Genomic DNA, 115343 nt, shown 5'->3' on the forward strand with positions numbered 1-115343 from the left:
GATGACACCGGGTTCTCGACCCGTCAGGTGCACGTGGGGGCATCTGTCGCGCCGGCTTCGCCTCGAGCCACGCCGATCTACCTGACCGCGGGCTTCACGTTCTCCGACCTCGACGAATCCGCCGCGCACTTCGCCACCGGCAGCGGCTTCGGCTACACCCGGACCGGCAACCCCACCGTGCAGGCCGTCGAGGAGCGCATCGCCTCCCTCGAGGGCGGCGACCAGGCGATCCTCGTCTCGAGCGGCCAGGCCGCCGTCACCGTGGCACTCCTGGGACTCCTGGATGCCGGTGACCACATCGTCGTGTCCGAGCACATCTACGAGGGCACGCGCGGGCTGCTGCTCGACAACTTCTCGCGCCTCGGCATCCAACCGACGTTCGTCGACACCTCCGACCTCGATGCCTGGCGCGCAGCGATCACGCCGCGAACGAAGGCTCTGTTCTCCGAGACCCTCTCCAACGCCCGCAATGACGTGCTCGACGTCGCCGCCGTCGCGGCCATCGGTGCGGAGCACGGGATCCCGCTCGTCGTCGACAGCACGTTCACGACGCCCTACCTCCTCCGTCCGATCGAACACGGCGCCGCCATCGTCGTGCATTCGGCGAGCAAGTTCCTCGCTGGCCAGGGCGCCGTCCTGGGCGGGGTGATCGTCGATGACGGGCGCTTCGACGCCGCGGCATCCGGTCATCTGTTCCCTCACCTCGTCGGCACCGACCGGCTCGGCGGAGCGAGCTACGCCGAGAAGTACGGACGCCGTGCGCGAGGGCAGTACCTGCGCGAGAGCGTCGCTCCGCGTTTCGGCCCGTCGCCGTCGCCGCTGAACGCCTTCCTCATCGGTCACGGCGTCGAGACGCTCAGCCTGCGCGTCGAGCGCCAGTCCGCGAACGCCCTCGCGGTCGCCCAGTGGCTCGAGGCCCAGCCCGAGGTCGAGCGAGTCGACTACGTCGGTCTCCCCTCCCACCCGCACCACGCGCTCGGGCGGCGTTACCTCACCCGCGGCAGCGGCTCGGTGTTCACCGTCACGCTGCGCGGGGGGCTCGAAGCCGCGCGGCACGTCGTCCAGTCGGTCCGCCTCATCACGCACATGACGCACCTCGGCGACGTACGAACGCTCGTGCTGCACCCGCAGAGCACGAGCCACTCGGCGCGCACCGTCGCCGAACGCGAGCGCGCCGGGGTCTTCCCCGGCACGATCCGTCTCTCGATCGGCATCGAGGACATCGACGACATCATCGCCGACCTCGCCCAGGCGATCGAAGGCACGGCATCCCTCGCCCTCGACGAGGAACTGACGGATGCCGTCGATCAGCACGAGGTCGTCGTCCTGTGAGCCGGCTGCAGCACTTCGGCTGGTTCCTCGCGCGCGGGTTCGGCCCGCACGGCTGGGGGCACCCGTACCTGCGGTGGAACCACCGGTGGACCGAGCCGGGGCTCTACCAGGACTCCGCCCGCACGCTCGAGCAGGCGGGCTTCGACCTGCTCATCATCGAGGACGCCCCCTCGCTCGGAAGCGCCGAGACCATCGACCTGCGGGTGCGTCACGCCTTCGGCGGCCCCAAGCACGACCCGTTGCTCCTGGCGCCGTACCTCTTCGCCGCCACGCAGCACCTCGGCGTGGTTCCCACGGTGAATCCGGCGGCCTCCCTGCCGTACACCGCGGCGCGCCAGTTCGCGACGCTGCAGCATCTCAGCGGGCACCGGCTGGGTCTGAACGTCGTGACCGATACGGGCAGTGCCCGGCATTTCTCGACGGCACCCCAACTCGGACACGATGCGGCCTACGACCGGGCGGAAGAGTGGGTCGACGGGCTGCGCGACCTCTGGCGCAGCTGGGGCGACGGTGCCCTCGTCGAGGACGAGGCATCCGGCGTGTACGCCGACGGCACCCGACTGGCCCCCACCCGGCATCGCGGCGAATACTTCGGTTTCGACGGTCCTCTCAACGCCGTTCCGTTCACGGACGGCGAGCCCGCGATCGTCTCCCCCGGCGGCTCCGGCCGCGGACTCGCGTTCGCGGGGCGAAATTCCGACGTGCAGCTCGCCCTCGCCCCTCTCGACGAGCAGAGCATCCGCGCGTATCGGGCACGCATCCACGCCGCAGCCGAAGCGGCCGGCCGCGCCCCGAGCGACATCAAGATCCTCTTCGCGATCCAGCCCGTGCTCGTCTCCTCGGCGGAGGAGGCCGACCGCCTCGTCGCGGCATCCGCGCATCCGGACGACGCCGCCCTGCTCGCCATCGCCCGCAAGCAGTCGAGCGATCTCGAGACCGACCTCACCGGTCTCGACCTCGACGCCCCATTGGACCGCCGCATCTTCGGCGAGCACGTCTCGGAGGGCAGCATCCGCCGACTCGTCGGGAAACACGAACCCGAGGCGCCGTTGCGCGCGCTCCTGGCCGCGCACGCGCGCCTCGGGCGTCTAAACGACGGCTCGGGCTTCGTGGGCACAGCGGACGAGTTCGCCGACCGGATCGAAGAGCTCGGCGACTGGGGCAACGACGGCGTCCTGCTGTGGGGCGACCTGCACCCGGTCACCGTGCACCGGTTGCTCGACGATCTCGTCCCGATCCTCCGGCGCCGCGGCATCCTGCGCGAGGAGTACGTGCGGGGTGGGCTGGGCGCCAACCTGCGCGCGTTCTGACCGGTCTCAGTCGCGGTCGGGCTGCTCCACCGTGGGAGGAGTGCCCTTCTCGTCGGCGACCCGCGCAGCGGCGTCGTGCGGTTCTGCTGCGGCGGGCTCGCGCCGCGACGCGATCAGGCTCGCGATCGTCGCGACCGCCATCGACAGCACGATCACCACGAGCGAAACCCACGTCGAGATCTCCGGCGCCCACTCGACCGACTCGCCGCCGTTGAGGAAGGGGAGCTCGTTCACGTGCAGCGCGTGGAGGATGAGCTTCACGCCGATGAACGCGAGGATGAACGCGATGCCGTAATGCAGGAACCGCAGACGCTCGAGCAGGTCGCCCAGGAGGAAGTACAGCTGCCGCAGTCCCATGAGCGCGAAGAGGTTGGCGGTGAACACGATGAACGGGCTCTGGGTGATGCCGAAGATCGCCGGGATCGAGTCGATCGCAAAGAGCAGGTCGGTCACGCCGATCGCGGCGAAGACGATGATCATCGGCGTGAACACGCGCTTGCCGTCGATGCGCGTGAAGATCTTCTTCCCGTCGTAGGCGTCGCTGATGGGCAGAACGCGACGCAGCATGCGGACGATCAGGTTCTCGCGCTGCGTGTCGTCCTCGTGATCGTCGCCGGGGAACGCCTGGCGGATCGCGGTATAGATCAGGAACGCGCCGAACAGGTAGAAGATCGGGCTGAAGTTCTCGATGATCGTCGCGCCGACGAGGATGAACGCGCCGCGCAGGACGAGCGCGATGATGATGCCCACCATCAGGACTTCCTGCTGATACCGCCGCGGCACCGCGAACTGGCCCATGATCAGCACGAACACGAACAGGTTGTCGATCGACAGGCTGTACTCGGTGAGCCAGCCCGCCACGAACTGCCCGGCGACCTCTCCCCCGGCCACGATCGCCAGCACACCCGAGAACGCCAGCGCCAGCACCACGTAGAACACGACCCACAGCGTCGATTCCCTCGGCGAAGGGATGTGCGGACGCGCCAGGATGATGAGCAGGTCCGCGGCGAGGATCAGGACGAGCACCACGAGTGTGACCGTCTGGAACACCGGGTCCAGCTGCAACTCCATGACGGGCCTTTCGTTCGGGGAAACGCTGAAGTCTATCGAGCCGCTGTGCCGCGCGGCATCCCGACCGAGTCTTCCTGAGACGATCGCGCGCGAGCGGACACCTCTGAGTGAGAGAGTGCTCGCACGGGTGCCGGATCGAGGGAACGGATGCCATGACCGACGACGTCATCGACGACAGGGCGCTCGTCGCGCGCGCCGCGGGCGGGTCGGAGGACGCCTTCCGGTCGCTGTACCGCGCCTACGTGCGGCCGGTGTATTGGATCGCGTTCGGACTCGTCCACGACGAGAGCGACGCGGAAGACGTCGTCCAGGAGACGTTCGTCGTCGCCTGGCGGAAGATCCCCCAGCTGCGGTTGGAGGGCGCATCCCTGTTGCCGTGGCTCGCGACAGTGTGCCGTCTTCAGGCGCAGAACCGCCTCCGGTCGCGCCGGCGGCACGGCGAGAACGCCGAGCTCGACGAACGGATCCCCGCCCTCGTCGACGTCGAGAAGCAGGTCGTCGAAGCCGAGACGGTCACGGCGATTCTCGCGGCCGTCGAACGCCTCGGCGATCTCGACCGCGAGATCTTCCGACTGTGCGCCGCCGAGGGCTACGGCTACCAGGCCGCCGCGGAGTCGCTCGGCGTCTCGCACGGCACCGTGCGCAACCGCCTCTCCCGCATCCGTTCCCGGGTGCGCGCCACCGCGATGGAGACGGAGACCCCATGACCACGCCCACTCTTCCCCCGCTCCGCTCCGACCGTGTGGATGCCATGGAGTCCGTCGTGTTCGCCCGGATCGCCGACGAGCGCGCCGCACGTCGACGACGGCGTCGCAACGTCTGGACGGGCGTCGGGGCCGCGGCTGCCGTCGTCATCGTCGCCGCGGTCGTCGGACCCGCGCTCACCACCTCGACCGGCACCTCGGGCTCATCCATCTCGGGTGTGAGCGAAGCCGGCGGCGCCGTGGATCCCGGCCTGGGGATCGTCGACGGCTCGACCAACGAGGGGGCACGAGGCGAGAGCGCGCCGCTCGCTCCCGGTGACACCGCGGGAGGCGCCGTGAGCGACGCCGCAGCATCCGCGGGTTCGACGGCGGATGCCGGCCGCGACATCGCCGCCACCGGTTCCAGCACCGTCGAGGTCGACGATGTTCGCGCCGCCATCGCGCAGATCACGGACGCCGCGGCCGCCGCGGGCGGGTACGTGGAGTCGTCCCAGGTGGGCAGCGGCGGGATGCCGATCATCCCACTGGAGGGGAACGTCTCGCAGCCCGCGGCGTCGTCGGGCTGGATCACGGTCCGCATCCCGGCCGAGGCGCTGTCGTCCGTGATGGACGGGCTGTCCGCCGTCGGCGACGTGACGGCGAACAGCGTCAACCGCTCCGACGTGACCGAGCAGACGGTGGACCTTCGGGCGCGCGTCGCCGCCGGAGAGGCATCCGTTGCACGTCTGACCGAACTGATGGCGCAGGCCGCGTCGGTGTCCGACCTCATCGCCGCCGAGTCGGCGCTGTCCGAGCGCCAGGCGCAGCTCGACTCCGACCGGGCGGTGCTGAAATCGATCGAGTCGCAGGTGGCGATGTCGTCGCTCAGCGTCCAGCTGAACGAACGCACGACCACCGTGACCGCCGATCCCGCGGGCTTCGGCGACGGCCTGGTCGCCGGCTGGAACGGCCTCGTCGCCACGCTCAACGGCGTCGTGATCGGCCTCGGGTTCCTGCTCCCCTGGATCGCGGTGGCCGCGGTGGCCGTGCTGATCGTGTGGGGCGTCCGGCGCATCGTGCGGAAGCGTCGGGGGTCGCACGAAGCGTAGGGCGAGCCCGGCCCCGGCTCCGCGCGAGCCGGGGCCTCCGGGCGGTGGGGCATGGGCTCGTCGTCCAGCTCCGGCAGGAAAAAAATGCCCCGACCATTCGGTCGAGGCATTTTTCGTTGGTGACCCCAGCGGGATTCGAACCCGCGTTACCGCCGTGAGAGGGCGGCGTACTAGGCCGCTATACGATGGGGCCGTTTTCGCAACCGTTCAAGTATGCACTACGCATGCCGCGCACGACAAATCGCCCCGCGGACGACTCGCATCCCGGGCGTGTCCGGCCCACGGTACCGCGCGAGCGGTTCCGGGGGAAGGGCGCGGACGGATCCGATGCGCGACGTTCACCCTGTGGCATCCCGATGGCTCACCGTCCAGCGGTTGCAGGCTCCCGCGCCGGAGAGTTGACTCGAACGCATGCAGGTCACCAAACACGAACACGCCGCTCTCGTTCTCACCGAGGCCGGCCACACCCTCGTCATCGACCCCGGCGTCTTCACGTCGCCGCTCGAAGACCTCACCGGGCTCGTCGGAGTCGTCATCACGCACGAACATCCCGACCACTGGACCCCCGAGCACCTCACACGGCTGCAGAAGGCCCACCCGGGCGTGCCGATCTACGGCCCCGAAGGCGTGCAGAAGGCGGCGGCGGGGTTCGACGTCATCCCCGTCCACCCCGGCGACACACTCGACCTCGGCCCGTTCCACCTCGAGTTCTTCGGCGGGAAGCACGCGGAGATCCACTCGTCGTTGCCGATCGTCGACAACGTCGGTGTCTTGGTGAACGACGCGTTCTACTACCCAGGTGACTCGTACACGGTGCCGAAGGGGGCGCACGTCCAGCTGCTCGCCGCCCCGGTGGGCGCACCGTGGCTGAAGATCGCGGAGGCCATCGACTACGTGCTCGCCGTCAAGCCGGCGCGTGCCTTCGCCACCCACGACATGACCCTCTCCGTGGCGGGGAAGCAGATGGGCGACGCCCGCCTCACCTGGGCCGTCGAGCAGAACGGCGGCACGTTCGTCGACCTCGGACCCGGGGATTCGACCGAGATCTGAGCGACTCACCGGGCCGAACTCCGGAGTTTTTGCGGCATCGCCCTGTCGGGCCACTCGTGGCAGACCGGCACCCGCATTTTCTCCGGAGTTCGGCACCTGCACACAACTGCACACCGAAACGCCGGATGCCACGAGCCCTGGGGCCCGTGGCATCCGGCGTTCTGTGACGCGAGTTCTTACTGCGCGTCGAGGTCGGTCTCGAGGAGCGCGACGAGCTCGTCGAGCGCCTGCTCGGCACCCTCGCCCTCGGCCTTCAGCGTCACGACGGTGCCGTGGCCGGCACCGAGCCCCATGAGAGAGAGGATGCTGCCCGCGTTGAGGTCTGGTCCGCCGGCGGCCGAGATGGTGACGGGCACCTTCTTCTCCTGCACGGCCTGCACGAAGAGCTTCGCGGGGCGGGCGTGGAGACCCGAGCTGCTGGCGATGGTGGCCTGACGTTCTGCCATGGTGATTCCTTTCGAACCGACGGGGTCTTAGGCGGCGACGGAGGCAGCAGGAGCGGCCTCGGTGACGGCGGCGTCCTTGGTGCTGCGACCGATGCCCTTGAGGGCGACGACGATCAGCGCCGTCACGACGGTACCTGCCGCAATCGCGAGGGCAAAACCCCAGAAGGGGTTGATGGCGAAGAAGACGAAGATGCCACCGTGCGGAGCGAACGACTGCACGCTCAGCCACATGCTGAGGCCACCCGTGATGGCACCACCCACCATCGAGGCCGGGATGACGCGCAGCGGGTCGGCCGCGGCGAACGGGATCGCCCCCTCCGAGATGAACGATGCACCCAGGAGCCAGGCGGCGGCGCCGTTCTCGCGCTCGACGGGGGTGAACCGCGGGCGGGCGAGGACGGTGGATGCCAACGCCATCGCGAGCGGGGGGACCATGCCGGCGGCCATGACCGCCGCCATGATCAGGTACGGCGTGGTGTTCGTCTGCGTCGCGGCTGCGAGGCCCGTGGTGGCGAAGACGTAGGCGACCTTGTTGACGGGTCCACCGAGGTCGAAGCACATCATGAGGCCGAGGATGACACCCAGGAGGATGGCACCGGCGCCGCTCGCGGCGAGGGAGGTGAGGCCCTCGGTCAGCCGCTCCATGAGCCACGCGATGGGGCGCCCGAGGAACAGGATCATCAGGCCCGAGGCGAAGATCGACCCGAGGAACGGCACGATCACCACCGGCATGAGGCCGCGGAGCCAACGCGGCGCGTCGAACCGGCCGAGCCACCAGGCGATGAATCCGGCGAGCAGACCGCCGATGATTCCGCCGATGAAGCCGGCGTTCATGAGCACCGCCACAGCGCCGGCGACGAAGCCGGGGGCGATGCCGGGACGGTCGGCGATCGCGTACGCGATGAAGCCGGCGAGCACGGCGACGATGAAGCCCATCGAGGTCGCGCCGATCATGAAGGCGACCGAGCCGAGGTACTGGCCCACCGGCCCGAGCGGCGAGGTGATGCCGTCGGTCGGGAGGTCCCACAGCGAGTTCTGGATGATGACGTTGGCCGCGTTCTGCGTGACCTGATAGCCCCCGAGCAGGAAGCCCAGCGCGATCAGGAGGCCGCCACCCGCGACGAACGGGATCATGTAGCTGACACCGGTCAGCAGCCACCGTTGGATACGGCGGCCCACCGACTGCTGACCCGCAGGGGCGCTGGCGGCAGCACCGGCCGCCGATCCCGCGACGCGCGGCGCATCGGGGTTGTCGACCGCGGCGACGGCTTCGGCGATGAGCTGCTTCGGCTGCTCGATGCCTCGCTTGACGCCGGCGCGGATGACTGGCTTGCCGGCGAAACGCTGCGGCTCGCGGACGTCGACATCGACGGCGAAGATCACGGCGTCGGCGTCGTCGATGACGCTCTGCGGAAGGGCCTTGTAGCCGCTGGACCCCTGGGGCTCGACGACGAGCTCGACTCCGTCGGTCTCCAGACCGGCGGTGGTCAGTGCGTCTGCCGCCATGAACGTGTGGGCGATTCCCGTCGCGCAGGCGGTCACGGCGACGATCTTCGTGGTCTTCGTGGCGGTGGCGGTGCGAGCCTCGGCGCGGGTCGTCGCGGGCGCGGCGGCAGCGGGGGCTTCGGCGGGGACGGATGCCGGGGTGATGGCATCCGTGATGATGCGCACGGCGTCGGCCGGGCTCGCCGCGTCCCGGAGACCGCCGGTGAAGTCGGGCTTCATAAGGCTGCGGGCGAGCTGTGACAGCACCGCGAGGTGCGCCTCGTCCGCACCCTCGGGAGCAGCGATGAGGAAGACGATGTCGGCGGGTCCGTCGGGCGCGCCGAAGTCGACACCGGGGGTCAGCCGAGCGAACGCCAGCGTCGGCTCGGTGACGGAGGCGCTGCGGGCGTGCGGGATGCCGATCCCGCCGGGGAGGCCGGTCTCGTCCTTCTGTTCCCGCGCCCATGCGTCGTCGAAGAGTTCCTGCGCGCTCGTTGCGCGGCCCTGCGCGACGACGCGCTCGGCCAGAGCACGGATGACCGACTGCTTGTCGGCTCCCAGGGGCGCGTCGAGGCTGACGAGCTCCGGTGTGATGATGTCGGACATTGTCTGGTGACCTTTCGTGGTCAGGATTCTGCGGTGAGGGTGGAGAAAACGGTCACGGCGATCGGCCCCGCGGGCAGATCGGCCGGCGTCGGGGCCTGCGTCCCCGGCAGGGTCGCCGCAGCTGCGCCGTACGCGATGCTGCGGGCGAGTCGGTCGGGAGCCGGAGCCCCCTCGAGGTCGGCGAGCAGGTAGCCGGCGAGCGAACTGTCGCCCGCCCCGACCGTGCTCGCGACGCGGATCTTGGGGGCGCGACCGCGCCACGCGCCGTCGGCGGTGAACAGCAGCGCTCCGTCCGCCCCGAGGGTCACGAGGGCGGATGCCACGCGCCCGGGAACAAGCGCGGCCGCGCGCCGCGCCGCCTCCACGACCACGTCGCCGTCGTCCGAGGCATCCTCGCCGACGAGCTCCGCGAGCTCCTCGTGGTTGGGCTTGATGAGGTCGGGGCGTGCCGACTCGACGACGGCGCCCAGAGCGGCGCCCGAGGCGTCGACCGCGATGCGGGGAGCACGCGCGCCCCAGCGACGCCGAACGGCGGCGATGATGTCGGCGTAGAAGGTCGGGGGCACACCGGGCGGCAGCGAGCCCGCGAGGACGAGCCATGTCGCATTCTCGGCCGCCGCGACCACACCTTCGGTGAGGGCTGCGGCCTCGGCGGCGGAGAGCTCGGCGCCGGGCAGGTTCAGCTTCGTCGTCTCTCCGCGCGGGTCGGTGATCGTGAGGTTGGCGCGCACGCGCCCCGCGACGGGCACGATCGCGAGGGCGACCCCCGCGTCGTCGAGGAGCAGCCGGTAGGGATCGTGGTCGTTCACCGGCACCACCGCGCGGGCCGCGGCACCGGCCGCCGACACGACTCGGGCGACGTTGACGCCCTTGCCCCCGGCATCCTCGCGTGAGGACTCGGCACGCTGCACTTCGCCGGGGAGCAGCGGACCGGCCAGCTGCACGGCACGGTCGGCCGACGGGTTGGCGGTGAGGGTGACGATCATGCGACACGCACCTCGGCGTCGGCGTCGGCGAGAGCCTGCGCCAGGGCATCGGGCGGGGTGGCGTCGGTGACGAGCACGTCGATCTCGTCGAGGCGGGCGAAGCGCACCAGCAGCTCCTCACCGAACTTCGCGGTGTCGGCGACGACGACGACTCGGCGCGCGGCCCGGATGATCGCGCTCTTCACCGCCGCCTCTTCGGGGTCGGGAGTGCTGAGACCGAATCCCGCGCTGAGGCCGTTGGTACCCACGAAGGCGATGTCGGGGCGCAGCTCCCCGATCGAGCGCACGGTGTGCGCGCCCACCGCAGCTGCGGTCACACCTCGGACTCTGCCGCCGATCGTCGTCAGCGCGATGCGTTCGTCTCCCGCGAGCAGGTGTGCGGCCTCCAGCGAGTGCGTGACGATCTCGACCTCGTGCGAGCTCTCCCCCAGGACGCCGGGCAGCTCGGCAGCGACAGCCGCGGGAGTCGTTCCCGCGTCGATGAAGATCGACCCTCGGAATCCGGGTGCGAGAAGACGCGCCGCCTCCGCGCCGATCGCCCGCTTGGCGTCACCCCGACGCAGGCGACGCTCGGACAGCGAGACCTCGGTGGTGCTCGCGCGATCAATGCCGACGGCACCGCCGTGGACGCGGCGAAGAGAACCGGTGCGTTCGAGGCGATCCAGGTCTCGTCGAACGGTCTCGGTGGTGACGTCGAAACGACGGGCGAGGTCGACGACGCTGACGCGTCCGATTTCGCGCAATTCGCGTTCGATGAGCTGCTGGCGCTCCATTGCGTACACGGGATCCCCTTCGAAGATTCCCACACACTACAACATGAAACAACACGAAGCAACGGTCAATGGGGCGCGAGCGCCGACGACGCACAGGCCTTCCCACACCGCGAGAGCGCGCAGACCGCGGCACGAGACGAGCTCGCACTGCGGTCTGCGGGAAATCGAGGCGGGTCAGGGAAGCGCGATCGAGGGATCCAGGAATCGGCTCGTGGCCAGCTGCTCCGCCGACAGCCCGTCGCGGATGGTCACGCCCTTCGCCGTCAGGATCGGCGTCACGATCGCCTGCACCTTCGCCACGCGCTCGGCGTCGAACGAGCCGAACGTGCCGTCGGCACCGTTGGCCGCGAGATCAAGCTCACGCTGCTGCACGGTCGAGTTCTCCGCCTCCTCGAGGGGGTAGACCCACCCGTTGTCGTACTCCTCCACCGCCTCCGCGATCATCGTGTTGGCCCGCGTCGGGTCCGCGAAGTAGTCGACGCTCGCCTGCTGGACCACGGGAACGAGCTTCGCGAGGCAGTCCGCCTGCCCCTCGATGTCGGCGCTCCTCGCCGCGAGGGCGACCGCGTAGATCGGGTAGCCGGTGTCCGCGACGAGCTGGTAGTCCAGGGGGCGACCCCACTCGGGCATGGCGTTCTCGTACACCCACGGCTCCACGGTCGCGAAGCCCTGCTGGGCCGCCGTGCCGTTCGCGGCCACGAAGGCCGCCGGCGTGCCGTCATACGACCCGTCGAGTTGATCGGTGCGCAGCAGGCCGGAACCGGTGAGGTAGTCCATGTACGTCGTGCCGTCGAAGTAGCGCACGGTCGCCGACGTCCGACCGAGGTCGGCGATGGAGTGCACGTCGGGGTAGGTCTCCGGGTCCCACATGATGGCCCACGGCGCCTTCTCGAACGTCGACATGACAGCGGTCGTCGGCAGGGCGTCGGATGCCGCGATCGCATCGTCGGTGTTCACCCAACCGAGAAGGATGTCGGGATCGGTGTACATCTGGGCAGGTACCCCCGAGAAGCCGATCGCGGGGCCGCCGGCGCGGATCTCGACGTCGACACCGGTCCACTCCCCCTGAGACATCAAGGGGCCGGAGACGCTCTTCTTCCCCGCGTCGATGCGCGCATCCGAGCCGAGGAGGGTGAACAGCCCACCCTGCTCCGCCTGCGGGTTCCAATCGGTCTGGATCACGACGGTCGCCGGACATACCGAGGAGAGATCGACGCCTCCGATCGGCATGTCGGAGGCGGATGTCGCAGTCGACGCACCACCGGAGGCGGCGCAGCCTGTGAGGGCGACGGCGATGACGGCGCCGGCGGAAAGGGCGGACAAGGGACGAGGGAGCCGGGTCATGAGAGTTCTCCTTGGATCGGGTGGGGCTCAGAGCGAATCGATGTCGGTGACAGGGTCACCGGTCAGGGTGAAGCGGTCGGTCGTGGTGGTGTAGAAGCTCGCGCCGAAGCGGGCGACGGGGGCGTAGTCCGTCAGTCGCACCCGCATCCGTGATCGGTCGACGAGACCGGGACGAGTGCGCAGGCGTTGAACGCGTCCGAAGTAGATCTCTCGGCTCGGGATCTCCATGCGCGACCACAGCACGCACTCGAGGGCGACCGGGGCTTCGGCGATCACCGGTGGAGAGACGGATGCCGCGGGCACGGTCACGATGCCCCGGTGGGCGAGCTCGTCGACGCCGGGCGGGTGCCGCACGCTCGTGGCATCCATCGCCTCCGTCAGCGGGCGGTCGACCAGATGGACGATGAACTCCCCCGTCGCGTCGATATTCACCGCCGTGTCCTTGCGTTCACCTCCGGGCAGTCGGTCGATGCTGACCATGAGCAGCGGCGGGTCCTCGCCGACCATCGCGAACATCGAGAACGGTGCGGCGTTGGGGACGCCGGTCGGCCCGAGGGTCGTGACCCAGGCGATGGGTCGCGGGACGATGAGCGACGCCATGAGCTTGTACCGCTCGTACGGGGTGAGCATGTCGAGATCGTCGACCTCATGCATGGCTCTGCACCCACCAGCTGAGGAGGATGTCGCGCAGCGCCGCCTCATCGTCGTCGCCGTACAAATCGCGGCGAGCGTGGGTCCTCAGGAGCGCTGCGTCGGAGTCGGAGAGATCGATCTCGATGTCTTCGACGGTGACCGGCGTCCGCGGGAACCGCGGTTCGTATGCAAGGTCGCGCTCGAGGCGCCGCTCCGTGCGGATCCGGGGCTGGGCGAAGTCGGCCGGCGTGCGCTGCGAACGGTGCACCCACAGGGGTGGGACGCGAGCCAGGTCATCCGCGGCGGCGTCGGAGACGGTCACGTCCAGGGGTCGTAGCGAGTAGTTGCTCGTGCGGAAGATGTCGTTCCCGCAGACGTTCGGAACCGCGAGAACGTCCATCAGGGCGAGGATCTCCACGAACGCCCCAGACGGCGTGTGCTGGTGGACCACCTCGATGGAGCCGTCCTCGTTCACGCGTGTCGCCATGAACAGGTTGAACGAGTCGTGCACGTCGTCGGGGGTCAGTCCGTATTCGCGCTGCGCTTCGGCCTGCATGTCGGCGCAGTTCGTGTGGTCCTCGAAGCCGAACAGGGACTCGTACATCGCCGCACTGCACCGCGGGAACAAGGTGTCGTTCAGCCCCGCCGGGTCGGAGAGGAGGAACATCATGGCCCGCTCACGGGGCGGTGCCGACCACAGGAACGCGCCCTCGCCCGGGTGGATGCCGTGCAGGGTGCGCGTGCGTCCGACGTGCATCGCTTCGCGGTAGTCGTGCAGGGCGAACACGTTGAGGTCCGCGCATTGGTCGCCATCGACCTGCGACACGCGCAGGACCTGTCCGGCGCGGACCTCGAAGGCCTTTCCCGTCCCCGGCAGCAGGCGATGCTCCTGCCGCAGCACTCGCTCATCCCCCGGTGTGAAAGCCAGTTCGTCGCGCCAGGCGCGTTCGGCGGGCGCTGGTCCGGGCAGGGGGCGGGAGATGACGAAGCCGGCTGTCTCGCGCAGGGCAAGACGCACAAGGTCAGGGACATCCCGCGCCTCACCGGCGAGAATGGATCGATCGAGCAACTCCCGTTGCTGCGAGGTGAGGGTGACGTACATCGCCTCCGCCTTTCTGTATACAGAATCAGTTGTATTCCGTATACGGGTCGCGAACATTTCGCGGACGGGTCGATCACGTTTCACAGTGCATGGTGGATGAAAACGCACAGCGATCGAAGCCTCGTATACAGTTGCGGCATGACTGTGGAGACAGGATCCGCCTCCGAATTACCCGCTGATCGTGCGGAACGCGCCTACTCCTCGCTCCGGGCCGCCATCATCGAGGGCGCTCTCACTCCGGGCACGAAGCTCGGCGAAGAGACACTGGCCGCTCACTACGGCGTCAGCCGGACCCTCGTGCGTACGGTGCTCGCGCGCCTCGTGCGCGACGGGCTGGTCGCCTCTCCCCACGGGCGATCGGCGGAGGTGGCGCATCCCACCCTCGACGAGGCCCGTGATGCGTTCGTCGTGCGGCGTGCGCTGGAACGCGAAGCCGTGCTCCGCGTCGGCGCGCGATGGGACGACGGCATCCATGATCGACTCCGTGTCCACGTTCAGGCGGAACGGGAGGCTTGGGCCGACCGACGCAGCGCTGCGTCCGCGCGATTCGGTGGAGAGTTCCACATCCTGCTGGCGCGCGAGAGCGGCAACGGGCTGCTCGAGCGCTACATGTCCGAGGTGATCTCGCGAACCGCTCTGATCCTGAGGATCTACGGTCGCGACATCGACCAGGGAGCCTCGATCGACGAGCATGACGAACTCATCGCGCTCCTCGCCGCGGGGCACGTCGACCGTGCCGCCGACCACGTGACCCACCACCTGGACGAGGTCGAGCGCAAGACCCTGCGCGCCGACCCGCCGGCAGGCGACCCGCTGCTCGCCGTTCTGTCGCGCTACTGAGAGATACGGGCGCCTCTGCCGCCCGGGTCGCTCACGGAGCGACGACCGAAAGCGTGAACGCGATCTCCCGGCCGTCCGGACCGGTGAGCTTTGCCTGCGTCGAGCCGATCTTGCGCGCCTCGAACCCGGGGCGGAAGGTCGCGCCTTCGTCGGAGCCTCCCGCCGAGAACTCCGCGATCGCCGGGTCCGTCGTCGTTCCGGTCCACTGGTCCTCGGTGCCGTCATCGACCGCGATCACGAGCGCGGTGCCGACGACGACGGCCACATCGGTGCCGTCGAGCTCGCCGGGTGACACGATCGTGGGCGGCAACGCCTGCAAGCCTCCCGCGGTACTCGGGGTGGGCGACGATGACACACCCGCGGGCTGAGCCCCGTCGCCGGAGGCCGTGCAGCCGGCGGTGGCCAGCACAACCGCGACGAGCGCTGCCAGGGCGAGGGACGAGCGAGCCACGGGGACCTTCTCTCGGGTCAAGGCAAGAGGCGGATGCCGATTCGGATGCTATCGCGCACCATTCTCCCGCGCCGTCAGGCGCGGCCGCGAGATGCCGCACGGCACCCTGTGCCCTATTGACGCGTCCCGGTCGCGGGACCCCTCGCATCCCGGATGCCGATGACCTCCCGTTGCAGCCGGAGTGCGCGCACCGACTCGGGTCGGCGAACATGGTGCGGTGACGCGAACACAGCAGAGCAGCGCCCATTGGGGCACGTTCGAGGTCGAGGTGTCGGATGACGGGCGTACCGTCCTGGACACGCGACCCTACGCAGACGACCCGGATGCCGCGCCCGCGATCCGCGGAGTCGCGGAGGGGCTCCGTCACCCGTCGCGAGTCACCCGGCCGGCGATTCGTCGCCGGTGGCTCGAGAACGGCCCCGGCCCGGATCCTCGCCGCGGCGACCCCGACGACGAGTACGTCGAGGTGGAGTGGGACGAGGCTCTCGACCTCCTCGCCGCAGAGCTGGGGCGGGTGCGATCGACGCACGGCAACCGTGCCATCTTCGGGGGCTCCTACGGATGGGGAAGCGCGGGACGCCTCCATCACGCGCAGAGCCAGTTGCACCGGTTCCTCAACGCCATCGGCGGATACACCCGATCGATCAACGACTACAGCCGGGGCGCCAGCCTCGTGCTGCTCCCCCACCTCATCGGGCCGATCGGCATGCGCGAACTGCGCAACCGGCCGCCGTCCTGGGGGCACATCGCCGAGCACACCGACCTCCTGCTCGCTTTCGGAGGTCTTCGGCAGTCGAACACGTGGGTGGTGCCGGGCGGCCACGATCGCCACGTGGCCTCCCGGCTGGCACGCTCCGCCGCGGCTGACACGCGAATCGTCACCGTCTCGGCCCAGCGCGACGACGCCCTCGCCGAACTCGGCGCCGAGTGGGTCGGCATCCGCCCGGGAGCCGACACCGCTCTGCTGCTCGCCCTGACGCACACGCTGGTGGCAGAGGGACTCGCGGATGACGCGTTCCTCGCGACCCACACCGTGGGCGCCGATCGCGTGCGGGCCTACCTCAGCGGCGAGACGGACGGCGTCGAGAAGACGCCGGAATGGGCCGAGGACCTCAGCGGCGTGCCCGCCCCGACGATCCGCGATCTCGCTCGGCGGGCGGCCGCGGGACGCACGCTCGTCAACGTGACGTATTCCCTGCAGCGAGCCGAACACGGCGAGCAAGCGGTGTTCGCCGCACTGACGTTCGCGGCCTTCCTCGGGCAGATCGGCCTTCCCGGGGGCGGATTCACGCACGGGTACGGCTCGATGGGCGACTACGGGGTCGGAGTCGCTCCGGTGCCGCTGCCCACCTTCTCTCAGGGCACCAATGCCGTTCCCGACTTCATCCCGTGCGCGCGTATCAGCGACCTCCTGCTGCGGCCGAACGCGACGATCCCGTACGACGGGGGGACGCTGGCGTTGCCGGACATCCGGCTCGTCTACTGGGCGGGCGGCAACCCCTTCCACCACCACCAAGACCTGCGGCGTCTGCGCCGGGCCGTGGCGAGCGTCGACACGCTCGTCGTCAACGAATTCCACTGGACGCCAACCGCTCGCCACGCCGACATCGTCCTGCCCGCCGCCACCGGACTCGAGCGCGACGACCTGGCGGCCGGCGCGGGCGACACGCGCCTTCGTGCGATGCCGCGTGCGGTCGGACCCGTCGGCGAGGCACGCGAAGAGTTCTGGATCTACGACGAGCTCGCGAAGCGCCTGGATGCCGACTACGCCGAAGGCCTCGACAGCCGCGAGTGGCTGGAGAGGATCTACGACGAGTGGCGGCAACGCCCCGATACCCCGGACGCTCCCCCGTTCGCCGAATTCTGGCGCGACGGCGGCACGCCTCTCCCCCAGCACCACTACCGCGATGGCGCCTTCACCGACTTCCGCGCCGATCCCGTCGCGAACCCGCTCGATACCCCCAGCGGACGCATCGAGCTGTTCTCCGACACCCTCGACGGTTTCGGGCTCGCCGACACCGCGGGGCACGCGGTCTGGATCGACACTGCGGAAAAGCCCGGCTCGCCCTACGACCTGCAGCTGCTCTGTACTCAGCCGTCGCACCGCCTCCACAGCCAGCTCGACATGGCCTCCCCCAGCCGTTCGACGAAGGTCGCCGGTCGCGAGCCGGTCCGACTGCACCCCTCGGATGCCACGGCACGCGGCCTGACCGACGGCGACATCGCGATCGTGCGCAGCGCCCAGGGCAGCCTGCTCGCGGGGGTCGTGACCACCGACACCCTCCTGCCCGGCGTCGCGAGAATGCACACGGGAGCCTGGTACGACCCCAGCGCGCCGGAGACCGCCGACTGCATCAACGGCAACGTCAACGTGCTGACGAAGGACATCGGCACCTCGCAGCTCACACAGGCGTCGAGCGGGGCGCGGGTAGCGGTGTCGGTCACGCGGTACGACGGGAGGGTTCCGCCGGTGCGCGCGTACGACGGGCCGCGGCTGGCATCCCGCTAGGCCGTGTTGATCAAGTCTGATTTGATCCAGATGAGCGTGGCGGCGAGGCTGACGGCGGCTCGGTAGCTGCGGAGGAGTTTGTCGGAGCGCATCGCGATGCCGCGCCACTGCTTGAGCCGGTTGAAGCAGCGTTCGACGACGTTGCGGCCCTTGTAGCGTTCCTTCTGCTGTTCGCCGAAGTCGATCGGCCGGCCCGGCTTCTTGCGGCGGTGCGCGACCTGGTCATCACGCTCCGGGATGGTCGCGGCGATACCGCGGTCGCGGAGCCAGGCCCGGTTCGCCTTCGACGGGTACCCCTTGTCGGCGAGCACCCGGTCCGGTCGGGTCCGTGGCCTGCCCTTCCCGTCGCGGGGGACGCGGATGTCCTCGAGTACTGCGGTCATCATCGTGGTGTCGTTGATGTTCCCGCCGGTGATCATCATCCCCAGCGGCCGGCCGCGACCGTCGCAGACCAGGTGCAGCTTGGTCGTCAACCCGCCACGGGAGCGTCCGATCCCGTGATCAAGCGGCTCGAACCACGGATTCTTGTGATTCGGCAGAGCCCCCTGTGTCCCGCTTCAGGGTCGCGCCGTGCTGATGCACACGAGCGATCGTGGAGTCGATCGAGACGACCCAGTCGATCTTCCCCGCGGCGTCGGCCCGCTTCTGCACCTCGGCCAGCAGCTTCTCCCAGGTGCCGTCCATGGCCCAACGGTTGAACCGCTTGTAGATCGAGTTCCACTTCCCGAACCGCTCCGGCACATCCCGCCACGGAGCCCCGGTGCGGTACTTCCACGCCATCCCCTCGACAGCCAACCGATGATCCGCCCACGGCCTCGACCTCCCGGACACCGTCGGCATCAACGGCTCCATCACGGCCCACACCTCGTCAGAGATCTCCTGTCGCGTCACCGCTCAAGACTCACCCACCGAGGAGCGAAACCTCTTGATCAACACGCCCTAGTTGTCACTCGGATTCCACCGAGCTCGTGTGGTGCGGCGTGCCCACGGGCTTGGATTCGCTGGATCCGCGTTGACGGAGATAGATCGAGAACGCAATCATCGCGCCCACCGCGAGGAATTCCGACTGCCAGTTCTGCAGCGTGCGATTCCAGAACTCCGGGGATGCCACGTACTGCAGCCACGTCTCGGGTGGCATCCCGTGCAGCGCGTTCTGCTCGTTCGCCACGGTCGTCCCGCCGAGGGATTGCGCGAACCAGGACAGCAGGAATATCGCGCCCATCACGAGGAGGAGCGAGTTCGAGTACACCCAACCCGCAGCGCCACCCACGCGGGCCCAACTCGGTGAGTCGGGTCGCGCGTGCGAACCGATCAACTGCTCCGCATCGGTCCCCACGCCTTCGTCTCCCGGATTCTTGGATTCCGGCGATCCTCGCTGCACGAGCCAGATCGTGGCGAGGATGAAGAGGAAGAACTGGAGGAACTCCGATTGCCAGTTCTCCGCGACGTCAACGAGGAAGTCCGACGACGTCACGAAGTCCCAGTAGCCGATCGGAGCGAGGTTGTGGAGCTGGAGTTCCTCGTTGTTGTTGGCGAAGCCTGCGAAGGATTGGCCGATGAGCGCGGCCAGGAAGATTGCCAGGAAGACGATGCTCAATCCCTGATCGCGAAGGAAGCGGCCCACGGTCACCGCCCCGCCAGCGGGAGCACGATCATCACAGCGAGCCCGACGATGACGATACCCATCCACGCCCAGAACATCGCGCGCATTCCGGCGGTTCCCGACGCGCCCTGTCGTTCATTCATTGCCGTTCCGCTACCTCTCCGCTCGCCCTCGCCGCGGCCCGCGAAGCGCAGGCGGAACACACGAGGACGGCACGCCCGCCACGATGCACCGAGCCCGGCAGTGGCGCATCCCCCTTGCTCGCCCGGCGACGGCATGGCAGAGAACGTCACCTCCCCGCCCGGCTCACGGACACGCACCCGCGGTCGAACGGCGATGCGGCGAGCAACGCACCGTATTCGCGGGTCAGGTAGCCGAAGGGACCGACAGGAGGCGTTTGCGCAGAACACGTACCGCGTCGCGTCCGGCGCGATTGGCGCCGACCGTGGACTGAGACGGGCCGAATCCGATGAGGTGCACACGCGGCTCATCGGCGACCTGCGTTCCGACCATGCGGATCCCACCACGCTCGTTGCGCAGACCGAGGGGATCCAGATGGCGTAGGTCGGCCCGGAACCCGGTCGCCCACAGAATCGCATCCACGGGGGTGAAGGAGCCGTCCGCTTCCCGCACCCCCTCGGGCTCGATGGCCGTGAACATCGGGCGACGGGCGAGCGCACCGCGTTCCTTCGCGGCGACGGCGTACGGCAGCCACGCGAGCTGCGTGTAGGACACGACGCTGCCGGTAGGGTTGCCCGCCTCGACGTCCGCGACGACCCGCGCGATGGTCTCCCGCCCCTCGACCTCCGGGGTGAAGCCGCTGTCGCGGAACACTGGCTCGCGGCGGGTGTACCAGAACACCGTGGCGACGCGGGAGATCTCCTCCAGCGGCTGCAGAGCCGAGATCCCGCCCCCGACGACCGCGACACGCTCACCCGCGAACTCGCCGAGAGCCACATAGTCGCGGGTGTGCAGCTGGCGACCCCGGAACGTCTCCTGCCCCGGATAGTGCGGCAGCACCGGGTTGTTCCACGTTCCCGTGGCGTTGATGACCGCCCGGGTACGCCACACCCCGGCGCTGCACTCTACGAGCAGATCGCCGTCCGGGTCGGCGTTGGCGTAGCGCACCGTGGATACGGTGACCGGTCGCAGGATCGGCGGCTGCAGCGCCGATTCATATGCCGCGAAGTACGCCGGAACCGCCTCGCGGCTCGGCGTCGAGTCGTCCACCACAGGCTTCGGCTGGCCGGGCAGGTCGAAGATGCCATTGACCGTGGCCATGGTCAACGTTGCCCACCGATGCCGCCACGCCCCGCCCGGCCCGGATTCGGCATCCAGGACCACGAACGTTGGTGCCGTCGGGTCGTGCGGGGTTCCGAGAGCGCTGACGAAGCCGACCCGGGCGGGGTGGTAGGCGGCCGACAGCCCGGCCTGGCCCCCACCGATCACGACGACCGTCGCGGGACGCTCCTCAACGACATGTTCCATGCGGCATCCCATCTCGGGGGTTCTCGGAAAGTAGCGACCCGAGGTCAGCCACGGGACTCCAGGCCGAGGTGCTCACGCAGCCGCGCCGTGAGGACGTCGATTCGCGCGAGGTCGTCGGTGTCGAACGCATCGATGAACACCTCGCGCACGGCGCGAAGGTGGGGCACCGATCCCGCGCGGAAGGCGCTCGCCCCCGCGTCGGTGAGCGAGACGACCGCGCCGCGGCTGTCGTCCGCGAACGCGTCACGGCGGATGAGTCCGCGCTTCTCCATCCGGCCGAGGTGGTGCGAGAGCCGGCTGCGCTCCCACCCCATGTGTTCGGCCAGCTCGGACGAACGCAGGTGACGACCGCGAGCTTCGCTGAGGGCGAGCATCACCGAGTAGTCGCCGGAGGACAGCCCCGACTCGGACTGCATCCGACCGCCGAGCAACGATCGCAGCGCGTCCGCCGTCTCGACGTAGTCGCGCCAGATGCGCAACTCCTCCTTGGTCGGCAAGGCGCGATGTGCCGTTCGGGTCACCTCTGCACCTCCTTTTATTGACGCATCAATCATACCGGGGCATGATTGACGCGTCAATCATCACCCGGTTCCCGCCGGTCCGCACGGGAATACCCCGATCGCGACGGCGTTCACTATTGACATATCAATCACTTTGATGGGGAGAAATGCATGGCTGCCGCCGATCCCGCCCGACTCCAGTTGGGGCTGAACTCGTTCGGAGAGGTCGCAACCGACGCCGAGCGCGTCCTGTCCGACGGTGAGACGCTGCGTTTGCTCATCGAGGAGGCGCAGCTCGCCGAATCCGTCGGGCTCGACATCTTCAGCGTGGGTGAGCACTACCGTGAGGGACAGGTTGACTCCGCGACCCCGGTTCTGCTCGCGGCCGCCGCGCAGGCGACAACCACCATCCGCCTCGGCTCGTCCGTCACGGTGCTCTCGACGCAGGACCCCGTGCGGCTGTACCAGCAGTTCGCGACCGTCGATGGCATCGCGGGCGGTCGGACGGAGATCGTGCTGGGGCGGGCCTCAGCGATCGAGTCCTTCGCGCTGTTCGGATACGAGATCGCGGATTACGAGGGGATCTTCGAGGAGAAGCTCGAACTCTTCGTCCGCCTTCTTCGCCAGGATCGCGTCACCTGGTCGGGCAGGTACCGTCCCGCACTGAACGACGTCCGACTTCATCCCCGGATGCCGGACGGGGGTATTCCGACCTGGGTGGGAATCGGCGGGAGCCCGGACTCGGTCGTGCGGGCCGCACGGCACGGGCTTCCTCTCATGATGGCGATCATCGGCGGGCGGCCCGAGCGATTCGCCGGGCACGCGGAGCTGTACCTGCGCGCGCTGGAGAAGTACGGCCATCCCGAACTGCCCATCGCGCAGCACTCCCTCGGCCTCCTCGCCGACACTGATGACGAAGCGAAAGAGCTGTACTGGACGTACTGGGAGCCGGTCGTGACCGCGATGAGCAAGGAGCGCGGCTTCTACCCGCCCACGCGCGAACGCTACGCGGAGGAGATTGCGACGGGAGCCCTCTACGTGGGCTCGGCCGACACCGTTGCGCGCAAGATCGCGGCCGTCGTCCGTGCCAACCACCTCTCCCGGTTCGACCTGAAGTACGACCTGCTGCACATGCCGCGCGACGTCCGCGCGCACAGCATCCGCCTCTTCGGCGAGCAGGTCGCGCCGCGCGTACGGCAGATACTCGCCGCCGACCCCGGCGACTGGAAGCCCACCGGCCGTGCCCCGGCCGAGATCGTCAAGGGGGGCAAGGCCGTCCACGCCTGAGTCCCGACCTCACGAACCACACAAGGAGAAACCCCTATGTCCGACTTCTCGAAGCTCGAGTTCGGCATCGACACGTTCGGCGACGTGCCGATCGACGACGCCGGCAACCGCGTGACCTACGGCGAGGCCATTCGGGCCACCCTCCGTGAGGCGATCCTCGCCGACGAACTGGGCATCGACGTGATCGCGCTCGGCGAGCACCACCGTCCCGAGTACGCCATCAGCACGCCCGAGACCGTCCTCGCCGGAATTGCGACCGCGACCGACAGGATTCGGCTGGCCTCCGGTGTCACGGTGTTGTCCTCCGACGATCCTGTACGCGTGTTCCAGCGCTTCGCCACCGTCGACGCTCTGTCCGACGGGCGCGCGGAGGTCATTCTGGGCCGCGGCTCCTTCACCGAATCCTTCCCGCTGTTCGGTTACGACCTCAGCGACTACGAGGTGCTCTTCGAGGAGAAGATCGACCTCTTCCACAAGTTGTTGGATGAGAAGCCCGTCACGTGGGAGGGCACGACGCGTGCCGCACTGACGGATGCCGATGTGTTCCCCAAGACCGACTCCGGCCGTCTGAAGACGTGGGTCGGTGTCGGCGGGTCGCCGCAGTCCGTCATCCGTACCGCGCACTACGGCTTCCGGCTCATGCTCGCCATCATTGGCGGAGCGCCCGAACGCTTCGCCCCATACGTCGACCTCTACCGGCGCGCGACCGACCAATTCGGAACCACCGCGTATCCGGTCGGGATGCACTCCCCCGGCTTCATCGCCGAAACGGACGAGGAAGCGCGGCGGCAGTTCTACCCCGGGTACAAGGAGATCCGCGACCGGATCGGAGGCCTCCGCGGATGGCCGCCTCTGGAGCGCGCGGAGTTCGACGCCGACATCGAACACGGCTCCCTGTACGTCGGCTCACCCGAGACCGTGGCCCGCAAGATGGCGGACGCGATCCGGACGCTCGACGTCGGCCGCTTCGATCTCGTCTACACCGCCGGCGGCGCGATGCCGATGAGCGCACGCCTGCGGGCCGTTGAGCTCTACGCGACGCGCGTCATCCCGCGCGTGCGCGAGCTCCTCGCCGAGACACCGGCACCCGCCGGCGCGGCGTTCCGTCGATGAGCGCGACCGATTCCGGCACGCGGCCGACACTTGGCATTCTCGGCGCCGGGAAAGTCGGAACGGTCCTCGCGCGCCTCGCCGTCGCCGCCGGATACCGTGTGCTCGTCGCGGGCTCCGGCGACCCGGAGCAGATCGCCCTCACGATCGAGGTCCTGGTTCCGGGTGCCACCGCCGTCAGCCCCGAGGATGCCGCCCGTGAGGCGGACGTGATCATCCTCGCGCTTCCGCTGCGGAAGTACCGCAGCATCCCGGTCGCCTCGCTGCGCGGAAAGCTCGTCATCGACGCCATGAATCACTGGTGGGAGGTCGACGGCGCGCGGGACGACTTCCTCGATCCGGACATCTCCTCCAGCGAAGCCGTCGCCGAGTTCCTCGCCGGCGCTCACGTCGTGAAGGCCTTCAACCACATGGGATACCACGACCTCGAGGAGCAGGCCCGCCCCGCCGCAGCGCCCGGCCGAAAGGCGATCGCCATCGCCGGCGACGATCCGGTCGACACGGGCGCGGCGGCGAAGCTGGTCGATGCACTGGGGTTCGACCCCGTCATCCTCGAGAACCTCGACGCGGGCCGCCGCCTCGAGCCGGGCACGCCCGCCTTCGGGGCGAACATGACGCGCGAGAAGCTCCTCGGGCTCGTGAAACCGGACGGCGCTTGACAGCTGCACGGGGGGCGGTCGTCCACGGGTGGACTCGAGGCATCGACCGTGAAAAGGAAGGAACCCCCCGCGTCCATGTGTGAGGATCTCAGAACTTCTCCCGACTGACGTGTTCCACGCGGTCGATCCGGCGGGAATGGGGCATACTCCCGGCCGACTCGAGATCCTCACTACCCGCGTCGACGACGATTCACCACCGCCACCGCGGCCCCGGATGCCGCCACGAGCGCGCCCCCGACCGCCACCAGCAGCCAGAGACCGCCGTCCATGCCGGTCCGCGCAAGGTCGGGGCCGACCACTGCCGGGACCGCCGTCCAGGTCTGGGTCGGCGTGGGGGTCGCGCTCGGAACCGGCGTGGCCGTCGGCGTCGGGGTCGTGGTAGGTGTCGGGGTGGGCGTCGGCGTCGGGGTGGGCGTCGGGGTGGGCGTCGGCGTCGGGGCCGCCTGAACCCGAACGGTCGCCTGCAGCACACGAGCGGAGCCGGCACCCTCCGCGCGCACGGTCGTCGCCCCGAGTGTCGCGTCCGCGGCGACGCTCGTCTCGATCACGGCGGTGCCGTCGGTATCCGCGATCGCCAGGGGAAGGGTCGTGTCGCCGAGCATGGCGAGCACGCCCTCTCCTGCCCGGAACCCGGTGGCGGTCAGCTTCAGCGATCCGCCGCGGGTGGGCTCGTCCGTCGAGACGTCGAGATCTCCCGGGGTGCGCGATGCCGCCAGCTCGGCGCACACGTCGCCCTGGACCCCGAACGGCGGCGCCGGCTGATCGTCGCCCGCCACGCCGTCGTCCTCGCGGACCAGGATGCCGGAGAAGTCGTCCGCTCCGGAAACGGCGGCTTCACTCGTGGTGACCGCCGTGCCGGCGACCGACACGGCCGCACCGGACGGGTCCTGATTTCCCACGATCAGCACCGGAACCGACAGGCAGGTCTGACCGGGCGCGAACGTGACCCGCTCCGCCCCCAGACCGGCCGGAGGTGCGTCGCCGCCCGGCCCGGGGCCGATCCCCACGTACGCGCTCACCGGCTCGTCCGCCGGGTGGTCGAGCCAGACGGCGACCCCTGCGGTCCACGGCTCCGCCTGCTCCTCGACCCGTGTCTCAGCCATGTTGACCGCCGAGCGTGTCACCATGGCAGGGGTTCCCGCGGAGGGCGAGTCGAACGAGAGGTCAGACAGATAGAGCTCGCCCCACGGAACGCCGTCGACACCCACCTGCGGTTCCAGGCGCACTTCGCGGAGATCGCCGAGGTCGACGCCGACGACATCCTCGAGCGGCCAGGTGACCTGCTGCAGGACCACCTTGTCGAGCGGGGGCGCACCCGCCGGCATCCGTTCGACGGCTCGGAGGTTCAGGGACGAGACCACCGTCGAGTACTCGAATCCGGAACCGTCGACGAGCGTGATCGCGAGGTCTGTCCCGACCTCGACGCGGTCGCCCGGTGCCATCTTGAGCGTCAGCGACGAGCGGTCGCGGACATCCCGCTGCCCTTCCGGAAGCGGGACGCGCAGCGAGGCGGCCCCGGCGAACTCCCATTCGAACCGTGTCACGGGGAACAGAGGCACGTAGGGCGCGAGGAACGACGGGTTCCAGTGCGGGACCTGAGCGTCGCGACGCTCGGAACAGGACGGGCGGGATGCCATGATCATGGCGCCCTCGCACACCTCGGCGGTCGCTTCCCCATCGACCAGGACCGCGGCCCCGCCGCCGGCGAAGTCGGTGACGAGATCGCCGGCCGAGCGTGGCTGGGTCGCGATGACACGAACGTCCGCGAAGGGGGTGAGGTTCGTCGATGGAGCGACGGTCCCGTCGACGATGCCCTGGTAGGCGAGTTCCCCGCCCAGCGTCAGGCGGAAGAAGCCCGTCATGAGTGTCGCGCCGACCTGGTACTGCTCCGCGGCGGTCAGGCGCGTCGGGTCGGTCGTCGCGCACGCGGAGGTCGTGTCATCCGCATCCCAGTCGTCGGAACCGCCGACGGGATACTCCCCCGGCGTCCACACCGAGCTGAAGAAGTTGTGGTTGGCCCCCATCACCCACACGGCCGAGCGGAGAACGTCGTCGCCGAACGCTCGTCGCGAGTCGTCGATGTACTTCTGTCCCTGCTGGTCGGCGACGTCGCCGTCGCAGTAGGGCAGCACCGCCATCGTCGTCACGTCGGAGAGCGTGCGTCGGGCGAAGTCGGTCGGCGCGAGCGGGAGTACCGACCGGATGCCGAACGGCTTCGCCGCGGCCGCGTTGAGCTGCGCGGCGGTTACGACGCCCTCACCGCCGCGCGAGTGGCCCATGAGACCGACCCGCGAGAGATCGAAACGGCCCTCCAGGTCCTCGGATGCCAGTCCTGACGGTGCGGCGGGCTGGTCGGCGCGTTCGGTCGCTCGGGCGAGCGCGTCGTCGAACGTCCGGGTGACGGGATCGCCGCCGTCCGGTTGGTCCTCGAACGTCACGGTGGCTCCTCGATCCAGACGGTCGAGCATCTGGAGCGTGTCGAGAACAAGCCGGCCACGAGCCTGAGCCCCCTGATCGAGGGTGAGTTCGGCATCCGTTGCGTTGATGGCGTTCGCGGAGATCGAGATCACGTTGTAGCCGTTCGAGGCGAGCGAACGCGCCGTCGTCTCGTAGCCGAGGTAGGACCGGATGACCATCTCGTCGTCCGCACAGGGCCAGGCAAGTCCGGACTCTCCGGAGGTCGCGTCGCCGCACGTGGAGTGGCGACCGTGTTCCAGCAGCACGACCGGGCGAGCGCCGACCGCGGTTGTGAGGTACAGCTTCCCGGCGACCTCGCCGCGCGTGTCGGTGTAGCCCGCGAGCCCCACCGCACGATCGCCGAAGTCGTACTCCGCCTCGCGGACCGCGTAGGGACCGGTCTGCGACGGATCGGCGACCGGGATCGTCGGCACGAGCGTGTCGCGCTGCTCCGGCTCGTCGCGGCGCGGGCTCGGCGCCCGCCGTTCTCCCTCGCCGACGCCGTCCTCGCCCGCCTTGGGACCCGAGCCGGAGGCCCACCCCTTCACGACCTCACGCGCGGAGACCACGCGATCGTCGGGCGTCGTGATCGTCAGTGTGCGGCCGCCGTCGGAAGTCCGGGCGATACCGAGCGGCTCACCGTCGACGACGATGGTCGGGGCGTCGCTGACCACCGGCAGCGGCTTCGACAGACGAAGCGTGACCGTGTACCCGGCCGGCGCCCGCTCCACCGTCCAGCCCTCGCCCGAGGCCACCACGATGTCGTCCGGCGTGCGCGCGGACGCCGGGACGGCAACGGAGCCGGTCAGAAGCAGGGCGAGGATCGAGACGGCGGCCAGGTGGCGACGCCGGGGGCGCATTGACATCGGGGTGGCTCCGGGGCGTAAGGGCGAACAACCCGGAGGAGACGACGATGCCCCCAGGTCACGTGATTCCCCGCAGTAAAGCAGATCGTCGCGGGTCGCGGCGAGAAGAATTCGTCGACACTCGCCTCAGCGACGAACGGAAAGCCCGGAAAACGACGAAAGCCCGGTGATCGCGAGGCGATCGTGCCGGGCTTTTCTGTCGTGCTGGGGTACCTGGACTCGAACCAAGAACAACGGAACCAGAAACCGCCGTGTTGCCAATTACACCATACCCCAAGGCGCTGAACCGAAGTTCGTGCCGAGGATCAAGCTTACGTGACCGGGGCCGGAGCGCCAAACCGGGGCCCGCTCGCGCGCGTCGCGGGCTCGGCGCACGGCGGGGCCCCCGCGCTCAGCCCAGGTGCTTCACCAGCGCGTCGAGACGGTGGAGGGTCGCGGCCTTGCCGAGCAGCTCCATGGACTCGAACAGCGGCGGCGACACGCGGCGGCCCGTGAGGGCGACCCGCGGCGGACCGTATGCCACACGGGGCTTCAGGCCCAGTTCGTCGACGAGCGCGACGGACAGCGCCTCCTGCACCGCCGCCGCGGTGAACTCCGTCTCGGGAACCAGCTCGAGCGCGCCCACGGATGCCACCAGCACCTCGGCCGCGTTGGCGGGCAGGCCCTTCATCGCATCCTCGGCGTATGACACCTCGTCGACGAAGAGGAAGCCCAGCATCCCGGGCACCTCGCCGAGGAGCTGCACGCGCTCCTGCACGAGCGGTGCGGCCGCGGCGATGATCGCGCGGTGCTCGGCGGACGGTTCCTCGGCCACATACCCGGCGGCAGCGAGGTACGGCACGATGCGGGCCGCGAAGTCGTCGGCATCCAACATCCGGATGTGGTCGCCGTTGATCGCCTCGGCCTTTTTCTGGTCGAAGCGCGCCGGGTTGGGATTCACGTCGGCGATGTCGAACGCCGCGATCATCTCGTCGAGCGAGAACACGTCACGGTCGCTCGAGAGCGACCAGCCGAGCAGCGAGAGGTAGTTGAGAAGTCCTTCGTGAATGAAGCCCTTCTCGCGCTGCAGGAACAGATCGGCCTGCGGGTCGCGCTTCGACAGCTTCTTGTTGCCCGTCTCGCCCAGCACCAGCGGCATGTGACCGAAGCGCGGGATGAACGTGGTGACACCGGCATCCACCAGAGCCGAATACAGCGCGAGCTGCCGGGCGGTGGAGGGCATGAGATCTTCGCCCCGGATGACATGGGTGATACCCATGAGCGCGTCATCGACGGGATTCACGAACGGATAAAGCGGCACTCCTCCGGCGCGCACGAGCACGAAGTCGGGGAACGAGCCGGCGGGGAAGGTGACCTCGCCACGGATGAGGTCGACGTAGCTCAGGTCGTGATCGGGCACGCGCAGACGCCACGCGGGCTGACGCCCCTCGGCCCGGAACGCGGCCTTCTGCTCGTCGGTGAGGTCGCGGTCGAAGTTGTCGTAGCCGAGCTGCTTGGCACGGCCGTTGGCCTCGTTGCGCGCGTCGATCTCCTCTGCGGTCGAGTAGCTCTCGTACACGGCACCGGCGGCGATGAGCTTGTCGAGCACCTCGCGGTAGATCTCGTGCCGCTGCGACTGCCGGTACGGGGCGTGCGGTCCCCCGACCTCGACGCCCTCGTCCCAGTCGATGTTCATCCAGCGCAGCGCCTCGAGGAGCTGCTGATAGCTCTCCTCGCTGTCGCGCGCGGCATCCGTGTCTTCGATGCGGAAGACGAGCTTTCCGCCGTTGTGACGGGCGTAGGCCCAGTTGAACAGGACCGTGCGTATCAGACCGACGTGCGGCAGCCCCGTCGGAGACGGGCAGAACCGAACGCGAACGTCGGCGCCGGTGGCGGTCGTGGTGCGGGGATCGGGCGTGGCAGACATCCCCTCGATCCTACTCGGCGACACTCGCCCGGCCGGGGTGTCCGGTCGCGGTCCGGGCATGGTCGGCAAGCACCTCATCGACGATGCGGAGCGCCGCACCGACGGCGGGCACCCGGTGGGCGCCGCGCGCGGTGACCACGTGGAGTGTGCGCGCCTCGGCGGCGGGCAGGCGCGGGACCGCGATCCCGGCGACGAGCGGGAGGGATGCCACGGCCATACCGGGCAGGATCGCGACCCCGACGCCCTGGGCGACGAGGTTCTCGACGGCGACGTAGTTGTCAGTCTCGAACGCGATGTCGGGGGTGAACCCCGCACGGCCGCACGCCTCCAGGAGGTGTCCGCGGCACTGGGGACAGCCGGCGATCCACCGCTCGCCCGCAAGGAGCGACAGGTCGATGGGGTCGTCGCCGGCGGCGGGGTGGTCGGCGGGGACCACCACGACCGTGTCGTCGCCGCCGACGTCACGCACCGACAGTCCCGTGGCCGACGACTCCAACCGCTCCCGCCGATCGCCGGGGAAGCTGTAGATGAGGGCGATGTCGGCGCGATCCTCGCGGACGGCGGCGATCGCCTCGGGCGGCTCCGCCTCGACGAAGCTCAGCGCGACCCCCGGCCGGCGCGCGGACAGCGCCGCGATCACCCGAGGGACGACCGTCGAGGATGCCGAGGGGAACGCCGCGATGCGCACGCGACCGGCGCGCATCCCCCGCAGTTCCGCGAGATCGCCCGCTGCCGCGTCGAGAGCCGTCGTCACCGTCGCCGCGTGCCGCGCAAGAACCCAGCCGGCCTCGGTCAGGCGCACGCCTCGACCCACCCTCTCGACGATCGGCAACCCCGCCCGCCGCTCGAGCCGCCGCAGCTGCTGGCTCACCGCCGGCTGGCTGTAGCCGAGGGCCCTCGCGGCCGCGGTGATCGACCCGGTGTCGGCGATCGCCTTCACGACGCGCAACGCGTGGGCGTCGAGCGCGTCGTCGAGCGGAGCGTCTGCCATACGCACACATAATCAGAACGCATGTTTCTCATGCAATACCTGCCGTAGTGGAATGCGTGGGTGCGTCGGCATCCTGGGTCCATGACCCTCGCCCCGCACTTCTCCGGAGGTCGCGACTATCTCGCGGCCTGCACGGTCGGTCTGCCACCGCGCGCCACGGTCGCCGCGCTCACTGCGGACCTGGCGGCAGCGGCATCCGGTCGTCCCGACGTCGCCGCAGCGACGCGTGCGGTCGAGGACGCCCGGCGCTCGTACGCCAGCCTCGTCAGCACACCCGTGTCGAACGTCGCGATCGCTGCGCAGACCTCGGTCGCGGTCTCCCTGATCGCGGCCGCCGTGCCCGATGGAGCCGAGGTGCTGTGCGCGGAGCGGGATTTTGCCTCGCTCGTCGCGCCGTTCGCGCACGTCGGCCGCGGTGTTCGACTGCGGTCCGTTCCGCTGGACCGTCTCGCTGACGAGGTGACGGCGGACACCTGGCTGGTGGCCTTCTCCCTCGTTCAGTCCGCGACCGGTGATGTCGCCGACGCCGCCGGCATCGCCGCAGCGGCAGCCCGCACCGGTGCCCGCACGCTGTGCGATCTCACCCAGGCGGCGGGGTGGCTCCCGGTGGATGCCACCCTGTTCGACGCCACGGTCTGTCACGCGTACAAGTGGCTGTGCGCCCCGCGGGGCGTCGCCTTCCTCACCGTCTCCCCCGCCCTCGCGCGGCAGCTTCGTCCCGTGCAGGCCGGCTGGTACTCCGGCGACGATCCGTGGGCGTCGTGCTACGGCATCGGTGCGCCGCTCGCCCCGGACGCGCGGCGATTCGACGTCTCCCCCGCATGGCAGGCGTTCGTGGGTGCCGCGCCGGCACTCGCGTTGTTCGCTTCGGCCGACCCGGCCGCCGTTCACGCCCACACGACCGGGCTGGCGAACCGCTTCCGTGCCGGGATGGATCTTCCCGAACTCGACCGCCCCTCGGCGATCGTCACGTGGCCGGATGCCGACGGCTGCGCACTCGCCCGGCTCACGGCATCCGGCATCATCGCCTCCGGACGCGCCGGACGAGCCCGCGTCGCGTTCCATGTCTTCAACGACGAGGACGATGTCGACCGCGCCCTGTCGGCCCTGCGGGAAGAACGGGCGGCCCCGCTCAGCCTCGCACTCTGACCCAGACGGCGCCGAGGCACACCGCGACGACCGGCACCAGGGCCCACAGGGCCAGCCCGCCGTAGCCGGCGCCGCCGAGGATGAGTCCCGCGACGATCGACCCGACAGCCGCGCACGCCGTCATGAGCGTGTCGCTGCGACCCTGTCGCCTCGGGCGGGCGTCGACCGGCGTCGCCTCGGTCAACAGCGCCGAGCCGGCGACCGTCGCCGCACTCCATCCGAGACCGAGCAAAACGAGGGCGACGAGCACCCCGGCCTGCGACCAGGACAGCGCCGCAGCCACCGCCAGCGCGGCAGCGAGGAGCACTTGGCCGAGCAGCACGACCGGGATGCGACCGACACGGTCGGCCAGGATGCCGAATACCGGCGACAGTCCGTACATGCCGAACACGTGCAACGCGATCGTCACGCCGACTGCGAAGGTCACGGCATCCGGAGCGACGATGTGCGAGAGGTGCACGGGCGTCATCGCCATCACGGATGCCATCGTGACGTGCGACGCGGCGACCGCGAACATCGCGTACCGGGCCAGAAGCGGGCGGTCGGTCACGGTGTCACCGACCGCGCCGGCGGTGGCGGCGCGCGCTTGTCGCTGAGCCAGGAGCAGCGGATCGGGGCGCAACACCAAGACGTACAGCGCGAGAGCGCAGGCCTGCGCGGCGAACGAGAACAGGTACGCCCCAGTGAGGCGCGGCATCCCGATTCCTGCGCCGAGCACCTCGCCCGGGGCCAGGAGCAGTGGCCCGACGACCCCGCCGACCGTCGTGGCCCAGACCACCGTCGCGAGATCTCGACCGCGTCGGCTCGTGCTCGCGAGATCGGTGGCGGCGAACCGTGCCTGCAGCGTGCCTGCGTTGCCCGCGCCGATGAGCGCGATGCCGACGAGCAACATCGGGAAAGCCCGCGTCGCGGCGGCGAGGATCACCACGGCGATGCCCACGAGCGCGGCGACGTTGCCCGTGCTGAGGGCGAACCGACGGCCACGCCGCGCGGCGAGGCGTGCGAGCGGAATCGCGGTGAGCGCTGCACCGAGGGTCACCGCTGCGGTCGCGAATCCCGACAGCGCCTCCTGACCCGACAGGTCGGCTGCCAGAAGGGCGCCTAGCGACAGTGTCGAGCCGAAGGCAACGCCCGTGAGCACCTGTCCCGCGGCCAACACGCGCACGGTGCGGCGTTGGACGAGCGCGACGTCACTCGTCGCGCTCGCGCCCGCGGCGACGTCAGGCATCGCGCACGGTGTTGCGCAGCACTCCGATTCCGCTCACTTCCACCTCGACGGTGTCGCCCGCCTCGAACGGACCGATACCGGCCGGTGTTCCGGTGAGGATCAGATCACCGGGCAGCAGCGTGAACACGGCGGAGGCGTAGGCGATGAGGTCGGGCACCGAGTGGATCATGTCGGACATCGGGCCGTTCTGCCGAACCTCGCCGTTGACCCGCGTCGTGATGACGGCGGCATCCGTGTCGAGCTCGGTCTCGATGACCGGACCCAGCGGGCAGAACGTGTCGAAGCCCTTCGCGCGGGTCCACTGGCCGTCGCGGCTCTGCAGGTCGCGCGCCGTAACGTCGTTGGCCACGGTGTAACCGAACACGTAATCCATGGCGCGCTCGGCCGGCACGTTCTTGGCGACGCGGCCGATGACGACGGCCACCTCACCCTCGTAGTCCGTGCGGTCGCTGAGGGCCGTCGGCCGGACGATGACGTCGTCGGGTCCGATGACCGAGGTGTTGGGCTTGAGGAACATCAGGGGCTCGGCCGGGGCCTCACCGCCCATCTCGGCGGCATGGTCGCGGTAGTTCTTCCCGATGCACACGACCTTCGAGCGCGGAATGACCGGTGCCAGCAACGTGACGTCGGCGAGCGGAATGCGCTCCCCCGTCGTACCGAAGCCCGCGAAGAGCGGATCGCCCTCGAGGACGACCAGCTCTGCGTCGTCGATGATCCCGTAGCGGAGCGTTTCCTGGTAGCTGAACCGAGCGATCTTCACGCCTCCAGCCTATCGGGGGCCTCCGACGTGGCATCCGGTCCTCCGCAGCCCACGCCGCGCCCCGGCACCGACAAACGCCGTTCGTCGCGAAACACGCTGCGACACAGCGTGTTTGGAAACGAACGGCGTTTATCGGTGGGGCGGAGCGCTCAGGCGTCGAGGCGGTACAGCCAGCCGTGCTTGTCTTCGGCACGGCCGTACTGGATGTCGGTCAGCTCCTGGCGCAACTCCAGCGCCAGCGTTCCCGCGGGCTGCTCGTCGATGAAGTCCTTGCCCTTCAGCGTGCCGATCGGGGTGACGACCGCTGCGGTTCCGCACGCGAACACCTCGACGATGTCTCCGGATGCCACGCCCTCACGCCACTCGGTGAGGGACACGTTGCGTCCGACCACGTGGTGGCCGCGGTCGCGGGCGAGCTGGAGGAGCGAGTCGCGCGTGATGCCCTCGAGGATCGAGTCGGACTGCGGCGTCACGATCGTGCCGTCCTTGTAGACGAACACGATGTTCATACCGCCGAGCTCCTCGATGTTGCGGTCCTGGTCGAGGAACACGACCTGGTCGCACTCGTTCTCGTACGCCTCGGACTGCGGAAGCAGGCTCGCCGCGTAGTTGCCACCGGTCTTCGCCGCGCCCGTACCCCCCTTGCCGGCGCGGGAATAGTCCTCGCTCAGCCAGATCGACACCGGCTGAACGCCGCCCTTGAAGTACGCACCCGCGGGGCTGGCGATCAGGTAGTACGCGACCTTGTGGGCGGGGCGGACACCGAGGAACGCCTCCTTCGCGAACATGAAGGGCCGCAGATACAGGCTCTGGTCCGCACCGGAGGGAACCCAGGCACCGTCGACGGCGATGAGTTCACGCAGGGACTGGAGGAAGTACGGGACGGGCAGTTCCGGCAGCGCCAGGCGGCGCGCTGAACGCTGCAGGCGTCGACCGTTCTGATCGGGACGGAAGGTGTGGATCGATCCGTCGGCGTGACGGTACGCCTTGATGCCTTCGAAGATCTCCTGGCCGTAGTGCAGCACGGCCGCCGCGGGGTCCAGCGAAATCGGACCGTAGGGCGAGACGCGGGGCCGGTGCCAACCGCCGCGGACCGACCAGCAGATGTCGACCATGTGGTCGGTGAAGGCCTGCCCGAAGCCCGGGTTGGCGAGGACCTCGTCGCGCTGAGCGGGGCTCTTCGCGGCGAGATTGCGGGTGACGGCGAACTCGAGCGGGTCGAGTCCGGTGTCGGGGTCGGTATCGATTGTCGTCATGGTCTCTTTCGCACGGTGTCGGGGGCGCGGGTGGCGGCGCGGGCCGATCGGTCCAGGTTACGCCCGGACTCGTTCAGCGATGGCGTCGCCGATCTGCGCGGTGGTTCGCGTGGCATCCCGGGTCGCGATGTCGTCCTCCACCGCACGGGTGACGCGGATGGCTTCGTCGTGCAGCCCGAGGTGGTCGAGCAGGAGGGCGACGGAGAGGATCGCGGCCGTGGGATCGGCCTTCTGGGTACCCGCGATGTCGGGCGCCGATCCGTGGACGGGCTCGAACATCGAGGGGAACGCGCCGTCGGGGTTGATGTTGCCCGATGCGGCGAGGCCGATGCCACCGGTGACGGCGCCGGCCAGGTCAGTCAGGATGTCGCCGAAGAGGTTGTCGGTGACGATCACGTCGAAGCGGCTCGGGTTCGTGACCAGGAAGATAGTGGCCGCATCGACGTGCAGGTAGTCTACGTCGACCTCGGGATGTTCCGACGCCACCGCGTCGACGATGCGCTTCCACATCCCGCCCGCGTGCACGAGCACGTTGGTCTTGTGCACGAGCGTGAGGTTCTTGCGGCGGCGCTCGGCGAGTTCGAACGCGTACCGGACGACGCGCTCGACACCGTACGCCGTGTTCACCGACGTCTCGTTGGCGACCTCGTGCGGTGTGCCGCGCCGGATCGAGCCGCCGTTGCCGACGTACGGACCCTCGGTGCCCTCGCGGACGACGACGAAGTCGATCTCGCCGGGATTCGCGAGCGGACCCGCCGCCCCCGGGTAGAGCTTCGACGGCCGGAGGTTGACGTAGTGGTCGAGCTCGAACCGCAGCTTCAGCAGCAGACCCCGCTCGATGTTCGCGTCCTTCAGACGCGGGTCGCCGGGCACTCCCCCGACGGCGCCGAGGAGAATCGCGTCGTGCTCGGCGATCGCGGCGAGGTCGGCGTCGGTGAGAGTGTCGCCGGTCTCGAGGTAACGGCCGGCGCCGAGGGAGAAGGGCGTCTTCTCGAACTCCACCCCAGACTCGGCGGTGACCGCGTCGAGAACCTTCACGGCCTCGGTGACGACCTCGGGACCGATGCCGTCACCGGGAATGACGGCCAGTTTCACGACGCGCGACATCGCACTCCTCAGCGCTCAGGGCGCATCACTTCGTCGACGCGCCGCGGGATCCTCCCAGGGTAGTGGCCGCGATGACGGCTGCCACGACGATGAGTCCCGCACCGATCAGCGCGGTGACCACCACACCCGAGTCGAACGCGTGCGCAGCGGCGAGCCGCAGCGATTCGCCGAGGGCGGCGTCATCGAGCGTGTGCGACACCGCAACGGCGCCGGCGAGCGTCTCGCGGGCGGCATCGGCCGCGGCATCCGGCAGCCCAGCGGGCAGCACGAGTTGCGTGCGATAGAACGCGGCCAGGATGCCGCCGAGCACGGCGGTACCGAGCACAGCGCCCACTTCGTACGCCGTCTCGGAGACGGCACTCGCGGCACCCGCCTTGGCGGGCGGAGCACTGGACAGGATGAGCTCGTTCGAGACGGTCTCCGCCGCGCCGATGCCGATGCCGAGCAACCCGAAGGCGACGATGAGCAGCACGAGGTCGGAGGTCGAGAAGGCGACGAGCACGTAGGCGACGACGGAGAACGCCAGCGCCGCGGGAACGACGCGTCGCGGCGCGAATCGTTGTGCCACCGGAACGACCGCCAGGCCTGCGACGATCATCAGCACGAGGCCGGGCAGCAGCGCGAAACCGGCCAGCATCGGCGTGAGCCCCACGACCAGCTGCAGGTGCTGCGCGACGAAGTACAGGAACCCCACGAGTCCGACGACGCTGAGCAGGTTGACCAGGATCGCGCCGGAGAACGTACCCCGACGGAACAACGTCATGTCGAGCATCGGGCTCGGCAGGGAGCGCTGGCGCCGCACGAACAACCAGCCGAACACGATGCCCGCCGCGAACAGCGCGAGGGTGACCATCGTCGGTCCGTCGACCGCGAGCTTCTTGATGCCGTAGACGATCGGCACCATGGTCGCCAGCGACAGCAGCACGCTCAGCGGGTCGAACCGCCCCGGCGCGGGGTCGCGGCTCTCGGGCACGAAGAACGGGGCAAGGAGGAGCAGCGGAACGAGCACCGGGACCGCCATGAGGAAGACCGACCCCCAGCTGAAGTGCTCGAGGAGGAATCCGCCGACGATCGGTCCCAGCGCCGCGCCCGCGGAGAATCCCGACGCCCAGACGGCGATGGCGAGTCGGCGTTCGTCGCGGTCACGGAAGATGCTCCGAAGCAGCGACAGCGTCGACGGCATCAGCATGGCGCCGAAGACGCCCATGAGCGCACGACCGGTGATGAGCAGCGCGGCGGTGGGCGCGAACGCCGACAGAGCGGATACCGCGGCGAAGCCCGTCGCGCCGATGAGCAGGAGCCGACGACGGCCGAACCGGTCGCCGAGCGTCCCCATGGTCACCAGGAGACCGGCGAGCACGAGCGGGTACACGTCGATGATCCACAGCTGCTCGATGCTGGAGGGCTGCAACGACAGGGCGATCTCCGGTAGGGCGAAGCTGAGCACCGTGTTGTCGACAGACACCAGCAGCACGGGCAGCATGAGCACCGCCAGCGCGAACCACCCGCGCCAGCCGGCGCGAGGGGCATTGATCTCTTGAGTGGGCAACGACGAGGTAAGCATTCTTCCGAGTTCCGTTTCTAAACCGTCCAGCCGGTATAGTAACAGAATCGTCACACCACCCGCCACTACGATCGAGAGGCCATGAGTCGACCGCCCCTTGCCCGCGAAGCCGTTCTCGACGCCTTCACGCGCATCCTCGTCGACGAAGGGGAACGCGCCGCCACGATGGATGCCACTGCGCGCGCCGCGGGCGTTTCCAAAGGCGGGCTGCTGTATCACTTCAACTCGAAGAGCGCGCTTGAGGAAGCACTCGTCACGCGGCTGGAGACGCTCGCCCAGCAGGACGTCGACGAGATCGAGAAATCCTCCGAGGGAGTGGTGGCCGCGCATCTGCGGTCTTCGCAGAACACCGGTTCACTCCTCGACGTGACGATCCTCGCGGTCTCCCGCCTCGCCCAGAACGGCAGCGACGCGGCCTCCGCGAGCCTGCGTCGGGTGCGTGAGCTGTGGGAAGACAGCCTCCGCCCCCACACCCGTGACGAAACGGCGCTCCAGATGGTGCTTCTCGTCAGTGACGGCCTCTACTTCAACGCCGTGCTCGACCTCAACGCCCTGCCGGGCCCCGCGCTCGAGGGCGCCGACCTCGACGCCCTCATCTCGGCCGTCGTCGCCGCGACCACCTGACGTCCGCGCGAGGTGGAGCGAGCGGGCGCGGAGTCTTTGGATGCCGTGAGCGCGACGCCCCACAGGATCAAGACCGCGCCGATCGTCGCCAGAATTCCCCACCATTCGGCACGCAGCGCGCCGGCAATTCCCACGATCAGGAGTGCCCCCGCCGCCGCGACCAGCGCGAACCGCGCGATCATGAAGGACGTCATGTGTCGATGGTGGCGACACCAGGGATCGGCGTTCTCCTGAACCGACCGATTCCACCAGCCGCGGTGCGTTCTTCACCCCGAGGAACGACGAAGGGGGCCGCTTTCGCGACCCCCTCCCCCGAACGTGTCGAACCTCAGCTCTCGACGATCTCGATCTGTCGGAACAGATCCGCGTTCACTGCTTCGCGCATCGCGTCGAGGATCTCGTCGGGCACAGGCGAGTCGACGGTGAGGACGGAGAGCGCACGGCCCGTGGCATCCGGTCGGGCGACCTGGAGGCCGGCGATGTTGATGCCCGCCTCGCCGAGCTTCTGACCGTAGATCGCGACGATTCCGGGGCGGTCGGCGTAGCGCATCACGATGTGGTGCGTCTCGATCGGCACCTCGATCTCGTAGCCGTTGATTCCGACGACCTTGGGCACCATGCGGGTGCCCGCGAGCGTACCCGCGACCTCGAGGGTCGAGCCGTCGGCCAGGGTTCCGCGGAGGATCGTGATGTTCCGGTAGAGCGGGCTGTCGGACTCGACGATCAGGCGCGTCTCGACGCCACGCTGCTCGGCGAAGAGCGGCGCGTTCACGTACGACACCGTCTCGCTCACGATGCGGCTGAAGATGCCCTTGAGCGCGGCGAGACGGTACACGCTCACGTCGTACTCGGCGAGCTCGCCACGCACCTCGATGTCGAGGCTGGAGAGCGCGCTGTCGGCGAGGCCGCTGAAGAACTGGCCGAGCATCTCGACAAGCGCGATGCCGGGGCGCACGAACGGGTCGATCGCGCCGCCGGCGACGTTCACGGCATCCGGGACGAGATCGCCCTCGAGCGCGAGCTTCACCGAACGCGCAACCGAGACGCCCGCCTTCTCTTGCGCTTCTTCGGTGCTGGCACCGAGGTGCGGGGTAACGACGACGTTCGGGAGGTCGAGCAGCTTCCGGGCCGGGCCGTCCTCGGCCGGAGGCTCCGTCGAGAAGACGTCGAGGCCGGCACCGGCGATCTCGCCGGCGGTGAGCGCGTCGTACAGCGCGTCCTCGTCGATGAGCCCGCCGCGCGCGACGTTGATGACGTACGCGGACTTCTTCATGCGGCGGAGCTGCGCCTCACCGATCATCCCGGTGGTCTCGGGGGTCTTGGGCATGTGGATGGTGACGAAGTCGCTCTGATCGAGCAGCTCGTCGAGAGAGACCAGCTGCACGCCCAGCTGCTGCGCGCGCGTCGCCGTGACGTAGGGGTCGTAAGCGATGACGCGCATGTCGAACGCCTGGAGGCGCGCCGCGATGAGTGCGCCGATGCGGCCGAGGCCGATGATGCCGATCGTCTTCTCGAACAGCTCGGTGCCCGTGAACGAGCTGCGCTTCCACAGGCCCCGCGCGAGCGAGGCGTGGGCCGCGGGGATACGGCGGGCGAGGCTCAGGACGTGTCCGACGGTCAACTCGGCGGCCGAGATGATGTTCGACGTCGGGGCGTTGACGACCATGACTCCGGCGGCCGTCGCCGACTTGATGTCGACGTTGTCGAGCCCGACGCCGGCGCGGGCGACGACCTTCAGGACCGGCGCGGCCGCGATGGCCTCGGCGTCGATCTTGGTGGCCGAACGCACCAGCACCGCGTGCGCGTCGGCGAGGGCCGAGAGCAGCGCGGGGCGGTCGGTCCCGTCGACGTTGCGCACGTCGAAGTCGGGGCCGAGCGCGTCGATCGTGGCGGGAGAGAGTTCTTCGGCGATGAGCACGACGGGCTTCGTCACGGATGAGTCCTTCGAAACGGTGCACGGGACCGGCGCGCACCGGCGCACATCTCCGACGCAAGCCGGGCGCGCGACCCGTGCGGGCCGTCTGCCAGCCTAGCGCGGTGCTCGATGCTCGCCGGACCGTGTGACGGCGTTCCCCAGACCCTCGCGAGACTCCATCTGCCTGACGAAGACACGGAAGGATGCCGCGCGCTCGTCAGCCCGATGCGGTTTCGCGGAACCTTGCAGCCGGGGCGCCGGGGCGGTGAGACGCCGGAGAGCGCGTAGCGGTCAGCCGCCGTACAGCCCGTACGAGGTCGTCCCGTACCCGACGACCGCGAGCCAGAAGGCCGCGGAGAGAGTCAGCCCGGCGAGCAGCGCCAGCGAGAACTCCCCCGCCTTGCGCCGCGCGCCGATGCCGAACGCGACGCCGAAAGCCACGAGCGGGAACACGATCGGCAGGATGTAGACGAACCATCCGAGGCCGTTGAGCCCGAGCGCGCCGGTCGCCTGCTGGATGAGGAGCGCGACCGAACTCCACACGACGAAGGCGTAGAAGAGGCCGAAGATCCCGGCGATCGTGACGACGATCCACGTGGGCAGACGCCGCCGGGAAACGCGGGTGTCCGTACTCATGCGAGGGCTCCCAACGACAGGAACGGCCACGGCACGAGCAGCAGGATGCCGAGGATCAGCAGCAAGAACCTCTGCCATGTGCGCCACCCGCGGGTGAGGGCGAGCACCGCGACGAACCAGACCAGCGGCGCGAGCGCCGCCGCGATCGTGAGGGCGAGCACCGTCACCTCGGGGATCGGCAGCCCGAGACCGCGCAATTTCAAGCCGGCGACGAGCCAGCCGATCGCGAAGAGGACGAAGGTCGCGGCCACCATCCCGATGCCGACGAGGCCCACGTTGCCGAGCGGCGCCGAGTGCGCGGCATCCGCTTCGGGTCCGTCGACGGTCGCGTCGGGCTCGGGCTCGGGATGCCGGGCGGCCGGCGTCTCGCGCGAGGTCGTGGGCTGCAGCGGCTCGGCGACGGGCGTCGGCTGAAGGGGCTCGGGGTCGAGCGGCTCGGCCTCGGCGACGCGCTCCGGGGCGCGCTTCTCGCCCACGTCGAGCGTCGGGTCGTCGTCACCGTCCCAGGAGAGGGCGTCGTCGTCGCGCGGAGTGCTCACGTGTCCACGGTAGCGCCGGCCCGAGACGACGCGGTCGCGCCCCGCCGAAACGGCGAACGCCCCGGAACCACGATGGGCCCGGGGCGTTCGGAAGAGGATCAGCGCGCGGCCGAGCCCTCGACGTAGTCGCTGTCCTGCTGCTTCCACGCGAACAGGCCGCGCAGCTCCTTGCCGGTGGCCTCGATCGGGTGGCCCTGCTCCTTCTCGCGGAGCGCGAGGAACTCGGGGGCACCGTTGTCCTGGTCGGCGATGAAGCGCTCGGCGAACGCGCCCGACTGGATGTCGGCGAGAACGGCCTTCATGTTCTCCTTGACCTCGGGCGAGATCACGCGGGGGCCGGAGACGTAGTCACCGTACTCGGCCGTGTCGGAGATCGACCAGCGCTGCTTGGCGATGCCGCCCTCCCACATCAGGTCGACGATGAGCTTCAGCTCGTGCAGCACCTCGAAGTACGCGATCTCGGGCTGGTAGCCGGCCTCGGTGAGCGTCTCGAAGCCGTACTGCACCAGGTGGCTCATGCCACCGCAGAGCACCGACTGCTCGCCGAACAGGTCGGTCTCGGTCTCTTCGGTGAAGGTCGTCTTGATGACGCCGGCGCGGGTGCCGCCGATGGCCTTGGCGTACGACAGCGCGGTGTCCCAGGCCGAGCCCGAGGCGTCGCGCTCGACCGCGATGATGTCCGGGATGCCACGGCCCGCGACGTACTCGCGACGGACGGTGTGACCGGGAGCCTTGGGGGCGACGAGGATGACGTCAACGCCCTCGGGTGCGTCGATGTAGCCGAAGCGGATGTTGAAGCCGTGGGCGAACGCGAGCGTCTTGCCTTCGGTGAGCTTGTCCTTGATGGAGTCGGCGTAGATCGAGCGCTGGTGCTGGTCGGGCGCCAGGATCATGATCAGGTCGGCCCACTCGGTCGCGTCGGTGACGTTCTTGACCTCGAAGCCGTCTTCCTGCGCCTTCGCGGCCGACTTGGAACCGTCCTTGAGCGCGATGACGACCTCGACGCCCGAGTCGCGGAGGTTCTGCGCGTGCGCGTGACCCTGCGAGCCGTAGCCGACGATCGCAACCTTCTTGCCCTGGATGATCGACAGGTCGGCGTCGTCGTCGTAGAAGATCTCTGCCATGGGGATGCTTTCTCCTTGAATACAGGTCCCGCGACGCAGGACCGGGGGTGTGTGGAAGTGGTGGGGTTCAGCCGCGCAGGACGCGCTCGGTGATGCTCTTGCCGCCGCGGCCGACGGCGAGCAGGCCCGACTGCGCGAGCTCCTTCACGCCGAACGGCTCGATGGCCTTGAGGAATGCACTGACCTTGCCCGAGTCGCCGGTGATCTCGATCACGAGGGCGTCGGGCGCGTAGTCGACGACCGACGCGCGGAAGAGATTCACGACCTCGAGCACGTGGGAGCGGCTGGCGTTGTCGGCGCGCACCTTCACGAGCACGTGCTCACGTTGCACCGAGCTGCTCGGGTCGAGCTCGACGATCTTGATGACGTTGATGAGCTTGTTCAGCTGCTTGGTCACCTGTTCGAGGGGCAGACCCTCGACGTCGACGACCACCGTGATGCGGGACAGCCCCGGCACCTCGGTGACCCCCACCGCGAGCGACTCGATGTTGAAGCCGCGGCGGGCGAAGAGACCGGCGACGCGGGTCAGCAGACCCGGCTTGTCCTCCACGAGGAGGCTCAGAACGTGCCTCGACATGTCAGTCCTCCTGCTCGGCGAAGGCGGGCGAGTGATCGCGGGCGTACTGGACGTAGCTGTTGCTCACGCCCTGCGGAACCATCGGCCACACCATGGCATCCGCGCTCACGACGAAGTCGATCACGACGGGCCGGTCGTTCGTGTCGAGCGCGAGCTGGATCGCCGCGTCGATCTCCTCTTCCTTCTCGACCCGGATCGCGAGGCAGCCGTAGGCCTCGGCGAGCTTGACGAAGTCGGGGATGCGACGCGTCCCGTGCCCCGTGTTCAGGTCGGTGTTCGAGTGACGGCCGTCGAAGAACAGCGTCTGCCACTGGCGCACCATGCCGAGCGAGGAGTTGTTGATGATCGCGACCTTGATCGGGATGTCGTTGATGACGCAGGTCGCGAGTTCCTGGTTGGTCATCTGGAAGCAGCCGTCGCCGTCGATCGCCCACACCACGCGGTCAGGCTCGGCCACCTTGGCGCCCATCGCCGCGGGGACCGAGTAACCCATCGTGCCGGCGCCGCCGGAGTTGAGCCACGCGTTGGGGCGCTCGTACTTGATGAACTGCGCCGCCCACATCTGGTGCTGGCCGACGCCCGCGGCGTAGATCGCCTCGGGTCCGGTCATCTCACCGATCCGCTGGATCACCTGCTGCGGCGACAGCAGACCGTCGGTGGTCGGCGTGTAACCGAGGGGGAACTCCTCCCGCAGACCGTTGAGGAAGGTCCACCACTCCGAGTAGTCGACCTCGGTCTCGGATGCCGCTTGGCGGAAGGCGGCATCCAGGTCGACGAGCACCTCTTTGAGGTCGCCCACGATCGGGACGTCCGCGGCGCGGATCTTGGAGATCTCGGCGGGGTCGATGTCGACGTGCACGACCTGCGCGTTGGGGGCGAAGAGCGAGGCCTTGCCCGTCACACGGTCGTCGAAGCGGGCACCGAGCGACACGATGAGGTCGCTGTCCTGCAGCGCGAGGACCGCAGGCACCGTCCCGTGCATGCCGGGCATGCCCAGGTGCTGGTCGTGCGAGTCGGGGAACGCCCCGCGCGCCATGAGGGTGGTCACCAACGGTGCGCCGGTCGCTTCGGCGAACGTCTTCAGTTCCGCGGACGCCTTCGCGCGGATGACTCCGCCGCCGACGTACAGCACGGGCTTCTTCGCGTGGGCGATCAGCTGGGCCGCGGCCTGGATCTGCTTGCCGTGCGCCTTCGTGACGGGACGGTAGCCGGGCAGGTCGATCTTCGGCGGCCAGATGAACGGCGCCGAGTTCTGCTGCGCGTCCTTGGTGATGTCCACCAGCACCGGGCCGGGGCGGCCCGTCGAGGCAATCTCGAACGCCGCCGCGATCGCACCGGGGATGTCCTCGGCGGTTTTCACCAGGAAGGAGTGCTTCGTGATCGGCATCGTGATGCCGACGATGTCGGCCTCCTGGAAGGCATCCGTTCCCATGAGGGTCGAGAAGACCTGACCGGTGATGCACACCAGCGGCACCGAGTCCATGTAGGCGTCGGCGATGGCGGTGACGAGGTTCGTGGCGCCGGGGCCCGACGTCGCGATCGCGACACCGGTGCGGCCCGAGGCCGCGGCGTAGCCCTCGGCCGCGTGGCCGGCGCCCTGCTCGTGGCGGACGAGGATGTGGCGGACGTTCTCGTCATCCATGAGCGGGTCGTAGACGGGCATGATCGCCCCGCCCGGCAGACCGAACACGTCGGTGACGCCGAGCAGGTCGAGCGAACGGACGACCGCCTGGGCGCCCGTGAGCACGGGCGTCGGAGCGGTGCGAGCGGGGGGCCGGGGAACGGCCGTGGCGGATTCGGCGGACATGGTGGTACCTCGGAACCAGTGGGGGGTGAAAGGGAGACGGCCGTCAGCCCGTGACGGCGCCTTCCGCAGCGGAGTGCACGAGCTTGGAGTACTTGGCCAGAACGCCACGGGTATAGCGCGGGGGAAGTGGCTCCCAGCCGTCGCGGCGGGAACCCAGCTCGGCGTCATCGACGATCAAGTCGAGAGTGCGAGCGGCGATATCGACCCGTATCAGATCACCATCGCGCACGAAGGCGATCGGACCTGCGTCCACCGCTTCGGGAGCTATGTGGCCGATGCAGAGGCCGGTTGTGCCGCCTGAGAATCGACCGTCCGTCAAGAGTAGTACATCTTTTCCGAGCCCCGCGCCCTTGATGGCGGCGGTGATCGCGAGCATCTCGCGCATGCCGGGGCCACCCTTGGGACCCTCGTAGCGGATGACGACGACGTCGCCGGCGTGGATCTCGCCCGCCTCGAGCGCATCCATGGCGGCGCGCTCGCGCTCGAACACCCGCGCGGGACCCTCGAACACGTTGCCGTCGAAGCCGGCGGACTTCACGACCGCACCTTCCGGCGCCATGGAGCCGTGCAGGATCGTGATGCCGCCCGTCGCGTGGATCGGGTCGTCGAAGCGGTGGATGACCTTGCCGTCCACGGGGTCGGGATCGAGATCGCGGAGGTTCTCGGCGAGCGTCTTGCCCGTGACGGTAAGGGCGTCCCCGTGCAGCAGGCCCTCGTCGAGCATCGCCTTCAGGATCACCGGGATGCCACCGTGGCGGTCGACGTCGTTCATGACGTACTGCCCGAACGGCTTCATGTCGGCCACGTGCGGCGTCTTGTCGCCGATGCGGTTGAAGTCGTGGAGCGTGAGGTCCACCTCCGCCTCGCGCGCGATGGCGAGGAGGTGCAGGACGACGTTCGTCGAGCCGCCGAGCGCCATCGCGAGGGCGATCGCGTTCTCGAACGCCTCCTTGGTCAGGATGTCGCGGGTCGTGATGCCCTGACGCAGCAGGTTCACGACGGCCTCGCCCGAGCGGTGGGCGAAGTAGTCGCGGCGCCGATCGGCGGAGGGCGGGGCGGCCGAGCCGGGGAGGCTGAGCCCCAGGGCCTCGGCGACCGAGGCCATCGTGTTGGCGGTGTACATACCGCCGCACGCACCCTCGCCGGGAGCGAACGCGCACTCGATGCGCTTGAGGTCGGCCTCGCTCATGCGACCGGCGAGGCACGCACCGACACCCTCGAAGGAGTCGATGATCGTGATCTCCTTCTCGGTGCCGTCCGAGAGCTTCACCCATCCGGGGGCGATCGAGCCGGCGTAGAGGAAGACGCTGGACAGGTCGAGACGGGCGGATGCCATGAGCATGCCCGGGATCGACTTATCGCAGCCGGCCAGCAGGACCGAGCCGTCGAGGCGCTCGGCCATCATGACCGTCTCGACGGAGTCGGCGATGACCTCGCGCGAGACGAGCGAGAAGTGCATGCCTTCGTGGCCCATCGAAATGCCGTCCGAGACGGAGATGGTGCCGAACTGCAGCGGATAGCCGCCGCCGGAGTGCACGCCTTCCTTGGCGCCCTGGGCGAGGCGATCCAGGCTCAGGTTGCAGGGCGTGATCTCGTTCCAGCTGGACGCGATGCCGATCTGGGGCTTGTCCCAGTCGTCATCGCCCATGCCAACGCCGCGGAGCATTCCTCGCGACGTGGTGGCTTCGATGCCATCGGTGATGACCCGGCTGCGGGGCTTGATGTCGATCTCGCCGGCGGGGGTGAAATTCTGCGGTGCGGGCATCCTCGCAGTCTATTGCGCGCGGGAGACGCGCTGATGCGCGACAACCTCCAAGACATCGACCAATCCGTCGATGTCGGCGACCTTGAGCGCCGCGGCCGTGTCACCGGTGCCGACGTGGATGCCGAGGTCCCCGGCGCCGAGCGTGCGGAGCGCGTCCTCGTCGGTGACGTCGTCGCCCGCGAAGATCACCGCCGTCGCGCCCGCGCGCTCCCGGAGGTGCTGCACCGCGGAGTCCTTCCCCTCGTGGCGGAACGCGAACTCGAGGATGTCGTGACCGGTGCGACGCCGCCACTCCGGTGCGTCCGCCGCGACCAGCTGATCGGCGACCGCGCGTGCTTCGCGGGCGGTGTCGGCATCCGCCGTCCGGGTGTGCACGCCGACGCCGAACTCCTTCGGCTCGATCCAGACACCGGTCAAGTGGGCGACACCCTCCGTGATCGCGCTCTGAAGCCGATCGCGCAGCGCGAGGTCAGCCGCGTCGTCGGGCGTGGACTCCCCGCCGGCTCCGGGTACCCAGAACTGCGCGCCGTGCGACGCCGCGATCCACACCGGCGAGGCGTCGTCGTGCTCGGCGATCTCGCGCAGGTGCCCGAGCGATCGGCCGGAGACGAGGGCGACCACCGTGTCGGGCAGTGCGGCGAGGGCGTCGACGGCCGAGCGTGCCCGAGGCGTCATCCGCGCGGTCATGGGGTCGTCCACGAGCGGCGCGAGCGTCCCGTCGAAGTCGAGGGCCACCAGGAGCACGGGGGTCGTCGAGACGGCCTCGATGGCCGCGTCGGCGGCGGTCATGAGTCATCCCGTCGCTCGTCCACCGACGCCTGCACCTCGGCGTTCGCGCTGGCGGAGGAGGCGCGGTCGTGGAACGCGGACAGCGCGTCGAGGAATTCCCTCGACCAGTCTTCGACGTCGTGGTCGCGCACGCGTTTGCGCAGTGCTCGCATCCGCCGCCCCTGCTCGGCCGCAGGCATGTCGATCGCGCGGATGATCGTGTCCTTCAGGCCGTCGATGTCGTGCGGGTTGATGAGCAGCGCACTGCCCATCTCGTCGGCGGCACCGGCGAATTCACTGAGGACGAGGACCCCGCGGTTGTCGATGCGACTCGCGACGTATTCCTTCGCGACGAGGTTCATGCCGTCCCGCAGCGCGGTGACCAGCATGACGTCGGCCGCGAGGAACAGCGCGACCATCTCCTCCCGAGGGTACGACTGGTGCAGGTACCGGATCGCCGTGTGGGTTGTGCTGTCGTAGTCGCCGTTGATGCGCCCCACCGTCATCTCGATCTCGTCGCGCAGCTGCACGTACGCGTCGACGCGCTCGCGGCTCGGGCTCGCCACCTGGACGAGAGTGGCATCCTCCACCGTCGCCCGACCATCCTCGAGGAGCTCGCCCCACGCCTTGAGGCGGTGGCGGATGCCCTTGGTGTAGTCGAGACGGTCGACGCCGAGCAGGATCTTCCGCGGGTTGCCGAGACCCTCGCGGATCTCTCGCGCGCGCTGCTGGATGTCGGGACGCTGCGCGAGCTCGATGTACGAGTCGGCGTCGATGGAGATGGGGAACGCCTTCGCGAGAGCCACGCGAGTGCCGCCCTGCCCGTCCGGGACCGAGATCCCGCTGGCCTTGGTCTCGTACCGCAACTGGCGGCGCACGGCACGCGCGAAGTTGCCGGCGTCCGCCACGCGCTGGAACCCGATCACGTCGGCGCCGAGGAGTCCCTCCAGCACCTGCTTGCGCCAGGGCAATTGCGCGTAGAGGCCATAGGCGGGGAACGGGATGTGGTGGAAGTACCCGATCGTGAGGTCGGGACGCAACTCGCGCAGCATCTTCGGCACGAGCTGCAGCTGGTAGTCCTGCACCCACACGATCGCCTTGTCGGCGGACACAGCGGCAGCCGCCTCGGCGAACCGGCGGTTCACCCGGACGTACGCGTCCCACCAGGCGCGCTTGTACGTCGGCTCCGCGATCACGTCGTGGTAGAGCGGCCAGATCGTGTCGTTCGAGAAACCCTCGTAGTAGTGCTGCACGTCCGCCGCGGACAGCTCGACCGGCACGAGGTGGGTGCCCTCGAAATCGAAGGGCTCGAGGCTCACGTCGGGCTGACCCGCCCACCCCACCCAGGCACCCTCGGCGCGGCGCATGACCGGTTCGAGCGCGGTCACCAGACCACCCGGCGAGCGACGCCATCCCTCCCCGTCGGGGGTGCGATCCACCGGTAGACGATTGGCGACGACGACGAAATCGGCCTGGGACACAGGTCCTCCTCGGTAGCTTCACCCCAGGCTAACAGTGGGGTGAACGCGTGCCGCGGGGGTGCCGGAATGCGATAAACGCCCATTCTGATGAGACACGGTGCGACACAGCATGTCTCGGAACGGAGAGCGTTTATCGGGGCGGGGGCGGGGCGGCGGCGGGGGCGCGGGGGCGGGGGCGGGGGGATGTCAAGGCGGCGCGACGTGGCCGGTGCGGCTCGCTAGGTTGGGGGCATGCGCCAGTACATCTTCGGAACCGGTCTCCTCAGCGCCATCACCGGCGGTATCACGCTGCTGCGCGGACTGCGCAACGACGAGCCCTTCACGTGGCGCACGGCCCTGGCCTGGCTGAGCTGGGGCATCACCCTCGCCCTCGCGGTCGGCGCCGTCGTCGACACCCGGCGCGCGCGCCGTGGTCGTAACGTCGCCGGAGACTCCCCGGTCGCGCGCAAGCAGCAGAAGCTCCTCAAGAAGCGCCTGTCCCGCTGACGCGGGAGGGGATGCCGAACCCCGGGGCCCGGCATCCGCTCAGCGCGTGAGGATCAGCGCGTCGCCCTGGCCGCCCCCGCCGCACAGGGCGACAGCCGCCGTACCGCTCCCTCGGCGGACGAGTTCGTGCACGGCGTGGACGACGAGTCTGTTGCCGGAGGCTCCGATGGGGTGACCGATCGCGATGCCGCCGCCGTGCGGGTTGACCACGTCGTCCGAGAGCCCGAGCTCGGTCTGCGACCGGGCGACCACGGCACCGAACGCCTCGTTGATCTCGACGTGGTCGAGGTCGGACACAGAGATCCCCTGCTTCTCGAGAGCTCGGGCGATCGCGTGCGCCGGCTGAGCGTGCAGCGAGTTGTCCGGCCCGGCGACCTGACCCGAGGCGCCGACGACCGCGAGAACGTCCCAGCCGTGCTCGTCCGCGACGGCCCGGGTCGTGAGGACGACAGCCGACGCCCCGTCGGAGATCGGCGAGGCGTTCCCCGCGGTGATCGTCCCTCCCTCGGCGAAGGCCGGACGCAGCTTTCCGAGGATCTCCGTCGTCGTCTCGGGACGGATGCCCTCGTCGGCCACGACGACCACGGGGTCGCCCTTGCGTTGCGGGATCGCCACCGGGACGATCTCGGCCTCGAAGACCCCCGCCTCCTGTGCCACCGCGGCACGCTGGTGGGATCGGGCGGCGACGGCATCCTGCGCCTCGCGCGTGACCTCGTACCGTTCGTTCGCGCGCTCCGTCGACGCGCCCATGCTCTCGCGGTCATACGAGTCGGTGAGGCCGTCGTATGCCAGGTGGTCGAGCACCTCGATCGAGCCGTAGGCGTAACCCTCGCGCGAGTTCATGAGGAGGTGCGGTGCGCGGGTCATCGACTCCATGCCGGCCGCCACGACGACCGTCGCGTCGCCGAGTCGCAGCATGCGCGACGCGTCGATGATGGCCGTGAGCCCGGAGAGGCACACCTTGTTGATGGTCGCTGCGTGCACGTCCCAGCCGATGCCCGCCGCGATCGCCGCCTGGCGCGCGGCATTCTGCCCCGCACCGGCCTGCAGCACCTGGCCCACCAGCACGGCATCCACGGTCTCGGCGGGAATGCCGCCGCGTTCGAGGGCGCCCGAGATGGCAGCCGCGCCGAGCTGCACCGCGGTGAGCGGCGCGAGCTGTCCCTTGAGGCGCCCCTGGGGCGTGCGGGCGGCGGCGACGATGACGACGTCGGTGGCGGAGGTCATGCGATCTGCTCCTCGGGGATGCGGACGGTGAGCGGAGGTTCGGTCGCGGCGATGACATCGTCGACCGAGACGCCCGGGGCGACCTCGACGAGGACCAGCCCCTCGGGAGTGACATCGATCACGGCCAGGTCGGTGATGATCCGGTCGACGACCCCGCGGCCCGTGAGCGGCAGCGAACAGGAATCGACGATCTTCGGTGAACCGTCGCGCGCGACGTGCTCCATCAGGACGATGACGCGGGCGGCGCCGTGCACGAGGTCCATGGCACCGCCGGGTCCCTTGACCATCTTCCCCGGGATCATCCAGTTCGCCAGGTCACCGGAGGCGGATACCTGCATCGCGCCGAGGATCGCGGCGTCGATCTTGCCGCCGCGGATCATGCCGAAGCTCGTCGCCGAGTCGAAGAACGCCGCGCCCGGCAGGGTCGTCACGGTCTCTTTACCGGCGTTGATGAGGTCGGCGTCGACGGCATCCTCCGTCGGATAGGGGCCGACACCCAGGATGCCGTTCTCGGACTGCAGCACGACGGTGACGCCGTCGGGCACATGGTTGGGCACGAGGGTCGGCAGGCCGATGCCGAGGTTGACGTACGAGCCGTCGGCGAGTTCGCGGGCGGCGCGAGCGGCCATCTCGATGCGGGTGAGGGCCATGTCAGCGGGCTCCTTCGGTGACGGTGCGCTTTTCGATGCGCTTCTCGATGTCGGGACCGACCTCGACGAGGCGGTGGACGAAGACGCCGGGGAGATGCACGTCGTCGGGATCGATCTCGCCGGGCTCGACGAGGTGCTCGACCTGCGCGATGCACACCCGGCCGGCCATCGCGGCGAGCGGGTTGAAGCTGCGCGCGGCCTTGCGGAAGACGAGGTTGCCGTGGCGATCGCCCTTCCACGCATGGACGAGGGAGAAGTCGGTCGTGATCGCCTCCTCGAGCACGAACTCGCGCGGCCGGCCGTCCACGTCGAACGTTCGGACGTCCTTGGCGGGGGACGCCACGGCGACACCGCCCGAGCCGTTGTAGCGCTGCGGCAGACCACCCTCGGCGACCTGCGTTCCGACGCCCGTCTGCGTGTAGAACGCCGCGATGCCCGACCCACCGGCACGCAGCTTCTCGGCGAGGGTGCCCTGCGGTGTGAGCTCGAGCTCGAGCTCACCAGAGAGGAACTGCCGCTCGAACTCCTTGTTCTCCCCCACGTAGGACGACGTCATCTTGCGGATCCGACCCGCGCCGAGCAGGATGCCGAGCCCCCAATCGTCCACGCCGCAGTTGTTCGAGACGACCGAGAGGTCGCGTGTGCCCCGTGCGAGCAGGGCCTCAATGAGGGCGATGGGGTTTCCGGAGAGGCCGAAGCCGCCGACCGCGAGGGACGCTCCGTCGGGGATGTCGGCGACAGCATCGCTCGCCGAGGGCCAGGTCTTGTCGATCACGCGGACTCCTTCGTGCAGGGATCGGTGATCTCATCCTGCGCCCGGCACCGGCCGGCGGCTCCCCTTGCTTCTTGCGATGTGGATGCCCGCCCGCGTAGCGTCCACATCGTGGACACATCGCCGACCCGCCTCTCGCGCAGCACCGTCCCCGGAACCCAGGCCATCGCCCGAGCCGCACACCTGCTTCGCCTGGTGACGGCCGCGGGCACCGAGGGGGCATCGGTCGGTGATCTCGCGCGCCAGGCCGACCTCACCCGACCCACCGCGCACCGACTCCTGTCCGCATTGCGGCAGGAAGGCCTCGTGGATCGCGATGAGGCGAGCGGTCGGTGGCTGCCCGGACCGGAGCTGTACCTGATGGGGACGGTCGCGGCATCCCGGTTCGACGTCACGGCGCTCGCTCGCGACATCGTGCGCTCGCTGGCGGTCCGCACCGAGGAGAGCGCATTCCTCTCCGTGCGTCGCGGCGACGAGACGGTGTGCCTCGTCCGCGAGGACGGCAGCTTTCCGATCCGCTCATTCGTCCTGTCGGAGGGGGTGCGCTTTCCCCTGGGGGTGGCATCCGCGGGCCTGGCGATCCTGGCCTTCCTCCCGCCGGACGAGGTGGATGCCTATCTCGAACGGCACGACGACCTCGCTCAGCAATGGGGGACGAGCCACTCCCCCGCTCGCCTGCGCACCCGCGTGGCGGACACGAAGGCGCGCGGCTACGCGGTCAATCCCGGACTCATCGTCGAGGGCAGCTGGGGCCTCGGCGCCGCGGTGTTCACGCGCACCGGTGAACCGCAGTGGGCGCTCAGCCTCACGGGGGTCGAGTTCCGCTTCGCCGGCGACCGGTTGGCGGACCTCGGTCGCATCCTGCTCGCCCACGCGCATCAGCTGTCGACCCGCATTGCCGGTCGCTGATGCATACCTACGTTATATAACAGGGGTATACTCGGGGGAATGACCCGCGACGATGATCTCCAGAGACTGATCCTCGCGGTGCACGCCCTGACGCGTACCGCGGCCATCGACACCAAGAACGACGCCCCCGCTGCCCAATGGCGCACGCTCACGCTGCTGCGTGACCACGGACCTCAGCGCCTCGGCGACCTCGCCACCCTCAGCCGCGTCTCACAGCCCGGAATGACCCGGCTCGTGCACCAGATGGAGGATGCCGGCCTCGTGGCCCGTGGCATCCACCCGGACGACTCGCGCGTGAGCGTCGTGTCCGCCACCGACGAGGGACTGCGAGAGCTCGACCGGTGGTTGGAGGTGCTGAGCGCCGCCCTCACCCCGCACGTCGCCCACCTGACGGATGCCGAGTGGGATGCCGTCCGCGTGAGCGCCGACGCCCTGGGCGCCCGAGTCCGCCCCCAGCCGGAGCTCGCCCGATGAGCGCGGCACCGAGCATCTGGAAACAGCCCGCCCAGGTCTGGGCCGTCGCGTTCGCCTGCGTCGTGGCCTTCATGGGCATCGGCCTGGTCGATCCGATCCTTCCCGCGATCGCGGAGTCGCTTCAGGCCAGCCCGGTCGAGACCGAACTCCTCTTCACGAGCTACCTCGTGGTCACCGGCCTCGCGATGCTCGTCACGAGCTGGATCTCGAGCCGCATCGGCGCGAAGGCGACGCTCCTCGTCGGGCTCGCCCTGATCGTGGTCTTCGCGCTGTTCTGCGCTCTCAGCGGCAGCGTCGACGCCGTCATCGGCTTCCGCGCGGGCTGGGGCCTCGGCAATGCGCTGTTCATCTCGACCGCGCTCGCAACCATCGTCGGCGCGGCATCGGGCGGCAGCTCCGCGGCGATCGTGCTGTACGAAGCGGCCTTGGGCCTCGGCATCGCGGTGGGACCACTGCTCGGCGGCATCCTGGGCGAGGCGAGCTGGCGCGGACCGTTCTTCGGCGTCGTCGTGCTCATGGCGATCGCGTTCGTCGCGGTGGCGGTGCTGCTGCGCGGACCCTCCCCCGCCCGCACGCCGATCCCGTTCAGTGCGCCATTCAAGGCGCTGGGACGCCCCGCGCTGGCGATCCTGGCCGCGACCGCGCTGTTCTACAACATCGGGTTCTTCACGCTGCTCGCGTTCTCGCCGTTCCCGCTGGGCTTCGGCGCGATGGGCATCGGTCTGACGTTCTTTGGCTGGGGTGTCGCCCTAGCGATCACCAGCGTGTGGGTCGCTCCCCTCTTGTTGCGCCGGATGCGGCTGACCGCGGTCCTACTTCTCGCGCTGCCGCTGCTCGCGGTCGACCTGCTGGTCGCCGCTTTCGTGGTCGGGTCGCCCGCGGGGCTCGTCACCTGCATCATCGTCGGCGGTCTCGTGCTCGGCGTCGTCAACACCGCGCTCACCGAGGCCGTGATGGAGGCGACCGACCTGCCGCGCTCGGTCGCATCATCGGCGTACTCGGCGGTCCGCTTCCTCGGCGGCGCCGTCGCTCCGCCGCTCGCCGCGTTCCTGTGGCACGCCGCAGGTGCCGGTGTGCCGTACATCATGGCCACGGTCTCCGTCGTGATCGCCGCCGCCTGCGTGCTGTTCGGACGCCGCGCGCTCGCGCACATCGACGCCGCACACCCGACCGCGGCCGACGAGGGCGCTGCCGTTCTGGTGGGCGACGCGGCCTGAGCCGCACTCGAGTGAACGCGCCCGGTCCGACTCCCCGTCGTGACCGGGCGCGTTCGCGTGCAGACGGCGCGGCGCCCGGGCGTCGACCCGCATCAGTCGGCGGCCGGCCCCGAATGCACGGCGAAGCTCGTGAAGCGGCGGGGCTCGTCCGCACGCCGCAAAGCCTCGGCGACGGCATCCTCGGGCGTCGTCCCGAAGCTCACGGCGACCGTCCGCCGCTCGTCGAGCCAACGCTCCTCGAGCAGGACCGAGCGGATGCGATCGGCCCAGCCCCCGGTCCCGGCGACGGCGACGACGGGGGTGCCGAAGTCGTAGGCGATGGTGAGCTCGTTCAGCGTGCCCGCTCCCCCGCCGATCATGATCACGGCGTCGCAGACCCGCGGCGTGAGCAGGTTGCGGATCGTGCCCATGCCCGTCGGGAAGGCGATGTCGACGAACGCGCTCGCGCGCGAACGGTCCGCCTCGGGCAGGAACCCGATCGTGAGCCCGCCGGCCTCGCGCGCGCCGCGCGACGCCGCGGCCATGACTCCCGTCGTTCCGCCGCTGACGAGCACTGCCCCGGCGCGCGCGACGGCCGCGCCGACGCGCGCCGCGACATCGAGGATGTCGACCACGCTTCCCGGCGCGGTGTCCCCCGCGCTTCCGATGACGCCGATCACGCGTCTGCTCATGCTTCCTCCACTCCGGCCGCGATGAATCGGCGACGCAGGTCGACCTCGTTCAGCGCGACGTGCGCCAGGTCCAAGGGCGTGCGCGCGGCGGTGGCGAACGATGCCGCGGCGGCGCCGGCGACGACGGCGGAGAGCAGGTCGCCCGTGTCGGCCATCGCGGAGGCGCACGCGCCGCCGAACACGTCTCCGGCCCCCGTCGGGTCGAAGGCATCCGGATCCCGGAACACCGGCACTCGCCATCGTCCCTCGCGGGTCGAGACGACGGCGCCACGCGACCCGCACTTCAGCACGACCGTTTCCGCGCCCCAGTCATGAAACATCGACGGCAGGTCGCGCTCCGCGACGTCCGGCAGGAACACGGCGGCATCCGATGTGCTGGGGAGGAAGACGTCGACGGACGGCAGGACGTCCACGAGTGCCGCGGTCCCCGCGCGCGCGAGTTCACCGCGGTCCGGGCAGTCCAACAGGAGGTGTCCGTTGCCGCGGGCGGCGTCCACGCTCTCGTGCAGCCGGGAGGTGGGCAGCAGGCCCAGGTACCAGGCTTCCGCCGATATCGATGAGAGATCCTCCCCCGACGGCAGCGTCGCGTGCAGGATTTCCGGCTGACCGGTGTTGTCGAGGAATCGATCGCGCTCGCCGGGCGGCAGATCCTCGAGCGCTCGAGGGTCGGCCGGGTGCGACCGGGACTCGTCGGCATCGTACGAGAAGCTCACGCGGAGACTCGGGACGTCGGATCGCCGTCGGATGCCGTCGATCCGGACACCGCAGTCCCGCAGACGCTCGAGGGCGCCCGCGGGATAGTCCGCGCCCACCACGGTGTGAACCGCAGCCGCTCCTGCGGCGAGGACGACACCCATCGCCGCCCAGAAGGCGTTTCCGCCGGGTCGGTCGACCTCGAAGGAGCCATCGGCGAAGCGCACGGCATCCAGGCTGAAACCGCCGATGACACGGGTGAGCGGGCTCATCCTGCCCCGGCCGGGTGCTCGAAGGCGGTTCGGACGAACTCTTCGACGAGCGAGCGGCGAGGCTGCATCGCGATGCGTACCGTCGGGCGGGCGGATGCCACGGGGGCGGGTCGCCGGTCGACACAGGTCATTCCGCGGGTGAGGGTTCCCTCCACCTCGACCTGGACGGCAGCCTCGAGGTAGTCGGCGGCGAGCGGGTCGAGGGCCAGCACGGCGGCGGTCGGGTCGTGCAACGGGAACCCGACGACGCCCAGGTCGCGGGCGTTGAAGTCGAGATACTGCGGGAGCATCGCCCGCACCAGGTCGGTCGACGGCGAGGACGGCGCACCGTTGATGCGTCGCATCTCGACGTCGGTGATGCGGCACGACATCGTGATGTCCAGCGGCACGAGGATGAGGTTCCGTGCAGCACAGAAGACGCGTTCAGCGGCCTCGGGATCGTGGCGGATGTTGGCCTCCGCGTGCGGCGTCATGTTTCCGGGGACCGCGACCGCTCCACCCATCACGACGATCGCGCGCAGGAGGGTGTCCAGATGCGGTTCGAGCTCGAAAGCCCGACCGACGTTCGACAGGGGCCCCGTCGCCAACAGCACGAGCTCTCCCGGACGCTCCCGCGCGAGCCGCACGATCTGTTCCGCCGCGGACTCTTCGGCGATCGTGCCGGGCGGTTCGTCGATGGATGCCATCCCACCGACGCCGTCGTTCCCGTGGACCTCTGCGGCATAGTGGACGTCCTGGTTCCAGGGTCCCGCCTCACCACGCGCCACCGGAACGGTCCCCAGCCGCATCACGTGGAGGAGCTGGCGGGCGTTGCGCGCCGCCTGGACCGCGGAGGTGTTGCCGTGCACCGTCCCCACGGCGACGATCTCGGCGCGCCCCGAACCGACGAGGTACAGCAGCGCCATCGAATCGTCGATGCCGAAGTCCATGTCGAGGATGAGGGGAACGGGCGTCACGGTCGACATTCGTCGGTCTGCTCTCTCGTAGACGGTGCGGGGAGTCTGACGGCGACGGTGAGGGGGAAGGGCCCCCTCACCGCCGCTCTACCTCACTCGCTGGTGATCGAGGTGTCGATGAACTCGCTGTCGAAGATGTCATCCGCCGTGAGCCCGGGCTTGATCGTGACACCCGTGGCGCCGAGGAGCGACGTGATCTGCTCGAAGCTGCTCTCCGCGCGGCCGGGCGCAAAGGCCCCGATGGGAACGGACGGGTCGGTCCCGGCCATGAGGTGCATGTCCTTGAGAACATCCGCGCCCGCCTCGGCGACACCGGCCGAGTACACCCAGCCCGTGTCGTACTCCTCCGTCAGTTTCACGATGAGGGCGTTGGTCGGTGCCGGGTCGGCGAGGTATGCCAGAGTCGAGCGCTGCAGGATCGGCACGAGCTTGGTGAGGCACGGCGAGAGCTCCTCGAGGTCGGCCGCACGGACCGAGAGGGCATCCGGATACACGTCGTATCCGGCATCCTTCACCAGCTGGAACTCCACGGGCTTGTCCCACTGGGCGATCTCGTGCTCGTAGATGTAGGGCTCCGACGTGGCGAAGCCGTTCTGGGCGATGCTCGGGTCGCTGACGAACCGCGCCGGGCTGCCGTCGTACGAGTCGGACAGCTGGGACTGCTTCAGAACGCCCTTCGCCACGAGCGCCTGGGCATAGAGGCCTCCCTTGGGGACGACGACCGTCGCATCCGTCTTGCCGATGTCCGCGATCGACGTCCAGTCCGGGTGGGTCTCGGGGTCCCACATGATGATCTGGGGGCTCTGCTGCCGGGTGGCGAACACACCGATCGCCGGCTGGTCGACGGCGCCGGCCACGCGGTCTTCGGTCGGGATGCTACCGAGGGTGATCGAGGTGTCCTGGTACATCTGCGAGATCACGGGCTGGTAGCCGATCGCGGAACCGCCGGATCGCACCTCGATCTGGACACCGGTGCTCTTGCCGCCGTCGACGAGCGTGCCCGTGACGCTCTTCTTGTTGGTGTCGATCACGGCATCGGGTCCGACGAGTCCGTAGAACGGGCCGTGGTCGACCTCCGGCTCCCACGTCGCCTGCACGACGACGGTCGCGGGACACACGTCGGTCAAGATGCTGGCCTCATCCGCGAGCGGGATGGCCGGGGCGCTCGCGGCGGGCGCGGCGCCGGAGGCGCAGCCCGACAGCGCGGCCCCCGCGACGGCGAGAGCGGTGAGAGCGAGAAGCGGGCGGGGAAGGCGGTGCGCGGAACCTGCAATCACGGGAGAGCCTTTCGGGTAGGCGCCGAGGATCGATGTCGCGTTCGGCTGTGCGAGCCGCGTCTGCGGTCGAGACCGAGTGTTCCACTTGTAGGACAAGTTAGCGATACTTCTCAGACAAGTTTACGAACGTGGAACGCGCGCGAAATGCGCGGCCAGAAAACGCACATCGGCCCGCACACGCGCGGGCCGATGCGCCGGGTAGACGGCCGCGGCCTCAGCCGCGGGTGACGCGCCGCACCAGGACGTTGCGCAGATGCGCCGGTGCGGGCGTCTGCACCTCACGGCACCAATACGCCACCTCGCGAGCGGGGCCGAGACCGCAGTAGGTGAGGACGAGAGCGGACGCGGATGCTTCCAGACTCAGGGCCTCGCGCTCGTCGTCGGCGAGCATCGCGGAGCCCAACCACACCGTCTCCCACGCCACGGCCACGCCGTTGAGGCGCTCGGCCAGGTCGAACACGGGCATCGACGGATCGAGATCCGGCTGCCACTCCGCGGTGGAACGTCCGTCGGTGACCGGGATGACGTCGTCGGCCATCACGTAAGGGTGCCCGTCCGCGCTCCACACCTTCCGTGTGCGCAGCACGCGCGTACCGATCGGCAGGTCGTGGAACTGCTCCGGACCGTGGGGTGAGCGCTCGACGACGTCGTAGTCGGCGGACAGGACGCGGACGGACGGTTCATATCCGGCACGTGCAATGGCATCCAGGTGGTCACGTTGCTGATCGACGCGCGTCCCCAGCTGGAAAAGATGCGAGTGGATCACCGTGCGCGCACCGTGCGACCGGTAGATGTATCCGCGCTCCTCGAGCCGGATCAGTGCCTCGCGGACCGAGGTGCGGCTGGCTCCGGTCTGCGCGGCCAACTGCGGCTCGGAGGGCATCGGGCGACCTTCTCGGTCGACGCCCTTCCAGATCTCGATGAGGACGTCGACGAGATGCTCGGGATCGGAGCGCTCTCTCGCCATCCACGAATCCTCACCGCTACGGAGCCAGATCCGCCCAGCCTAACCGGCGCCGGCACGAACCATCCCGGTCACGAAGGCTCGGCGCCGTCAGCTCGGCGTGCGGGCGGCGTTCACGACGGCGCGTGCGCCCGCGTCGGACATCACGATCGAGTAATGGTCGGTGTCGGGTACTCGGCGGACATCCTTCAGTGAGGGGAAGGCTTCGCGCACGACGGTGAGGTCGGGATAGAGCGGTGGCACCTCGCCGCGGAGGCCGCGCTCGGCGGCGAGCAGCATCGTGGGTCGTGGCATCCGTTCGAGCGCGCGGGCGATGTCGACGCCGGTGTTCTGATCGATCGAGTCGGCCTCGACGGTCGCGAACGTCGTCGCCGGGCGGAGCTTCGGCTCCACACCCACGAGGTCGTAGGCGAAGTAGGTGTCGAGCAGGGGGTCTTCCCGTCCAACGAACGCCGGGTGCTCCCGCCAGAAGTCGCGATACGCCGCGCGGTCGGCGAATCGCATGTCCAGGCGCGCCGCGGTCGGTCCGAGCACGTGCCGAACCGCTTCGCGGGGCGGCATCCCCTCGGGCAGGTCCAGCGGCAGTCCGCCGTCGACCAGAATCACGCGGTCGACGCGATCCGGATGCCGATCGGCGAACACCGCCGAGACGAAAGCGCCCATCGAGTGCCCGACGACGACCGCCCGGTCGATGCCGGTGGCATCCAGGACGAGCGCGAGGTCGTCGGCGTGCCTCGCCATCCCGACCGGTCCCTCGACGTCCGCACTGCGGCCCCGGCCGCGCAGGTCGGGGGCCACCAACCGCACATCGGCCGCTTCGCGAGCCACCCACGACCAGGCGAGGTGCGACGCCGTGACGCCGTGCACGAGCAGCCACGGGAGGCTTCCGGCATCCGGATGCCACTCCCCCACGTGCAGCGTCCCGCCGGGGACCGCGACCGCGTGCGTGCGGTCGGTCACCGCTCGCCTCGGACCGCGACCTCGAGCTCTTCCCACAGCTGCACGAACCGGGCGTTCCACGGCGTGGCGAACGCACCCGCCTGCCACCGCCGACGCACCTCGTCGAGCGTGACCCACTCAGCCTCGAGCACCTCGTCGGGGTCGACCACGACATCCGGCTCGCCCTCGACATGCACGGTCCACAGGTCAAAGAGCGCGCGTTCCTCGACGACGCGTCCCACGAGCACGAGATCGTCCGGAAGGACGGAAATGCCGACCTCTTCGTCGAGCTCTCGGATGGCGCCCCGACGACTCGATTCCCCGCGCAGCGCGCTCCCGGCGGGAAACTCCCACGCCAGCGGGTAGTCCTTGCCTTCGGCGCGTCGACTCACCAGCACCCGACCCGTGGATGCCACCACGCACACGGATGCCACGATGTGGAACGACCCGGCGGGCACCGGCCCGTCACCCCGTCGGTGGAGGGTTCCGGTGGGCGTTCCCTGGACGTCGGTGACGTCCCACATCTCGTCGTCTGCCATGCCGCCATCCTCCCGCGCTGACCGCGCGGACGCGAGGGTCAACGCGCAGCGTCCGGGTCTCACCGGCGCGTCGCTCACTTCTCGGGGTCGTGATCCTCGCGAATGCGCCGACCCTCGGCGACATCCGCCGTCTCCTTCGCGTCCGCCTTCTTGATGGTGCGATCGTCCCGCGGCGGCAGCTGGATGTCCGCCTCGGCGGCGATACCGGCCTCGAGCTGCCGCGCGCGCTCCATCTCGGCGTCGAACTCGGCGCCGAACAGGAGCGCGAGGTTCGCGATCCAGAGCCACAACAAAAAGATGACGATGCCCGCGAGCGATCCGTACGTGCGGTCGTAGTTCGAGAAGTTGCCGACGTAGAGACCGAAGACGAAGGTGGCAAGGGCGAGCACGATGATGGCGGTGAGCGCGCCGATACTGATCCAGCGGAACTTCGGCTGCTTCGCGTTCGGGGTCGCGTAGTACAGGATCGCCACCATCAGCACGACGATGACGGCCAGGACCGGCCACTTGAGGATGGACCACAGCGTCTGGGCGATGTCGCCAACGCCGAGGGCATCACCGACGGCGGTGGCGACCGGACCCGACACCACGAGGATCGTCGCCGCGATGAACAGCAGCACGATGCCGATCACCGTGACCAACAGCTGCACCGGCTTGAGCTTCCAGAACGGTCGACCTTCGTCGATCTCGTAGATGCGGTTCATCGCACGGCTGAAGGCGCTGACGTACCCGGATGCCGACCACACGGCGAGCACGATCCCGGTGATCAGCGCGAAGCCCGCCGCGGGCGAAGAGGCGATCTGCTCGATCGGCCCGCGGATGGTGTCCGCCGTCTCGCCGGGGGCCGCCTGCTCGATGATCCCGAGAATGGCGTCGGCAGCTGCCGTGCCCTGCCCGAAGACACCGAGCAACGAGAAGAGTGCGATGAGCGCCGGAAAGACCGACAGGACCGAGAAGTAGGTCAGGGCCGCCGCCATATCGATGCACCCGTCGGACCGGAACTCGCGCAGAGTCTTACGCAGGACGTACTTCCAGGAGCGCTTGTCGAGGTCGTCGGGCGAGTCGGGCTTGGCCGGGTGTTCGGGTGCGGGAGCCCCACCCTTCGAGGTGAAGTGATTCGTGGTGTCGGAACTCATCGCCACAGTGGAGCCGGACAACGGCGGGGAAGATACACCCTTGCGAAACGCCGGGCTGGTGTGCGGCGGGCGGCGACAAGGGCAACACCTGCGGCTCGAACCTACGACCCATCGAATGATGCAAGACGCCCACCGAGATAGCCGGCAGCACGGCGGAGGCCGCTCGTCGCGCCATATTGAGCTGACATATCCCCTGAGAGAATGACCCTGGGGGAACATGGCATAAGAGCGGGGGGCGACTATCTGATGCGGATCAGCAAGACAGTCTTGATGTTGGGTGCAGCGTTATCTACATCCATTCTGATCGCGTCGTGCATCGACCCGCCCGGGTGCCAGTGATGAGAAAGATCCTCGCCGCTGCACCGTTCGTGGCAATAGCCGCCCTACTCACATCATGCTCGCTCGCGAGCGACCTAGATCCAACCGATGCGCCAGACAAGAACCTCGCGAGCCAGGCCGAGATCGCCACTTACGAGCGTTCGCGAGATTGGGGCAGCGGCGCTGGGGAAGCTCACGGAGTGCTCGCGGAGATAGATGGATGCGTGCGCCTGGACAACTCGAGGGTCCCTATCTTCCCGTCCGATCAGGTTACTTGGGACGGGGAAACTCCCACGTTCGGCGTGGATCAGTATCGAGTCGGCGACACCATCACGTTCGCCGGCAACGAGATTGGCGATCCGAGCGAGCTAGAAGCAGAGATTCCAGCGGGCTGCTCTGCGGGCCCCTTCTGGATCGTCGGACCGCACCGTGACTAGGACACGAACGCGCCGATCACCGAGCGTGAAGCGGATTTGCCGGACGGTTCCTTCGTTCGGCACGGCAAACGCTGACTAACCGCACCTCACGCCACTCGAGACGCTGGACCGCCCAGCGCTGCTCGGCCCGAACGCGACGGAAGGCCCGGTCACTGCTTCTACGCAGTAACCGGGCCTTCCTTGTGGTGCACCCCCTGGGACTCGAACCCAGAACCCACTGATTAAGAGTCAGTTGCTCTGCCGATTGAGCTAGAGGTGCGTTCCGTTGGCCCGAAAACAGCGTTCCGAACCGAGGGATTACGTTACCAGGCGTGACGCAGGCCCACCAAATCGGGCCAGCCGAGCCGTCTATCCTGGACGCGTGTCCCCCATCGATGAGCCGCTCCCGTCCGCCGCGCCCGCGTCGCTGGGCGATGACCTCGCGCTCGCGCTCCGTCTCGCCGACGCGGCAGACGCCGTGGCGATGGCGCGTTTCGACGCGTCCGACCTGCGCATCGACACCAAGCCCGACCGTACTCACGTCACCGAGGCAGACCTGGCGACCGAGCGCGCGATCCGGGAGATTCTGGATGCCGAGCGTCCCGACGACGCGATCCTGGGCGAGGAATACGGCACCTCGGGCGACACCGCCCGTCGGTGGGTCATCGACCCGATCGACGGCACGCACAACTACATGCGCGGCATCCCGGTCTGGGCGACGCTCATCGCCCTCACCGTCGACGGCGTGCCGCAGGTCGGGGTCGTTAGCCAGCCCGCGCTCGGCCGGCGCTGGTGGGCCGCAACAGGACAGGGCGCATGGACGAACGGCCAGGACGGCGAGCCCCGTCGCATCCATGTCTCCGGCGTCGACGACATCGCGCACGCGAGCATCAGCTTCCAGAGCATCGAGCAGTGGGACGACGTCGACCTCGTCCCGACCCTCGAGCGTCTCGCGCGCGCCGTGTGGCGTGACCGCGGATACGGCGACGCCCTCCCCTACATGTGGCTGGCGGAAGGGCGCCTCGAGCTGGTGGCCGAGTTCGGCGTGAAGGAGTACGACATCGCGGCCATCGCACCGATCGTTCGCGAAGCCGGTGGTGCCTTCTCGGCGTTCGACGGTTCTGACCGCCTCGACGCGGAGTCGTCGCTCGCGACGAACGGCGTGCTCCACGACGCGTTCCTCGCCCTTCTTCACGAGGAGGACACGCCGTGACACGACGCATCCTCGCCGCCGCGTCCGCCACGCTCCTGACCGCCATCGCGCTCACCGCGTGCGCCCCGAACACCGCACCGCAGGCGGCACCCTCCGCGGCGCCGACGGATGCCGCCCCCGCAGCGACACCCGCGCCCTCGCCGAGCGACGACACGGATGCCAGCGCCGACCCCACATGCGAGACGATCATCCTCTCGTCGACCGCGGCGGACTTCACCAGCATCGGATGGAAGCCGCAGCAGGAGCCCTTCCGGGTCGGCGCGACCGAGGTGCCCGGCGGCATCCTGTGCAAGTGGAGCGATGGTTCGGCGACCGCCTCGAGCGTGCAGATGTTCGGATGGGCGTCCATCGACGGCACGGCCGCCGACAAGGCCGAAACCGACCTCCTCTCTTCGGGATGGAAGCGCGAGGAGGGCAGCAACGGCCAGGTGTACGTGACCGAGAACCCGGACTGGCTCGCCGGGCGCGGCGCCGACGGCTACGGCATCACGTACCTCTTCGGCGACGGATGGGTGAAGGTCGCCGACACGAAGCAGAGCCTCGTGCTGATCGACTGGCCCCCGTCTCAGCGGTAGGGATTCTCCGCGTCGAGAGCACCGGATGCCGCGTGCCCCTGGTCCCACGCGTCGCCCCGCGCTTCGCGCTCGCGCCAGAGCGCGTCGATCTGCAGCACGCGCTGCGCCAGTGCGACCCAGTCGCTCCACCCGGCGGAAGGCACCGACTCACCGTCGGACGCGACGGCACGCCACCTCGAGGAGTCGGCATCCGGTTCCAGCTGAAAGGGTCCGACATCGATTCGGTGCGCGCGGGGATCGGGCATGCTCCGACGGTAGGTCTCCCGCGCAGTGCCGGGCAAGCCGGTCGCGTAGGCTCGGTCGTCGTGGCTATCGGCGCGACCATTCACACGTTCACCGTGCAACTCTCCGACGTCGACCGCGGCGTGTACGACGAGCTGCAGCTGCGCGTCGCCCGGCATCCCTCCGAGACCGACCCCTACATGCTCACGCGCGTGCTGGCGTACTGCCTCGAGTACGAGGAGGGCATCACGTTCAGCGAGGGCGTTTCGGCCACCGATGAGCCGGCCGTGATGGTCCGCGATCTGACGGGTGCGCTCGTCGCCTGGATCGAGGTCGGAGCGCCGGATGCCGCCCGCCTCCACACCGGCAGCATGAAGGCCGAACGCGTCGCGATCTACACGCACCGCGACCCCGAGAAGGTCGCCGCGCCATGGGCGGGCAAGCGGATCCACCGGGCCGAGGATGTACTGCTGCACTCGTTCGACGCCGGTTTCGTGGAGCGGATGGCGGCGGCGATCGAACGTCGCAACACCGCCACGCTGACGCGCACCGAGGGTCGCTTGTACCTCGAGCTCAACGACGCCTCGGGCGAGAGCGACGTGCACACGCGCGCGGCGGCATAGAAAAACCCCCGTCCGCGAAGTGCGGGCGAGGGTTTCTCCGGTGACGATGGTTCGTGGAGCTGGGGGGAATCGAACCCCCGTCCAACGCTGGGTCTCCGCGTTTTCTCCGGGCGCAGTCTGTGCAGACGTTCTGCTCGGCCCCGACCTTTGTCACAGACACCTAAGTCGACAGGCCCAGTCCGGGAAAAGTCCCGCGTGACGTCCGGACGCCGTCACGCAGCAAGACCCCTAAATGACGCCAAGATCCGTGGCGGGGTCACACACGGCTTGACGGACTATCGGGCTCGCTTAGGCAGCGAGGGCGAAGTCAGTGCGCTTAGCATTGGCACTTATTGTTTTGCAGGGAGCGTTTACGAGATAACCCCACATCCTCGGCCCGCTTTCTCGCGGGTTCGCAGGCGCTGTCGAAACCGATCAGCCCCGGGAACTCCGTGAAGGAGCGACCATCGTCACACTGTTGACTTACCAACCGGATGCCGAGACACCCGAGCATCACATTCTACAACGCGGCAACACTCAGCGCATTCCCGAACGCTCGCATAGGCTCGCCGCATGAGCCAGGTCACCATCACCGTCCGGGGCGACAGCGAGACGCGCGTGCGCGCCGAAGAGGCGGCGGTGCGCGTCACCGTGGCCACCGACGGGCCGGCACGCGGCCCCGTGGTCGAGCGCGCGCAGGAGCGGGCGGCATCCGTGCAGGACGGCCTGGTCGCGCACCTGCGCTCGGGCGAGGTCTCCGAGTGGTCGAGCGCACGGGTTTCGGTCTGGTCGGACCGACCGTGGAACAGCGAGGGCGTGCAACTGCCGCTGGTTCACCACGCGAGCGTGGAGCTGTCAGCGACCTTCACCGACGCGGGTGCGCTGTCGTGGTGGCTCGGCGAGGTCGCCGAATCCGACGACGTCCAGGTCACGGCCGTCGACTGGCGTCTCGCCCGCGAGACGCGTGTGAGCGTGGAACGGAAGGTCGCCGCGTCGGCGGTTCAAGTCGCCGTGGAGCGCGCCGCCGCGTACGCCGAGGCGCTGGGCCTGGCATCCGTCACCGCCGTGGAGATCGCGGACGCGGGCCTCCTGGAATCGCGACCCGATGCCGCGGCACCGCGCATGATGTTCGCGAAGGCCGACTCGAGCCCCTCGTTCAGCCTGCAGCCGCCCGAGCTCGTCGTCAGCGCGACCGTCGAGGGACGCTTCGTCGCCGAGTGACGGTCAGTCGCCGAGGCGATTCCGGGTGCGCATGGCCCGTTCCGCCTCGCGCTTGTCTTCCCGCTCGCGGATGGTCTGCCGCTTCTCGAACTCGCGCTTGCCCTTCGCGACCGCGATCTCGACCTTCGCGCGGCCGTCGAGGAAGTAGAGCCGCAACGGGACGAGGGTGTACCCACCGGCCGCGACCGCGTGCGAGAGCTTGATGATCTCGTCCTTGTGCAGCAGGAGCTTGCGCGTGCGCTTGGCCGAATGATTGGTCCAGTGCCCCTGCGAATACTCGGGAATGTGGACCGCGTCGAGGTAGGCCTGACCGCCGTCGATGTAGGCATAGCCGTCGGTGAGGTTGGCGCGCCCCTGACGGAGCGACTTCACCTCGGTGCCCGTGAGCACCAGACCAGCTTCGTAGGTCTTCTCTATGGCGTAATCGTGACGCGCCTTCTTGTTCGACGCGATGAGCTTCTCACCCTGCTCACGAGGCATGGTGCCACCTCCTCATGATCTCGGGCACACAGAGCCCCTCAGTCTACGCGATCAGGCACGCAGCCAGCGGCGTATCGCGAAGCTCGCGCTCAAGGCGGCCAACAGCACACCGATCACGATGATCACCGGGATCACGATCGCGACGTCAGAGAACCCGACCCACGACGTGATGAAGCTGATGCGGTCGCGCAGATACTGGTTCACCCCGACACCGACGATCGCCCACACCGCGACGCTCGCAAGTGCCGAGCCGATGAGGGCCGCCAGCACGCCTTCCAGAACGAACGGAGTCTGGATGAACCGGTTGGAGGCCCCCACCAGTCGCATGATCCCCAGTTCGCGCCGTCGGGCGAACGCCGACAGACGGATCGTCGTGGCGATCAGCAGGACGGCGGCGACGAGCATCAACCCCGCGATACCGACCGCGACGTAGGTCGCCACGGTGAGCGTCTGGAACAGCGGTTCCAGATACTGCATCTGGTCGGTGACCTCTTCCACGCCGGCCTGATTGCTGAACGCCTCGGAAATGACATCCGATTGGCTCTGATCGACGAGATTGATGTTGAAGGTGGCGTTGAACTGTTCGGCCGTGACCACGCCGGCGATGTCTTCCGGCAGCTGCGACTTAGCATCCTCGAACACCTGCTCGCTCGTGGAGAATGTGTAGTTGCGGATGAGCGGCGCGAGCGCGGGCCCGTCCAGCGTCGCCGTGACCTGGTCGATCTGCTCCTGGGTCGCCGCCGTGCCCGCGGTGCAGGACGGGGCATCCGACACGGTGGCGCACATGAACACGGCCACCTGCGCACGATCAGCCCAGTACGACTGCATCTTGCCGATCTGCATCTGCATGAGCATCGCCGCGCCGACGAAGGTCAGCGACACGAACGTGACCAGGATCACCGAGATGACCATCGAGGCATTGCGGCGGAGACCGCTGAACGCCTCCGAGAGGATGAGACCGAGCCTCATGAGGTGGGCCCCACTTCGTCGTCGCGGTCGTTCTTGTCGGCGAGGCCGAGGCGGTCGGCGAGGCCCAGCGCGTCGACGTCCGGCGTGGTCACCGGCACCGAGCGCGTGTTCGTCGTCGGCTCGCTCGGAGCGGCGGATGACGAAGCGTCGTCGGCGACCCGCTCCGCCTGCTCCGCCACCGCGCGGGCGGCGTCGGCGAGGTTCAGTGGCTCGATGGCACCCGTGATGTGCGCGACCTCGCGTTGCACCTCGAGCACCGCGGTGAGGGCCGCGACCGCGGCGGCACCCTTCTCCACCTCGGGCGCCAGCCGCGGGAGTCCGGACGTGTCGCCGTAGCCCCCGCGTCGTTCATCGCGGACCATCTCGCCGTTGCTCAGCTCGATCACGCGACGCTGCATCTGGTCGACGAAGCCGGCCTCGTGCGTGGCCATCACGACCGTGGTGCCACCGGCGTTGATGCGGGCCAGCAGCTGCATGATGTCGATCGACGTGCCGGGGTCGAGGTTTCCCGTCGGCTCGTCGGCCAGCAGCACCTGGGGACGGTTCACCAGGGCGCGGGCGATCGCCACGCGCTGCTGCTCACCGCCGGAGAGCTCGTGCGGCAGGCGCTTCTCTTTCCCGTCGAGTCCGACCAGCGCGAGCACTTCCGGAACCGCCTGCTGGATGAACCCGCGGGAGGCACCCGTGACCTGCAGAGTGAACGCGACGTTCTGGTGAACGGTCTTGTTGGGCAGCAGACGGAAGTCCTGGAACACCGACCCGATATGGCGCCGGAAGTACGGAACCTTCCGATTCGAGAGTGTGCGCAGGTCGCGTCCGAGGACGACGACCCTCCCCTCGCTCGGCGTCTCCGCCCGGAGGATCAACTGCAAGCACGACGACTTGCCGGAGCCCGAGGCCCCGACGAGGAAGACGAACTCTCCGCGCTGCACCTCGAAATCCACAGCGTTCAACGCTGGTCTCGTGGTGCCGCGATACCGCTTGGTGACGTTCTCGAACCGGATCATGGCTCGACGAGCCTAAGCGCGCGATTTGTCCAACCCGAGAGGACGCGCCGGGGGACGAAACCGGGAGGATCCTATGGATGCCGCGGGCTGCGGCATCCATTGATCAGTCGTCGTCGTCCTTGCGCTTGCGCCAGCGGATGCCGGCGGCGATGAGACCGTCGAGGTCGCCGTCGAACACGACGGCGGGGTTGCCGACCTCGTACCCGGTGCGCAGGTCTTTCACGAGCTGCTGCCCGTAGAGGAAGTACGACCGCATCTGGTCGCCCCAGCTCGCCGTGATGGTTCCGGCGAGCTCCTTCTTCTTCGCGGCTTCCTCTTCGCGCTTGAGCAGCAGCAGGCGCGTCTGGAGGACGCGCATGGCCGCGGCGCGGTTCTGGATCTGTGACTTCTCGTTCTGCATCGAGACGACGAGGCCCGTCGGGATGTGGGTGATGCGCACGGCGGAGTCGGTGGTGTTGACCGACTGACCGCCGGGGCCCGAGGACCGGAAGACGTCGACGCGGATGTCACCTTCGGGCACCTCGACCTCGACGGCCTCCTCCATGACGGGGATGACCTCGACGGCGGCGAAGCTCGTCTGGCGCTTGTCGGCACCGCCGAAGGGGCTGATCCGCGCGAGGCGGTGCGTGCCGGCCTCGACCGACAGCGTGCCGTACGCGTAGGGCACGTCGATCTCGAACGTGGCGGACTTGATGCCCGCGCCCTCGGCGTACGAGGTGTCCATGACCTTCACGGGGTACTTGTGACGCTCGGCCCAGCGCAGGTACATGCGCAGAAGCATCTCGGCGAAGTCGGTGGCGTCGTCGCCACCCGCGCCGGAGCGGATCGTGACGACCGCCGAGCGGGCGTCGTACTCCCCGTCGAGGAGCGTCTGCACCTCGAGCTGGCCGATGACCTCGCGAAGCGACGCGAGCTCTTTGCGGGACTCCTCGGCCGAGTCCTCGTCATCCATCTCGATCGCGAGACCCACGAGCACCTCGAGGTCGTCGAGACGCTGCTCGATTTCGGTGATGCGCTTGAGCTCTGCCTGCCGGTGGCTGAGCCGACTGGTCACCTTCTGCGCGTTGTCGACGTCGTCCCACAGGTCGGGGGCGCCGGCCTCTTCGCTCAGGCGTTCGATGTCAGCGGTGAGTGCGTCGACGTCGACCACGGCCTGGATATCGGCGAAGGTCGAGCGCAGCGCCTGGATGTCGGCGGTCAAGTCGAGTTCGAGCATTTGCGATCAAGCCTATCGTGGAGACGGTGACAGCCGACTCTCCCCGGAACGTGCTGGTGCGCTTCGCGCCCATGATCTACGGCCCCACCCTCCTCTTCGCCCTCGGTGAGGGTGCTGTGATCCCGCTGATCCCCGTGATCGCGAATCGCCTGGGCGCCGACGTCGCCCTCGCCGCCCTGATCGCGTCGGCCCTCGTCGTCGGCCAGCTGTGCGGGAACATTCCGGCGGGATGGGCGGTGGCCCGATTCGGCGAGCGGATCACGATGGGCGTGGCCGGGATCGTCATCCTGGGCGGGCTCGTCGGCGTCGTCTTCGCGAATTCCTTGGCGGTGTTCGCGGCGGCGGTGTTCCTCATCGGTTTCTGCGCGGCATCCTTCGCGCTCGCGCGTCACTCGTTCATGACGACGCGGGTGCCGTTGCACTTCCGAGCGCGAGCGCTGTCGCTCCTGGGCGGGACGTTCCGGCTCGGCATGTTCGTGGGGCCGTTCATCTCCGCGGCGCTCCTCGGCATCTTCGGCGACGAGTCCGCATCGATCGCTTTCTTCGCCGTGTGCCAGGTCGCGACAATCCTCCTCGTGTTCCTCGGTCCGGACCCCGAGCGAGAGATCGCCCCACCCGCCGTGGCGTCCGCGGCCGATCCGGATGCCGAAGACACCGGCGAGCCCGTCACAGGCTCCATCCCGACGGTGGAGCGGGCCGGCGTGCTGCGGACGATGTGGCGCCACCGCGACGTGCTGTCGCGGCTCGGCCTCGCGGCCGCGTCCCTGTCGGCGGTGCGTTCGGCACGTCAGGTCGTGCTGCCGCTCTGGGGTGTGTCCTTGGGTCTGGATGCCTCGACCATCGCGGTTGTCGTCGGCGTCTCGGGCGCGATCGATTTCGCTCTCTTCTACGCGAGTGGACAGGTCATGGATCGGTTCGGCCGCCTGTGGGCGGCCCTTCCCGCGATGGTCCTCATGGGCGCGGGATTCTTCGCGCTGTCGGTGACCCACGAGCTCGACAGCGCCTCGATGTGGTACGCGATGTTCGCGGCCGTGCTGGGCGTGGGCAACGGCCTGTCCAGCGGCATCCTGCTGACGTTGGGCGCCGATATCGCGCCGCCGACCGAGCCGGCCGCGTTCCTCGGTTCGTGGCGCACGCTCGCTGACGGCGGTGGCGCGATCGCCCCGGTGATCGTCTCGGCGCTGACGGCCGCGATCTCTCTCCCGGTCGCCGTCGCGGCCATGGGGGTGGTCGCCGTCGCCGGGGCCGTCGGCTTCGTGCGGTGGGTACCGCGATACGTCCCGCGCACCCGGTGACACCGTCGCGCCGATTTGCCGACCGGGTCGCCCACACCGGACGATGAACCCACACCCGAACAGTCGTCGAGGAGAGGGTCACGTGAAGGATGTCGATCGCGGTGCGCTGACGATCTCGGCCGTCCTCGCCGGTGTCGCCGGCTACGTGGATGCCATCGGCTTCCTCGACACCGGCGGACTGTTCGTCTCGTTCATGAGCGGCAACTCCACGCAGGCAGCCGTCGACGTGCTCGGTCCGGGCGCCTCGGTGACGTTGGCCTCCGCGGGCATCATCGCCGCCTTCGTCGCCGGTGTCGCAGCCGGCGGGGTGATCACCGCCCTGCGAGCCCGACCTCGCGGGTGGATCGTCGGGGGCTCGACCGCGGCCGTCGCCGCCACGGCCGCGCTCGCTCTCGGCGGCGACTCCACCCTGTGGCGCGTCGCACTGCTCGCGGCCGCGATGGGGGCTCTCAACACGCTGTTCCTCGCCGACGGCCGCGCGCGCGTGGCCATCACCTACTCCACGGGCACGCTCGTGAGCCTCGGACTGGCCATCGCGTCGGCCGTGACCGGCGGATCGCGCCACGCGTGGCAACGTCCGCTGCTCCTGTGGTCATCCCTCGTCTGCGGCGCCGTCGTGGGGGCCCTCGCGCACGGGTGGGGCAGTCCCCTCGCCCTCGCAATCGCGGCTGCCACGCTGGCCCTCGTGAGCGCCTTCCTGGCGACGCGACGTTCCGCCGAATCGGTGTGATTCCCGGTCCGTGTCCGGGTCACACCCGGATGAGCACCTTTCCCGTCGTGCCATTCTCGACCGCGTCGTGGGCGGCGGCGGTCTCGTCCAGGGCGAACCACGTGAGCGGGAGACCCGCCTCCTCCCCCACCGGGAGCGCGCCATCTGCCACCGCGGCCGACACGTCCTCGGCCGCGGCGACGAGCGCCTCATCACCGACCGTGTACAGCAGCAGCCCCTGCCACCGCACGTTCTTGGCGAAGCTCTCCCGCACTGCGGCGGTGAACGCGTCACCGCCGTTGTCGGCGTAGTACCCGACCGAACCGTGATTGGCGATGACCTCGACGTCGAGGCCGGCGTTCTCCGCGATCGCGACCTCGACGACGTGATCGATCCCGTCGGGCGCGATCTCGCGGATGCGATCGGCGAGGCCGGGCTCGGTGTAGCGCAGCACGTGCGGTGCTCCCGCGGCGCGTGCCAGCCTCTCCTTCTCGGCGCTGCTCACGGTGGCGATCACCGTGGCTCCCGCCCACACGGCGAGCTGAATGGCGGCGTGACCCACGGCACCGGCGCCACCCTGCACGAGGACCGCACGCCCTGCCAGCGCACCGGGCGAGAGCCGAGCGGGACCGAACTCGTGCACCGTCAGCGCGCGGTGCGCGGTCATCGCGGGAACGCCGAGACTGGCTCCCAGCTCGAACGACGCCCCGTCGGCGAGGGGCACGGCGCGCGAGGCCGGAATCACCGCGTACTCGGCCGCAGTGCCGAATGCGCGCTGGTGCGCCGCGAGGTAGACCCACACGCGGTCGCCCACGGCGAGACCGTCGACGCCGTCGCCGATGGCATCCACCGTCCCGGCGCCGTCCTGATTCGGGGTGACCTCGTCGGCGACGAGCGGGCGGCCGACCGAGGCGCGGGCCTTCCAGTCCGTGGGGTTCACGCCCGACACCGCGACGCGCACGCGCACCTCGCCGTGGCCGGGTTCGGGGATCTCGCGCTCGACGAGCGATAGGACGGAGGACTCACCGGGGGTGCTGTAGACGATCGCCTTCATACCGAGGTCCAAAGCACGCAGAGCGTCTGGCATTCCCCCGGCGTGTCACGTCGAGGGTCGGCAGACTGTGGTCATGGGCTCTCTCGTGATCGCCAACGGCGTCCCGTTCATCCCCGACGCACGGATACCGGGTCGCACGGCCATCGGCATCCGCGACGGCGTCATCGCCGCCATCGGGGAGATCGCTGACGTCCGCGCGGAGGTCGGGCCCGGCGCGGAGGAACTCGACGCCGGCGGCGGGCTCGTCACGCCGGGGTTCGTCGACGCGCACGTCCACCTGGGCGTCGGCGCGGTCGATGCGCTGCGCTGCGATCTCGCCGGGGCCGCGTCGATCGACGAGATCGACACCCGTATCCGCGCCTTCGCGGCGGAGCATGGGGACGCCTGGGTCGTCGGCGGCGGCTGGGACCCGACCCTCTTCCCTGCCGCTGGCCCCCGCGCCGACCACCTCGACGCGCTCGTCGGCGACCGACCGGCGCTCCTCCTGGACGCCGATCATCATGCGGCGTGGGCGAACACCGCGGCGCTGGAACGGGCGGGTCTCGACGTGCGCACGCCCGACCCGGAGGACGGCCGCATCGAACGCGACGTCGCGGGTCGTCCGAGCGGCACTCTTCGGGACGGAGCAGCGCAGCTCGTCGCCCGGCTGCTCCCTCAGCCCCGGACGGAGGATGTCGCCCGTGGCATCCTGCGTCTGTCGCGCGACCTGCTCGCCGCGGGGATCACGGGATGGCAGGAAGCGGCGCTCGGCGCATACGGCGGGTTCCCCGACTTCACCGACGCGTACCTGCGGCTGCTGACGACCGGCGGCCTAGAAGGTCGGGCGACCGGTGCGCAGTGGGTGCCGCGCGATCTCACCGAGGAGGGCATCGAGGCGTTCGTCGCCGCCACCGTCGAGCGTGCTGCGCGATTGACCGCCGCCGGGCTGCCCAGCGCGACCGCGAAGCTCATGCTCGACGGCATCGTGGAGACGCGCACCGCGCACCTCCTCGAGCCCTATTGCGGGTTCGAGGACCGCGGTCGTGGGTACTTCTCCCCGGCACTCACGACACGCCTGGTCGCGGCGCTCAACGCGGCCGGCATCGCCGTGCACGTGCACGCGATCGGCGACGCGGCCGTGCGCGACGCCCTCGATGCCTTCGCCGCCGTGCCCACCGCCGACCGCCGCGCGGTGCGCAACCACATCGCGCACATTCAGCTCATCCACGCCGACGACGTACCCCGCTTCGCCGCCCTCGGCGTCACGGCGAACGCGCAACCGTTCTGGGCGTGCGCGACCGCCCTCGCCCGGCAGAGCACGCTCCCGCTCATCGGTCCCGACCGCGGCGACGAGCTCTACGTCTTCGGCTCGCTCTCCCGCAGCGGAGCGGACCTGGCGATGGGCTCGGACTGGCCGGTTTCCACGTTCGACCCGTGGCAGGGCATCCATGTCGCGGTCACCCGCCGCCCACCGGGAGAGGCGGATGCCGAATCCCTCGGCCCCGGGGAGTCGCTCCCCCTCGCGGTCGCGATTGACGCCTACACCCGCGGCTCGGCCGTGCTCCTCGGCGTGGGAAGCGGTGTGCTCCGCGTCGGGGAGCGCGCCGACCTCGCGATCGCGAACCGCGACCCCTTCACGGGCCCCGAGGATGCCATCCACGAGACCCGCACCGCGGCGACCGTTCTCGGCGGGACCGTCGTCAGCTCTTGACGGCCTCTTCACATGGAGCGGCGCACGCCCGGCCCTAGAATGAGGGCACTCGCGGGAGTGGTGAAACCGGCAGACACGCAGGATTTAGGTTCCTGTGCCTTCGGGCGTGGGGGTTCAAGTCCCCCCTTCCGCACGGATATCCCTTCCACGACACCGTTTCTCCTGACCCGACGGGACCGATGTGATCCACTCCGCAGGCCTGCTCCCCTGGCTGGACCCGGCCGCCATCATCACCAACTCCCAGCCCTGGGCGCTCTTGGTGGTGTGCTTCATCATCTTCGCCGAGACGGGTCTGCTGATCGGCTTCCTTCTGCCCGGCGACACGCTACTCATCATGGCCGGGCTGCTGTCGCATTCGACTCCCGCGGCGCCCAACGGCGTCTTCGGCATCAACGCCTGGTGGGTCGCACTCGCCATCGGTGTCGCGGCCTTCATCGGTGGCGAGGTCGGGTACTTCATCGGCCACAAAGCCGGGCCGTCGATCTTCGAACGCAAAGAGTCCGGGATCTTCAGCCGCAAGAACGTCGAGCGCACCAACGCCTTCTTCGAGCGGTTCGGCGGGATCACCGTCATCCTCGCCCGCTTCGTGCCCGTCGTCCGCACGTTCGCCCCCATCGCGGCCGGTGTCGGCCACATGCCGTGGCGCAAGTACACGCTCTACAACCTCATCGGAGCGATCCTGTGGGGCATCGGTCTGACGATGCTGGGCTACGCGGTCGGCTACATCCCGTTCGTGCGCGACATCGTCACCGAATACATCGACGTCATCCTGCTCGCCGCCGTCGCGGGCACCGCGATCTTCATCGCCATCCACTACTTCCGCGAGCGTGCCGCAGCCAAGCGTGACGCAGCGGCCGGGCACGGCACGGTGTCGGAGGCCGAGTCCGAAGCCCTCGTGCTCGACCCGAAGACGCTCGAAGACGGCGACCACCCCGCGCGGTGAGCGCGGCTAAGACGCTTTCGACGCCTTCTTCTTCGGCTCCGCCTTCTTCTTGGCGGGCTCGTCGGTCTTCCCGGATCGAGCCGCGCGGCTGCGCTCCACGCTGGCCCGCAGCGCCTCCATCAGGTCGATGACCTCGCCGCCGTCGTCTTCGGCATCCTGTTCCCCGAAGGTCGCAGCGGTATCGATCGCGTCGCCCTGTTCGAGCTTCGCGTCGATGAGGGTGCGCAGTTCGCGCTGATACTCGTCGCCGAACTCCTCCGCATCGAAGTCCTTCGAGAAGCTCTCCACAAGGGATGCCGACATCTCGAGCTCCTTCGCCGAGATGCGCACGTCCTCGTCGAGAGCCGGGAACTCCGCGGCGCGCACCTCGTCGGCCCAGAGCAAGGTCTGCAGCACGAGCACGTCGCCGCGGGTGCGCAAGGCCGCAAGGCGCGTCTTCTGGCGCAGGGAGAACCTCACGATCGCGGTGCGGTCGGTCTGCTCAAGCGTCTTCCGCAGCAGCACGTAGGCCTTCGGCGAGGAGGAATCCGGCTCGAGGTAGTAGGCCTTGTCGAGCGTGAGCAGATCGACCTGGTCGCTCGGCACGAACTCGACCACCTCGATCTCGCGGCTGCGCTCGCTCGGGAGCGACGCGAGGTCGTCCTTGGTCAGCACGACGGTCTGTTCGCCGTCGTCGTACGCCCGGTCGATGTCCTGGTAGGGCACGACTTCGCCGTCGACCTCGCAGATGCGTTGGTACCGGATGCGCCCACCATCCTTGTTGTGCACCTGGTGCAGCGGCACGTCGTGATCCTCGGTGGCCGAGTACACCTTGACGGGCACGTTGACCAGGCCGAAGGTCAGCGCGCCTTTCCAGATCGATCGCATGAGTCCAGTGAACACCCCCGGCACCCCGGATGCCGAGACCCTTGCGCGGCCCCTTCGTGGGTCCTCCCCTCTCTTCCCATCTCGGCGCCGCGGACCAAACTCCTGAGAAACGGGGGCACCGCGCTCCACTGGACGGCGTACTGCACCTCACAGCCGCGAAAGTCAGGAAGTTCGCCCGGGCGCTGGGTGCAACCCGGCGGCATCGGCCCCCTCCGCCGCTCTACGCTGGGGCGATGGCGGAGCAGACGGTGCGGATCGACGGTCGCCGTCTGCGCCTGTCGAACCTCGACAAGGTGCTGTACCCGGAGACGGGGACCACCAAGGGCGAGGTCATCGACTACTACAGCCGCATCGCTCCCCGGCTGCTCCCCCACGTCCACGGCCGGCCGGTGACTCGCAAGCGGTGGCCCGACGGTGTGGGGACGGCGGCGGACCCCGGCGAGCCGTTCTTCGCGAAGGCGCTGGAACCCGGCGCGCCGGCGTGGGTGCCTCGGCATCCGATCGATCATTCCTCGGGGGCGAAGGACTACCCCCTGGTCGAGGACGTGCCGACCTTGGTCTACCTCGCGCAGGTCGCGAGCCTGGAGCTCCACGTGCCGCAGTGGCGCTTCGACGCGGACGGAACCCGGCTGGACCCCGACCGTCTGGTGCTCGACCTCGATCCCGGTCCCGGCGTGGGTCTGGCCGAGTGCGCCGAGGTCGCACGGTGGGCGCGCGCCATCCTGCTCGACATCGGCCTCGACCCGCTGCCGGTCACCAGTGGCAGCAAGGGCATCCACCTGTACGCGCACCTCGAGGGCCGTCAATCCAGCGATGCCGTGAGCGCGGTCGCGAAAGAGCTGGCGCGCGCGATCGAAGCGGATCATCCCGACCTCGTGGTGAGCCAGATGTCGAAGGCCGCGCGCCCGGGCAAGGTGTTCATCGACTGGAGTCAGAACAACGGCTCGAAGACGACGATCGCGCCGTACTCGTTGCGCGGCCGCGCCGAACCCACGGTCGCCGCGCCGCGGACATGGGCGGAGCTCGACGACCCGGGCCTCCGGCACCTGCTGTTCCACGAAGTGCTCGACCGCTCGGGCGACCCGCTTGCCGCGATCGACTCCGTCGACGGACCGCTCCGCGCCTACATCGCCAAGCGCACCGCCGGGCGCACACCCGAACCGGTGCCCGACGCCCCGCACGCGGAGTCCGCGGGCGACGGGCTCCCCCGGTTCGTCATCCAGGAGCACCACGCCTCGCGTCTGCACTGGGATCTGCGGCTCGAACGTAACGGCGTTCTCGTGAGCTGGGCCGTGCCGAAGGGCGTGCCGGCCACCTCGGGCAAGAAGAGCCTCGCGGTCATGACCGAGGACCACCCGATGCAGTACCTCGACTTCGCGGGAGAGATCCCTCGTGGACAGTACGGCGCCGGCACCATGACCGTCTGGGACACGGGCACGTACGAGCTCGAGAAGTGGCGCGACGACGAGGTCATCGCGACCCTCACCGGACGCACCGACGGACCGCTCGGCCGCGTCCGCGTCGCGCTCATCCGCACCCAGGGGTCGGGCGAGAAGTCGCAGTGGCTGCTGCACCGCATGAAGACGGATGCCGACGGCCGCCCGCAGAGCGACGGAGACGTCGTCGTGCCGCTTCCGGATGCCGCGCCCGCCGCCCCCGCCAAGACCACTCCTCCCACGCCCGCAGACCTGCGACCCATGCTCGCCACCTCCTCGACGGCAGGGCTGGCGCGGGCCTCCGCCGATCGCTGGGGCGCGCCGTGGGTGGAGATGAAGTGGGACGGAATCCGAGGCATCGGTGTATGGGATGGGAGCCGTCTGCGGCTGCGGTCGCGCAACGGCAACGACCTCACCGCCGCCTACCCCGAGCTGACCTCGGTCGACCTGGGTCTCGGCTCCGCCCCGACGGTGATCGACGGCGAGATCGTCGCGCTCGACCCGCAGGGACGCCCGAGCTTCCCGCTCCTGCAGAAGCGCATGAACCTCGTGCAGACCCGGGAGATTGCGAGCGAGGCCGCCCGAACCCCCGTGCAGCTCTATCTTTTCGACGTCTTGGAGGCCGACGGCCGCGATCTCACCGCGCTGCCCCTCACCGAACGCCGCGCCTCTCTCGAGCAGCTCGCGCGGACGGCGGCGGCCGTCATCGTCGTCCCGCCGGTGTTCGACGACGTCGACGCCGCGCTGGCCGCCAGCGGACGATTCGGTCTCGAAGGCATCGTCGTCAAAGACCCCGGCTCCCCCTATCGCCGCGGTCAACGGTCCGACCGGTGGCTCAAGGTCAAGCACTCCCGCACGCAGGAGGTCGTGGTCGGCGGCATCCGTCCCGGCAAGGGCAACCGCTCGGGCACGATCGGGTCGCTGCTGGTCGGCGTCCCCACCGCGGACGGACTGCAGTACGCCGGGCGCGTCGGTTCCGGCTTCGGCGAACAGATGCTCGCGCGTCTCTCGGGACTGCTGGAGCCGCTCCGGACGGATGCCGATCCCTTCGTCGGGGTGCCGGCCGCGGACGCCCGCGACGCCCTCTGGGTCAGACCCGAGCTGGTGGGCGAGGTGGAGTTCGCGGAGTTCACCCCCGGCGGCATCCTGCGTCAGGCGAGATGGCGCGGGCTGCGGCCCGACAAGAGCCCGGCCGAGATCGTGCGCGAGGACTGAGCGCTACGCGTGCTGCGCGTCGTGCTCGACGTGACCGGCGGGTTCGAGCTGGAACGTGGAGTGCTCAACGTCGAAGTGGTCGGCGAGACAGTGCTGCAGCGACCCCAGGATGCGCGCGGCGCGACCGTCCGTCAGGGCCGCCTCTTCGACCACGACGTGAGCGCTGAAGACCGGCGCCCCCCGCGTCAGCTGCCACACGTGCACATCGTGGACGTCGACGACTCCGTCGGCTTCCCGCAGGTGACGCCGGATCTCGGCCACCTGCACACCCGTCGGCGCGGACTCGGTGAGCACGGCCATGACCTCGCGCAGGAGACCGATTGCTCGAGGCACGATCATCACCGCGATGAACAGCGAGGCGATCGCATCCGCCTGCACGAAGCCGGTCGTGACGATCACGATCGCCGCGACGATGACCGCGGCCGAGCCGATGAGGTCGCCGAGAACCTCGAGATACGCGCCCCGGACATTGATACTGCGCTTCTGCGCCCGGCCGAGCAGCCACATCGAGACGGCGTTCGCGAGCAGGCCCACGACCGCCACGACGAGCATGAGCCCACCCTGCACTTCGGTCTCACCCGGCGCGAGCAGCCGCTGCACCGCCTCGAACGCGACCCACAGGCTCAGCACGATGAGCACGATGCCGTTCACGAGCGCCCCGAGCACCTCCGCACGCTGGTACCCGAACGTTCGCCGATCATCCGCGGGCCGCGCGGCGATCGCCGTTGCGATCAGAGCGACGACGAGGGCTGCGGCGTCGGTGAACATGTGCGCGGCGTCGGCCAGGAGCGCGAGCGATCCGGTGAGGATCGCCCCGACGACCTGCACGACCATCACCGTCGCGGTGAGGCTCAGCGCGATCGCGAGCAAGCGTCGGTTCCCGGCATCGCGGATGCCACCGGCGGGCGCGTGATCGTGCATGCATCCAGGCTAGAGCCGCGTCCCGGCGGGCGGAGGCGTTTTCGCCTAGTCGGGAATGAGAGCGGTTTTCGCTCTCGGCGGCGTCAGAGCGTCTGAAGGAGCGGCACGAGGCTGCGGAATGCCCGTGCCCGGTGAGAATGCGCGTTCTTCTCGTCAGCCGACCACTCGCCGACCGTGCGCTCGGCCCCCGCGGGCTGACCGTCGGGCACGAAGATCGGGTCGTATCCGAAACCATCGGGTCCAGCCGGCGCCGTCGCGAGGCGTCCCGGCCACCGCCCCTCGACGGTGTCCTCGGTCCCATCCGGACGGACGAGCGCGATCACGGAAACGAACTGCGCCGTGCGGTGCGGATCGGCCACGTCGGAGAGCTGATCGAGAAGCAGCTCCAGGTTGGCCGTCGCATCCTTCTTGTGGCCGGCCCAGTAGGCGGAGAACACTCCGGGCGAGCCGCCGAGCACGTCGACGGCGACGCCGGAGTCGTCCGCCAGGGCCGGAAGCCCGGTGTGCGCGGCGGCGGCGCGGGCCTTGATGAGCGCGTTGGCGGCGAAGGTCACTCCGTCCTCGACGGGCTCGGGACCGTCGTAGCCCACGACCTCGAGGTCGGGTCGGGTGGCCGCGACGATCGCCTGGAACTCCTCGACCTTGTGCGGGTTGTGCGTGGCGAGAACGATGCGCGCCATGTCAGCCGTTCAGCGCCGTGGTCTGCAGGTCGCGCAGCTGCGCGCATCCGTTGACGCCCAGCTCGAGCAGCTGGTCGAGTTCGCGCTTGTCGAACGGCGCGCCCTCGGCCGTTCCCTGCACCTCGACGAACAGCCCGCGGCCGGTGACGACGACGTTCATGTCGGTCTCGGCCCGCACATCTTCGACGTACGCGAGATCCAGCATGGGCGTCCCGTCGATGATCCCGACCGACACGGCCGACACCGAGTCGACGAGCACCTCGGAGCGCTGCGCGATGAACTTCTTCTCGCGGCCCCAGGCGATGGCATCCGCGAGGGCGACGTACGCGCCCGTGATCGCCGCGGTGCGGGTGCCGCCGTCGGCCTGCAGGACGTCGCAGTCGATCACGATCGTGTTCTCGCCGAGCGCTTTGGTGTCGACGACGGCGCGGAGGGCGCGGCCGATCAGGCGCGAGATCTCGTGGGTGCGCCCGCCGACCTTGCCCTTGATGCTCTCGCGGTCGTTGCGGCTGTTCGTGGCGCGCGGCAGCATCGCGTACTCGGCCGTGACCCACCCCTTGCCCTTGCCGGTGAGCCACCGCGGCACGCCGTTCGTGAACGACGCCGTGCACAGCACCTTCGTGCCGCCGAACGTGATGAGCGCCGAACCCTCGGCGTGCGCCGACCACCCCCGCTCGATCGTCACGGGGCGCAGCTGGTCGTCGGTACGGCCGTCTTTACGGGTCATGTGGTCCTCCAGGGAACGGGAACGGATGCCACGCGTCAGCGCGGCAGGTCGATGGCGCCGGTCTGGACCAGCTGAACATCGCGGATCTCGCGACCCATCAGACGGTGGGCCAGGCGGACGAACTCGTCGGCAGAGGCGCCGGTGGCCTCGTAGCGGTGGGTGGGAACGGCATCCGGACCCGCGAGCAGATCACCCGAGACCAGCTGGCGATACACGTCCTTCGCGGTCTCGCTGTCGCTGGAGACCAGGCTCACCTCGGGCCCCATCACGTAGCTGATGGCACCTTCGAGGAACGGGTAGTGCGTGCACCCGAGGACGAGCGTGTCGACCCCGGCCCGGCGCAGGGGCGCGAGGTACTGCTCGGCCAAGGTGAGCACCTCGGGCGAGTCGGTGACCCCCGCCTCGACGAACTCGACGAACCGCGGCGCTGCCTCCGCGAAGACCGTGAGGCGTTCGTTGACCTCGAGCATGTCCTGGTACGCGCGCGATCCGATCGTCCCGACCGTGCCGATCACACCGATACGGCCGTTGCGCGTGGTCGACATCGCCGTCCGGACGGCGGGTCCGATCACCTCGACCACCGGGACGTCGTAGCGCTCGCGCGCGTCACGGAGCATGGCTGCGGATGCCGTGTTGCAGGCGATCACGAGCATCTTCACACCCTGCTCGACGAGGGTGTCGAGCACCTCGAGCGCGTACCGCCGGACGTCGGCGATCGGCTTCGGTCCGTAGGGGGAACGAGCGGTGTCGCCGATGTACAGGATCGACTCCCGCGGGAGCTGCGCCGAGACCGCGCGGGCGACGGTGAGACCACCGACCCCCGAGTCGAAGATGCCGATCGGCGCGTCGTTCATAGGCATCCAGCCTACCCATCGGGCGGCACCCGGCCTCGGTGCGCCCCCCGTTCGTGGGCCAAACTCCTGAGAATGCCTACGCGAAGCCGGCTTCGACGCCTGCGGCCCCGCCGATGGGGCGAGAACTCAGGAGTTTCGCCCGGTACCTCGGGGCGCTGCCGCAACCGGCCGCGGCATAGGCTGGCGCCATGACCCGCAGTACGGCCCTGCACACCGATCGCTACGAACTCACGATGCTCGACGCGGGGCTCCGCGACGGGACCGCGCACCGGCGTTGCGTCTTCGAAGTCTTCGGCCGACGCCTCTCCGGCGGGCGGCGGTTCGGCGTCGTCGCGGGCACGGGACGCCTGCTCGACGCCATCCGCGACTTCCGCTTCGGCGACGACGAACTGCGGTTCCTCCGCGACAACCGGATCGTGGATGCCACCACCCTCGACTTCCTCGAGGGGTACCGCTTCACGGGGTCGATCACCGGCTACCGCGAAGGTGAGATCTACTTCCCCGGCTCGCCGCTCCTCACGATCGAGGGCACGTTCGCCGAGGCCGTCGTGCTGGAGACCCTGGCGCTGAGCGTGCTGAACTTCGATTCCGCGGTCGCCACGGCTGCCGCCCGCATGAGCGTGGCCGCGGGTGATCGTCCGCTCGCGGAGATGGGGTCGCGTCGCGCCGGGGAGGAATCGGCGGTGGCGGCAGCCCGGGCCGCATACATCGCCGGGTTCTCCGCGACCAGCAATCTGGAGGCGGGTCGCCGGTGGGGCGTGCCGACGATGGGCACCGCGGCGCACGCGTGGACCCTGCTGCACGACAGCGAGGAAGACGCCTTCCGGTCGCAGATCGAGGCGCTCGGCACGGACACGACCCTCCTGATCGACACCTACGACATCGCCGAAGGCGTTCGCACCGCCATCCGGGTGGCCGGTACCGACCTCGGAGGAGTTCGGATCGACTCGGGCGACCTCCCGATCGTCGCGGGAGAGGTCCGGTCGCTCCTCGATGAACTGGGGGCCACGAGCACGCGGATCACCGTGACCAGCGATCTGGACGAATACGCCATCGCGGCGTTGGCCGCCTCACCCGTCGACAGCTACGGCGTGGGGACATCGGTCGTCACCGGCTCCGGTGCCCCGACGGCCGGGCTCGTGTTCAAGCTCGTCGCCCGCGCCGACAGCGACGGCTCATGGGTTCCCGTGGCGAAGGCGTCGGCCCAGAAAGCGTCGCACGGCGGTCGGAAGGCGGCCTTCCGTACCCTCGACGCCGGGACCGCCACATCCGAGCTCATCGTCGTCAGCGACGGTTTCGAGGAACTCGCCACCGCCGCGGAGCACCCGGACGCCCGTGCGCTCCAGGTTCCGCTGATGGTGGACGGCGAACCGGATGCCGCTGCGCTCGGACCGCACGGCGTGTCGACCGCGCGCGCCCACCACGCGCGCGTGCGTGAGGAACTGCCCGTTCGGGCCCTGGCACTCAGCCGATCGGAACCGGCGCTGCCGACCGACTACGCGCAGGCCTGAACGCGGCAACGGTGGGCCTTCGGCCCCGACGGTCCGAGACCCGACGGATGAGACCACGGGCATCGGCGGGTGAGCGTCGGTCGCGAGCAAGGGTGCCGCGCCTACTCGGTACTTAACGTAGGAATCTCGCCCCGTCGTGCGCGTTGCGCGGGCCGCGGAGCGAGAAGCGCACCGAACGGAGAGTTCCATGACCGACGATGCCCAGCCGGAGCGGCGCGCCACCGCGTCTCGCCGCGCCATCCTCAGCACCGTGGCCTGGACCGCACCCGCGATCGCTTCGACCTTCGTGCCGGCCGTGGCACAGTCCGGGCGAACCGTCCCGGTATCGAAAGTCCGGATCGGGCCCGACTACTCCGTGATCAACGAGTCGCAATACGACCCCGCCACGAACTCGAACCGCGGGCCCATCGTGATCTACGTGACCGCTTTCTACGACCAGAACCTCGTGTGGTGGCCGACGCCCGACCCGAGCATCGTTGTCGTCCCCTACATCGTTCGGGTATCGGGACCGCTCGGTCCGAGCTCGCTGAGCGGCTCGCTCATGATCACGCTGGGCGGGTACGCACAGGACGTGCGGTGGTATCCCGGCAAGACACAGTTTCCCGTGCCTCCCGGCGAATACACGTTCACCTTGACGATCTACGGCAATGACGGCTCGACGTCGTCGACGACGCGCATCACGATCAGCTGAAGTGGGCCGCGGTCAGCCGTTCAGGGATTCGTAGATCTCTTTGCACTGCGGGCACACGGGGAACTTTTCGGGGTCGCGCCCCGGAGTCCACTTCTTGCCGCACAGCGCGCGCACCGGCTTGCCGGTCAACGCGGACTCGAGAATCTTGTCTTTCTTGACGTAGTGCGAGAACCGCTCGTGGTCACCGGGCTCGATGTTCTCCTCGCGGATGAGCTCTTCGAGCTCGCGATCCAGGGTCGCGAGACCCCCGCTGTCCGGTCGGTCGAGAGGCGTGCTCATGATGTGCCAGTGTAGCCGCGGACCGCAGGAAGAGGACAGATTGGCGAAACCACCGGACCCGACGCCGGTGCGTCACGTGGCCTCGGCGAACTCCATCAGGCGGGTTCCGCGTCGCTCGAACTGCACGGCCCCGATACCGACACCCGCCACGAAGACGGCCGCACCGATCCCCAAGCCCGTCCACAGGGCGAGGAGTGCGTCAGCCGTGTCGGAGGCCACCGCCTGCCACGCGAACCAGAAGGCCGGGGCCGCGCACAGCAGCGCACCGACCATCACAAGCCCCTGCGCCACCACACCGCCGGACCCGGTGCGCTGAGGTTGCTGGAATGGACTGTCGCCGGGTCGGGACACCGCGTAGGGGGCGATCACGGAGGCGACGCTCGAAAGCCCCAGTCCGGAAAGAAGCAGTGCGGCGCAGACACCCGCCAGCGCGGGAGCGAAGGCCCAGCGACCGTGGATGGCGATGGCGAGCGGAACGGTGACGGCAAGAAGCGGCAGGGCGATGAGGAGCACGGGGACGAGACGACCCAGGCGGTCGGGCAGCCCGCGCACCCCGCTGGCGATATGCATCCACAGAGCCGTGGAGTCGTATGCGAGGTCGTTGTGCGGCAACCACCCCAGGAACAGTGCCATGATCGGCGCGGGGAGCAGGACGGCGAGCTCCACCGGAACGCCGGCGACGATCAGAGGGAGTGTCGAGACCACCGCGGCGATCGGGACGACCACGACGTTCACCACGTAGCGTCGATCGCGAAACCAGTAGGACAGGCTGCGGGCGGCGACGGCGCCGCCGGGGGTACCGGGAAGCAACGCGAACCATCCCAGGCCGGCGCGTTCACGAACGGTCACCGGGCGAGGCGTCGTCGTCAGGAGCACCCGCACGAGCGCGAACCATGCCGCGGCGAGAAGCAGGACGGTCACGACCGCGACGACGATGCTGCCGGTGGCGGCACTGGCCGACGGTGCCAGGGCGATGCTCCACGCCGCCCCGACGGGCGTCCAGGCCAGCACCTCGGCGGCGGAGACGAGCTGCGGGGGAACGGCGCCACGCCACTCGAGCGATCCGAGGAAGATTCCCACGGGAACGACGACGACGAGCACCGCGACGAGGTAGACGCCGAGGAGTTCGCGCGACTGCCGGGGGCGGCGCACGAGCGTGCCGAGCGCCATGCTCACCCGGGCCAGCAGCACACACGTCGCGAGTCCGAGCACGACGGAGACGATGCTCGCGCCGACGGCAGCACCATGAGCCGTCCACACGACCGCCAGACTGATCGAGAGCACGAGAACGACGCAGACGGGCACGCTGAGGAAACCAGCGAGCAGGAGCGCCGCCGCGAGAGGGCGGGGCTCGGGGCCGACCACCCCGAATCGTCTGGGGTCGAGCGGATCGACCGATGCGGTGACAGGAGGCGCGACGGCGAAGCCGAGCGTCACCGCGGACCCCGCGAGCACCGTCACCACGGCCGTCGTCAGTCGACCGGAGTCGGCCAGCGCGAGAACGTTCACGGCGGCGAACACCGTGACCGACACGAGGACGAAGACGCCGACGGACCGACGGAGGACATGATCGCGGTCACCCCGGAGGGCGCCGATCATCATCGCGAGCCTCAGGCGGAGAACGTGTGCAACCACTCCAGGCCCTCCACGTCGCCGAGTCCCCCGGAGAGTTCCAGGAACCGCTGTTCGAGTGTCGACTCGCCTCGAACTTCGTCGACGGTCCCCTCGGCCAGGACCTGTCCCGACACGATCACCGCGACCCGCGAACAGACCCGCTCGACGAGCTCCATCCCGTGGCTGGAGAGGATGACGGTTCCACCGTGTTCGACGTAGGCGCGCAGGATGTCGAGGATCACGGCGCTGGAGACGGGATCGACGGCCTCGAACGGCTCGTCGAGCACAAGAAGTCGCGGTGAGTGGATCATCGCGCCTGCCAGCATGACCTTCTTCGTCATCCCCGCCGAGTAATCGGACACGGGACGACCAAGGGCGTCGACGAGATCGAAAGCGCGCGCGAGATCCGCGGCACGGCTCTCGACCACCGGTGACGGGAGCCCGCGCAGCGCGCCGTAGTACGACAGCAGCTGCCGACCCGTCAGGCGATCGAAGGTTCGGAGGCGATCCGGCAGCACGCCGATCATCTTCTTGGCCGCACGCGACTTGCGGGACGCGTCGAGACCGTTGATCTCCACCGTGCCCCCGTCGGAACGCAGGAGCCCCGCGATGATCGACAACGTCGTGGTCTTCCCGGCACCGTTCGGCCCGACGAGCCCGTAGAAAGAGCCTGCGGGGACGGTGAGGTCGACACCGTCGACGGCGCGGAGTTCGCCGAAGTTCTTGGTGATGTTGCGCAAGCGCAGGGCGGGCACGTCCGACGCCGTCGTCGGCGCGGCGTCCTCATGCGAATCGGTGGCCTTCGGGGCGGCTCCGGGCTCCCCCGTGTCGACGATCGCATCCTCCAGCGCCTCGTCGACCGTGAGTTCGGCGGGAGCGGTTGCCTCGACCGGCGCGTCGGCCGTCTCGCGTTCCGCGGGCTCCGCTGCTGCCTCTCCGACGCTTCCGTCGTCGCCGTCCGCAGATTCTCCAGGCATGGCCCGCTCCGCGTCGGGCTCGAAGACGACAGGATCTGCCCCCGGGGTGCTCTCGGCGGACTCGTCCCGGGGAGGCTCTGCGGTGTCGAAAACCGTGACACCTGTCTTCGGATCGTCAGCGGTCGGCTCCTCGGCAGACGCTGCCTCCGAAACAGACGCGTCGGCTTCGGGCTCGTCAGCGGTCGGCTCTTCCGCGACAGGCTCGTCGGAAGCCGGCTCCATGGCAACCGGCACGTCCGCGACTGTCTCCGCGGCAACCGGCTCGTCCACGACCGGCTGCTCGAAAACCGGCGCGTCGGGGACCGGCTCTTCGGCGACCAGGACGTCATCCGCCGATTCCGCGACAACCGGCGCATCGACGTCGGGCTCATCCACGGAGGCGGACTCGGGCTCCGCGGTTCTCGGCTCCTCGACCGCAACGTCGGCCGGAGTCGGATCGACCGCGGGGACTCCGGCGTCGACCGCGGGAGCAGCGGGCTCGATGTCCGCCGGCAGAGGCGGACGCGGCGGCACGATGAGGTCGGCGGGCAGCGGCGGCGGAGGACCGGGATCGACGACGGGCGACGGCGTCGCGCGCGACGGGCTCGCGGCGGCGGCCGTCGGCGGCTTCTTGGCCCTCGACGCGCGAGGCGCCGCGGGCTTGCGAGCGGGAGTGGCGCGCGGGGTCTCCGCCTCCTCGTCGCTCGCGACGCGCGGGGTCGCCGGCTTCCGTGCGGACGTGGCCCGGGGCGTGGCAGGTTTCTTCGCGGATGCCGCCCGCGGCGTTGCAGGCTTCTTCGCCGCGGGCGTGCGGGGACTGCGCGCGGCGGAAGCGGCTCCGGCGTTACGGGCAGACGAGGCGCGCGGCGTCGCGGATTTCTTCCCATCCGGCGTGTCGGCGTCAGCGGCCTCCGATCCGGCCGACGAGGAAGCCGAGCCGGCGGCAGGCCGACGGGGCGCCCTCGGACGCGGCGGGGGCGAGGGAGAGGCGTCAACGCTCGCCGCATCGTCCTCCGACCCAGCGGAGGCGGACTCAGGGGGCTGCGGCAGCGACGCTGTCATCACTACAAGCTATCAACCCCCTCGGACACCACCGAGGCCCACGGTCCGTTGTGAGGGAAATCGGAGGTGGCCCCGGCCCGCGGCGTCGTGATCGGCCCGCGAACAGCGAGTACGCCCGAACCTCATCGTCTCTGCGAGGGCGGTCGTCAAGGCCCCACCGCCGCCGATCGGGAGAGGCAGGATGGTTCCATGGCCGAGAAGGTGCATCGCATCCACTCCCTGCCCGACGACTCGCCCTGGAAGGGTGGGCTGCCGCCGGCCGGGTCCGAAGAGCATCCCCGAACGATCCGCATGCTCGACCGCGTCCTCACGGTTCAGCGCCCGGCCGTGCTCGCGCACCTGCGCAGCATTCGCCTCCGCCACCCGGACGCGTCGCCGGCGGAGATCCTGCGCATCCTCGAGCGCCGGTATCTGGCGGCGGTGACCACAGGCGGTGCAGCAGTGGGCGCGACAGCCGTGGTCCCGGGTATCGGGACGGGCGTGACGCTGGCCCTCAGCGGTGTCGAGACGGTCGGATTCCTCGAGGCCACCGCGCTCTTCGCTCAGTCCGTCGCGGAGGTGCACGGCGTCGCTGTGGAAGACCCCGACCGCGCGCGAGCGCTCGTGCTGACCCTGATGCTCGGCAAGGAGGGCGTCGACCTCGTGTCGCAACTGGCCGCGCAGGCGGCTGGCCGTGGAACGACACGCTCGAGCTATTGGGGCGATCTGGTCACCAAGACGCTTCCGCGTGCCGCCGTGGGGCCGCTCGTCGACCGGCTCAAGACGACGTTCGCGCGACAGTTCGCCGCGCGCGGTGGAGCATCGTGGCTCGGCAAGGCGCTGCCCTTCGGCGTCGGTGCCGTCGTGGGCGGGGCCGGCAACAACATCCTCGGACGACGGGTGCTCGTCACCTCGCGGCGCGCCTTCGGTTCCCCGCCGGAGATCCTGCCGCAGGACCTCGAGCCACGGCCCGGTGCGGCGAAGCTGGAGCGCCGCGCAGCAGGCGGTGTGCAGCGCGTCGGTGGTGCCATCGCGGGGGCCGTGGGGTCGGCGGGCCGGCGCACGGGCTCCGTCGCCCGCAAGGCTCTGCCGCGCCGCAAGCGGGACGACGAGGACACGGCCGCGTCCTGACCCATTGTCATCGTCTCGTCCTGCGCGCAAGACCTGGGCGGGCCTCACCGGATCGCGTTAGCCTCGCCGCATGGACGACCTCCTCGATCTCCTGGCCGCGTGGATGCCGCGACAGCGCTGGTACGGCACGAAGGGCCGCGATCCTCGGCTGACGCTCGTCGCGGACTGGCCGCTCGAGACTCCGGCGACGCGGGTCCTGCTGGTGCGGGACGATGCCGTGACGCCCTCGGCGGTTTACCAGGTGCCGGTATCGCAACGCGACCCCGATGTCGTCCTGCCGGGGAGCCTCATCGGGCCGGGCGACGATGGACGGGTGTGGTCGGATGCCGCCACGGATCCCGCCTTCACCGACCTCTTGTTCCGACTGGTGTCGGTGGGTGGCACGGCATCCTCGGGGGAAGGGGGGTTCGTCGGCGTTCCCCTGACCGCTCCTTCCTCAGAACTGGTGTCGGACGTTCCGGCGCGCGTGCTCAGCGGCGAGCAATCCAACACCTCGATCATCTTCCGACCCGTGGGCGCTCACCCGGTGATCTGCAAGCTCTTCCGTCAGGTCAACGTGGGCATCAACCCCGATGTCGAGCTCCAGTCGGCCCTCGCGGCCGGCGGCGCCACGTTCGTGCCCGCCGCGATCGGTGAGGTGCAGGGCGCGTGGACCACGGCGAGCGGAGAATCCGTCACGGGCTCCCTGGCCTTCGCACAGGAGTTCTTCGACGGGGTGGAGGACGCGTGGCGCGTGGCACTTCAGGCCGCCAGTGCTGGCGACGACTTCTCCGCACCGGCTCGCGCGCTGGGCGAGAGCGTCGCGCGCATGCACGTGTCCCTCGCCGACATCTTCCCCACGGTCGCCCCCGACGCCGAGGTCCGGTCCCGCGTCGCGGCGGCATGGGAGCGACGCCTCGCCATCGCGGTAGCCGAGGTTCCTGCTCTGGGACGCTACGTCGAGCGCATCGGCGAGGTGTACGCGGAAGCGCTCGCGGCCCCGTGGCCCCCGCTGCAGCGCGTCCACGGCGACCTGCACCTCGGTCAGGTCCTGCACACTGCCGCGAACGGATGGGTGCTGCTCGACTTCGAGGGCGAGCCGCTCCGTCCGATCGCCGAGCGGCGCGCTCCCGACCTCGCCGTGCGCGACGTCGCGGGCATGCTGCGCTCTTTCGACTACGTCTCCGGCGCGGTTGCCGACGACGACGGTGCTGCCGTCCGTGCGTGGGTCATCGACGCTCAGCAAGCGTTTCTCGGCGGCTACCTCGACACGGTCGGGGACGAGAACCGGGCATCCGACGCGCTCCTGTCCGCCTTCGAGCTCGACAAGGCCGTCTACGAGGCCATTTACGAGACGCGGAACCGCCCAGACTGGGTGCGCATCCCGCTCGCGGCCATCGGACGCCTGGCACCCCTCCCGGACTGAGCGAGAGCCGGAAAGGAAAGACGCCGCCCCGCGAATGTCTCGCGGGGCGGCGTCTTCGTCGAATATCAGTTCTGCTGCATGGTTCCCAGCGTCACGTCGACGGTGCTCTCCTTACCGCCGCGGAGATACGTCACCTTCGCCTGCGAGCCGGCGGCGAGCGCGCGCACCTGGGCGGTGAGGTCCACGGAATTGGTGACCGGGATGCCATCGAACGCGGTGATGACGTCGCCCTTCTGCAGACCGCCGGCCTGGGCGGCGCCGCCCGCGGTCACGTCGGCGACGTAGGCGCCGGTCGTGGTCGCCCCCTGGACCGAGGCGGCATCCTGGACGCTCGCACCCAGCAACCCGTGGGTCGCGGACCCGTTGTCGATGATCTCCTGCGACACGCGCTTGGCGACGTCGGACGGGATGGAGAAGCCGACGCCGATGTTGCCGGACTGTCCGCCCGACGACGAAGCGCCGGGGGCGCTGGCGATCGCCACGTTGATTCCGATCAGCTTGCCCTCGTCGTCGACGAGTGCGCCGCCGGAGTTGCCCGGGTTGATGGCGGCATCCGTCTGGATGACGGCGATCTTGATCGTCTGGGTCGCCTGGCCGCTGCCCTGCTGACCCTGACCGAAGTCGAAGAAGAACGGGCTCTCGCCGCCCTGCTGACCGCCCTGGCCTTCCTGACCGGAGTCGGAGCCGTCGCTCGGCGCTGCCGAGGATGCGACCTGGATCGAGCGGTTGAGGGCACTGACGATGCCGGTGGTGACGGTGTTCGGAAGACCGAGCGGCGCGCCGATCGCGATCGTGTTGTCCCCGACGTTGAGCTTCGACGAATCGGCCCACTCGATGGGGGTGAGGTTCGACGCGTTCTCGAGCTTGATCACCGCGAGGTCGTACGTGGGATCGGTCCCCACGACCTTCGCCTTGAAGACTCGCCCATCGGAGGTCGTGACCGACAACGACGCGTCGCCGGTCTGTCCGTCGAGGGTCACGACGTGCGTGTTGGTCAGCACATAGCCGTCGTCGCTCAGGATGACGCCCGAACCGGTCCCGCCGGAGGAGCCGGCGCTGGCGCTGATCGTGACGACACTCGGAACCACCTTCGACGCGACGGCCGCGGTCGCATTGACGTCGCCGGGGTCGTTGACGGTGATGGCCGTGGGACCGGAAGCCGCAGCGCCGTCGGATCCGCCCCACAGCGCGAGACCCGCGTAGGTGCCGCCGAGACCCGCACCGCCGCCGACGAGTGCGGCCGCGACGAGGAGAGCGGCGATCTTCGTTCCCGAGCCCTTCTTCCGGGGCTTCGTGGCCTCGGACTCGGGCAGAGTCAGCGTGGGGTGGGTGCCGTAGGTCCCGCCCGCGGCGGGGCCGAACGCCTGCCCGGTCGGGGCGGTCGCACCGGTGGGCGCCGCGGCATACCCGTGTGCGTGCGGGGTCGGGTGCTGAGGCGTGCCGTAGTGCGGGGTGACGGGCTGCTGCGGGGTCGCGGGCGTCGGGCCCTGCGCGGGGGGCGGCCACGCGGCCGCAGCATCGGAGGGCGACCGGGTCGGCACCGGCGGCACCGCCGGCGTGGATTCGGTCGCGGGCGCTGCCGGCGCAGCGTCGGTAGGGGTCTCGTGCGACGTGGGGACCGCGCCCTGCGCGGCCGCGTCGGTGGTGGGGCGGTGCTCGGTACCCTCGGGACGGTCGTCCGTGGTGTCGCTCATGGGGTGCTCCTTCTTCCAGGCGAGATCAACCATGACTCCCGATGCTGTGCGCTTCCTATGACGCGGTTGAGTCGGCTCTATCAGTGTTGGAGGAACGGAATGCACGTCATCCGCGACCGCCGGCCGACGCCGCTCCGTTACGGTGAGAGGGTTTCGGCTCGGTGCATCGCACCCCTCTCCCCCGAAGGCCTCTCATGCACGACCTCCCCGGCGCCTGGCGCCGTACCGCCCTCGGTGCAGGGCTCATCGCCGCCGATGGAACGGCGGTGCCCACGATCTTCGCGGAGATGACCGCGCTCGCCGCCTCGACCGGCGCCCTCAACCTCGGGCAGGGTTTCCCCGACGAAGACGGACCCGAGGCCGTTCTCGAAGCCGCCCGACGGGCGATCTCCGACGGCGTGAACCAGTACGCGCCGGGCCGCGGCTTCCCCGACCTTCTGCAGGCCATCGCCGAGCATCAGTCCCGGTTCTACGGGATCGAGCTCGATCCCGCGCGCGAGGTGCTCGTAACGGTGGGCGCGACCGAAGCGCTGGCCGCGACCCTGCTCGCCCTCATCGACGGCCCCGACGACGAGGTCGTGGTGTTCGAGCCGTACTACGACTCGTACGCCGCGTGCGTCGCCCTCGCGGGCGCCCGGCTGGTGCCCGTCCCCCTGCGGTGGCCCGACTTCCAGCCCGACCTCGAGGTGCTGGCATCCGCGGTCTCCGACCGGACCCGCCTGATCCTCGTCAACGACCCGCACAACCCGACCGGCTCGGTGTTCACGCGGGAGGTGCTCGACGAGGTCATCCGGCTCGCACACCGACACGACGCGATCATCGTCACCGACGAGGTGTACGAGCACCTCGTCTTCGACGGGCCGCACGTGCCGATCGCGACGCTCCCCGGCGCCGCTGAGCGCACAGTGTCGATCTCCTCGGCGGGTAAGACCTTCTCGCTCACCGGATGGAAGACGGGCTGGGTGACCGGTCCCGCTGAGCTGGTGTCGGCGGTCCTGGCGGTGAAGCAGTTTCTCACCTACGTCGGCGGGTCGCCGTTCCAGCCGGCGATCGCCACGGGCCTGCGGCTCCCCGATGCGTTCTTCGCCTCGGTCGCCGCGGAGATGAAGGCCAAGGCCGACCTGCTCGGCACGGGGCTCCGTTCCGCGGGCTTCGACGTCGGCGCCCCGGGCGGGTCGTACTTCACGGTGGTGGATGCCGCCCCGCTCGGCGCCACGGACGCCGACGCGTTCTGCCGAGAACTCCCGTCGCGCGCGGGGGTGGTCGGCATCCCCCTCACCGCTTTCGCCTCGCCGGAGCACCGTGCCGACTACTCGACGCTCGTCCGGTTTGCGGCGTGCAAGCGCGTCGAGGTGCTGACGGACGCCGTGGAGCGGCTCTCGGCGCTGTCGCGGGCATGACCGCCGCGGCTAGCGCGGGGTGACGCGGAAGCGACGCAACTCGAGAGCCGGGTTCACGCGCCGGACGCGGGCGATGGCGCCGGGGTCGATGTGCGCGACGGCGACGTCGGTCGCCGTCCCGATCGTGGCGAGCGCCACGCCCTGCGGATCGATGACCGCCGAGTGGCCGACACCGAGGGGCGGCGGGTGGTCGGCGCCCGCGACGAAGAACGTGTTCTCGATCGCGCGGGCCGTGAGGAGCGTCGTCCAGTGGTGCTCCTTGAGCGGGCCCCGCACCCACTCGGCCGGCACGAGCGCCACATCGACGTCCGCGTCCGCGAGGGTCCTCGATACCTCCGGGAAGCGCAGGTCATAGCAGGTCATCAGGCCGAACCGCAGGTCGCCGACCTCGAACGTCTCGGGCGGGGAGATCTCGCCGGGGGCCACCCAGTCCGACTCCCGCTGCCCGAAGGCGTCGTACAGGTGCAGCTTGCGATACACGGCCCGGATGCCGGCTCCCCCGACGGCCACGACCGCGTTGCGGACCCGCCGCCCGTCGTCTGCTCGCTCCACGAGGCCCGCGACCAGGATGACGTCGAGATCGGACGCCAGCGACTGGAGCCCGACCGTGAAGGGGCCGTCCAGGTCTTCGGCGTTCTCGGCGAGCGACGTATCGAACGGGTCGACGAAGTAGCTCGAATACTCGGGGAACACGACCACCCGAGCGCCGCGATCGGCGGCGGTGCGGGCGAGGTCGGCGATGGCATCCAGGTTGGTCTGCTTCGACGCGGTCGGGGCGAACTGCGCCACCGCCACACCCACGCTGTCGTGCGTCATCCGCGTCCCTTCTCGCCGGCGGCCCGGCGATCGCCGGTCCGACTTTCGCCGCTGGCCCGGCGCAGGAACGCCGGCCCCACGATCCACAGTACGAGGATCACGGCGGCGAGGACGACCACGGCGATCACGGCCGCCTCGGCCCCGACGACCACGTCGAAGACGAACGCGACGACCCCGGTCAGCAGCACGGCCACCGCGGTGAGTGCGGCGATCAGCGCGCGATGCCCGAAACGCACGACGGCCGGCTTCATGCCGCGGTGGAAGACCGCCCTGTGCAGAGCGACCGGCGCGAGCGCGAGGATCGCCGTGAGCGCCGACAGGCCGACCAGCACGAGATATCCCACGCGTTGGGGAGTAGTGAGGTCGGCGAAGGCGGGCTGGAACGCCAGGGCGAGGAGAAAGCCGGTGAGAATCTGCGTACCGGTCTGCAGCACGCGAACCTCCTGCAGAACGTCCGCCCAGTTGCGGTCGGCGCGCTGCGCGGCGCTCTCGGGTCGGCCGTCGCGCAGGTCATCGCGGGGGTCGTCGGTGGGGGTCAGCATCTCGGCATCTTGTCGCGTCCCCGGGGGCGGAATCAACGCCGATTCGACACACCCCGAAACCCGTGCTAGGTTTATCTCTTGTGCCGCGGGGTGGAGCAGCTCGGTAGCTCGCTGGGCTCATAACCCAGAGGTCGCAGGTTCAAATCCTGTCCCCGCAACAAATGAAGGCCCCGAATCTCCGGATTCGGGGCCTTCTCCTTTTCCTGGACGAAGGAATCCCTGTTGCGCTGATGCCCTCGAACCGCGTCAGACCGCAGGCGGCGCGTCGCCGGGACACGTGCTCTTCCTTCGCTCATCAACGCGGGCCCTCCGAAGTATCCGTGTGACGCTCCCACGCCACAGGCGCACCGGCACGCTGCCCGACGGGCCGCGTCTTCGCGTCAACCCGGCTGCGCGGGTCAGCGGCAACCGATTCACTGGGACCATGCCCTCTCTCCCCGTCGGTCACGGACGCGCGCTGCCGCAGCCGTCCACTCTGTCCCTCAGCCGCCCTCTCCTTGGCGTGGGCGCAGAGGGGCCCTGGCCACGATGACCGATGTCGAGATGACCCGCGTCCCGGCCGGCACCGTGCTGCGCGGGGACCAGCGCGGAGCGGACCGTCGCGAGATCACCGTGGAGGCGTTCGACCTCGGGGTCTACCCCGTCACCGAGGAGCAGATGGCCGAGATCCTCGGGATCACTGCGCAGAATCCGCGCCGGCCGGCCGTTCAGGTCAGCTGGCTGCGGGCCGTGCGTTTCTGCAACGCCCTGTCGGACTGGGAGGGCCTCGACCCCGTCTACACGTATGACGGCGAGAGCGTCGACTGGGACACCGACGCCGACGGGTACCGACTCCCGACCGAGGACGAGTGGGAGTACGCCTGTCGGGCGGGGTCCACGGGATCGACTTACGGCCCGATCACCGAGATCGCGTGGACGGCAGAGGATGGACTGCGCGGCCCCGCAGAGGTGGGGGGACGGCTCCCGAACCTCCACGGACTCTTCGACATGCTCGGCAACGTCTCGGAGTGGTGCTGGGACCCGTTCGCCCCGGACACGAGCGACGCGCGCGTCTTCCGCGGCGGCGGGTGGAGCGATGCGCGCGCGATCGTCCGCGCTTCTGCCCGCCGTGGAGCGAATCCACGCGCCGCGTTCGACGACGTCGGAATGCGCGTCGCGCGCGGTGCGCTCAATCGTTCGCGCTGATGGCGTCGCTGAGTCCATCGACGAACTCGGCGATCGTCGTCAGTTGCTCGTCGGTGAACTTGTCCGCCACGGCGACCATCGCGGTCAGATGGGCACCGAAGTGGCGGAAGAACTCCGCGCGCGATTTCGGCGTGAGCACCACGACCCGAGCGCGTCCGTCAGAAGGATGCGGCCGACGTTCGAGGTGCCCCGCCGCCGCGAGGCGGTCCAGGAGCTTCGTCGTGGACGCCGTGGAGATGCGCAGGTGGGCCGCGACGTCGTGCGGACTGACCATCTCACCGCGCTGCTCGCGGATGATCAGCATCCGCAGGGTGGCGAGGTCGCTGGCGTTCATGTCCATGGCGCCCTTCATGCCGCTGTTCATGCGGTCGAGGGCGTCGCTGAGCGCTCGAACCGACTCCATCGCGCGCACTACTCCCGGCCTGTTAGCACGGAAGGCATCGACGACGGACACGGTGGACACCTCCATTGCGCTCTGGGTATAGTCGGCTGATATCGCTAGCTAAACTAGCAAACAGGAGGCACGATGAGCGAGACCGAGTATGTCGTCCTCCTGGACGACTGGGGCAACGAGATCGGAACCGCCCCCAAGGCGAGCGTCCACGGCACCGATACGGCGCTCCACCTCGCCTTTTCGTGCCACGTCGTGAATGCGGACGGCCAGGTGCTCGTCACACGTCGAGCACTCGACAAGAAGACGTGGCCCGGAGTTTGGACGAATTCGTTCTGCGGCCATCCCGCCCCGGCCGAACCTGTTCTCCAGGCCGTACACCGGCGCGCCGCGTTCGAGGTGGGGCTCACGATCCGGAACGTCGAGCTCGCCCTGCCGCTCTTCCGCTATCGGGCCGTGGATGCCAGCGGCATCGTCGAGCACGAGATCTGCCCCGTCTACGTCGCGCACACCGATGAGGAACCGCGTCTGAACCCCGCCGAGGTCGCCGAGGCCCGCTGGGTGGATCCCGTCGACCTCGCTGCCGCCCTCGAAGCGACGCCGTGGGCCTTCAGCCCGTGGCTCGTGCTCCAAGCACAACAGCTCCATCTGTTCTCTCCACCCCCCGCCATACGAGCAGCATCATGATCACGCTTTCGACGACCCCCACCGCGCGCGCCGAGATCGACGCCGAGATCGACGCGGTCATGGCGCGCCTGACACGGCGCCTGCGGGAGCACGGCGAGGGCGCCGAGGCATTGGCATCCGCCATCACCCGCGCCACGGCGGGCGGAAAACGCTTCCGTCCCCTTCTGGTGATAGCCGCGTTCGACACGCTCCGCGGCGACGACACCCACCGCGCGGCGCTCTACCAGGTCGCGGCAGCATTCGAACTCCTGCACACCGCGTTCGTCGTGCATGACGACGTCATCGACCACGATCTCGAACGGCGCGGCGTCGCCAACGTCGCCGGCGAGTTCCGCACCAGGGGCCTCACACGCGGCGCGGACGCCACCGGCGCAGCACTGCTCGGCGACGCGGCGGGAATCCTCGCCGGCGACCTGCTCCTGCACGAGGCCGGGCGCCTCGTCGCCCTGAGCGAGCTGCCGACGAGGGTACGAAGCGACCTCCTGGGCCTCGTCGAGGAGGCCGTCCTGATCTCGGCAGCGGGCGAACTCGCCGACGTCGAGAACGCCGTGTCGGCCGAGGAGGTCGACGCGGAGACCATCCTTCGCACCACGCACGACAAGACCGCGGTGTACTCCTTCTCCGCCCCTCTCGAAGCCGGGGCCGTGCTCGCCGGGGCGGACGGCCCCGTGCGCGCCGCGATGGAGCGCTTCGGTCAGCGGCTCGGACTGGCCTACCAGCTCGTCGACGACCTCATCGGAGCGTTCGGCTCCGCCGAACAGTCGGGCAAGGACGAGGGCTGCGACCTCCGCGAAGCGAAGAAGACCCACCTCATCGTGCTTGCGCGCGAGACCGAGTCCTGGCCCGAGGTCAGCGAGGCCCTGGCGCTCGCCCACACGGGTCCGGTCGCCATCCGCGCCGCACAGCGCGCACTGAGCGAATCCGGTGCCCGCTCGCGACTCGAAGACCTCATCCGCGGCACCCTCGACGAAGCGCGCGCGATCGTGTCGGCATCCACGCTCCCCCACGACTGCAAGACGATGCTGTACGACCTCGTGGATGCCGTGCAGGGACGCGTGCCGTGAGCACGACCGCGACCGGCCTGGAGCTGTACTCCCGCACGGCCGATGACGCCGCAGCCGCCGTGATCAACCGCTACTCCACCTCGTTCGGCCTTGCGACTCGGTTGCTCGGCCCGAGACCCCGACCCCACGTGCGCAACATCTACGCTCTCGTGCGCGTGGCCGACGAGATCGTCGACGGACCGGCCCACGACGCCGGACTGACTCCGGCCCAGGAGCGCGCGGCGCTCGACGCGCTCGAGAGCGAGGTCCGGGAGGCCATCGCTTCCGGCTTCAGCGCCAACCTCATCGTCCACGCCTTCGCCCGGAGCGCCCGAGAATGCGGCATCGGCGACGATCTCATCGCCCCGTTCTTCGCATCCATGCGGACCGATCTCGACACCGCCGCACACGACGATGCGTCGCACGACGCCTACGTGTACGGCTCGGCCGAGGTCGTCGGGCTCATGTGCCTGCAGGTCTTCCTCAACGCGGGGATGTCGGCGCCGGCTCGTCCCGCCGCCGACCTCGTCGACGGGGCCCGGCGCCTCGGTGCGGCCTTTCAGGACGTGAACTTCCTCCGCGACCTCGACGACGATGCCTCGCGCCTCGGTCGCGATTACCTCGACGGCGCCGCCGGCGATGACCGGCGCATCGCCGTCCTCGACCGCATCGATGCCGACCTCGCCGCGGCCGCCGCGACGGTACCTTTCCTCCCGCCGGACTGCCGTCGGGCCGTCACTGCTGCGCACGATCTCTTCGCCGAGCTCTCCCGCCGGCTGCGCCTCGCCCCCGCGGGCGCACCGCGGGTCCGTGTCCCCGACGGAGTCAAGGTCACGCTCGCGGCCCGCGCATTCCTCGGACGCCCACCGAAAGGGGCCCACGCATGACCTCGCAGCGCATCGTCGTCGTCGGAGGAGGCATCGCCGGTCTCGGCACCGCCGCGCTCCTGGCCGATCAGGGACACGACGTGCACCTGTTCGAGGGTCGCGACCAGCTCGGCGGTCGCGCCGGATCGTGGGAAAGCGACGGGTTTCGGTTCGACACGGGCCCGAGTTGGTACCTCATGCCCGAGGTGTTCGACCACTTCTTCCGCCTGCTCGGCACCAGCGCCGCTGAGCAACTCGACCTCGTGCGCCTCGACCCGGCCTACCGCGTCTACGGCCCTCCCGGAAAGGGCGAGCCGATCGACGTCGTCTCCGGCCGAGAAGCCGTGCGGGCGCTCTTCGAGCAGCACGAGCCCGGCTCGGGCGATAAGGTCGAGGCGTACCTCGACTCGGCGAAGGACGCCTACGAACTGTCGACCTCGAAGTTCCTCTACGACACGTACTCGTCGACGCAGGGGCTGCGCGACCCCGCGCTCGTCAAGCGACTTCCGACGCTCATCCCCCTCCTGACGCAGACCCTGTGGAAGCGCGTCACCCGCGACTTCTCCAACCCGCGGCTGCAGCAGATCCTCGCGTACCCGTCGGTGTTCCTCGGCGGCTCGCCGTTCGAGGTTCCGAGCCTGTACCACCTCATGAGCCACCTCGACCTCGGCGACGGTGTGCTCTACCCGCGGGGCGGATTCACCGAGATCATCGCCGCGATCGAGCGGCTCGCGCGCGAGCGGGGCGTCCAGATCGAGACCGGTGTTCCGGTCGAGGCGATCATCACCGACGACGGCATCGCCCGAGGCGTTCGACTGGCCGATGGACGGATCGTGCCGGCGGATGCCGTGGTGTCGGGGGCCGACCTGCATCACACGGAGACGCAGCTGCTCGAAGAGGGCGACCGCCAGTACCCCGAGAAGTGGTGGAAGGACCGCGTTCCCAGCCCCGGTGCGCTTCTGCTCCTGCTCGGCGTCAAGGGCGAGCTGCCCCAGTTGACTCACCACACACTGCTGTTCACGGACGACTGGCACACCAACTTCGACGCGATCTTCGGCGAGAGCAAGCGCATCCCCGACCCGGCGTCGATCTACGTGTGCCGTCCGAGCGCGTCGGACGACTCCGTCGCCCCGGAGGGCTACGAGAACCTCTTCGTCCTGGTGCCCGTTCCCGCCGACCCGGTCAGCGGGCGGGGGGGCGTCGACGGTCGGGGTGATGCGCGGATCGAGGCCGCCGCCGACCGCGTGATCGCGCAGATCGGCGAGTGGGCCGGCATCCCGGAGTTCGCCGAGCGCATCGTGGTGCGCAAGACCATCGCGCCGGAGGACTTCGCGACGGATCTGCACGCGTGGCACGGCAACTCGCTCGGCCTCGCGCACACGCTGGGACAGAGCGCGATCTTCCGCCCGAAGAACCGCTCCCGCAAGGTGTCGAACCTCTACTACGCCGGGACATCGGTCCTGCCGGGTATCGGTCTTCCGATGTGCCTGATCTCGGCGGAGCTCGTGGTCAAGCGGATGACGGGCGACCGCACCGCGGGCCCCCTGAACGAGCCGGCCCGCGCGGCGGTCTGAGGTGCCCGGGATCTACCTGGGCGCGATCCTGTTCTCGCTGGCCGGGATGATCGCGATCGATCTGAAATACGGCCTCGCGCTGCGCACCGCCCCGGGCCGCACCGCTCTCGCGGTGGGCCTGGGAACGGCGTTCTTCCTCGCGTGGGATGCCGTCGGCATTCTCACCGGGGTGTTCGTCAAGGGCGACAGCCCGCTGTTCGTGGGCATCGACCTGGCGCCGCACCTCCCCCTGGAGGAGCTGTTCTTCCTCCTCTTCCTCAGCTATCTCGCGCTCGTGCTGTGGACGGTGTTCGAACGGGCGCGACGCCAGCGGGATGCCGAGCACCGGACCCGCGACGACGTCGAGGAGTCCGCGCCGTGACGTATCCCGTCATCCTCCTGCCGTTCGTGGTCGTGACCGTCGTCGTGACTCTCCTCAGCGCGCGCCGCCCCGGCTTCCGTCGCCGCATGCGCGCGTCGGCGTGGACGGCGCTGGCGCTGGTGCTGCTCACCGCCGTCTTCGACAACATCATGATCGCGGTCGACCTGTTCTCGTATCCGGCGGAACACCTCAGCGGCCTCCGGATCGGTCTGGCCCCGCTCGAGGACTTCGCCTACCCCGTCTGCGCGGCCTTCCTCGTGCCCGCGATCTTCACGCTCGTCTCCGCTCGGAGGGAACCCACATGACCACCCCCGCCGCCCTCACCCCCGGACGCGTACTGCGAGAGCTGTTCGTCTCCTCGCGCCCGGTGAGCTGGATCAACACCGCCTTCCCGTTCGCCGCCGCCTACCTGCTGACGACGCGTCAGGTCGATGCGGTGCTCGTGGTCGGCATCCTGTTCTTCCTCGTGCCGTACAACCTGGCGATGTACGGGGTGAACGACGTCTTCGACTACGAGTCCGACCTGCGCAACCCCCGCAAGGGTGGCACGCACGGCGCCGTGCTCGCCAAGCGCATGCATCCGATCACGCTCTGGGCATCCGCGCTGTCGTGCCTGCCGTTCGTTGTGTTCCTCGTGATCGCCGGTCCACCGCTGTCGTGGCTCGTGCTCGCGCTGAGCCTCTTCTTCGTCGTGTTCTACTCCGCTCCCCCGCTGCGGCTGAAGGAACGGCCCTTCGCCGACTCGGTCACCAGCAGCATCCACTTCTTCTCCCCCGCGGTCTACGGGCTCGTGCTCGCCGGTGCGGAGTGGACGTGGCAGCTCATCGCCGTGCTCGTCGCGTTCGCCCTGTGGGGTATCGCCTCCCACGCGTTCGGTGCCGTCCAGGACGTCGAGGCCGACCGCGCCGCGGACATCTCGTCGATCGCGACCGCGCGGGGGGCGCGCTGGACGGTGCGCTTCTCTCTCGCCGCGTACGCCCTCGCCGGCGTCGTCATGCTGGTCACGGCATGGCCGGGGCCGCTCGCCGCGTTGCTCGTGATTCCGTACCTCATCGTGTGCTGGCCGTATCGGAACGTGACGGATGCGACCTCGGACACCGCCACCGCCGGGTGGAACCGCTTCCTGTGGCTGAACCAGATCGCGGGGTTCGGCACGACGCTGCTGCTGATCTGGTGGTGGTTCCTCACCGCGTGAGCGGCTCGGGTCGCCCAGAGTCCGTCGAGTGTCCAGGACACGCCGGCCGCGGGGCGGCGGGATCGGCGTGACTTGGACATTCGGGGCAGCCGAGGGCGGGGCAGGGCGAACCGGACAGGGCGCGCGCCGTGCCGGGGACGACAGACGCCGATGCCCCGAAGGGCACCGGCGTCTGTCGTGAGGGGCGGGTCAGCCCGCGGGGGTCGGCGCCGGCGTCGGCGTGGACGCCGCGCCTCCGCCCTGGCCCTGGTCCTGCAGCTGGATGAGGCGCTGCACGGCCGCGTTGAGCAGCGCATCCTGGCGGGCGAACTCGGTGAGGTCGCCGGCGGTCAGAGCCGCCTGCTTCGCCGTGAGTGCCGCCTGGGCATCAGCCAGCGCCGCCGCGTAATCTCCCGCGTTCTCCGCGGGCGCCGAGGGAGACGTCGAACCGTCGCCCTCACCGGTCTGGTCGGTCGGGGTCACGGACTCGTCGCCGGTCGTCGCGCCGGACTCACCGCCGAACAGGGCGTCGAGAGCCTCGCTCAGGGTGTTCTCGAACGCGATCTTGTTGCCGAAGGCGACGAGGACACGACGGAGCTGCGGGAGCTGCGTGCCACCCGAGGACTGGACGAACACCGGCTGCACGTACAGCAGGCCGCCACCGACCGGGAGGGTCAGCAGGTTTCCGTTCAGCACCTGCGACTGCCCCTGCTGAAGGATGTTGATCTGCGACGAGACGGCCGTATCGGAGTCGAAGGTGTTCTGCACCTGGCCCGGTCCGGGAACGGTCGTGGCGGCGTCGATCACGAGCATGCGCAATCGGCCGTAGTCGGAGCGTTTCGTCCCCTGTTGATCGCCCGCGTTCGAGTCGACCGCTAGGTAACCGGTCAGCACGTTGCGGGCCTGCCCGCCCTGGGATGCCGGGATGAAGCTCGTGAACATCGAGTACGTCGGAGCATCCTGACTGGGCATCTTCATCGTCAGGTAGTACGGCGGCTGCAGGCTGGTCGGGTCCTGCGGGTCGTTCGGGGTGGTCCAACGGTTGTCCTGCTGGAAGAACGACCGCGCGTCGTCGACGTGGTAGACGCCGAGCATCGAGCGCTGCACCTTCATCAGGTCGGTCGGGTACCGCACGTGGCTCATCAGGTCGGCCGACATGTCGCTCCACGGGCGGATGCTCGAGGGGTAGACCTTCTGCCAGGTCTGCAGAATCGGGTCCTGGTCGTCCCACGCGTAGAGCGTCACCTCGCCGTCGTAGGCATCCACGGTCGCCTTCACCGAGTTGCGGATGTAGTTGATGTTGTCCAGCGCGTAGTTCGGCGACGGGGTGTTGGAGTCGGCGATCGCGCGCGACAGGGAGACGCTCGACGAGTAGGGGTAGTTGGCGCTCGTCGTGTAGCCGTCGACGACCCACTTGATGCGCCCGTCGACGACCGTGGGATACGGATCGCTGTCGAGCGTCAGGTACGGCGCCACCTTCTGCACGCGCTCCTTCGGCGAGCGGTCGTACAGGATCTGCGAATCCTCGTTCACGTAGTCGGAGAAGAGGATCTGCTCGGACTGGAACTTCAGCGCGTAGATCAGGCGGTTGAACACATTGCCCACGCTCGGCCCGCCGTCACCGCGGAACGTCGTGCGCGTCTCACTGCCGCCGTCGGCACCGATGGGGTAGTCCAGTTCGATGTCTTCGCCGCCCTCGGGGCCACCGACAATCGAGTACGGAGGGGACTGCTCACCGAAGTAGATGCGGGGCTCGTAGTTCTCGTCGGTCAGGAAGCCCGTTCCCGGAATGGCCTGCTCGAGGAAGACGGGGTCGCCGTCGTCGGTGCGCTCGTTGCCCGCCGCGGCCACCATGCCGTACCCGTGCGTGTACACCAGCGCGGTGTTCTGCCACGTGGCGGCGTCGCCCAACTGGTTGATGTTCAGCTCACGCAGCGCGACGACGGCATCCTGGCTCTGCCCGTTGATCTGGTACCGATCGACGTCGAGAGGGCTGCCGAACTGGTAGTACGAGCGGTACTGCTCGAGCTGTCGAACGGTCGGGCTGATGATCGCCGGGTCCATGATGCGCAACTGCGCGGTCGATGCGGCGTCGTTGCGCAGCTGCCCCGCCTCGGCGGTCGTGGCGGCCTCGAAGTTCTCTTTCTCGACGTTGTCGATGCCGTACGCGGCCTTCGTGCTGTCGATGTTGCGCTGATAGAACTGGCTCTCGAGCGCGAGCTGGTTGGGGCGCACCTGGAAGGTCGTCACCGCCCACGGGATCGCCGCGCCGACGACGATGGCCGAGACCACCAACAGGGCCGTCGCGATCAGCGGGTAGCGCCAGCGCCCGATGAAGGCCGTGACGAAGAAGGCCGCAGCGACGATCACGGCGGCGATCGCGAGGATCGTCTGACCGGGGATCACAGCGTTGACCCCGACGTATCCCGGACCGGTGATGCGGTCTTCCTGGTTGATCAGGGTCGTGAAGCGATCGAGCCAGAGGCTCGCGCCCTGCAGCAGCAGGTACAGGCCGGCGAGGACGGCGAGCTGGATGCGCGCGGCCTTGGAGATGCGCAGCTCGCGCTGGCCCACCCGGACCGAGCCGTAGAGATAGGACACGACGGCGGTGAGCAGCAGGCAGACCAGGACCACGGCCGACGCGAATCCCAGCGCGGTCGTGTAGAACGGCAGGCCGAACAGGTAGAAGCCCGTGTCGAGACCGAACTGCGGGTCGGTGGTCGAGGTGGCGACGCCGTTGAACCACAGCCACGTCGTCTCCCACTGCGCCGAGGCGGCGAAGCCGGCGAAGAAGCCGAAGAAGATCGGGATGCCCCACATCGCGAGGCGTCGAAGGGGTTCCACGACCTCCTGGTAGCGATCGAGCTGCGAGCTCAGCCGGGCGTAGACGGGGCGCAGTCGGTAGGCCAATTGGATGACGCCCCACACCGGCACCGCCATGGCGAGGAAGCCGATCACGAACATCACCGTGCGTGCGATCCACTGTGTGGTCAACACCTCGGTGAAGCCCAGCTGCGAGAACCACATCCAGTCGGCGTAGAGGTTCGCGAAGACGAAGAACGCCACGACCAGCGCGGCGATGACCGCCAGGGTGATCGAGATGATCCGTCGTGAACGGTTCGGGGGCGTGGCCTGGTTCGGCGCTGAGGTCGTGGTCACGCGTCCATCCTAGGCGTCGGCCTCTGAGGGTAAGCCGTGGATACTACGATCCCGAGGCGGGCGTCCCCTCGCACGTCGGGAGGGCATCGAGGTCGCCCCCGTCACGGATCGTCTCGAGCGCCGTGAGCGAGTCCCGCAGCGTCGATACGGAGAACACCCGGATGCCATCGGGCACGTGCCCCACCACCTCGTTGCAGTTCGCCTGCGGGGCGAGGAACCAGGTCGCGCCGGCATCCCGAGCTCCGTAGAGCTTCTGGCGGATGCCGCCGATGCCGCCCACATTGCCGTCGGCGTCGATCGTGCCGGTGCCGGCGATGTGCTGACCGCCCGTCAGGTCGCCCGGCGACATCTTGTCGATGATGCCGAGCGCGAACATCATTCCGGCACTCGGTCCGCCGACGTTGTTGATCTGGATCTTCACGTCCACGGGAAGGTCGAAGCCCAGGGTCAGGCCGACGCCCAGGAGCCACTGCTGCTGGCCGCTGACGTCGGTGAGCCGCGGAGTGACGGACACCGAGCTCTCCTCGCCGTCACGGTCGATGCCGAGCGCCACGGGCGCGCCGTCGCCGGTCTGGACCGCGGCGCGGACATCGTTCACGCTCGCCACCGACGCACCGTTGAGGGAGGTGATCACGTCGCCCACGTCGAGCACGCCGGAAGCCGCTCCGGTGTCGTCCACGCTCCCCACCACGATGTCCTGCGGCACGGTGTATCCGAGCTCACGCAGAGCGGCCGCGGAGGCCTCGAGCTGCGAGTCCGTCATCATCGCGGCGTTCTCGCTGTTGCGCTGCTCTGTCGACTGCCCCGAGGGGAAGATCCGATCCAGCGGGACGACCGCCCGGGACGGGTCGAACCAGGCCTGCGCCAGTTCGATCCAGCTGGGGGTGCGTTCGCGGTTGCCGTTGATCTGGACGGTCAGGAGGTCGAGCTGGCCCGCAGAGGGGGTGTCCTGCTCGTCCGGCACCGTGATGAGGGGCACCTCGTTCCCGTCGGCATCGGTCGAGGTGCCGAGCGTGTTCAGGACGGGACCGGGCTGCTGGATCACGTAGGGGGACGGCAGGAAGGTCAACGCGAACAGGACGAGCGTGGCCACGACAAGGGACCACACCCCGAAGACCGTCGACCGACTCCACCGTTGCCGGGGAGCGGGCACGACGGAGACGTTCTCGTCGAACAGGGTCACGGGTCCTACCTTTGCCGGGTCGTTCGCGCGCGGCGTAAGCGGCGTGGGGCCGAGCCGAGGGGAGCGAGGAATCGTGCGACTAGCGTAGATCCCGTTCCCCTTGACCCGGCTGAAAGGCGGCGGAAGTGGCAGACGACGACCGGAACCCCGAGGAGGAGTTCCAGGAGCTCATGCGGCGCCTGATGTCGGGAGACACCTCGGGCCTCGACCCCGAGCAGCTGTCCCGCCTGTCCGGGATGCAGATCGATCCGGCGATGATGCAAGCGGTCATGAACCAGCTGCAGGGCGCCTTCTCCGGCGCTCAAGACGGCATCGACTGGAGCCTCGCCGAACGTCAGGCCCTGCACATCGCCAACCAGGACGGCCTCGGCGTCTCGACCGGACAGCGCACGGATCTCGATCACGCGTTCTCGCTCGCGGGCCTGTGGCTCGGCGAGGCGACGACCATCAGCGACCTCCCGCGTCCCGCCAAGGCCGTGACGCGCGGCGCGTGGGTCGCGGCAACCCTTCCGGTGTGGCAGGAGCTCGCCGAGCCCGTTGCCACGAGCATCGCGGACGCCCTCACCGAGGCTCTCGGGCAGCAGGCTCCCGACGACATGCAGGATCTCATCGCCGGCGCCGGTCGCCTCATGCGCACGGTCGGGGGTTCTCTCTTCGCCACGCAGCTCGGCCACGTGGTCGGCCGCCTGTCGACCGAGGTCGTCGGCGGCGGCGACGTCGGCATCCCGGTGATGCCCGAAGGCGACGCGGCCATCCTGCCGCAGAACTTCGCCGACTTCGGCCGTGATCTCGAGATCCCCGACGACCAGCTGGCGCTCTATCTCGCCACTCGCGAGCTCGCTCATGCGCGCTTGTTCCGGCACGCGCGCTGGCTTCGCCTCCACGTCATCTCGCAGGTGCGCGAATTCGCGCACGGCATCCGCGTCGATACGGATGCGCTCGAGGAACTCGCGGCACGCTTCGACCCATCGCAACCCGACGAGCTGCGCAGCGCGCTCGAAAGCGGTGCGCTGCTCCCCCAGCGCTCCGAAGAGCAGACCGCCGCGCTCACGCGACTCGAGAACCTCCTCGCCACCATCGAAGGGTGGGTCGACGTGGTGACCGAGGACGCGACGTCGCGCCTGCCGTCCGCGGCGCGCATCGCGGAGGCGGTCCGACGTCGCCGTGCGGTCGGCGGGCCCGCCGAGCAGGCGCTCGGTTCCCTGGTCGGCCTCGAACTGCGCCCGCGGCGCATGCGCGAGGCGGCGGCGATGTGGCGCGCGGTCACCGACGCCGTCGGCGTCGCCGCGCGCGACGCCCTGTGGGATTACCCCGACCTCATGCCCTCCGCCGATGACATCGACGACCCGGCCGGTCTCGTCGCCCGTCTCACCGCGGCCTCCCGCGGCGAGACGGCCCCCTCGGATGCCATGGACGACGCGCTCGCCCAGCTCATCGCCGAGGAGACCGCCGCCGAGTCCGCGTCGTCCGGAGAACCGGGTGATGCGCCGACCCCCACGGACGGCGGCCCCGAATCCGACGACGACGACCCGACACCCGGGGACCAACGCCCCGTGTGATCGCTCCTCCCCAGGCCTCGATGCGGGACGGAGTCCTGGGGACAACACGGCGGGCGGCCGAGTGCCGCGTCATCATCGGTGCATGCTTCGACTCGACCCCGCCACTCCCCCGCTCTGGCGGGACGACGGGACGGTTCAGCTCGGCTCACCGGCGCGCGCATTTCTCTCGCTTCGGGAACCCTGGACCGACCCCGCTCTGTCCGCGCTCGAGGCAGGAACCTCGCGTCCGGCTCTCCGAGCCCTCGTCCGCATGCGCGGCGGCACGGATGCCCAGGCCGACGAACTGATCGCTTCCGTCTCAGCGGCCCTCGTCCATCGACGGCGTACGCCCGCCCTCGTGGTGCAGGTCGCCGACGATCTTCCCGCCCCCGCGGTGCGCGCCGTGCTCGCAGCCCTTCCCGCCCGGACGCCGCGGTTGGATTGGGCCGGTCCGGCGTCCCGCCCCGCGCCCGAGGGCTCCCGCGTGCTCCTCCTCGCGGCGCACCGCGTCGATCCGCGGCGAGCGGTCGACCTCATCCGCCACGACATCGTGCATCTCCCGCTGGTCCTCAGCGGTTCTGCCGCGACCGTGGGGCCGATCGTCGCTCCCGGACGCACCGCGTGTCTCAGCTGCCTCGACGCCCGTCGTCGACGGGAAGACCCGTCGTGGCCGCTGATCGCCGCGCAACTGCTATCGAGGCCAAGACCCGCCATCGACGTCGCGTTCGCCGCCGAAGCCGCGCGCGCGGCGCGACACCTGATCAGCGGCCGGATCGACCCGCTGACGCGTTCCCTGCACCTGCGCGCCGACTCGCTCCAGCGGGCCTGGCGTACGCATCTGCCGAGCGAAGACTGCCGCTGCCGATCTCTCGAAGGAAACGCGACGGCATCCGCTCCGATCGACCTCGACCGCGCGACCAGCTCACCGACAGTGTTCGCGCGGCCCGCGTGACTCCGACGTAAGCCAGACGCCGTTCTTCGTCGACCGCCTCGAACGTCTGGGCGTAGGAGATCGGCAGCAATCCTTCACTCACCCCCACGAGGTAGACGTGGTCCCATTCCAGGCCCTTCGCCGCGTGCAGCGTCGCCAGGGTGACCGTACGTGTCGCGGGTTCGTGCTGATCCCGCGCGCGGGCCTGCAGATCGTCGGTGAACGTCCGCAGATCGGTGCCCTCCGGCGCCTCCTCCGCCAGCCGCAGAAGCGCCGCGCGCGCCTCCCACGCATCGCGCAACGCACCACCCGCCGCGGGCGGTTCGTCTGTCAGGCCGATGCTACGCAGGACGTCGCGGACCGTCGCGAGGAATCCGGTCTCGAGAGGCGCGACCGAGGCGGCACGCAGAGCCATGAGCGCTTGGCGCACCTCCGGCAGGTCGAAGAACTTCCGGCCGCCGAGCACCGTCGCGGCAATCGACTGCTTCGCGAGCGCGCTCAGCAGCACGGCCGACTGGGCGTGCGAGCGGTAGAGCACGGCGATCGCGCGTGGATCGGTGCCGGCGCGGACGGCCTCGGCGATGGATGCCGCCACTCCCTCGGCCTCGGCTTCCTCGTCGTCGAACGCGCGCACCGTCGGGATCGGCGATTCTTCCGGCGCCGCGGCGATGAGTTCCAGCGCGCCCGCCCTCCCGCGCATGAGATCGTTCGCGACCGCCAACACGGCCGCCGTCGACCGGTAGTTCCGCTCGAGGCGCACCACGCGGGCGTCCTCGTGCGTGCGCTCGAACTCGAGCAGATACCGCGAGTCGGCGCCCGTGAACGAATAGATCGTCTGGCTGGCGTCCCCGACGACGCACAGGTCGCGGCGGTCACCGAGCCACAGCTCGAGCAGACGATTCTGCAGCGGCGAGACGTCCTGGTACTCGTCGACCGTGAAATGGCGGTATTGCTCGCGCACGGCCGCCGCCACGCGCGGCTCGGCCTCGATCATGCCCGCGCACGTCAACAGCACGTCTTCGAAATCCATCTGTCGCCGCTCGTCCTTGAGCTTCTCGTATGCGCGCTGAAGGGCGACGACCTGATCCACGTCGAGCCGGCCGATCCCTCCGGGGCGATCCACGGCATACCGTTCGATCGAGCGCATCGTCACCTTGCGCCATTCGATCTCCGCGGCGACGTCACGCAGCGTCGCCGTGTCCGGCCGCAGACCGACTCCGTCAGCGGCGTGAGCGAGCATCCGGACCTTGTTGTCGATGATCGTCGGGGCTTGGTCACCGGCCAGGGTCGGCCAGAAGAAGTTCACCTGCGCCAGCGCCGCAGCGTGGAACGTGCGCGCCGATACCCCGGCGACTCCGAGAGCACGCAACCGGCCGCGCATCTCGCCCGCAGCCTTCGCGGTGAACGTGACCGCCATCACCCTCTGCGGCGAGTACGCGCCCGTGTCGACACCGTGGGCGATCCGTCGCGTGATGACCCGCGTCTTGCCGGTCCCGGCACCCGCGAGCACGCAGACCGGACCGCGCAACGCGCGCGCAGCCTCGAGCTGACGATCATCGAGGCCGCTCAGCGGGTCCGTGCTCACGCGAGGCCCCGGTACCACTCGTCGATCAGGCGGTGAGCGATGGATGCCGTTCCCGGGAGCTGCACGGCGGTCTCTCCCCGGAGAGCGGCCCCGATCTCGGCACGGTCGAACCAGCGCACCTCGACGATCTCTTCACCGTCGGCGCGAGCATCGTCGTCGTGGGTCGCCCGCGCGCGGAAACCGAGCATCAGTGAGCGAGGGTACGGCCACACCTGCGAGCCGCGGTACTGGATGGCTTCGAGCCGCACGCCCGCCTCTTCGCACACTTCGCGCTGCACGGTGTCTTCCAGGGACTCGCCCGCCTCGGCGAATCCCGCGAAGCATGAGTACCTGCTCCCACCCCAGGCAGCATTTGCGCCGAGGAGCACGCGATCGGGGTCTTCCGCCGACGAGACGAGCACGATGACCGCCGGATCCGTTCGCGGAAAATGCTCTCGTCCGCAGTGAGGGCAGTGTCGCGACCACCCCGCCTGGCGGAGGACCGTGAGGGTGCCACAGGCGGGACAGAACGCGGCATCCCGCAACCAGCCGGCGAGAGCGACCGCCGTCCCGAGGATCTCCGCTTCCTCAACGGGGAGGTCGCCGCCGACGGCACGCAACGGTGCCCAGCGCGCGCCCGTGGGCAGAGCGACATCCGCCTCCTCGTCGACCACGGCCAGCAGCAGGCCCGCATCATCGGTCGCGCGCCCGAGGAACGCCCACTCGCGGGCGTCGTCCACGGCCGACACGGGAAGGAGCACGAGGCGCCCATCCGACACCGGAGCCGCATCGCGGTGCACGACGAGCACGCGCGTGTTCATCGACTCCCGCACCGTCTCGAGCAGGCCGTCGACATCGCGTTCCGCTCCGGCACGGTCGAGCGGCCCTCCGGGCCAGGGACCGGGTACCGCGGGAACGGTCGGCGGCATCGAACACCTCTCTCAAGGGCGTGGCGCGGGGGGATCGGGCGAGCGACCGACCTACCCTGGGGGCATGGCACGCTCGCCCCTCACTCTAGCCGCGTCCGCTACGGCGGCCCTTCCCCGCATCGGTGTGACGAGCGCGGCCCCGCTGACCGAGAACGCGGGCGGACGCTTCGACTCCGCCCTCATCTCGCTCGAGGACGGGCGCACCGTCGTGGTGCGGATGCCGGCCAGTGAAGAGACGGCTGCCGATCTCGCCGCCGAGTCCCGCGCGCTGCGGGCGCTCACGTCGGGGGTTCGGGCGCTTCTCCCCTTCGCCGCGCCCGAGGTGATCGGCGAGAGCGGGTCCGGGGCCAACCGGGTGCTCGTCGTCGATGTCATCGACGGGTACCGCATCGACCCCGCGGAGCTTCCGAAGGGTCCCGGCTACGCACCCGCCATCGGTGGCGCCCTCGCCGCGGTCCACGCGCTCCCGGTGTCGATCGTGCGTACCGATGGTCTTCCCGTGCGTGCGCCCGAGCAGGTCCGTGACGACGTCGCGCGCCTCCTCGACCGTGCCGACGCGACCGGACGTGTTCCCGACGGTCTGATGATGCGGTGGCGACGCGCTCTCCAGGAGCCGGAGCTGTGGCGGTTCGAATCGGCCGTCGTGCTGGGAGGTGCGACGAGCGCCTCCATTCTTCTGGTCGACGACCCGCAGGGTGTGCCCCGGGTGAGCGGGATTCTGGACTGGTCGGGGCTGAGCGTCGGTGACCCCGCCGTCGATCTCCGGTGGCTCGCCTCCGCGCCCGTCGCGACCGACGATGTCTACGACGGGTACGCCGCGGCCGGCGATCGGTCGCCGGATCCGCTGCTGCGGGAGCGCGCGCGCCTGTATGCCGAGCTGGAATTCGCGAAGTGGCTCGTCCACGGGCACGATGCCGCCGAAGCCGATGTCGTCGACGACGCTGTGGCGCTCCTGGAGGCTCTGGCCGACGGCGTCCGCGGAGACCACATCGTCCCCTCGACTCGGTCCGACATCGAGGACGCCATGGCCCTCGTCGAGCGGATGCCGCCGACGGCGGCCACCGCCATCGACACGTCGATGCAGACAGACGCCTACGACCCGGAAGCGCTGTCGCTCTACCTGTCGGCCGAGCGCGACCGGGAAGCCGCCGCCGCCGCGCTCGCGGAGGCGCTGGCCACCGAGGAGCACGGCACCACCACGGAGTTCGGCGTGAGCGACGCCGACGACGCCGAGCCGGGCCCCACCGCGCCGATCGACCTCGACGGGTGGACGCCCGCGTCCGGCGCGGATGCAGCGCGCGGCAAGACACCGGAATCCGCGAGTGTCCTGGGTGACGAGGCCTCGACGGAGTCGGCTCCCACCGGCAAGGTCATCGATGCCGCGACGCTGCACGAAGCGATCAACGACGAAGAGGAGGCCGCGCGCGCCAGCCGTGCCGCGCTCCGCCGATGGGGCATCGCGCGCGACGGCTCGTGACGTCGGCGCCGGCACAGCGCGTCGTTCCGACACCGTCTCGCCGCCGAGCAACGCCCGGCCCGCGGAAACCCCTGCCGCCTCGGACCCGACCCGCGTCAGGTCCGCGGAGTCACCCGCGGAGCACGATCTCGTCGCCGACGTAGAACAGGGTCACGTCGATGAGGTCGAACGGCACCCCGTGCTTCGCGTGGTAGGCCTCGCGGTACAGCTCGAGTTGCAGCATCCGTGAGCGGCGCTCGGCGTCGTCGGTCGGCGGACGACCCGTCTTCCAGTCGACGATCTCGTACCGGTCACCGTGGCGGTAGACGGCATCCAACTTGCAGATCACGACGTGGGGGCGCCCGTCGAGACGCGTCGTGACGAAGTCGATCTCGGTCTCGACCTCGAGGGGTTGCAGTCGTGCCCATTCGGACCGTTCGAAGATCTCGCGCAGCCGCTGGAGCTCCGCCGCGTCTGCGGCCGAGGCTCCCTCGTCGTCGTCCCACAGTCCGGCGTCGTCCAATCCCGTTCCCGATCCCACGATTCCTGACCGTTGCTCGACCCAGGCGTGAAACAGGGTGCCCAGCCGCGTCTGCCGGTAGGGACGTTCCGGCAGCGGGCGTCGCAGCTCTTCCACCGCGCCTCCGTAGTCGGCCACGAAGTCTTTAAACTTCGACGCGGGGATGCGCGTGGGAGCGGGCGAGTGGGTGGGCCGCAGGCGGTCGGCGCGTTCGGCGAGGAGCAGCTCGAGGTCGGCATCCGGCGACACGGCCGGTTGTGCACGCGCCGCGCTCACCTCTTCTGCAGCGGCTCTCACGGCGGTCCGGCGCGCGCCCAGCGGGTCGAGCGGCCAGTGCAGAAGGCGCCGTTCGCCGTCGTACGGGTCGTCGCCGGGATCATCGACGCCCAGAGGAATCCCCAGCGCCGAGCTCGCCTCGTCGAGGAAGACGCTGGGGGTCCGGGAGCGCTTCGTCCCGGACCAACTCGACCCGGAGAGGAGGAGGTGATCGCGCGCCCGAGTGAACGCGACGTACGCGAGTCGACGGTCTTCGTCGAGCTGGCGCGCGCGGTTGGCCTCGACGAACGCGTCGATCGCCGCTTTGAGGTCCTGCTGTGTTTCCGCACCTCGCCACCCGAAGATCGGTAACCACGCGGAGTCGCCGCGGAACTCGGAGGGAAGCACGCCGAACCCGAGCCACCCCTTCGTGTCGCGGGCGAGCGAGGGCAGTTCGTCGGTGACGAGACGCACCACCGCCACCGCATCCCATTCGAGCCCCTTCGACCCGTGGATGGTGAGCAGCTGGACGACGTCGTCCTCGGGCGGCTCGGTCCGGGGCGCGAATTCATCGGCCTGCTCGGCGTGATCCAGCCAGGCGAGGAGGCTCGTGACCGAACCCGACTCGTCAGCCGCCAGGAAGCCCCGGATCTCATCGACGAACGCGCGCAGCTGCGCCGAGGAGATGCGTGCCGGCCCGCGTGATTCGTTCGCCGCCAGCTCCACGTCGAGCCGCAG

Annotated in this window: 104 protein-coding genes, 5 tRNA genes and 1 other RNA gene (2 of these 110 only partly in view); 42 read left to right on the forward strand and 68 right to left on the reverse strand. The window is 69.6% G+C overall.

The window, feature by feature from the left end:
• On the forward strand, positions 1-1332 hold the 3' portion of the coding sequence (locus ABC271_RS09935) for an O-acetylhomoserine aminocarboxypropyltransferase/cysteine synthase family protein (RefSeq protein ID WP_412924714.1). Its footprint begins 12 nt before the window's first position; the window shows 1332 of its 1344 coding nt (coding positions 13-1344); its start codon lies beyond the left edge, outside the window; it ends in the stop codon at positions 1330-1332.
• Positions 1329-2642, forward strand: a complete 1314-nt coding sequence (locus ABC271_RS09940; protein WP_412924715.1) for an LLM class flavin-dependent oxidoreductase — start codon at positions 1329-1331, stop codon at positions 2640-2642. Before ABC271_RS09935 ends, ABC271_RS09940 begins: the two co-directional genes overlap by 4 nt.
• Before the next feature lie 6 nt (positions 2643-2648).
• On the opposite strand, the gene ABC271_RS09945 is transcribed toward ABC271_RS09940, so the two are convergent.
• Complete coding sequence (locus tag ABC271_RS09945) at positions 2649-3713, reverse strand: TerC family protein (RefSeq protein WP_412924716.1); 1065 nt, start codon at positions 3711-3713, stop codon at positions 2649-2651.
• A gap of 152 nt (positions 3714-3865) precedes the next feature.
• Here ABC271_RS09945 and ABC271_RS09950 point away from each other — a divergent pair, with 152 nt between their 5' ends.
• On the forward strand, positions 3866-4420 hold the full coding sequence (locus ABC271_RS09950) for an RNA polymerase sigma factor (protein WP_412924717.1): 555 nt from the start codon (positions 3866-3868) through the stop codon (positions 4418-4420).
• Positions 4417-5505, forward strand: a complete 1089-nt coding sequence (locus ABC271_RS09955; RefSeq protein ID WP_412924718.1) for a DUF4349 domain-containing protein — start codon at positions 4417-4419, stop codon at positions 5503-5505. The genes ABC271_RS09950 and ABC271_RS09955 overlap by 4 nt, the downstream gene beginning before the upstream one ends.
• Positions 5506-5622: 117 nt before the next feature.
• Here ABC271_RS09955 and ABC271_RS09960 read toward each other — a convergent pair.
• Positions 5623-5698, reverse strand: a tRNA-Glu gene (locus tag ABC271_RS09960).
• A gap of 218 nt (positions 5699-5916) precedes the next feature.
• Between ABC271_RS09960 and ABC271_RS09965 the strand changes: the two genes are divergently transcribed.
• On the forward strand, positions 5917-6555 hold the full coding sequence (locus ABC271_RS09965) for an MBL fold metallo-hydrolase (protein WP_412924719.1): 639 nt from the start codon (positions 5917-5919) through the stop codon (positions 6553-6555).
• Between the two features lie 176 nt (positions 6556-6731).
• Here ABC271_RS09965 and ABC271_RS09970 read toward each other — a convergent pair whose 3' ends face one another.
• The 7 genes from ABC271_RS09970 to ABC271_RS10000 all read right to left on the reverse strand — a co-directional run bounded on the left by ABC271_RS09970 (position 6732) and on the right by ABC271_RS10000 (position 13930).
• Positions 6732-7001: an HPr family phosphocarrier protein gene (locus ABC271_RS09970; protein WP_063257512.1), complete on the reverse strand. Its 270-nt coding sequence runs from the start codon at positions 6999-7001 to the stop codon at positions 6732-6734.
• A 27-nt stretch (positions 7002-7028) separates the two neighbouring features.
• Positions 7029-9092 (reverse strand): PTS fructose transporter subunit IIABC, encoded by a 2064-nt coding sequence (locus ABC271_RS09975; protein ID WP_412924720.1) that lies wholly within the window; start codon positions 9090-9092, stop codon positions 7029-7031.
• A 20-nt stretch (positions 9093-9112) separates the two neighbouring features.
• Positions 9113-10078: a 1-phosphofructokinase family hexose kinase gene (locus ABC271_RS09980; RefSeq protein ID WP_412924721.1), complete on the reverse strand. Its 966-nt coding sequence runs from the start codon at positions 10076-10078 to the stop codon at positions 9113-9115.
• The gene (locus ABC271_RS09985; protein ID WP_412924722.1) at positions 10075-10860 is read right to left on the reverse strand and encodes a DeoR/GlpR family DNA-binding transcription regulator; all 786 of its coding nucleotides are present in this window, start codon (positions 10858-10860) and stop codon (positions 10075-10077) included. Before ABC271_RS09985 ends, ABC271_RS09980 begins: the two co-directional genes overlap by 4 nt.
• Before the next feature lie 165 nt (positions 10861-11025).
• The gene (locus ABC271_RS09990) at positions 11026-12195 is read right to left on the reverse strand and encodes a substrate-binding domain-containing protein (protein ID WP_412924723.1); all 1170 of its coding nucleotides are present in this window, start codon (positions 12193-12195) and stop codon (positions 11026-11028) included.
• Between the two features lie 27 nt (positions 12196-12222).
• Positions 12223-12849 carry a flavin reductase family protein gene (locus ABC271_RS09995; RefSeq protein WP_412924724.1) on the reverse strand — a complete coding sequence of 209 codons (627 nt, stop codon included), beginning with the start codon at positions 12847-12849 and terminating at the stop codon, positions 12223-12225.
• The gene (locus ABC271_RS10000) at positions 12842-13930 is read right to left on the reverse strand and encodes a DUF1989 domain-containing protein (protein WP_412924725.1); all 1089 of its coding nucleotides are present in this window, start codon (positions 13928-13930) and stop codon (positions 12842-12844) included. The genes ABC271_RS09995 and ABC271_RS10000 overlap by 8 nt, the downstream gene beginning before the upstream one ends.
• Before the next feature lie 138 nt (positions 13931-14068).
• Here ABC271_RS10000 and ABC271_RS10005 point away from each other — a divergent pair, with 138 nt between their 5' ends.
• A complete protein-coding gene (locus tag ABC271_RS10005) occupies positions 14069-14770 on the forward strand; it encodes a GntR family transcriptional regulator (RefSeq protein WP_412924726.1) in 702 nt (233 codons plus the stop codon).
• Positions 14771-14801: 31 nt separating this feature from the next.
• Here ABC271_RS10005 and ABC271_RS10010 read toward each other — a convergent pair whose 3' ends face one another.
• Positions 14802-15221, reverse strand: a complete 420-nt coding sequence (locus ABC271_RS10010) for a hypothetical protein (protein ID WP_412924727.1) — start codon at positions 15219-15221, stop codon at positions 14802-14804.
• A gap of 217 nt (positions 15222-15438) precedes the next feature.
• Here ABC271_RS10010 and ABC271_RS10015 point away from each other — a divergent pair, with 217 nt between their 5' ends.
• Complete coding sequence (locus tag ABC271_RS10015; protein ID WP_412924728.1) at positions 15439-17730, forward strand: molybdopterin-dependent oxidoreductase; 2292 nt, start codon at positions 15439-15441, stop codon at positions 17728-17730.
• Here the strand turns inward: ABC271_RS10015 and ABC271_RS10020 are convergent.
• From ABC271_RS10020 to ABC271_RS10035, 4 genes are all read right to left on the reverse strand, one after another.
• Positions 17727-18582 (reverse strand): IS5 family transposase gene (locus ABC271_RS10020; RefSeq protein ID WP_412926131.1). Its coding sequence is split into 2 segments (ribosomal slippage): positions 17727-18263 and positions 18265-18582, totalling 855 coding nucleotides; the frame shifts between segments, so codons are not numbered across the junction. The genes ABC271_RS10015 and ABC271_RS10020 overlap by 4 nt on opposite strands.
• A 94-nt stretch (positions 18583-18676) precedes the next feature.
• Positions 18677-19354, reverse strand: coding sequence for a DUF6766 family protein (locus tag ABC271_RS10025; RefSeq protein ID WP_412924729.1), 678 nt, complete (start codon positions 19352-19354; stop codon positions 18677-18679).
• Between the two features lie 345 nt (positions 19355-19699).
• Positions 19700-20821 (reverse strand): NAD(P)-binding domain-containing protein, encoded by a 1122-nt coding sequence (locus tag ABC271_RS10030; RefSeq protein WP_412924730.1) that lies wholly within the window; start codon positions 20819-20821, stop codon positions 19700-19702.
• 44 nt (positions 20822-20865) lie between these two features.
• The gene (locus ABC271_RS10035) at positions 20866-21342 is read right to left on the reverse strand and encodes a MarR family winged helix-turn-helix transcriptional regulator (protein WP_412924731.1); all 477 of its coding nucleotides are present in this window, start codon (positions 21340-21342) and stop codon (positions 20866-20868) included.
• 150 nt (positions 21343-21492) lie between these two features.
• On the opposite strand from ABC271_RS10035, the gene ABC271_RS10040 reads away from it, so the two are divergent.
• Genes ABC271_RS10040 through ABC271_RS10050 form a run of 3 tightly spaced genes read left to right on the forward strand, consistent with a single transcriptional unit; the run spans position 21493 to position 24377 of the window.
• Positions 21493-22608, forward strand: a complete 1116-nt coding sequence (locus tag ABC271_RS10040) for an LLM class flavin-dependent oxidoreductase (protein ID WP_412924732.1) — start codon at positions 21493-21495, stop codon at positions 22606-22608.
• A gap of 36 nt (positions 22609-22644) precedes the next feature.
• Positions 22645-23721 (forward strand): LLM class flavin-dependent oxidoreductase, encoded by a 1077-nt coding sequence (locus ABC271_RS10045; RefSeq protein WP_412924733.1) that lies wholly within the window; start codon positions 22645-22647, stop codon positions 23719-23721.
• On the forward strand, positions 23718-24377 hold the full coding sequence (locus ABC271_RS10050; RefSeq protein WP_412924734.1) for an NADPH-dependent F420 reductase: 660 nt from the start codon (positions 23718-23720) through the stop codon (positions 24375-24377). Before ABC271_RS10045 ends, ABC271_RS10050 begins: the two co-directional genes overlap by 4 nt.
• Before the next feature lie 170 nt (positions 24378-24547).
• Here ABC271_RS10050 and ABC271_RS10055 read toward each other — a convergent pair whose 3' ends face one another.
• The 4 genes from ABC271_RS10055 to ABC271_RS10070 form a co-directional block, all read right to left on the reverse strand.
• A complete protein-coding gene (locus ABC271_RS10055; protein WP_412924735.1) occupies positions 24548-27700 on the reverse strand; it encodes an alpha/beta hydrolase in 3153 nt (1050 codons plus the stop codon).
• Positions 27701-27904: 204 nt separating this feature from the next.
• Positions 27905-27976: transfer RNA gene (locus ABC271_RS10060), tRNA-Gln, on the reverse strand.
• 115 nt (positions 27977-28091) lie between these two features.
• The gene (gltX, locus tag ABC271_RS10065) at positions 28092-29606 is read right to left on the reverse strand and encodes a glutamate--tRNA ligase (protein WP_412924736.1); all 1515 of its coding nucleotides are present in this window, start codon (positions 29604-29606) and stop codon (positions 28092-28094) included.
• A 10-nt stretch (positions 29607-29616) separates the two neighbouring features.
• Positions 29617-30597 (reverse strand): LysR family transcriptional regulator, encoded by a 981-nt coding sequence (locus tag ABC271_RS10070; protein ID WP_412924737.1) that lies wholly within the window; start codon positions 30595-30597, stop codon positions 29617-29619.
• Positions 30598-30678: 81 nt separating this feature from the next.
• Between ABC271_RS10070 and ABC271_RS10075 the strand changes: the two genes are divergently transcribed.
• Positions 30679-31746 carry an aminotransferase class V-fold PLP-dependent enzyme gene (locus tag ABC271_RS10075; RefSeq protein WP_412924738.1) on the forward strand — a complete coding sequence of 356 codons (1068 nt, stop codon included), beginning with the start codon at positions 30679-30681 and terminating at the stop codon, positions 31744-31746.
• Here ABC271_RS10075 and ABC271_RS10080 read toward each other — a convergent pair.
• From ABC271_RS10080 to ABC271_RS10100, 5 genes are all read right to left on the reverse strand, one after another.
• A complete protein-coding gene (locus ABC271_RS10080; protein WP_412924739.1) occupies positions 31730-32974 on the reverse strand; it encodes an MFS transporter in 1245 nt (414 codons plus the stop codon). The two genes, ABC271_RS10075 and ABC271_RS10080, sit on opposite strands and share 17 nt — an antisense overlap.
• On the reverse strand, positions 32967-33734 hold the full coding sequence (locus ABC271_RS10085) for a fumarylacetoacetate hydrolase family protein (protein WP_412924740.1): 768 nt from the start codon (positions 33732-33734) through the stop codon (positions 32967-32969). The genes ABC271_RS10080 and ABC271_RS10085 overlap by 8 nt, the downstream gene beginning before the upstream one ends.
• A 149-nt stretch (positions 33735-33883) precedes the next feature.
• Positions 33884-34990: a branched-chain amino acid aminotransferase gene (locus ABC271_RS10090; protein WP_412924741.1), complete on the reverse strand. Its 1107-nt coding sequence runs from the start codon at positions 34988-34990 to the stop codon at positions 33884-33886.
• A 57-nt stretch (positions 34991-35047) separates the two neighbouring features.
• Positions 35048-36097 (reverse strand): 3-isopropylmalate dehydrogenase, encoded by a 1050-nt coding sequence (locus tag ABC271_RS10095; RefSeq protein WP_412924742.1) that lies wholly within the window; start codon positions 36095-36097, stop codon positions 35048-35050.
• A gap of 25 nt (positions 36098-36122) precedes the next feature.
• Entirely contained in the window at positions 36123-37661 is a 1539-nt protein-coding gene (locus ABC271_RS10100) for an MFS transporter (RefSeq protein ID WP_412924743.1), read from the reverse strand.
• Between the two features lie 81 nt (positions 37662-37742).
• On the opposite strand from ABC271_RS10100, the gene ABC271_RS10105 reads away from it, so the two are divergent.
• The gene (locus tag ABC271_RS10105; protein WP_412924744.1) at positions 37743-38285 is read left to right on the forward strand and encodes a TetR/AcrR family transcriptional regulator; all 543 of its coding nucleotides are present in this window, start codon (positions 37743-37745) and stop codon (positions 38283-38285) included.
• 328 nt (positions 38286-38613) lie between these two features.
• Here the strand turns inward: ABC271_RS10105 and serA are convergent, their stop codons facing one another.
• The 9 genes from serA to otsA form a co-directional block, all read right to left on the reverse strand.
• The gene (gene serA / locus ABC271_RS10110) at positions 38614-40218 is read right to left on the reverse strand and encodes a phosphoglycerate dehydrogenase (protein WP_412924745.1); all 1605 of its coding nucleotides are present in this window, start codon (positions 40216-40218) and stop codon (positions 38614-38616) included.
• A 273-nt stretch (positions 40219-40491) separates the two neighbouring features.
• The gene (locus ABC271_RS10115; RefSeq protein ID WP_412924746.1) at positions 40492-40836 is read right to left on the reverse strand and encodes a bacitracin resistance protein; all 345 of its coding nucleotides are present in this window, start codon (positions 40834-40836) and stop codon (positions 40492-40494) included.
• Positions 40833-41375 carry a DNA polymerase III subunit gamma/tau gene (locus ABC271_RS10120; RefSeq protein WP_412924747.1) on the reverse strand — a complete coding sequence of 181 codons (543 nt, stop codon included), beginning with the start codon at positions 41373-41375 and terminating at the stop codon, positions 40833-40835. The genes ABC271_RS10115 and ABC271_RS10120 overlap by 4 nt, the downstream gene beginning before the upstream one ends.
• Positions 41376-41473: 98 nt before the next feature.
• Complete coding sequence (gene ilvC / locus ABC271_RS10125) at positions 41474-42499, reverse strand: ketol-acid reductoisomerase (RefSeq protein ID WP_412924748.1); 1026 nt, start codon at positions 42497-42499, stop codon at positions 41474-41476.
• A 67-nt stretch (positions 42500-42566) separates the two neighbouring features.
• Complete coding sequence (gene ilvN / locus ABC271_RS10130) at positions 42567-43076, reverse strand: acetolactate synthase small subunit (RefSeq protein WP_412924749.1); 510 nt, start codon at positions 43074-43076, stop codon at positions 42567-42569.
• Position 43077: 1 nt separating this feature from the next.
• A complete protein-coding gene (locus ABC271_RS10135; protein ID WP_412924750.1) occupies positions 43078-44883 on the reverse strand; it encodes an acetolactate synthase large subunit in 1806 nt (601 codons plus the stop codon).
• A 43-nt stretch (positions 44884-44926) separates the two neighbouring features.
• Positions 44927-46648: a dihydroxy-acid dehydratase gene (ilvD, locus tag ABC271_RS10140; RefSeq protein WP_412924751.1), complete on the reverse strand. Its 1722-nt coding sequence runs from the start codon at positions 46646-46648 to the stop codon at positions 44927-44929.
• Between the two features lie 9 nt (positions 46649-46657).
• A complete protein-coding gene (gene otsB / locus ABC271_RS10145) occupies positions 46658-47437 on the reverse strand; it encodes a trehalose-phosphatase (RefSeq protein WP_412924752.1) in 780 nt (259 codons plus the stop codon).
• A complete protein-coding gene (gene otsA, locus ABC271_RS10150; protein WP_412924753.1) occupies positions 47434-48897 on the reverse strand; it encodes an alpha,alpha-trehalose-phosphate synthase (UDP-forming) in 1464 nt (487 codons plus the stop codon). Before otsA ends, otsB begins: the two co-directional genes overlap by 4 nt.
• A 231-nt stretch (positions 48898-49128) precedes the next feature.
• Between otsA and ABC271_RS10155 the strand changes: the two genes are divergently transcribed.
• On the forward strand, positions 49129-49383 hold the full coding sequence (locus ABC271_RS10155; protein WP_412924754.1) for a cytochrome c-type biogenesis protein: 255 nt from the start codon (positions 49129-49131) through the stop codon (positions 49381-49383).
• Positions 49384-49422: 39 nt separating this feature from the next.
• On the opposite strand, the gene ABC271_RS10160 is transcribed toward ABC271_RS10155, so the two are convergent.
• The 3 genes from ABC271_RS10160 to ABC271_RS10170 are packed head-to-tail and all read right to left on the reverse strand — an operon-like array spanning position 49423 to position 52035.
• Positions 49423-50610 carry an acetyl-CoA C-acetyltransferase gene (locus tag ABC271_RS10160; protein WP_412924755.1) on the reverse strand — a complete coding sequence of 396 codons (1188 nt, stop codon included), beginning with the start codon at positions 50608-50610 and terminating at the stop codon, positions 49423-49425.
• Entirely contained in the window at positions 50607-51260 is a 654-nt protein-coding gene (locus tag ABC271_RS10165; RefSeq protein ID WP_412924756.1) for a 3-oxoacid CoA-transferase subunit B, read from the reverse strand. Before ABC271_RS10165 ends, ABC271_RS10160 begins: the two co-directional genes overlap by 4 nt.
• Before the next feature lies 1 nt (position 51261).
• Positions 51262-52035, reverse strand: coding sequence for a CoA transferase subunit A (locus ABC271_RS10170; protein WP_412924757.1), 774 nt, complete (start codon positions 52033-52035; stop codon positions 51262-51264).
• A gap of 108 nt (positions 52036-52143) precedes the next feature.
• On the opposite strand from ABC271_RS10170, the gene ABC271_RS10175 reads away from it, so the two are divergent.
• Genes ABC271_RS10175 through ABC271_RS10185 form a run of 3 tightly spaced genes read left to right on the forward strand, consistent with a single transcriptional unit; the run spans position 52144 to position 54632 of the window.
• The gene (locus tag ABC271_RS10175; protein WP_412924758.1) at positions 52144-52941 is read left to right on the forward strand and encodes an IclR family transcriptional regulator; all 798 of its coding nucleotides are present in this window, start codon (positions 52144-52146) and stop codon (positions 52939-52941) included.
• A gap of 39 nt (positions 52942-52980) precedes the next feature.
• Positions 52981-53415, forward strand: a complete 435-nt coding sequence (locus ABC271_RS10180) for a MarR family winged helix-turn-helix transcriptional regulator (protein ID WP_412924759.1) — start codon at positions 52981-52983, stop codon at positions 53413-53415.
• A complete protein-coding gene (locus ABC271_RS10185) occupies positions 53412-54632 on the forward strand; it encodes an MFS transporter (RefSeq protein ID WP_412924760.1) in 1221 nt (406 codons plus the stop codon). Before ABC271_RS10180 ends, ABC271_RS10185 begins: the two co-directional genes overlap by 4 nt.
• Before the next feature lie 92 nt (positions 54633-54724).
• Here the strand turns inward: ABC271_RS10185 and ABC271_RS10190 are convergent, their stop codons facing one another.
• From ABC271_RS10190 to ABC271_RS10230, 9 genes are all read right to left on the reverse strand, one after another.
• Positions 54725-55303 (reverse strand): TIGR00725 family protein, encoded by a 579-nt coding sequence (locus ABC271_RS10190; protein WP_412924761.1) that lies wholly within the window; start codon positions 55301-55303, stop codon positions 54725-54727.
• The gene (locus ABC271_RS10195) at positions 55300-56268 is read right to left on the reverse strand and encodes a carbohydrate kinase family protein (protein ID WP_412924762.1); all 969 of its coding nucleotides are present in this window, start codon (positions 56266-56268) and stop codon (positions 55300-55302) included. Before ABC271_RS10195 ends, ABC271_RS10190 begins: the two co-directional genes overlap by 4 nt.
• Entirely contained in the window at positions 56265-57224 is a 960-nt protein-coding gene (locus ABC271_RS10200; protein ID WP_412924763.1) for a nucleoside hydrolase, read from the reverse strand. The genes ABC271_RS10195 and ABC271_RS10200 overlap by 4 nt, the downstream gene beginning before the upstream one ends.
• 92 nt (positions 57225-57316) lie before the next feature.
• Entirely contained in the window at positions 57317-58501 is a 1185-nt protein-coding gene (locus ABC271_RS10205; protein WP_412924764.1) for a hypothetical protein, read from the reverse strand.
• Positions 58502-58715: 214 nt separating this feature from the next.
• Positions 58716-59468, reverse strand: a complete 753-nt coding sequence (locus ABC271_RS10210) for a GntR family transcriptional regulator (protein ID WP_412924765.1) — start codon at positions 59466-59468, stop codon at positions 58716-58718.
• A gap of 87 nt (positions 59469-59555) precedes the next feature.
• Positions 59556-60425: an alpha/beta fold hydrolase gene (locus tag ABC271_RS10215; RefSeq protein ID WP_412924766.1), complete on the reverse strand. Its 870-nt coding sequence runs from the start codon at positions 60423-60425 to the stop codon at positions 59556-59558.
• The gene (locus ABC271_RS10220; protein ID WP_412924767.1) at positions 60422-60943 is read right to left on the reverse strand and encodes an NUDIX hydrolase; all 522 of its coding nucleotides are present in this window, start codon (positions 60941-60943) and stop codon (positions 60422-60424) included. The genes ABC271_RS10215 and ABC271_RS10220 overlap by 4 nt, the downstream gene beginning before the upstream one ends.
• 74 nt (positions 60944-61017) lie before the next feature.
• Positions 61018-62079, reverse strand: coding sequence for a YihY/virulence factor BrkB family protein (locus ABC271_RS10225; RefSeq protein ID WP_412924768.1), 1062 nt, complete (start codon positions 62077-62079; stop codon positions 61018-61020).
• Positions 62080-63017: 938 nt separating this feature from the next.
• Positions 63018-63093: transfer RNA gene (locus ABC271_RS10230), tRNA-Lys, on the reverse strand.
• 102 nt (positions 63094-63195) lie between these two features.
• Here ABC271_RS10230 and ABC271_RS10235 point away from each other — a divergent pair.
• Positions 63196-64026 carry an inositol monophosphatase family protein gene (locus tag ABC271_RS10235; RefSeq protein ID WP_412924769.1) on the forward strand — a complete coding sequence of 277 codons (831 nt, stop codon included), beginning with the start codon at positions 63196-63198 and terminating at the stop codon, positions 64024-64026.
• On the forward strand, positions 64023-64601 hold the full coding sequence (locus tag ABC271_RS10240) for a hypothetical protein (RefSeq protein WP_412924770.1): 579 nt from the start codon (positions 64023-64025) through the stop codon (positions 64599-64601). Before ABC271_RS10235 ends, ABC271_RS10240 begins: the two co-directional genes overlap by 4 nt.
• On the opposite strand, the gene ABC271_RS10245 is transcribed toward ABC271_RS10240, so the two are convergent.
• Positions 64592-64846 carry a hypothetical protein gene (locus ABC271_RS10245; RefSeq protein WP_412924771.1) on the reverse strand — a complete coding sequence of 85 codons (255 nt, stop codon included), beginning with the start codon at positions 64844-64846 and terminating at the stop codon, positions 64592-64594. The genes ABC271_RS10240 and ABC271_RS10245 overlap by 10 nt on opposite strands.
• A gap of 60 nt (positions 64847-64906) precedes the next feature.
• Here ABC271_RS10245 and ABC271_RS10250 point away from each other — a divergent pair, with 60 nt between their 5' ends.
• Entirely contained in the window at positions 64907-65446 is a 540-nt protein-coding gene (locus ABC271_RS10250) for a YaeQ family protein (protein WP_412924772.1), read from the forward strand.
• A 51-nt stretch (positions 65447-65497) separates the two neighbouring features.
• Here the strand turns inward: ABC271_RS10250 and ssrA are convergent.
• Positions 65498-65868: a transfer-messenger RNA gene (gene ssrA, locus ABC271_RS10255) on the reverse strand.
• Between the two features lie 130 nt (positions 65869-65998).
• Between ssrA and ABC271_RS10260 the strand changes: the two genes are divergently transcribed.
• Positions 65999-66646: an SIMPL domain-containing protein gene (locus ABC271_RS10260; protein ID WP_412924773.1), complete on the forward strand. Its 648-nt coding sequence runs from the start codon at positions 65999-66001 to the stop codon at positions 66644-66646.
• Between the two features lie 3 nt (positions 66647-66649).
• Here the strand turns inward: ABC271_RS10260 and smpB are convergent, their stop codons facing one another.
• The 4 genes from smpB to prfB form a co-directional block, all read right to left on the reverse strand.
• A complete protein-coding gene (gene smpB, locus ABC271_RS10265; RefSeq protein WP_412924774.1) occupies positions 66650-67126 on the reverse strand; it encodes an SsrA-binding protein SmpB in 477 nt (158 codons plus the stop codon).
• A 51-nt stretch (positions 67127-67177) separates the two neighbouring features.
• Positions 67178-68095: a permease-like cell division protein FtsX gene (gene ftsX, locus ABC271_RS10270; RefSeq protein WP_412924775.1), complete on the reverse strand. Its 918-nt coding sequence runs from the start codon at positions 68093-68095 to the stop codon at positions 67178-67180.
• Complete coding sequence (gene ftsE / locus ABC271_RS10275) at positions 68092-69102, reverse strand: cell division ATP-binding protein FtsE (protein ID WP_412924776.1); 1011 nt, start codon at positions 69100-69102, stop codon at positions 68092-68094. The genes ftsX and ftsE overlap by 4 nt, the downstream gene beginning before the upstream one ends.
• Positions 69103-69205: 103 nt before the next feature.
• Positions 69206-70318: a peptide chain release factor 2 gene (prfB, locus tag ABC271_RS10280; RefSeq protein ID WP_412924777.1), complete on the reverse strand. Its 1113-nt coding sequence runs from the start codon at positions 70316-70318 to the stop codon at positions 69206-69208.
• A gap of 71 nt (positions 70319-70389) precedes the next feature.
• On the opposite strand from prfB, the gene ABC271_RS10285 reads away from it, so the two are divergent.
• Both ABC271_RS10285 and ABC271_RS10290 read left to right on the forward strand, forming a co-directional pair.
• Positions 70390-71613 (forward strand): MFS transporter, encoded by a 1224-nt coding sequence (locus ABC271_RS10285; RefSeq protein ID WP_412926132.1) that lies wholly within the window; start codon positions 70390-70392, stop codon positions 71611-71613.
• A gap of 82 nt (positions 71614-71695) precedes the next feature.
• A complete protein-coding gene (locus ABC271_RS10290; protein WP_412924778.1) occupies positions 71696-72343 on the forward strand; it encodes a DUF1275 family protein in 648 nt (215 codons plus the stop codon).
• A 19-nt stretch (positions 72344-72362) separates the two neighbouring features.
• On the opposite strand, the gene ABC271_RS10295 is transcribed toward ABC271_RS10290, so the two are convergent.
• Positions 72363-73376, reverse strand: coding sequence for an NADPH:quinone reductase (locus ABC271_RS10295; RefSeq protein WP_412926133.1), 1014 nt, complete (start codon positions 73374-73376; stop codon positions 72363-72365).
• Positions 73377-73449: 73 nt separating this feature from the next.
• On the opposite strand from ABC271_RS10295, the gene ABC271_RS10300 reads away from it, so the two are divergent.
• From ABC271_RS10300 to ABC271_RS10310, 3 genes are all read left to right on the forward strand, one after another.
• On the forward strand, positions 73450-75066 hold the full coding sequence (locus tag ABC271_RS10300) for an amidohydrolase (protein WP_412924779.1): 1617 nt from the start codon (positions 73450-73452) through the stop codon (positions 75064-75066).
• A 51-nt stretch (positions 75067-75117) separates the two neighbouring features.
• Positions 75118-75199 (forward strand) — tRNA-Leu (locus tag ABC271_RS10305).
• A gap of 48 nt (positions 75200-75247) precedes the next feature.
• The gene (locus tag ABC271_RS10310) at positions 75248-76009 is read left to right on the forward strand and encodes a DedA family protein (protein WP_412924780.1); all 762 of its coding nucleotides are present in this window, start codon (positions 75248-75250) and stop codon (positions 76007-76009) included.
• 6 nt (positions 76010-76015) lie between these two features.
• On the opposite strand, the gene ku is transcribed toward ABC271_RS10310, so the two are convergent.
• Complete coding sequence (ku, locus tag ABC271_RS10315) at positions 76016-76876, reverse strand: non-homologous end joining protein Ku (RefSeq protein WP_412924781.1); 861 nt, start codon at positions 76874-76876, stop codon at positions 76016-76018.
• A gap of 233 nt (positions 76877-77109) precedes the next feature.
• On the opposite strand from ku, the gene ABC271_RS10320 reads away from it, so the two are divergent.
• The gene (locus tag ABC271_RS10320; RefSeq protein ID WP_412924782.1) at positions 77110-79527 is read left to right on the forward strand and encodes an ATP-dependent DNA ligase; all 2418 of its coding nucleotides are present in this window, start codon (positions 77110-77112) and stop codon (positions 79525-79527) included.
• 3 nt (positions 79528-79530) lie between these two features.
• Here the strand turns inward: ABC271_RS10320 and ABC271_RS10325 are convergent, their stop codons facing one another.
• The 4 genes from ABC271_RS10325 to murI form a co-directional block, all read right to left on the reverse strand.
• Entirely contained in the window at positions 79531-80448 is a 918-nt protein-coding gene (locus ABC271_RS10325) for a cation diffusion facilitator family transporter (protein WP_412924783.1), read from the reverse strand.
• A gap of 83 nt (positions 80449-80531) precedes the next feature.
• Complete coding sequence (rdgB, locus tag ABC271_RS10330) at positions 80532-81128, reverse strand: RdgB/HAM1 family non-canonical purine NTP pyrophosphatase (RefSeq protein ID WP_412924784.1); 597 nt, start codon at positions 81126-81128, stop codon at positions 80532-80534.
• A 1-nt stretch (position 81129) separates the two neighbouring features.
• Positions 81130-81855 carry a ribonuclease PH gene (rph, locus tag ABC271_RS10335; protein WP_412924785.1) on the reverse strand — a complete coding sequence of 242 codons (726 nt, stop codon included), beginning with the start codon at positions 81853-81855 and terminating at the stop codon, positions 81130-81132.
• 35 nt (positions 81856-81890) lie between these two features.
• Complete coding sequence (gene murI, locus ABC271_RS10340) at positions 81891-82709, reverse strand: glutamate racemase (protein ID WP_412924786.1); 819 nt, start codon at positions 82707-82709, stop codon at positions 81891-81893.
• A gap of 188 nt (positions 82710-82897) precedes the next feature.
• Here murI and ABC271_RS10345 point away from each other — a divergent pair, with 188 nt between their 5' ends.
• Both ABC271_RS10345 and ABC271_RS10350 read left to right on the forward strand, forming a co-directional pair.
• Positions 82898-84220 (forward strand): nicotinate phosphoribosyltransferase, encoded by a 1323-nt coding sequence (locus tag ABC271_RS10345; RefSeq protein WP_412924787.1) that lies wholly within the window; start codon positions 82898-82900, stop codon positions 84218-84220.
• A gap of 187 nt (positions 84221-84407) precedes the next feature.
• Positions 84408-84911 (forward strand): hypothetical protein, encoded by a 504-nt coding sequence (locus tag ABC271_RS10350; RefSeq protein WP_412924788.1) that lies wholly within the window; start codon positions 84408-84410, stop codon positions 84909-84911.
• Between the two features lie 12 nt (positions 84912-84923).
• Here ABC271_RS10350 and ABC271_RS10355 read toward each other — a convergent pair whose 3' ends face one another.
• From ABC271_RS10355 to ABC271_RS10365, 3 genes are all read right to left on the reverse strand, one after another.
• Positions 84924-85190 (reverse strand): DUF3039 domain-containing protein, encoded by a 267-nt coding sequence (locus tag ABC271_RS10355; RefSeq protein ID WP_077051737.1) that lies wholly within the window; start codon positions 85188-85190, stop codon positions 84924-84926.
• A gap of 72 nt (positions 85191-85262) precedes the next feature.
• Positions 85263-86789 (reverse strand): hypothetical protein, encoded by a 1527-nt coding sequence (locus tag ABC271_RS10360; protein WP_412924789.1) that lies wholly within the window; start codon positions 86787-86789, stop codon positions 85263-85265.
• Between the two features lie 11 nt (positions 86790-86800).
• The gene (locus tag ABC271_RS10365) at positions 86801-88822 is read right to left on the reverse strand and encodes an ATP-binding cassette domain-containing protein (RefSeq protein ID WP_412924790.1); all 2022 of its coding nucleotides are present in this window, start codon (positions 88820-88822) and stop codon (positions 86801-86803) included.
• Positions 88823-89011: 189 nt separating this feature from the next.
• Between ABC271_RS10365 and ABC271_RS10370 the strand changes: the two genes are divergently transcribed.
• Together ABC271_RS10370 and ABC271_RS10375 are read left to right on the forward strand one after the other, a co-directional pair.
• Entirely contained in the window at positions 89012-89932 is a 921-nt protein-coding gene (locus ABC271_RS10370) for a hypothetical protein (RefSeq protein WP_412924791.1), read from the forward strand.
• A gap of 70 nt (positions 89933-90002) precedes the next feature.
• Positions 90003-91337 carry a maltokinase N-terminal cap-like domain-containing protein gene (locus ABC271_RS10375; RefSeq protein WP_412924792.1) on the forward strand — a complete coding sequence of 445 codons (1335 nt, stop codon included), beginning with the start codon at positions 90003-90005 and terminating at the stop codon, positions 91335-91337.
• A 65-nt stretch (positions 91338-91402) separates the two neighbouring features.
• Here ABC271_RS10375 and ABC271_RS10380 read toward each other — a convergent pair whose 3' ends face one another.
• A complete protein-coding gene (locus ABC271_RS10380; protein WP_412924793.1) occupies positions 91403-93031 on the reverse strand; it encodes a S1C family serine protease in 1629 nt (542 codons plus the stop codon).
• Positions 93032-93225: 194 nt separating this feature from the next.
• Here ABC271_RS10380 and ABC271_RS10385 point away from each other — a divergent pair, with 194 nt between their 5' ends.
• Positions 93226-94431: an aminotransferase class I/II-fold pyridoxal phosphate-dependent enzyme gene (locus tag ABC271_RS10385; RefSeq protein WP_412924794.1), complete on the forward strand. Its 1206-nt coding sequence runs from the start codon at positions 93226-93228 to the stop codon at positions 94429-94431.
• A gap of 9 nt (positions 94432-94440) precedes the next feature.
• On the opposite strand, the gene ABC271_RS10390 is transcribed toward ABC271_RS10385, so the two are convergent.
• Positions 94441-95247, reverse strand: a complete 807-nt coding sequence (locus ABC271_RS10390; protein WP_412924795.1) for a carbon-nitrogen hydrolase family protein — start codon at positions 95245-95247, stop codon at positions 94441-94443.
• Positions 95244-95789 (reverse strand): DUF6328 family protein, encoded by a 546-nt coding sequence (locus ABC271_RS10395; protein ID WP_412924796.1) that lies wholly within the window; start codon positions 95787-95789, stop codon positions 95244-95246. Before ABC271_RS10395 ends, ABC271_RS10390 begins: the two co-directional genes overlap by 4 nt.
• A gap of 84 nt (positions 95790-95873) precedes the next feature.
• Here ABC271_RS10395 and ABC271_RS10400 point away from each other — a divergent pair.
• Both ABC271_RS10400 and ABC271_RS10405 read left to right on the forward strand, forming a co-directional pair.
• A tRNA-Met gene (locus ABC271_RS10400) sits at positions 95874-95947 on the forward strand.
• Positions 95948-96317: 370 nt separating this feature from the next.
• Positions 96318-96974: a formylglycine-generating enzyme family protein gene (locus ABC271_RS10405; RefSeq protein ID WP_412924797.1), complete on the forward strand. Its 657-nt coding sequence runs from the start codon at positions 96318-96320 to the stop codon at positions 96972-96974.
• Here the strand turns inward: ABC271_RS10405 and ABC271_RS10410 are convergent.
• Positions 96958-97443, reverse strand: coding sequence for a MarR family winged helix-turn-helix transcriptional regulator (locus tag ABC271_RS10410; RefSeq protein WP_412924798.1), 486 nt, complete (start codon positions 97441-97443; stop codon positions 96958-96960). The two genes, ABC271_RS10405 and ABC271_RS10410, sit on opposite strands and share 17 nt — an antisense overlap.
• 57 nt (positions 97444-97500) lie before the next feature.
• Between ABC271_RS10410 and idi the strand changes: the two genes are divergently transcribed.
• Genes idi through ABC271_RS10445 form a run of 7 tightly spaced genes read left to right on the forward strand, consistent with a single transcriptional unit; the run spans position 97501 to position 103091 of the window.
• Positions 97501-98052, forward strand: coding sequence for an isopentenyl-diphosphate Delta-isomerase (idi, locus tag ABC271_RS10415; protein ID WP_412924799.1), 552 nt, complete (start codon positions 97501-97503; stop codon positions 98050-98052).
• On the forward strand, positions 98049-99116 hold the full coding sequence (locus ABC271_RS10420; RefSeq protein WP_412924800.1) for a polyprenyl synthetase family protein: 1068 nt from the start codon (positions 98049-98051) through the stop codon (positions 99114-99116). The genes idi and ABC271_RS10420 overlap by 4 nt, the downstream gene beginning before the upstream one ends.
• Positions 99113-99982: a phytoene/squalene synthase family protein gene (locus ABC271_RS10425; protein WP_412924801.1), complete on the forward strand. Its 870-nt coding sequence runs from the start codon at positions 99113-99115 to the stop codon at positions 99980-99982. Before ABC271_RS10420 ends, ABC271_RS10425 begins: the two co-directional genes overlap by 4 nt.
• On the forward strand, positions 99979-101535 hold the full coding sequence (gene crtI / locus ABC271_RS10430; protein WP_412924802.1) for a phytoene desaturase family protein: 1557 nt from the start codon (positions 99979-99981) through the stop codon (positions 101533-101535). Before ABC271_RS10425 ends, crtI begins: the two co-directional genes overlap by 4 nt.
• A gap of 1 nt (position 101536) precedes the next feature.
• Positions 101537-101896, forward strand: coding sequence for a lycopene cyclase domain-containing protein (locus ABC271_RS10435; protein ID WP_412924803.1), 360 nt, complete (start codon positions 101537-101539; stop codon positions 101894-101896).
• Complete coding sequence (locus tag ABC271_RS10440) at positions 101893-102201, forward strand: lycopene cyclase domain-containing protein (protein ID WP_412924804.1); 309 nt, start codon at positions 101893-101895, stop codon at positions 102199-102201. Before ABC271_RS10435 ends, ABC271_RS10440 begins: the two co-directional genes overlap by 4 nt.
• Entirely contained in the window at positions 102198-103091 is an 894-nt protein-coding gene (locus tag ABC271_RS10445; RefSeq protein ID WP_412924805.1) for a prenyltransferase, read from the forward strand. Before ABC271_RS10440 ends, ABC271_RS10445 begins: the two co-directional genes overlap by 4 nt.
• Positions 103092-103280: 189 nt before the next feature.
• Here ABC271_RS10445 and ABC271_RS10450 read toward each other — a convergent pair whose 3' ends face one another.
• Together ABC271_RS10450 and ABC271_RS10455 are read right to left on the reverse strand one after the other, a co-directional pair.
• Positions 103281-106229 (reverse strand): UPF0182 family membrane protein, encoded by a 2949-nt coding sequence (locus ABC271_RS10450; RefSeq protein WP_412924806.1) that lies wholly within the window; start codon positions 106227-106229, stop codon positions 103281-103283.
• A 43-nt stretch (positions 106230-106272) separates the two neighbouring features.
• A complete protein-coding gene (locus ABC271_RS10455; RefSeq protein WP_412924807.1) occupies positions 106273-107412 on the reverse strand; it encodes a YlbL family protein in 1140 nt (379 codons plus the stop codon).
• A gap of 125 nt (positions 107413-107537) precedes the next feature.
• On the opposite strand from ABC271_RS10455, the gene ABC271_RS10460 reads away from it, so the two are divergent.
• Positions 107538-108971 carry a zinc-dependent metalloprotease gene (locus ABC271_RS10460; protein WP_412924808.1) on the forward strand — a complete coding sequence of 478 codons (1434 nt, stop codon included), beginning with the start codon at positions 107538-107540 and terminating at the stop codon, positions 108969-108971.
• 740 nt (positions 108972-109711) lie between these two features.
• On the opposite strand, the gene ABC271_RS10465 is transcribed toward ABC271_RS10460, so the two are convergent.
• Together ABC271_RS10465 and nudC are read right to left on the reverse strand one after the other, a co-directional pair.
• A complete protein-coding gene (locus ABC271_RS10465) occupies positions 109712-111466 on the reverse strand; it encodes an ATP-dependent helicase (protein WP_412924809.1) in 1755 nt (584 codons plus the stop codon).
• Positions 111463-112374 (reverse strand): NAD(+) diphosphatase, encoded by a 912-nt coding sequence (gene nudC / locus ABC271_RS10470; RefSeq protein ID WP_412924810.1) that lies wholly within the window; start codon positions 112372-112374, stop codon positions 111463-111465. Before nudC ends, ABC271_RS10465 begins: the two co-directional genes overlap by 4 nt.
• Positions 112375-112438: 64 nt before the next feature.
• Between nudC and ABC271_RS10475 the strand changes: the two genes are divergently transcribed.
• Entirely contained in the window at positions 112439-113851 is a 1413-nt protein-coding gene (locus ABC271_RS10475; protein ID WP_412924811.1) for a phosphotransferase, read from the forward strand.
• 109 nt (positions 113852-113960) lie between these two features.
• Here ABC271_RS10475 and ABC271_RS10480 read toward each other — a convergent pair whose 3' ends face one another.
• Positions 113961-115343 carry the 3' end of an ATP-dependent helicase gene (locus ABC271_RS10480; protein ID WP_412924812.1) on the reverse strand. It continues 1899 nt past the right edge of the window, so 1383 of the gene's 3282 nt are visible here — the last part of the coding sequence; its start codon lies beyond the right edge, outside the window — the gene reads right to left on this strand; the stop codon is at positions 113961-113963.

This window comes from Microbacterium canaveralium (genome assembly GCF_047238045.1).
Lineage (GTDB): Bacteria > Actinomycetota > Actinomycetes > Actinomycetales > Microbacteriaceae > Microbacterium.

Coding starts and splice junctions, on each gene's coding strand:
- ABC271_RS09945 (WP_412924716.1), bottom strand. CDS start 3,713: ATGGAGTTGCAGCTGGACCCGGTGTTCCAGACGGTCACACTCGTGGTG.
- ABC271_RS09950 (WP_412924717.1), top strand. CDS start 3,866: ATGACCGACGACGTCATCGACGACAGGGCGCTCGTCGCGCGCGCCGCG.
- ABC271_RS09955 (WP_412924718.1), top strand. CDS start 4,417: ATGACCACGCCCACTCTTCCCCCGCTCCGCTCCGACCGTGTGGATGCC.
- ABC271_RS09965 (WP_412924719.1), top strand. CDS start 5,917: ATGCAGGTCACCAAACACGAACACGCCGCTCTCGTTCTCACCGAGGCC.
- ABC271_RS09970 (WP_063257512.1), bottom strand. CDS start 7,001: ATGGCAGAACGTCAGGCCACCATCGCCAGCAGCTCGGGTCTCCACGCC.
- ABC271_RS09975 (WP_412924720.1), bottom strand. CDS start 9,092: ATGTCCGACATCATCACACCGGAGCTCGTCAGCCTCGACGCGCCCCTG.
- ABC271_RS09980 (WP_412924721.1), bottom strand. CDS start 10,078: ATGATCGTCACCCTCACCGCCAACCCGTCGGCCGACCGTGCCGTGCAG.
- ABC271_RS09990 (WP_412924723.1), bottom strand. CDS start 12,195: ATGACCCGGCTCCCTCGTCCCTTGTCCGCCCTTTCCGCCGGCGCCGTC.
- ABC271_RS09995 (WP_412924724.1), bottom strand. CDS start 12,849: ATGCATGAGGTCGACGATCTCGACATGCTCACCCCGTACGAGCGGTAC.
- ABC271_RS10000 (WP_412924725.1), bottom strand. CDS start 13,930: ATGTACGTCACCCTCACCTCGCAGCAACGGGAGTTGCTCGATCGATCC.
- ABC271_RS10005 (WP_412924726.1), top strand. CDS start 14,069: ATGACTGTGGAGACAGGATCCGCCTCCGAATTACCCGCTGATCGTGCG.
- ABC271_RS10030 (WP_412924730.1), bottom strand. CDS start 20,821: ATGGAACATGTCGTTGAGGAGCGTCCCGCGACGGTCGTCGTGATCGGT.
- ABC271_RS10040 (WP_412924732.1), top strand. CDS start 21,493: ATGGCTGCCGCCGATCCCGCCCGACTCCAGTTGGGGCTGAACTCGTTC.
- ABC271_RS10045 (WP_412924733.1), top strand. CDS start 22,645: ATGTCCGACTTCTCGAAGCTCGAGTTCGGCATCGACACGTTCGGCGAC.
- ABC271_RS10050 (WP_412924734.1), top strand. CDS start 23,718: ATGAGCGCGACCGATTCCGGCACGCGGCCGACACTTGGCATTCTCGGC.
- ABC271_RS10055 (WP_412924735.1), bottom strand. CDS start 27,700: ATGTCAATGCGCCCCCGGCGTCGCCACCTGGCCGCCGTCTCGATCCTC.
- gltX (WP_412924736.1), bottom strand. CDS start 29,606: ATGTCTGCCACGCCCGATCCCCGCACCACGACCGCCACCGGCGCCGAC.
- ABC271_RS10070 (WP_412924737.1), bottom strand. CDS start 30,597: ATGGCAGACGCTCCGCTCGACGACGCGCTCGACGCCCACGCGTTGCGC.
- ABC271_RS10075 (WP_412924738.1), top strand. CDS start 30,679: ATGACCCTCGCCCCGCACTTCTCCGGAGGTCGCGACTATCTCGCGGCC.
- ABC271_RS10080 (WP_412924739.1), bottom strand. CDS start 32,974: ATGCCTGACGTCGCCGCGGGCGCGAGCGCGACGAGTGACGTCGCGCTC.
- ABC271_RS10090 (WP_412924741.1), bottom strand. CDS start 34,990: ATGACGACAATCGATACCGACCCCGACACCGGACTCGACCCGCTCGAG.
- ABC271_RS10095 (WP_412924742.1), bottom strand. CDS start 36,097: ATGTCGCGCGTCGTGAAACTGGCCGTCATTCCCGGTGACGGCATCGGT.
- ABC271_RS10100 (WP_412924743.1), bottom strand. CDS start 37,661: ATGCTTACCTCGTCGTTGCCCACTCAAGAGATCAATGCCCCTCGCGCC.
- ABC271_RS10105 (WP_412924744.1), top strand. CDS start 37,743: ATGAGTCGACCGCCCCTTGCCCGCGAAGCCGTTCTCGACGCCTTCACG.
- ABC271_RS10115 (WP_412924746.1), bottom strand. CDS start 40,836: ATGAGTACGGACACCCGCGTTTCCCGGCGGCGTCTGCCCACGTGGATC.
- ilvC (WP_412924748.1), bottom strand. CDS start 42,499: ATGGCAGAGATCTTCTACGACGACGACGCCGACCTGTCGATCATCCAG.
- ilvN (WP_412924749.1), bottom strand. CDS start 43,076: ATGTCGAGGCACGTTCTGAGCCTCCTCGTGGAGGACAAGCCGGGTCTG.
- ABC271_RS10135 (WP_412924750.1), bottom strand. CDS start 44,883: ATGTCCGCCGAATCCGCCACGGCCGTTCCCCGGCCCCCCGCTCGCACC.
- ilvD (WP_412924751.1), bottom strand. CDS start 46,648: ATGCCCGCACCGCAGAATTTCACCCCCGCCGGCGAGATCGACATCAAG.
- otsB (WP_412924752.1), bottom strand. CDS start 47,437: ATGACCGCCGCCGACGCGGCCATCGAGGCCGTCTCGACGACCCCCGTG.
- ABC271_RS10155 (WP_412924754.1), top strand. CDS start 49,129: ATGCGCCAGTACATCTTCGGAACCGGTCTCCTCAGCGCCATCACCGGC.
- ABC271_RS10160 (WP_412924755.1), bottom strand. CDS start 50,610: ATGACCTCCGCCACCGACGTCGTCATCGTCGCCGCCGCCCGCACGCCC.
- ABC271_RS10165 (WP_412924756.1), bottom strand. CDS start 51,260: ATGGCCCTCACCCGCATCGAGATGGCCGCTCGCGCCGCCCGCGAACTC.
- ABC271_RS10180 (WP_412924759.1), top strand. CDS start 52,981: ATGACCCGCGACGATGATCTCCAGAGACTGATCCTCGCGGTGCACGCC.
- ABC271_RS10185 (WP_412924760.1), top strand. CDS start 53,412: ATGAGCGCGGCACCGAGCATCTGGAAACAGCCCGCCCAGGTCTGGGCC.
- ABC271_RS10190 (WP_412924761.1), bottom strand. CDS start 55,303: ATGAGCAGACGCGTGATCGGCGTCATCGGAAGCGCGGGGGACACCGCG.
- ABC271_RS10195 (WP_412924762.1), bottom strand. CDS start 56,268: ATGAGCCCGCTCACCCGTGTCATCGGCGGTTTCAGCCTGGATGCCGTG.
- ABC271_RS10210 (WP_412924765.1), bottom strand. CDS start 59,468: ATGGCGAGAGAGCGCTCCGATCCCGAGCATCTCGTCGACGTCCTCATC.
- ABC271_RS10220 (WP_412924767.1), bottom strand. CDS start 60,943: ATGGCAGACGACGAGATGTGGGACGTCACCGACGTCCAGGGAACGCCC.
- ABC271_RS10225 (WP_412924768.1), bottom strand. CDS start 62,079: ATGAGTTCCGACACCACGAATCACTTCACCTCGAAGGGTGGGGCTCCC.
- ABC271_RS10245 (WP_412924771.1), bottom strand. CDS start 64,846: ATGCCCGATCCCCGCGCGCACCGAATCGATGTCGGACCCTTTCAGCTG.
- ABC271_RS10260 (WP_412924773.1), top strand. CDS start 65,999: ATGAGCCAGGTCACCATCACCGTCCGGGGCGACAGCGAGACGCGCGTG.
- smpB (WP_412924774.1), bottom strand. CDS start 67,126: ATGCCTCGTGAGCAGGGTGAGAAGCTCATCGCGTCGAACAAGAAGGCG.
- ftsX (WP_412924775.1), bottom strand. CDS start 68,095: ATGAGGCTCGGTCTCATCCTCTCGGAGGCGTTCAGCGGTCTCCGCCGC.
- ftsE (WP_412924776.1), bottom strand. CDS start 69,102: ATGATCCGGTTCGAGAACGTCACCAAGCGGTATCGCGGCACCACGAGA.
- prfB (WP_412924777.1), bottom strand. CDS start 70,318: ATGCTCGAACTCGACTTGACCGCCGACATCCAGGCGCTGCGCTCGACC.
- ABC271_RS10285 (WP_412926132.1), top strand. CDS start 70,390: ATGATCTACGGCCCCACCCTCCTCTTCGCCCTCGGTGAGGGTGCTGTG.
- ABC271_RS10295 (WP_412926133.1), bottom strand. CDS start 73,376: ATGAAGGCGATCGTCTACAGCACCCCCGGTGAGTCCTCCGTCCTATCG.
- ABC271_RS10300 (WP_412924779.1), top strand. CDS start 73,450: ATGGGCTCTCTCGTGATCGCCAACGGCGTCCCGTTCATCCCCGACGCA.
- ku (WP_412924781.1), bottom strand. CDS start 76,876: ATGCGATCGATCTGGAAAGGCGCGCTGACCTTCGGCCTGGTCAACGTG.
- ABC271_RS10320 (WP_412924782.1), top strand. CDS start 77,110: ATGGCGGAGCAGACGGTGCGGATCGACGGTCGCCGTCTGCGCCTGTCG.
- ABC271_RS10325 (WP_412924783.1), bottom strand. CDS start 80,448: ATGCACGATCACGCGCCCGCCGGTGGCATCCGCGATGCCGGGAACCGA.
- rdgB (WP_412924784.1), bottom strand. CDS start 81,128: ATGGCGCGCATCGTTCTCGCCACGCACAACCCGCACAAGGTCGAGGAG.
- rph (WP_412924785.1), bottom strand. CDS start 81,855: ATGACCCGTAAAGACGGCCGTACCGACGACCAGCTGCGCCCCGTGACG.
- murI (WP_412924786.1), bottom strand. CDS start 82,709: ATGAACGACGCGCCGATCGGCATCTTCGACTCGGGGGTCGGTGGTCTC.
- ABC271_RS10345 (WP_412924787.1), top strand. CDS start 82,898: ATGACCCGCAGTACGGCCCTGCACACCGATCGCTACGAACTCACGATG.
- ABC271_RS10350 (WP_412924788.1), top strand. CDS start 84,408: ATGACCGACGATGCCCAGCCGGAGCGGCGCGCCACCGCGTCTCGCCGC.
- ABC271_RS10355 (WP_077051737.1), bottom strand. CDS start 85,190: ATGAGCACGCCTCTCGACCGACCGGACAGCGGGGGTCTCGCGACCCTG.
- ABC271_RS10360 (WP_412924789.1), bottom strand. CDS start 86,789: ATGATCGGCGCCCTCCGGGGTGACCGCGATCATGTCCTCCGTCGGTCC.
- ABC271_RS10365 (WP_412924790.1), bottom strand. CDS start 88,822: ATGACAGCGTCGCTGCCGCAGCCCCCTGAGTCCGCCTCCGCTGGGTCG.
- ABC271_RS10370 (WP_412924791.1), top strand. CDS start 89,012: ATGGCCGAGAAGGTGCATCGCATCCACTCCCTGCCCGACGACTCGCCC.
- ABC271_RS10375 (WP_412924792.1), top strand. CDS start 90,003: ATGGACGACCTCCTCGATCTCCTGGCCGCGTGGATGCCGCGACAGCGC.
- ABC271_RS10380 (WP_412924793.1), bottom strand. CDS start 93,031: ATGAGCGACACCACGGACGACCGTCCCGAGGGTACCGAGCACCGCCCC.
- ABC271_RS10385 (WP_412924794.1), top strand. CDS start 93,226: ATGCACGACCTCCCCGGCGCCTGGCGCCGTACCGCCCTCGGTGCAGGG.
- ABC271_RS10390 (WP_412924795.1), bottom strand. CDS start 95,247: ATGACGCACGACAGCGTGGGTGTGGCGGTGGCGCAGTTCGCCCCGACC.
- ABC271_RS10395 (WP_412924796.1), bottom strand. CDS start 95,789: ATGCTGACCCCCACCGACGACCCCCGCGATGACCTGCGCGACGGCCGA.
- ABC271_RS10405 (WP_412924797.1), top strand. CDS start 96,318: ATGACCGATGTCGAGATGACCCGCGTCCCGGCCGGCACCGTGCTGCGC.
- ABC271_RS10410 (WP_412924798.1), bottom strand. CDS start 97,443: ATGGAGGTGTCCACCGTGTCCGTCGTCGATGCCTTCCGTGCTAACAGG.
- idi (WP_412924799.1), top strand. CDS start 97,501: ATGAGCGAGACCGAGTATGTCGTCCTCCTGGACGACTGGGGCAACGAG.
- ABC271_RS10420 (WP_412924800.1), top strand. CDS start 98,049: ATGATCACGCTTTCGACGACCCCCACCGCGCGCGCCGAGATCGACGCC.
- crtI (WP_412924802.1), top strand. CDS start 99,979: ATGACCTCGCAGCGCATCGTCGTCGTCGGAGGAGGCATCGCCGGTCTC.
- ABC271_RS10445 (WP_412924805.1), top strand. CDS start 102,198: ATGACCACCCCCGCCGCCCTCACCCCCGGACGCGTACTGCGAGAGCTG.
- nudC (WP_412924810.1), bottom strand. CDS start 112,374: ATGCCGCCGACCGTTCCCGCGGTACCCGGTCCCTGGCCCGGAGGGCCG.
- ABC271_RS10475 (WP_412924811.1), top strand. CDS start 112,439: ATGGCACGCTCGCCCCTCACTCTAGCCGCGTCCGCTACGGCGGCCCTT.